Here is a 115,343-nt window from a genome sequence, read left to right on the forward strand (position 1 = left end):
AGCGTCACCAGAAGCCCGAGGCCGAGGGCAACGTCTCCGCCGTCGAGCCGCTGGCCGAGTGGGAGAAGGAGCTGCTCACCACGAGCGACGACTCCGCCGCCGCGACCGACGCCCCGGCGTCCGACGTCCAGGAGCCCGCCGAGCAGGCCGGCGCCGAGACCGAGAAGGTCGCCGACGCCGAGCTCGCGACCGCCGACGAGGCCGTCGCCGAGGCCGAGGCGCCCGCCGAGGCCGACTCGACCACCGAGTCCGCGACCGACGAGACTCCCGCGTCCGTCTGACACCCGCACTGAGCCGGGGGTCGGACGGGTCGCGAGAGCGCCCGGCCGACCCCCGCTCATTCGGTGCACGTTCACCACGAAGCAGAACCGCCGACACCCCGGCGTGATGGAGTCCTCGACACCGAGGCCCGTCGCCGCGGGACCGGCAGACCACGACGTCCTGGCGGGCGCGGATGCGCGAAGCACCGCGCCGACCGGACACAACAGAGGAGTTCGCAGAACTATGGCTAATTTCAGTCTTGCTGACGTCAAGACGCTGCGCGAGCAGCTCGGAACCGGCATGGTCGACACCAAGAACGCGCTCGTCGAGGCCGACGGCGACCTGGACAAGGCGGTCGAGATCCTCCGCCTCAAGGGCGCCAAGGGCAACGCGAAGCGCGCCGACCGCTCCACGAGCGAGGGCCTCGTGGCCGCCGCCGAGAAGGACGGCGTCGCCACCCTGATCGAGCTCGCCTGCGAGACCGACTTCGTCGCCAAGGGCACCAAGTTCATCGCCCTGTCCGAGGGCGTGCTGAACGCGGTCGTCGCCGCCGGCGCCACCACCGTCGAGGAGGCCCTCGCGGCCCCCGCCGGCGACAAGACCGTCGCCGACCTCATCAACGACGAGGCCGCGATCCTCGGCGAGAAGGTCGAGCTCCGTCGCGTCGCCACCGTCTCCGGCGAGCACTTCGCCGTCTACCTGCACAAGACCAACAAGGACCTGCCCCCGCAGGTCGGCGTGGTCCTGGGCTACTCGGGAGACGACGCGGAGACCGCTCGCTCGATCGCGCAGCACATCTCGTTCGCCAACCCCTCCTACCTGTCGCGCGAGGACGTGCCGCAGTCGGAGGTCGACAACGAGCGTCGCATCGTCGAGGAGATCTCGCGCGGCGAGGGCAAGCCCGAGGCCGCCCTGCCGAAGATCATCGAGGGTCGCGTCAACGCGTACTTCAAGCAGGTCGCGCTGCTCGACCAGGACTACGCCAAGGACAACAAGCTGTCCATCAGCAAGGTCGTGGCGGACGCCGGTCTGACCGTGTCGGGCTTCGCCCGCTTCAAGGTCGGCGCGTAGCACGCACAGCGAGGGGAGTCCGGGTCGTTCAGTCGACCCGGACTCCCTTCGCTCTGCCCGGGGGAGGCGCCCGGGCGTGGTCGCGGGGCGTCCCCCGCGCGGGATAGGTTTGTACGGGTCTACGGGAGGAAACGTCCATGACGGAGACGGATGCGAAGACGACGGGCAAGCGCCGCAGGGTGCTGCTGAAGCTGTCGGGGGAGGCGTTCGGAGCCGGCACTCTCGGGGTGAACCCGGACGTGATCAGCGCCCTGGCGCGCGAGATCGCCGACGCCGCGACCGAGGTCGAGATCTCGGTGGTCGTCGGCGGCGGCAACTTCTTCCGCGGGGCCGAGCTCTCGCAGCGCGGCATGGACCGCGGCCGCGCGGACTACATGGGCATGCTCGGCACGGTGATGAACGCCCTCGCCCTGCAGGACTTCCTCGAGCAGGCCGGTGCGGAGACGCGCGTGCAGTCCGCGATCGCGATGACGCAGGTCGCCGAGCCCTACATCCCCCGCCGGGCGATCCGGCACATGGAGAAGGGCCGCGTCGTGATCTTCGGCGCCGGCGCAGGCCTGCCCTACTTCTCCACCGACACCGTCGCCGCGCAGCGCGCGCTCGAGACGCACGCCGACGTCGTGCTCGTCGCGAAGAACGGCGTCGACGGGGTCTACGACGCCGACCCGCGGACCAACCCGGACGCGAAGAAGCTGGACACACTCACCTACCAGGAGGCGCTGCAGCGCGGTCTCAAGGTCGTCGACTCGACCGCCTTCAGCCTCTGCATGGACAACGGCATGCCGATGCAGGTCTTCGGGATGGAGCCGGCCGGCAACGTCGCGCGGGCCATCCGGGGCACCCGGCTCGGCACGCTCGTCTCCAACTAGGGCGCCCCCGCCCCGAACTAGACTGACCACTTCCCTCTCTTAAGGAGCCCCCTGTGATCTCGGATGTACTCGCCGACGCGACCGTCAAGATGGACAAGGCCGTCGGAGTCGCCAAGGAGGACTTCTCCACGGTGCGCACCGGTCGGGCCAACCCCGGCCTGTTCCAGAAGGTGCTGGTGAGCTACTACGGCACGCCCACCCCGCTCTCGCAGCTCGCATCGCTGCAGAACATCGAGGCGCGCACGCTGCTGGTCACCCCGTACGACAAGGGCGCCCTGCGCGACATCGAGCAGGCCATCCGGGACATGCCGAACCTCGGCGCCAACCCGACGAACGACGGCTCGGTCATCCGCATCAACCTCCCCGAGCTCACCGCCGAGCGCCGCAAGGAGTTCGTGAAGATCGTGCGCACCAAGGCGGAGGACGCGAAGATCGCCGTCCGCAACATCCGCCGCAGCGCGAAGAGCGACCTCGACGCGCTCAAGGGCGACATCGGCGACGACGAGCTCTCGCGCGGCGAGAAGGAGCTCGAGGCCCTGACCAAGCAGCACGTGGACGCCATCGACGAGGCGCTCAAGCGCAAGGAATCCGAACTGCTCGAGGTGTAGTGCCGTGCCCGTGAACCCCGAGGATCCCGAGAGCAGCGACGACGCTCCGGCGCCGCACGTTCCGGGCGCCCGGGGTTCGCGCATGGTCACGCGCGACGCCCTGCGCGCGCGGGCCCAGCAGGGCCGGGCCGACGTCGAGCGACAGCTCGAGGCGACCCGCGCCCAGCTCGAGGCGACCAACGAGCGCCTCACCGCGCGCTCGGGCCGGAACCTCGTCTCCGCGACCGTCATCGGCCTCATCGGCGGCGGCGCGATGGTGGTCAGCCTGCTGGTCGTCAAAGAGCTCTTCATGGTGCTGGCCGGCGCCCTCGTGCTGCTGGCGGCGCTCGAGCTGTCGAACGCGCTGCGGCACGCCGGGCGCGACATCCCGCGCATCCCCACCGGTGTCGTCGCCGTCGTCGCGGTCCCCGCGGCGTACTACGGCGGGATGCAGGCCGCGTGGTTCGCCGTGCTCGGCGGCTCTGCGCTGGTCGCCCTGTGGCGGCTGGGGGAGCAGCTCTTCCGCCGGACGAGGTCGACCGGTCGCGAGCTCCTGCTCGACGTCGGACTCGGCGCGTTCGTGCAGATCTACGTCACGTTCCTCGGCGCCTTCGCTATCCGCCTCGTCGCGGAGGAGGGCGGTCAGCTCTGGGCGCTGTCCTTCCTGATCCTCGTGATCGTCGTCGACACCGGCGCCTACGCCAGTGGTCTCACCTGGGGCAAGCACCCGATGGCACCGCGGATCAGTCCGAAGAAGACCTGGGAGGGCTTCGCGGGAGCGGCGGTCGCGGGCGTGGTCGTCGGCGTGCTCCTCGCGCTCCTGCTGCTGGGGCAGCCCTGGTGGGTCGGCGCCGTGTTCGGCGCGGTCGTCCTGCTGACGGCGACGCTGGGCGATCTCGCCGAGTCGCTGATCAAGCGCGACATCGGCATCAAGGACATGAGCTCGTGGCTGCCGGGCCACGGCGGCTTCCTCGACCGGCTCGACTCGATCCTCCCGTCGGCCGCCGCGGCCTACGTGCTCTACTTCGTCTTCGCGCACTGACCTCGGGCACGGGACCGCGCATCGGCCGAGCGCGCGGACTCCGTCCCCTCGCAACGCGGTCGACGCGCCGATTCCCGGACCGGGCCGCCGTCTTGGCAGAATGACGGGATGAACGCTCCCTTCCCCCGCGCCCGCGAGTCCCGGCCCGGCTACGACACGGACGAGGTCGACTCCTTCCTCGCCTCGGCTAGGGACGCCTACGCCCAGCTCTCGGGTGGTCCGGCCGACCTGCGCGCGGTGGATCTGCGGCACACCGCCTTCTCGCTGAAGAAGGGCGGCTACTCGGCGCCGCACGTCGACGCCGCGCTGGAGCGCCTCGAGGACGCCTTCGCGGTGCGCGAGCGCCAGTACGCGATCGCGTCGCAGGGCGAGGAGGCCTGGCTCCGGAACGCGCGGGAGACCGCGCAGGAGATCGTGAACCGCCTGGCGCGGCCCGCGCGTGAGCGCTTCACCCGCGCCGGCGTGCTGACCACCGGCTACAACATCCGCCAGGTCGACGCCTTCTCCGACCGCGTCTCCGGCTACTTCCGGGACGGCTCCGTGCTGACCGTCGACGACGTGCGGACGGTGTCGTTCGCCCCGCAGCGCGGCGGCTACTCCGAGCCGCAGGTGGACCTCGTGCTCGACGCCGTGGTCGACGTGATGCTGGCGGTGCGCTGAGCGGTCGGCCCCGCACTGGCGGATCGAGAGGTCCTCCGTTATGCTTTCGTGATCGTGGGTATGCATCAGAGAACGTCCGTCGCGCAGCCACCCGTCTCCCGATCCTCGGTCGAGACCTCGAAGCGCCCGGCGGCCCGTCGGTCCCGGACCCGTCTCCCGCTGGCGTTCCTCGCCTTCGCCGCCTCCATCGGCTTCGTCGCCGTCAGCGCGGTCGACCCGTCCAGCGGCGCCGTCGCGTCGCCCTTCTATCAGGCCCCGGAGCGCTTCAACGGCGACCCGGCCCAGCGCCTCGTCGTCGCCGAGGCGGCGGTCGAGCGCACCGTCCAGCGCGACACCTTCGACGCGCAGGCCAAGCCGACCCCCACGCCGACTCCGACGCCGACCCCCACTCCGACGAAGTCGAAGCAGGCCGTCGTCGAGGACGACGACGAGGAGGAGTCGGCCGCCGCGGCGCCCGTCGCCCGCTCCGCCGCCCCGGACCCCGGCTCGGCGAAGGCCCTCGCCTACGACCAGATCGTGCAGCGCGGCTGGGCCGACAGCGAGTACGACTGCCTCGTGCTGCTGTGGAACCGCGAGTCCGGCTGGAACGTCTACGCCGAGAACAAGTCCAGCGGTGCCTACGGCATCCCGCAGGCGCTCCCCGGCAGCAAGATGGCGACCGTCGGGGGCGACTGGCAGACCAACGCCAACACCCAGATCACCTGGGGCCTCGGCTACATCTCCGGTCGCTACGGCTCGCCGTGCGGCGCTTGGGCGCACTCAGAGAGCGTCGGCTGGTACTGATCCCCGCCGTCGCCCGTCCCCGGGGCGGTCAGCCCGCCCGATAGCCTGAGAGCGTGGACTACGCGCTGCTCGGGGTCGTCGGGATCATCACCGTCGTCACCGTCGCGCGCTTCTCGAGCAGGCTCGGGGTCGCGGCACCACTGCTGCTCGTCGTCATCGGCATCGGCGCGTCCTACCTCCCCGGGGTCCCCGAGATCGAGGTCGAGCCGGAGCTGATCCTCGCCGGGGTGCTGCCACCGCTGCTGTACTCCGCGGCGATCCAGGTGCCGCTCGCCGACTTCCGGCGGAATCTGCGCTCGATCTTCGGGCTGTCGGTGCTGCTCGTCGTCGTCACGGCGCTCGTCGTCGGCTTCTTCCTCTACATGCTGCTGCCGGACCTCAGCCTCCCGGCCGCCATCGCACTCGGCGCGGTGGTCAGTCCCACCGATGCGGTCGCGGCCACCTCGATCGGCAAGAAGCTCGGCCTGCCGCCGCGGCTGGTGACCGTGCTCGAGGGCGAGAGCCTCGTCAACGACGCGTCGGCGCTCGTGCTGCTGCGCGCCGCCACGGCCGCGACCGCCGTGGTGGGCGCCTCCGTCTCGAGCGACGCCATCGACATCGGCGAGGTCGGCGTGCTCTTCGTCTACTCGGTCGTGATGGCCGTCGTCCTCGGGCTGGTGATGGGCGTGCTGACCGTCTTCGTGCGCTCGAAGCTGCGCGACCCGGTGCTGGACACCGCGGTCTCGTTCGCGGTGCCCTTCCTCGCCTACATCCCGGCGGAGGAGCTCGGTGCCTCGGGTGTCCTCGCGGTCGTCGTCACGGGCATCTACACCGGGCACAACAGCGCGCGGTTCCTCAGCCCGCAGTCGCGGATCAGCGAGCGGGTGAACTGGCGGACGGCGCAGTTCCTGCTCGAGAACGGCGTGTTCCTCCTGATGGGCGCCGAGATCAAGGCGATCGTCGGCGACATCGAGCCGGGCGGCGTCGGCGTCGACACCGCGGTCCTCCTCGGGCTCGCGACGGTCGTGATCCTGATCGTGCTGCGCACCCTCTTCGTCTGGCCGCTGCTGCTCTGGCTGCGCGGCTCGGGCCGGCGGGCGGAGCGGATCAACCGCCGGCTCGCGGTCGGGGTGATGCGCCTGCGCAACAGCGCCAGCAGCGACGAGCGGTTCGTCCGCCGCCAGCAGCGAGCGGAGCGGCTGTACCAGCGGCGGGAGACGGACCTCGCGGCGACGACGAGCGAGGCGTTCGGCTGGCGCGGCGGCGTCATCCTCTCCTGGTCCGGGATGCGCGGCGTGGTCACGCTCGCGGCCGCGCAGTCCCTGCCGCAGGAGACGCCGTACCGCTCGCAGCTGATCCTGATCGCCTTCACCGTGGCCGTGGTCACCCTCCTGCTGCAGGGGGCGACGCTGCCGGCGCTCATCCGGGTCACGGGCATCCAGGGGAGCGACGGCGACGCCGACCGCCGCGAGCTGGCCACGCTGCTCGACGAGGTCGCCTCGACCGGCATCCAGGCGCTGCCGGAGGCGGTCGAGGACCTGCCGGCCGGCAGTGTCGGCGAGCGAGTGCTGGAGCGGGTCCGCCGCGACACGCTGACCCGCTCGCAGGTCGCGTGGGAGCAGGTGGAGCGCGAGGCCGACGGGCCGCTGGGCCCGCAGGGGCAGTACCTGCACCTGCGGCGGGCGGTGCTCAGCGCCGAGCGCGAGGCGCTGCTGGAGGCGCGCGGTCGCGGGGTCTACTCCTCGCGGATCCTGCGCCGGGCGCAGCTGATGCTCGACGCCGAGGAGACGCGGCTCGAGATGGACGACTCCTCGCACTGACCGGCCCGGGCGGGACGGCTGCGAGCGAGTGCTCGCGCGGCGGCTCCTAGACTGGAGCAATGCCGCGCAGCAATCGACCCCGCGGACGCGGGCGCGAGGACGACGACGAGCAGCGCGACCTCTCGCAGATGCTCGCCGGCTGGCGCCGCACCGAGACGCGCCGCGGCCGGGAGTGGAACGTCCAGCCCGTCTCGTCGTCGCGCGCGGTCAAGAACTACCTCTGCCCGGGCTGCGGCCAGACCATCGACATCGGCCTCGCCCACGTCGTCGTCTGGCGCGGCGACGGAGCACTCGGCGACGCCGCGGACCTCGCCGGCCGTCGCCACTGGCACACCCACTGCTGGCGGATCGAAGGAGCACGATGACGCACGAGATCCGCGGAGGCGTCGTCCTCCCCGCCCGCCGCGAGGACGTGGAGCTGCACACCGCCGACGGGCTGACCCTGGTCGGCGAGCTGGCCCTGCCGCTCGAGGGCGAGCCGGTGGCCACGCTGGTCACCCTGCACCCGCTGCCGACGCACGGCGGCTTCATGGACTCGCACATCCTGCGGAAGGCCGCCGCGCGGCTGCCCGCCCTGGCCGGGGTGGCAGTGCTCCGCTTCAACACCCGCGGCACGAGCTCGCCGCGCGGGACGAGCGAGGGCGTCTTCGACGGCGGCACCGCCGAGCGGGCCGACGTCGCCTCGGCGATGGCGCTGATCGCCGAGCGCGGGCTGCCGCACCCCTGGCTGGTCGGCTGGTCCTTCGGCACCGAGCTGGCGCTGAAGTGGGGGAGGGAGCACCCGGTCGAGGGCGCGATCCTGCTCTCACCGCCGCTGCACCGGGCGACGGCCGAGGAGGTCGCGGCCTGGGGCGAGGACGGCCGCCCGCTGGTCGCGCTGATCCCCGAGTTCGACGACTACCTGCGGCCGGAGGCGGCCGCCGAGCGGTTCGCCTCGGTCCCGCAGCTCGAGCTGGTCGCCGTCGAAGGCGGCAAGCACCTCTGGGTCGGCGAGGCGCAGACGCGCCGCGTGCTCGACGAGATCGTGCGGGTGGTGGCGCCGGAGTCGTCGCCGCTGCCGACGGAGTGGGCGGGCGAGCTCGGCTGAGCCCGCCCGCGCCGGTCAGCGGTTCTTCGAGCCGCCGTCGTCCTTCGAGTCGCCGTCGTCGTCCTTCGAGTCGTCGTCGTCGTCCGACAGGCCGTCGATGTGCCCGATCAGGCCGCGGAGGCCGGTGACGTAGCCGGCGATCGCGTCGCGCTCGGTGCGGATCTCGTCGAGACGGGACTCGGCCGTGTTCTGCAGCTCTCTGGTGCGGCGCTCGGCGTCGGCGATCATCTCGCGGGCGCGATCGCGCGCGGAGTCGAGCAGCGCGTCCGACTCGTCCTGCGCCTCGCGGCGCAGGCGCGTGACGTCGTCGAGGGCGTCGCTGCGGAGCGCGTCGGCCTCCAGGCGCTTGTCGTTCGCGCGGCGGATGGCGTCGGCGAGCTGCAGGTTCGACTCGTCGAGGTAGCGCTGCGTCTGGGCGACCGCCTCCTGGTGCCGGAGCAGGTAGTCGCGGTCCGCCTCCTCACGGCGGGCGGCGAGCTCCACGACGAGATCGATCCGGGCCTGCTCGACCTCGCGCGAGAGCGCGGCGGCCTCGTCGGAGGCGGCGGAGCGGAGCGCGGCGAGCTCGGCGTCCAGGAGCGCGACGGCCTCGGCCCGGTCGCGGGCGAGCTGGGTGCTCAGATCGGCGAGCTCGCGGGCGCCCTCCGCGCGACCGGTGGCCAGCTCCGCGGCGAGGTCGGCGCGGCCGGACAGCACCTCGGCCTCGAGGTCGGCGCGGGCGGCCAGGACCTCGGCCTCGATCGCGGCGCGGGCCTCGGCGACCTCGGCGGTGACGGTGGCGCGCAGGCGGTCGACCTCGGAGGCGACCTCGGCGCGCAGCAGCTCGTTGCTCTGCGCCAGGCGGGCGGCCTCGGCGCGGGCCACCTCGACCTCGCGAGCGGCGACGGCGCGCATCTCGGCGGCCTCGCGGCCGGCCTCGGAGCGGATCGCCGCTGCCTCGCGCTTGGCGGTCGCACGGGTCTCGGCGGCCTCGGTGGCGACGGTGCCGCGGATGGCGGCGGCCTCGCGGACGGCGTCCTGGGTCATCACGTCGCGGTCGTCGGCGGCCTTGCCGAGCGTCGCGGCGGCCTGCGCCTCGGACTCCTCGCGGGTGCGGTCGGCGCGACGGCGTGCCTCCGTCACGAGGCGCTCGGCCTCGTCGCGCGCGTCCTTCAGCAGGCCGTCGCGGTCGTCGCGGGTGGAGCGGCGCAGCGCCGAGGCGTCGTTCTCCGCCTGCGCGATGATGCGCTCCGACTGCTCCTCGGCCACCCGGAGGGTGTGCTCGAGCTTCGCGCCGAGTCCCGCGTAGGTGGGCGCACCGACCTGCTGCAGCTCCTTCTCGAGCCCGTCGATGCGGGAGGAGAGGCGCTTGGCCTCGCGACCGCTCTCGGCGGCCTGGGTGTTGGCGTGGATGAGCTCGCGGCGCAGACCCTGGATGGCCTTGTCGACCTCGTCCCGGTCGTAGCCCCGGAACACCTGGGTGAATTCGGCCTCGTCGCTTGCCACGTCGTCTCCTCCGGAACACGGCCGCGGTGGGGTCGCGGCACTCCAGGGAGTTTAGTCAGCGGGTGCCTCCGGGCCCGGGCCGACACCCGCACCGCGCGCCCCTGGATCGGGGCTCTCGGCCGATCCCTGGGTTCGGCTCAGCCCATCCGCTAACCTGGACTGTCTTTGTCTGTTGCCGTCGCGCCCCGGTCCGGCCGTCACCGGAGCCGTCCCGGGCCGCCACCCCCCGATCCGGCAACGCAGGAGGAGTTCTTTCGTGCGGTTCGTCTTCGCCATCATCGCCACCGTCATCGCCGCGGCGCTCATCGCGCTCGGCATCGGCCAGCGGACGGTGTGGGCTCCACCGGAGTCGCTCACCGCGCAGACCGCGCTCGAGTCCGGCGCCCCCTACGCCGTCATCGACGGCAGCACGCTCGGCGCCAATCCCGGCCGGCAGACGATCACGGTCGAGGGCGAGGGCGACCTCGTGATGGCGTACGCGCCGACGACCGACGTGCTGGGCTGGGTCGGCGGCTCCGACTACGACCGCATCGACTACGCGAGCAGCGAGGACGGCGCGGACAGCCTGTCCGCCGAGCAGGAGACCGGGACGGCGCTGACGCTGGCCTCCGACGTGGCGGACGCGAACGCCGCCGTCGTCGATCCCCGCGACTCCGACCTCTGGCTCGAGCAGTTCGAGGGCACCGGCAGCATCACCGTCGCGCTCGACCTGCCGGAGGACGTCTCGCTGATCGTCGCCACCGACGGGACCGCCCCGGCCGCGAGCGACATCCGGGTGAGCTGGCCGGTCGACACCGCGACGCCGCTGGCCGGTCCGCTGCTGCTGGGAGGCGCCGTGTTCCTGCTGATCGGCCTCGTCCTCTACATCTGGGCGTTCCTGCACCTGCGCCGCCAGCACGGCCCGCGCCGCAAGGGCCCGCAGGGCAAGGTGCCGCGCGGCGCCCGCCTGCCGCGCGCCCGTGCCGGCATCCAGTCCTCGATCGCGGCGGGACAGCCCTCGCGGCGCCGCCGACTGCTGGTGCTCCCGATCGCGCTGGGGGCGACCGTGCTGCTCGCCGGCTGCAGCTCCGACTACTGGCCCGACCTGGCCGCGAGCGCCTCCGGGACGCCGACGGCGTCCGCCACCGCGACCCCCGGCGCCGAGCCCGTCGCCGAGGAGCCGACCCCGGTCGTCACCACCCAGCAGGCGGAGGCGATCGTCGCCTCGGTCTCCGAGGTCGCGGCCGCCGCAGACGCCGCTCGCGACGCGAGCATCCTCGCGGAGCGCTTCCAGGGCGAGGCGCTCACCGAGCGCACCACGAACTACGAGGTCCTGGCGAAGGGCGGCACGATCGATGCGCCGCAGGCGATCCCGGCGTCGCCGGTGAGCCTCGTCCTCCCGCAGGACACCGACAGCTGGCCGAGGCTCGTCACGGCGGTCGTGCAGAACACCGCCGACGCCACGCAGGCGCCGATCGCCCTGATGATGAGCCAGGCGAGCCCCCGCGTCGACTACAAGGTGGACTACGCGATCTCGCTCGAGGCCAACGCGCGGATCCCCGACGTCGCGCCGGTCACCGTCGGCACCTCGATCGTCGCCCCCGACTCGAAGCTGATGAAGCTCGCTCCGGAGAACGTCGGCGCGGCCTACGCGGACATCCTCGCGAACGGCGACTCCAGCCAGTACGCCGGCACCTTCTCGGCCGACGGCGACACCCTGCGCGGCCAGGTCGGCGTCGACAAGAAGAACGCCGATCGCGAGGCGCTGCCGGACACCGCCTCGATCGAGTTCACCAACGCGGCGGGCACCTCGGACACCATCGCCCTCGCCACCAACGACTCCGGCGCGCTCGTCGCCGCGAGCATCGCCGAGACCGCGACGGTCCGCCCGACCGCCGAGGGCTCGACCGTGTCGACGTCCGGTGCCTCGCAGACCCTGCTCGGCATCGACAAGTCGACCACGGGCATCGCGACCACCTACGGTTATCAGTTGCTGTTCTACGTACCGCCCGTCGGATCGGAGGAGAAGATCGTCATGCTCGGATGGAGCCAAGGACTCGTCTCGGTGGTGCAGCTGCCGTGAGCACCCCCCTGCCCCCGCTGCCCGGCAACCTCCGCGGTGCCGTCGACCTGTCCACCCTCGTGAACCGGCGCACCCCGCCGGCCGCGGCCGCGCCCTCCGCACCCGCGGGCGGCGGTGAGGCGCCCCAGGGCGCCCCCGTCGCGAACCCGCTGCTGCTCTCGGCCGGTGACGCCGAGTTCGACCAGGTCGTCCAGCTGTCCTCGCGGGTCCCCGTGATCATCGACCTGCGCGGCTCCTGGTCCGACCAGAGCCTGAGCATGACCGCGCTGCTCGAGAAGGTCGTGATCTCCTACGCCGGTGCCCTCGTGCTGGTCGGCGTCGACGTCGAGTCGAGCCCGCAGCTCGCGCAGGCGTTCCAGGTGCAGTCGGTCCCGACGATCGCCGCGGTGATCGCCGGCCGCCCGGTGCCGATGTTCAACGGCCTCATCACCGAGGAGCAGCTCCGCGACCTGCTCGAGCAGGTCCTCCAGCTCGCCGCGCAGCAGGGCGTCACCGGCACCGTCCCGGTCGACCCGGCCGCCGCCGCCGAGCCGGGCGCCGAGCCCGAGGCCGCGCCGCTGCCCCCGCACCACCAGGAGGCGTACGACGCGATCGACCGCGGCGACTACTCCGCCGCGATCGCCGAGTACGAGACCGCGATCGCGCAGAACCCGCGCGACGACCTCGCCGTCGCCGGACTCGCCCAGGTGAAGCTGCTGCAGCGGCTCCAGGGCCGCACCCTCGACGACATCCGATCGACCGCGGCCGCCGAGCCCGCGAACCTCGACGCGCAGCTCGCCGTCGCCGACCTCGACGTCTCCGGCGGCCACGTGGAGGACGCCTTCGACCGCCTCCTCGCGATGTACCCGCGCCTCGACGCCGACGGCAAGGCGAGCGTCCGCGCCCGCCTGCTCGAGCTGTTCGAGATCGTCGGCACGACGGACCCGCGCGTGAACAAGGCACGGGCGCGGCTCACGGGGCTCCTGTACTGAAGTGAATTGCGGGAGGAGCGCGAGCGCTCCTCCCGCCGCAGTCGGCAGATCGTGTGCTCGCGCTCCGCAGAGCGTCCTGCGTCCGGCTCGCGAGAAACGCTGGCACGCGTGCGGCGCTTGTTCGCGGGACGAGCGCGAGCGCTCCTCCCGCCGCAGTCGGCGGGTCGTGTGGTCGTGCTCCGCAGAGCGTGTCCCGTCCGGCTCGCGAGAAACGCTGGCACGTGTTTCTCGCTCATCGCCTTCATGGACTCGGCTGGTTCGGGGGACGGGCGGCTCAGTAGTCGCTGTCCTCGGCGCTCGTGCTCCGCACCTCGTCCTCAGTACGCGCGCCACATGGTGGTCGAGTAGCCCCGCAGGGGCGTATCGAGACCCGCCGTCATCAGCACGGCGGATCTGCAGACTCGTCCTGCTGATGCTGGTGGATCTCGGTACGCCCGCTGTGCGGGCTACTCGATCAGCAGGAAGGGGACGCGCGTTCCAAGCGGTCGGGCGGGTGCGTCGCGCTCAGTTGCAGGGGCAGTCCTCGGAGCGGGGGGCGGTGATGCTGCGCTGGTGGCCGAGCACCTCGCGGGCCACGATCGGCAGGTCGAGACCGCTCGACGCCGCCTCGGCGCGCAGCGTGACGAAGGCGACGTCGGCGGAGATCCGCAGGCTCGCGCTCAGGAAGCCGACGGCCTGGAGGACCGCCGCCTCCTCATCCGTGACGTCGGGCAGGGACCCCACCCAGGAGACGAACACGCCGTCGACGGAGTCCTCAGACACGGAGAGCACCACCGGCGCGACCACGGCCGAGGGGGGTGCGAGACGGTGACAGCATCCCCGTCAGTGTCACCGAAGTGATGACATGAGGACGGAGGGCTCGCCGCTGGGGGAGCAGCACGGACGAGGACTCCCGGTCCCACCTCGAGCCGGGCGCGTCCGGGCCGGTCCACGCCGCACGAGGAGGTGGCATCCGACGCTGGAGACCGACTCGAGGTCCCGCGAGAACCCGATCCAGCGGATCGATCGACCTCGGCTCGGGTCGATCGTCTGAGGAGCCCATGCTGGTCGTCCTCTCTGCCGGGGTCCGGGGCGGATCGGATTGCCGGGCCGCCGCAGACAAGGTAACTTTTTTGTCGGTATCCCCCTCCGGTGCGGTTGTCCGCTCAGCGCACTCCTCGCCCGGCGAGGTGCCCCCGACGGCGGACGCCGCGAATCGGCGCGGAAGGAAGGGGGAGCAGTGGCGGAGCACCTGCAGTTCGAGCCGAGCGGAGATCGGGCCGCGCGCCTCGTCGAGGCGGTCGTGCACGCGCAGGACGCCCAGCGGCGGCTGACCGCGCGGGGGCGGGTGCGACTCGGCCTCGGCGCGACCGACATCGCGGCCCTGCAGTACGTGGCGCGGGTCGGCCGCTCCCCGGTGGCCCTCGGTGAGCTCGCCGACTGGCTCGACGTCACGCGCGCCGCGGCGTCGATGGCCGCCAAGCGGCTGGTCGCGGCCGGCTACCTGCAGCGCGTCGACGACGAGTCCGACGGCCGGCGGCGCTGGCTCGCCCTCACTCCGCGCGGCCGCGAGGCGATCGACGAGGCGTTCGGCGCTGCCGACCGGGAGGCGTCGGCGCTCGTCGCGCAGCTTGACGACACCGTGGTCGAGTCCGTCCTCTCGACCCTGCAGCAGCTCGCGACCGTGCTCGACCTGCCCAGTGGGCCGGAGCGGACGAGAGCGCGGCATGGCGACTGATCGGGCGCCCGATCGCGCACGGGAGGATCGGGGGAGCATCCGCATCGAGGCGGTCGGCACCGACCTCGAGCGCGCCTCCGAGGTCCTCGGTGGCTTCTACTCGGGGACGGGGTGGTCGGTGGCGGCCACCGAGCAGCCGTTCTCGTTCCGCTACGCGGCGCTGGGCGACCCGGTGATGACGCTGCGCACGTCCCAGATGCGCGGCGCGACCACCGGGGAGGATCCGGCCGGCGGCGACTACGTCGTGCAGTGGCTGGTCGAGGGCAGGGCGATCGTCGACGTCCATCGGGACGTGATGCCGGTGACGCGCGGCGTGCCGCTCCTGAATCCGGCCCACCGACCGTTCGTCTTCTCCTACGCCGACTACGACCAGAAGCTCGTGCACCTGAGCCGCGAGCACGTCGACCGCAGTGCCCGCGAGCACGGCTACCGCCGCACGGGCGCGCTCCGCTTCGACCATCTGCACCGCCACGGCGTGGAGGCCGTGGCGCAGTGGCACGCGGTGATCGGCGAGATCTCCACGGCCGTCCGCACCGGCCGGGTGACGCCGCTGCTCTGGGACCGGCTGACCCGCCGGGCGGCGGCCGCGTTCCTGGAGCTGTACCCGCCCGAGGGCGCGGCGCTCCCGGAGGTCCTGCTCGCCCCGAGCAACGCCGGGATGCGCTCCGCCGTCGAGTTCGTGCACGAGAACGCCCATCTCCCGATCGGACCGATCGAGATCGCCGCCGCCGCGCACCTCAGCGTCCGCGGGCTGCAGGTCGCGTTTCAGCGCCTGCTCGGCACGACACCGCTGCAGTACGTCCGCGACGTGCGCCTCGACCGGGTGCACACGGATCTGCGGCTGGGCGACCCGGCGCGCGCGAGCGTGGCCGGCACGGCGCGCAGCTGGGGATTCTCGCACCTCGGCCGCTTCTCCGCCGCCTACGCCTCGCGCTTCGGCGAGTACCCGAGCAGCACCCTCGGCCGCTGACCGGGCGCCCGGGTCAGGGGCGGTAGAGCGCCCACTCGTCCCGGGGCAGCTCGCGCAGCTCGTCGACGACCCGCAGCTGCCAGATCGCCGGAGTGTGCCCCTCGAGGCGCCCGTGGACCGTCTCACTGGTCCAGCCGTCGCGGGTGCGGGTGTAGCGGATGAATCGGACGTGCCGGCCCTCGAGGGGTGCTCCGCTGGTCGCCATCCCCCGATGGTCCCCGATCCGGGCGGCGGTTATCCGCTCTTGACAATGCGCGCGACCAGCTGGACGACGCACGGGCAGGGGATCGGCAGCCGAGCACCGACAGCGGAGTGCGGTCCGGGCGCTCGCCACCGACCCCTAGGGTGAGCGGATGAGCACCGCCGCCCTCTCTCCGAGCGCCCGATTCCACCAGCGCTTCCTCGTCGAGCAGCGGGAGATGACGGAGCCCGCCCGCCGCCGCCTGATGCGCGCGGGAGGCGGTTCGGTGGCGGTCGGGCTCGTGCTCTTCGCCGCGCTGATCGTCCAGGTCGCGACGGGCACCGGCCTGGCGGCGCTCGACCCCGCGGTCTCGGAGTGGTTCCGCGCGAAGCGCTTCGCGGAGGGGACGGTGGTGATGGACACGCTGGCCACGGTCTTCGGCCCGGTGTTCCTGCCGATCATCATCCTCGGCGTACTCGTGCTGTGGATCGCGCTCGCGCGGCACCTCTGGCGGCCGCTCCTGCTCGCGGGCGGAATGATCACGGGGATGCTCAGCGTCCAGCTCGCCGCGCACCTGGTGCAGCGGATGCGGCCGCCCGTGGAGTACATGCTGCTCGGGGCCGACGGAACGTTCTCCTTCCCGTCCGGCCACGTGACCGGCGTCTGCGACTTCTTCCTGATCACGACCTTCCTGCTCGCCTCGCGCCGCTCCTCGCCGGTGTGGGCGATCGGCGGCTTCGCGCTCTCGCTCGGGATGATCGCCGGCCAGGTCGTCGCCCGGCTCTACCTCGGCTACCACTGGCTCACTGACACCCTCGCCTCGGTGGCGCTCGCGCTCGTGATGCTCGGGTCGGTCGTGCTCATCGACACCTGGCGGACCGCGGTGGTCCGCCGGGACGAGGTCTGACCGGACGTCTCGCACCGCTCAACGAGGACGCCCCCGGGCCGGAGGGCTCGGGGGCGTCGTCGTGCAGCGGGGGAGCGTCAGCCGCCGACGGCCTGACGCGCGCTGTCGAGGCCGGAGGAGAAGGCGTCCGCGGAGCTCACGTTGCCGGACTCCAGCTCGACCAGGGCACCGGAGAGCGCCGCGCCGATCACGCCGGTGTCGGGGCCGTTGACGAAGGACGGGAACTGCTCGACGGAGGTGGCGATGACGTCGCCGATCTTCGAGTCGCCGAAGAACGGGTCCGTGTAGGCGCGCACGCTCTCGCTCTCGAGCGCATCGGTCGCCGCCGGGAAGGTGCCCGAGGTGGCGAAGTGGTCCTCCTGGCCCTCGGCGGACATCATCGTCTCGATGTACTGCCAGGCAGCCTCGGGGTGCTCGGCGCGGGCCGGGATGGCGATGACGCTGCCGCCCCAGTTGCCGCCGACGCCGGGGACGCTCGTGACGCGCCAGTTCCCGGCGGTGTCGGGGGCGTCGGTCTTGATGCCCTGCAGAATCCAGGAGGGAGCGACGGTCACCGCGAACGCGCCGTTCGCGCGCCCGGGGCCCCAGCCCGAGGAGAACGCGGCGATGCCGGCGCTGATGCCCGCGTCGTGCGCCTGCACGGCGGTGTCGAAGGCGTCCTCGACCTGCGGGTTGGTGTCGTAGACCAGCTCGCCGTCGGGGGAGTAGTACTTCTCGGTCACCTGGTTGATGGTCGAGTAGAAGACGCTGGTCTCCACGTTGTCGACGAACGGCTTGCCGGTCGCGGCGGTGTACTTCTCGCCGGTCGCGAGGAAGCCGTCCCAGTCGCTCCAGAGCGCGGCGACCTCGGCGGGGTCGGTCGGCAGGCCGGCCTGCTCGAAGAGGTCGGCGCGGTAGGCGAAGCTCAGCCCGCCGACGTCGGTCGGGATGCCGACGACCGAGCCGTCCTGCGCGGTGCCGGCGTCGGCGGCCCACTTCAGGTAGGAGGCGTCGAGGTCGTCGCCGCCGAGGGTGCGCAGATCGAGGAAGTTGGCGCTGTTCTCGACGAAGCGGGGCAGGTCGTCGCCCTGGATCATGACAAGGTCCGGCACCTTGCCGCCGGCGAGCGCGGCGGTCAGGGCGGTGGCGGTCTCCTGCGAGGAGCCGACCTCGGTCAGCTTGACCTTCGCGTCGGGCTTCTTGGCCAGGTATTCGCTGACGTTGTCCTTCGCCTGGATGCCGGTGAAGGACCAGAACTGGACCTCGGCGTTCGGGTCGTCGGACGCGCCGCCGCCACCGCCCGAGGAGCAGCCGGTCAGGGCGAGGGCGACGGTGGCGACTGCGGCGGCCGCGGTCAGGATTCTTCTTCTCACGGGGGAGTCCTCTTCATCGGGGAGTCGCGTGGCGCCCCGCCAGCGGGCGGGAGAACGATCTCTCGTTCGACGCTATCCCGCGCCTGGTCCCGTACGCAACAGCTGTCGGTCTCGGCGAGAGTTCGATCTCCCGACGTCGGATCCGTGCATGCTGGTCGAGTAGCCCCGCAGGGGCGTATCGAGACCCCACGTCCTCTGCAGGGCGGTCTGCAGACTCGGCTTCTGACGCCGGTGGATCTCGATACGCCCGCTGCGCGGGCTACTCGATCAGCATGCGGCGGCCGGCTCCGCGGGCTGCTCTATCAGCATGAGGTGGCCCGCTGCGCATGCAGATCGATCAGCATGCGGTGACCCGCTGCACGGGCTGCTCGATCAGCATGGCTCGGTCCGATGAGCGGGTCGCCCGACCGGCACGACGACGAAGGCGGGCGGAGGGACGCGTGTGCGTCCGCTCCGCCCGCCTCCGGGTGGGGTGGTGCCGGTCAGCCCAGGTGGCGCAGGAAGAGCGCTCCGAGCGGTGGGAGGATCAGCTCGGCCGAGGCGGGGCGGCCCGCCCAGGGCTCGTCGCGGGCCTCGACCGCGCCGAAGTTGCCGACTCCGGAGCCGCCGTAGATCTCGGCGTCCGTGTTGAGCAGCTCCTCCCAGCGGCCGGCCTCGGGGAGGCCGACGCGGTAGCCGTGCACCGGCGAGCCGGAGAAGTTCACGATGACCGCGACCGCGCGGCCGGCCTTGTCCTTGCGGAGGAAGGAGATCACGTTCGGCGCCGCGGCACCGCCGTCGATCCACTCGAAGCCGGCCTGGTCGTTGTCGAGCTCGTTCAGCGACGGGACCTCGCGGTAGAGGCGGTTCAGCTCGCCGACGAGGCTCCACAGCCCGCGGTGACTGGGCTGGTCGAGGATCCACCAGTCCAGCCCGCGCTCCTCGGACCACTCGGAGTACTGCCCGAACTCCTGGCCCATGAAGAGCAGCTGCTTGCCCGGGTGCGCCCACATGAACGCCAGGTAGGCCCGCACGTTCGCCAGCTGCTGCCAGTGGTCGCCGGGCATCTTCTGGATCAGCGAGCCCTTGCCGTGCACGACCTCGTCGTGGCTGATCGGCAGCACGAACTGCTCGCTGAAGGCGTAGACGAAGGAGAAGGTGATCTCGCCCAGGTGGTACTGACGCCACAGCGGGTCGTTCGCCATGTAGCGCAGCGAGTCGTTCATCCAGCCCATGTTCCACTTGAGCCCGAAGCCGAGCCCGCCGGAGACGGTGGGCTGGGTGACGCCGGGCCAGCTGGTGGACTCCTCGGCGATCATCATGATGCCGGGGTAGAGCTTGTAGGCGGTGGCGTTCACCTCCTGCAGGAAGCTGATCGCCTCGAGGTTCTCCCGGCCGCCGTACTCGTTCGGCAGCCACTCGCCCTCCTTGCGGGAGTAGTCGAGGTAGAGCATCGACGCCACGGCGTCGACCCGGAGGCCGTCGACGTGGAACTCCTCGAGCCAGAACAGCGCGTTGGCTACGAGGAAGTTGCGGACCTGGGTGTGCCCGAAGTCGAAGACGTAGGTGCCCCAGTCCATCTGCTCGCCGCGACGCCAGTCCGGGTGCTCGTAGAGGGGCTCGCCGTCGAAGCGGGCGAGCGCGAAGTCGTCCTTCGGGAAGTGCCCGGGCACCCAGTCGACGAGCACGCCGATGCCGGCCTGGTGCAGCCGGTCGATCAGGTACTTGAGGTCGTCGGCGGTGCCGAAGCGGCTCGACGCGGCGTAGTAGCCGGTGACCTGGTAGCCCCAGGAGCCGCCGAAGGGGTGCTCGGCGAGCGGCATGAACTCGACGTGGGTGAAGCCCAGCGTGGTGACGTACTCGATCAGCGGGTCCGCGAGGTCGCGGTAGCCTAGACCGGGCTTCCAGGAGCCGAGGTGCATCTCGTAGACGCTGATCGGCTGGGTGTGCGGGTCGACGCTCGCGCGTTGCTCCATCCAGCCGGAGTCGCTCCACTGGTGGTGGGAGACGGGGACGCGCGAGGCGGTCGCCGGCGGCACCTCCGTGGCGCGGGCCATCGGGTCGGCCTTGCGGACCCAGCGGCCGTCGCGCGAGAGCAGGTCGAACTTGTAGGAGGCGCCGGGCTCGACGCCGGGGACGAAGATCTCCCAGACGCCGTTGACGCCGAGGTTGCGCAGCGCGTGGCCCTCGCCGCTCCAGTCGTTGAAGTCGCCGACGACGCGGACGGCCTGGGCGTGCGGCGCCCAGACGGCGAACGAGGTGCCCCAGACGCCCTCGTGCTCGCGGTGACGAGCGCCGAGCGCCTCCCAGAGCCGCTCGTGCCGGCCCTCGCCGATCAGGTGCAGGTCGAAGTCGCCGACGGTCTTGGTGAAACGGTACGGGTCCTCGGCGGTCCAGGAGGAGCCGTCGCCGTAGTGCGCCTCGACGGTGTACGCCTGCGGGTCCTCGTCGTGGACGCCCTGCCAGAGGCCGTCGTGCAGGTGCTCGAGTTCGACGCGGACGCCGCCGGCCAGGACGGCCGTGACGGCGTCGGCGAGCGGCCGGCGCACGCGGACGACCGCGCCGCCGCCGGGGAGCGGGTGCTGCCCGAGGACGTCGTGGGGGAGCGCGTTGCTGCCGGTCGCCAGCTGCTGGAGGACCCACTCGGGGAACTCGGGGAGCGCGTCGACGTCGGAGTCCGGCGCCGGGGCGGGGTCGGAGTCGCTCGTCTCGGCGATCGGTGCGTCGGCCGCGGCGGTCGGCTCGGGCGGCGTCAGCGGCTCGAGGGTCGCGGACGGAGCGGTCGGCTCCGGCGGCGTCAGCGGCTCGGGGGTCGCGGACACCGTGGCAGGCTCGGGCGGCAGGAGCCGCTCGGGAGGCGCGACGGGCTCGGGCGGGGTGAGCCGCTCGGGCGCCGCGGACGACTCCTCGGCCGCAGGCTCCGCGACGTGCGCGCCCGTGGTCGTGGCCGAGCTCGTGCCGGTCGTCACGACCGTCTCCACTCGCGGCTCGACGCCCGCCGCGTCGGCGGGGCTGCCGGCCTCGGCGGGGACGACGTCCTGCGCAGGCCCCGTCCCGCGCTCGCTCTCGTCCGTGCTCTCGACCGGGCTCGTGCCCTTGTCCTCGGGAACCGTCATCGTCCGTCCGCCTTCACGCTCAGGATGTGCACGGGCTCGACGAAGGAGTCGAGCCGCACGTAGTTGTCGCTGCCCCAGGTCCACACGGCACCGGTGATCAGGTCCTCGACCTCGTAGGTCGAGCTCCAGTCCAGCCCGAGGGACGGCAGGTCGATGTGCACCGTGGTCTCGCGTGCCGAGTGCGGATCGGTGTTGACCACGACCAGGAGGGTGTCGTCGCTGCCGGTGCCGGTGAACGCGCGGTCCAGGTGCTTGGAGTAGACGAGGATCGCGTCGTCGTCGCTGCCGTGCACCTGCAGGTTGCGGCGCTGGGCGAGCGCGGGGTGCGCCCGGCGGATCTCGTTCAGCCGGGTGATGTACGGGGCGATCGTCGAGCCGTCGGCGTCGGCCGCGGCCCAGTCGCGCGTCTTGTACTCGAACTTCTCGTTGTCGATGTTCTCCTCGGCACCGGGGCGCGCGACGTTCTCGATCAGCTCGTAGCCGGCGTAGACACCCCAGAGCGGTGAGGCCGTCGCGGCGAGCGCGGCGCGGACCTTGTAGGCCGAGCGGCCGCCGTACTGGAGGTACTCGGTGAGGATGTCCGGCGTGTTCACGAAGAGGTTCGGCCGCATGTAGTCGGCCGTCTCGTGCGAGATGCTCGTGAAGAACTCCTCGAGCTCCTCCTTGGTGTTGCGCCAGGTGAAGTACGAGTACGACTGCTGGAAGCCCACCTTGCCGAGCGCCCGCATGATCGCCGGGCGGGTGAACGCCTCCGCGAGGAAGACGACCTCGGGGTTCTCGGCGTTGACCTCGTGGATGATCCACTCCCAGAAGTCGAGCGGCTTGGTGTGCGGGTTGTCGACGCGGAAGATCTTCACGCCGAGCGAGATCCAGTAGCGCAGGACGCGCAGCGCCTCCTGGCGGATGCCCTCGGGGTCGTTGTCGAAGTTGATCGGATAGATGTCCTGGTACTTCTTCGGCGGGTTCTCGGCGTAGGCGATCGAGCCGTCCGGCAGCGTCGTGAACCACTCCGGGTGGCTGGTCACCCAGGGGTGATCCGGCGAGGCCTGGAGCGCGAAGTCGAGCGCGAGCTCGAGGCCCGCGGCGGTGACGGCGTCGTGGAAGGCGGTGAAGTCCTCCACGGTGCCGAGGTCGGGGTGGATCGCGTCGTGGCCGCCCTCAGGGGCGCCGATCGCCCACGGCGAGCCGGGGTCGCCCGGGCCGGCGTTCAGCGTGTTGTTCGGGCCCTTGCGGAAGTTGCGGCCGATCGGGTGGATCGGCGGCAGGTAGAGCACGTCGAAGCCCATCGCTGCGACGGCGGGGAGGCGGTCGATCGCGGTGCGGAAGGAGCCGGAGGTGACGCTGCCGTCCTCGTTCCGGACGGCGCCCTCGGAGCGGGGGAAGAACTCGTACCAGGCGCCGACGCCCGCGCGGGTGCGCTCGACATGCACGGTGCGCGGCTCGGAGACGCTCGCGAGGCTCATCACGGGGCGCGCGGTGAAGGCGCCGTGCACGGCGGGGTACTCGGCCGCGGCGAGGCGCGCCTCGGGGGTAAGCGACTCGTCCGCCACGGTGGCGGCGGCGTCGGAGAGCAGGGAGCGCTCGGCCTCGGAGCGGGCGTCGTCGCCGGCCGCGGTGCGCAGGAGGCCCTCGCCGATCGCGAAGCAGACGGCGATGTCCAGGCCGGCCGGGATCTTGACCTCGGCGGTGTGCAGCCAGGTCGCCCAGTCGTCGGCGAAGGCGCGGATGCGGTAGGTCCAGTCGCCCTCGTCGTCGAGGAGGACGAGGCGCCCGTAGCGGTCGGTGCCGGTGGCGATCAGCGCCATCCGGTGCTCCGACTCGGTGCCGGCGGGGGAGGTGAGCAGCAGGTCGACGCCGATCAGGTCGTGCCCCTCGCGGAACGCCGTCGCCGCGAACGGGACGACCTCTCCGACGAAGGCCTTCGCCGGCCAGCGGTCGTCCTCGAGCCGCGGCTGCGGATCGATGATCGGGATGCGCTCGGCGCGCACCCGGTAGCCGGAGCCGGTCGGAGGGGACTGCTCCGCGGTCTCCGCCGCAGCCTCGGCAGCCGGCGCCGCGTCGGCCGTCCCCGGTGCCACGGGTGCCTGCGCCTGCGCGGCCGGAGCCGGTGCGGTGCGATCCTGCGCATCCTGTGCCGCCGCCTCGGGCGACGGGGGTGTCTGCGCGGCCGGAGTCTCCTCGCGGGCCGCACCTCCCCGAGCCGCTCGTCGTGCGTCCTTGCCGTGCGAAGCCTTGCCGAAAGGTGTCTGAGCCACGTCACGACAGTAGCGACCGGCGATGCCTTTGGCACGCCGGTTGCGAACGCGCGCGCCGCTGTGCAAAAGGGTCGGCGCCACGGCCGACGGCGCCCGCGGGCACTCCGCTACAGTGTGCGAGCGCGACCGCCCCGGCCGTCCGCAGGGGGTGCTCGCCGGGGTCCGCAGTCGCCGGGATCAGCCGGTCGCCGTACCGGCAGAGAGTCGAGGAGTGCCGTGAAGGCCATCCGCCGCTTCACCGTCCGATCGGTCCTGCCGCCCGAGCTGTCCGCGCTCGGCGAGCTGGCGGGCAATCTGCGCTGGGCCTGGCACGAGCCGACGCGGCGCCTGTTCGAGCGGGCGGACGCCGAGCTGTGGCAGCGCAGCGGAGGCGACCCGACCGCGCTCCTCGGCGCGATCGCGCCCGAGCGCCTCGCCGAGCTGGCCCGCGACCAGGGCTTCGTCGACGACGCCTGGCGCCTCCGCGACGACCTCGAGCGCTACCGCACTGAGCCGCGCTGGTACCAGTCGCTGCCGGAGTCGGCGCCGCGCTCGATCGCCTACTTCTCGCCCGAGTTCGGCATCGCCGCGGCGCTCCCGCAGTACTCCGGCGGCCTGGGCATCCTCGCGGGCGACCATCTCAAGGCGTCCTCGGACCTCGGCGTGCCGCTGACGGGCGTCGGCCTCTTCTACCGCTCGGGCTACTTCTCCCAGGGCCTCTCCGCCGACGGCTGGCAGCTCGAGTCCTACCCCTCGCTCGACCCCGACGGCCTGCCGCTGCGGATCGTGCGGCTGGCGGACGGCTCCGCGGCGCGGATCGTGCTGGCCCTGCCGGACGGGCGCGCGCTCTACGCCCGGGTCTGGCGGGCCGAGGTGGGCCGGGTGACGCTGCTGCTGCTCGACACCGACGTCCGCGAGAACGAGGACGCCCTGCGGACGGTCACCGACCGGCTCTACGGCGGCGGCGGCGAGCACCGCCTCCTGCAGGAGCTGCTGCTGGGCATCGGCGGCGTGCGCGCCCTCGAGCTGTGGGCCGAGGTCTCGGGCACGCCGCTCCCCGAGGTGTTCCACACCAACGAGGGGCACGCGGGCTTCCAGGGTCTCGAGCGCATCTCCGGCCTGATCGGCTCGGGCCTCGACTTCGACCAGGCCCTGCAGGTCGTCCGCGCGAGCACCGTCTTCACCACGCACACGCCGGTGCCCGCGGGCATCGACCGCTTCGACCGCGGGATGATCGAGCGGTACTTCACGACCGAGCTGCTGCCGGGCGTGCAGATCGAGGACGTGCTGGCGCTGGGCTCCGAGTCGACCACGGGCGGTGCGAGCGACGTCTTCAACATGGCGTTCATGGGGCTCCGCCTGGCGCAGCGCTCCAACGGCGTCTCGAAGCTGCACGGCGAGGTCAGCCGCTCGATGTTCTCCGGTCTCTGGCCGGGCTTCGACACGGCGGAGGTGCCGATCGGCTCGGTCACCAACGGCGTGCACGCGGCGACCTGGACCGATCCGATCCTCCGGGGTCTCGCCCGCGACCGGCTCGGCACCGACGACACCACCCGCGCCGACTGGGCGTCCGGCGCCCTGAGCGACGGCGAGCTCTGGCAGGCGCGGCGCTCGATGCGCGAGCAGCTGGTGCGTGACGCCCGGGCGCGCGCCGCCCGCTCCTGGCGCGAGCAGAACCCCGGCGGCCTGACTCCGGCCTGGCTGGACGAGCTGCTCGACCCGGACGTGCTCACCATCGGCTTCGCCCGGCGCGTGCCCACCTACAAGCGGCTGACGCTGATGCTGCACGACCCGGAGCGGCTGCGCGCGCTGCTGACGCACCCGGAGCACCCGATCCAGATCGTGATCGCCGGCAAGTCGCACCCGGCCGACGAGGAGGGCAAGCGGCTGATCCAGAAGCTGGTCCGCTTCGCGCAGGAGCCGGACGTGCGCCGGCGGATCGTCTTCCTGCCCGACTACGACATCGCGATGGCGCAGCTGCTCTACCCGGGCACCGACGTCTGGCTGAACAACCCGCTGCGTCCGCTCGAGGCGTGCGGCACCTCCGGGATGAAGGCGGCGCTGAACGGCTCGCTGAACCTGTCGATCCTCGACGGCTGGTGGAACGAGTACTTCGACGGCGAGAACGGCTGGGCGATCCCGTCCTCCGACCGCGACCTCGATCCGGAGTCGCGCGACACGCTCGAGGCGGACGCGCTCTACGAGCTGCTCGAGAGCGAGGTCGTGCCGCGCTACTACGAGCGCGACCACGACGGGGTGCCGCGCCGCTGGGTGCGCTCGATCCGGCACACGCTGGCGACGCTCTCGCCGGAGCTGTCGGCCGAGCGGATGGTGCGCCAGTACGTGGAGGCGCTCTACCAGCCCGCCGCCGAGGCCGGGCGCGAGATCGCGGCCGACCACTTCGAGCCGGCCAAGGAGCTGTCGGCGTGGAAGCAGCGGGTGCGCGCGGGCTGGCCGGGCGTGGCGGTCGCCTCCGTGGAGTCCGGCGGCATCGACGCGGTGCCCCAGCGCGGCGACCGGCTCGCCCTGCGCGCGGGAGTGCGCCTCGGCGAGCTCTCGCCCGAGGACGTCGTGGTGCAGGTCGTCTCCGGCACCACCGCGGCGGACGGCTCGCTCGTCGACGTCCGCCTGCACGAGCTCGAGGTCGCCGAGGAGTCGGGCGCGGTCGTGCCCGCCGACGCGGTCGGCCGCGTGCCCTACGCCGGCGAGATCGTCCTCGACCGCAGCGGCTCCTTCGGCTACACCGTCCGCGTCGTGCCGCGGCACCCGCTGCTCGCCCGCTCGGCCGAGCTCGGCCTGGTCGCGGCGGCCGGCTGACGCGCCCGCGTGCCGGTCGAGCAGCCGCGCAGCGTCCGTTCGGAGTCATGCTGGTCGAGTAGCCGCGGAGCGGCGTATCGAGACCCGCCCATCGGAGGACGGTGGATCTCGATACGCCCGCTCCGCGGGCTACTCGATCAGCATGTCTCGATCCGCCTTCTGCGAGGGCTGCTCGATCAGCATGGGGGCGGCCTCCGTTCAGATGCATGCTGGTCGAGTAGCCGCGCAGCGGCGTATCGAGACCCGCCCGCCCTCAGCGCGCGATGTCCGCGACGATCGCGCCCGTCGCGGCGACGAGGTCCGCCCACGCGAGCTCGATGTCGAAGCCGCGGCGGCCGCCGGAGACGAGCACGGTGTCGTACAGCTCCGCCGTCTCGTCGAGCACCGTGCGGTGCCGCGTCTTCTGCCCGATCGGCGAGATGCCGCCGAGCACGTAGCCGGTGCGCCGCTGCGCGAGCGCGGGGTCGGCCATCGCGGCCCGCTTGCCGCCGACCGCCGCCGCGAGCTCCTTGAGCCCCAGCTGCCCGGTCACCGGCACGATGCCGACGACCAGCTCGCCGTCGACGTCGACCAGCAGCGTCTTGAACACCCGCTCCGGCTCCACCCCGAGCGCCTCGGCCGCCTCGCCGCCGTAGCTCGCCGCTCCGGGATCGTGCCGGTACTCCCGCGGCACGAAGGCGATCCCCGCCGCGGTCAGCGCGAGCGTCGCCGGCGTCCCCGGTCCGCCCTTCATCAGCTCGCGGCGGCCGGACGCGGGCCGTGCGCGGCGAAGAGCTGCATCGACGTGCCGGCGACGCGGACGACCTGCCCCGGCTCGAACGTCTCGCCGTGCTCGAGCGGCACCGCCTCCTCGCTGCTCCACAGACGGGTGTACCCGGTGACGCCCTCGCTCTCGGCGAGGACCACCGCGGTGTCCGCCTCGACGCCGTGCACGATCAGCAGGACGCGGTCGAACTCCTCCGTCTCGGGAGTCGACGCCGCCAGGTACTGCAGCGTGCGGTTCTCCGCCGAGGTCCAGTCGTGCTCGGACATCGTCCGCCCGTGCGCGTCGAACCACTGCATGCTCGTCGCACCCGGCGTCACCGCACCGCCGCGCCCGTAGTGCGAGGGCCGCAGCGCCGGGTGCTCGCGGCGCAGGCGGATGAGCGTCCGTGCGTGCTCCCGCAGCTCGAGCTGCCAGTCGCTGCGCCCGTCCCAGCGCAGCCAGGTGAGGTCCGAGTCCTGGCAGTAGGCGTTGTTGTTGCCGCGCTGACTGCGGCCGAACTCGTCGCCGGCTGTGATCATCGGCACACCGGCCGAGAGCAGGAGCGTCCCGAGCAGGTTCCGCATCGCCTTCCGCCGGCCCCGGTTGACGCCGTCGTCGGTGGTCGGGCCCTCGAAGCCGTGGTTGAAGGAGCGGTTGGTGTCGGCGCCGTCGCGGTTCGACTCCCCGTTGCCGATGTTGTGCTTGACGTTGTAGGAGACCAGGTCGGCGAGCGTGAAGCCGTCGTGCGCCGTGACGAAGTTGACGGAGGCGAGCGGCCCGCGCTCGAGCGAGAACGTGTTCGACGAGCCGGAGAGCCGGGTCGCGAAGCCGCCGATGCCCACCGGCGCCGTTCCCGCGCGCCGGGCGTAGTCGATGTCCGAGAGCCAGAAGTTGCGCGCGCGGTCGCGGTAGCGGTCGTTCCACTCCGACCAGCCGTCGGGGAAGTTGCCGGTCTGCCAGCCGCCCATGCCGACGTCCCAGGGCTCGGCGATCATCTTCACGTCGGCGAGCGCCGGATCCTCGACGGCCGCGCGCAGCAGCGGGTGGTCGCGCTGGAAGTGCGCGATCTCGTCGCGCCCCAGTGTCGCCGCGAGGTCGAGCCGGAAGCCGTCGACCCCGACCTCGTCGGACCAGTAGCGGAGCGAGTCGAGCACCAGGCGCTGCGCGACGGGCCGGCCGAAGTCGATCGTGTTGCCGCAGCCGGTCACGTCGATGTAGTGGCCCTCGCCGGTCTGGCGGTAGTACGCCCGGTCGTCGATGCCACGCAGGCTCGAGCGCGGACCCTGCGGCCCCTCCTCGGCGGTGTGGTTATAGACGACGTCGAGGATCACCTCGAGCCCGGCCTCGTGCAGCAGCTTGACCATGCCCTTGAACTCGCGCAGCACCGCGGTCGGGCCGCCGCGCTGGGCGGCGGGGGAGGCGTAGGCGGCGTGCGGGCTGAAGAAGTTGAGGGTGTTGTATCCCCAGTAGTTGGTGAGCCCCTGGCGCAGCAGACGCTGCTCCGAGACGAACGCGTGCACGGGGAGGAGCTCGACGGCGGTGACCCCGAGGTCGAGGAGCGACGAGACGGTGGACTCGTGCGCGAGGCCCGCGTAGCTGCCGCGCAGCTCGACGGGCAGCGCCGGGTTCAGCTTGGTCAGGCCCTTCACGTGCGCCTCGTAGATCACCGTGCGGTCCAGCGGCGTGCGCGGCTTCTCGGAGGAGCCCCAGTCGAAGGAGTCGTCCACGACGACGGAGCGCCACTCGTTCTCGGCGACCCGGTGCAGCCCGCGGGAGTACGGCTCGAGCAGGGGGACCCGCGGATCGAAGCGGCCGGGGACGCCCGAGGGCCCGTCCACCTTGATCGCGTAGCGGCGGCCGACGGTCAGCTGCGCGGCCCGGGCCGACCAGACGTCGTCCTCCCCGCGCGTCAGCGGGACGGTGCGGGTGACCCAGCTCGGGTCCTTCTCGTCGTAGAGCAGCAGATCGATGGCGGTCGCGTGCTCCGACCAGACCCGCAGCTCACCGCCCTCCGCGTCCACGACGACTCCGAGGCGGGCCAGGGAGTCGCGTGTCTGCATGCGACCTACAGTAGTGAGGGGCCGGAGACCTGCTCCGCACCCCGGACGCGGGACGGAGGGCGCCATGATCTATCTCGACCACGCGGCGACCACCCCGCTCCGGGCGTCGGCGCTCGCCGCCTTCGCCGAGGCGTCCGCGCAGCCCGGCAACCCCTCCTCGGTGCACGGCTCGGGCCAGGAGGCGCGCCGCCGGCTCGAGGACGCCCGCTCGGCGATCGCCGTCGCCCTCGGCTGCGAGCCGATCGAGGTGATCCTCACCGCGGGCGGCACCGAGGCGATCAACCTGGCGCTCAAGGGCCTCTACTGGCAGCGCGTTGCGGAGTCCCCGGCGCGCACGCGCATCCTCGTGCCCGGCGGCGAGCACCACGCCACGATCGACACGGTCGAGTGGCTGGCGGCCCACGAGGGCGCCCGCGTCGAGTGGCTCGAGCTCGACGCCGAGGGGACGCTGCGGCCCGAGACGCTCGAGGCGGCGCTCGCCGCGGATCCCGGCTCCGCCGCGCTGGTCTCCGCGCTCTGGGTGAACAACGAGATCGGCACTATCGCGCCGGTCGCCGAGCTGGCCGCGGTCTGCGCGCGGGCCGGCGTGCCGCTGCACCTCGACGCGGTCGCGGCGCTCGGCCACGTGCCGCTCGAGATCGCGGCGGTGCGGCGCGCCTCCGGCTCCCGCGACGGCGCGGGTCTCGTCGCGGTCAGCGTCTCGGGTCACAAGGTCGGCGGGCCGATCGCGACCGGCGCCCTCGTCCTGGCGCGCGACGCCCGGGTCGTGCCGGTCCTGCACGGCGGTGGCCAGCAGCGCGGGGTCCGCTCGGGCACCCAGGACGTCCCCGGGGCGGCGGCGTTCGCGGCGGCCGTGACGGAGGCGGTCGCTGAGCTGCCCGAGGAGGCGCTGCGACTGGCGGCTCTGCGCGACCGGCTCGTCGCGGGGATCCTCGCGGCCGTCCCCGGTGCGACGCTGACCGGGCCGGCCGTCGACTCCGGTCGGCGGGTCGCGAGCAACGCGCACGTCGCCTTCCCCGGTGCGCAGGGCGACTCGCTCCTCTTCCTCCTGGACATGGCGGGCGTCTCGGTGTCGACCGGCTCGGCCTGCACGGCGGGCATCCCCGAGCCCTCGCACGTGGTGCTGGCGCTCGGCCGCAGCGAGGACGAGGCGCGCGGCGTGCTCCGGATGACGCTGGGCTGGACCACGACGGACGCCGACGTGGACGCGCTGCTCGCGGCGCTGCCGGACGCGTACGCGCGGGCGGCCCGCGCCGGCCTGTCCAGCCGCGCCGTGCTCCCCGCCTGACGCCGCCTCCGCGCGGTGCCACCCGTTGTGCAGGCGCTCGTCCGTTCTGCAGGTGTCCGGCGCGAGTCGCCCGATCCTCCGTGCAGGTCTGCGCCGAACGCGCGCGACCGCCTGCAGATCGGACGCGACCGGGGACGGACCGCCGCGAATCGCGCACACCGCACGCCCGCCGCCCGCTCGTAGACTCGGACGGTGAAGGTTCTTGCGGCGATGAGCGGTGGAGTGGACTCGGCGGTGGCCGCGGCCCGCGCGGTGGAGGCGGGGCACGAGGTGGTCGGCGTGCACCTCGCGCTGAGCAGGATGCCCGGCACGCTGCGCACCGGCAGCCGCGGCTGCTGCACGATCGAGGACTCGATGGACGCCCAGCGCGCCGCCAACGTCCTCGGCATCCCCTATTACGTGTGGGACTTCTCCGAGCGGTTCAAGCTCGACGTGGTCGACGACTTCGTGGCCGAGTACGCCGCCGGCCGCACCCCCAACCCCTGCATGCGCTGCAACGAGCGGATCAAGTTCGCGGCCCTGCTCGAGAAGGCGCTCGACCTCGGCTTCGACGCCGTCTGCACCGGCCACTACGCCTCCCTCGAGACCGCGGCCGACGGCAGCCCCGAGCTGCACCGCGCGAGCGACGAGGCGAAGGACCAGTCCTACGTCCTCGGCGTGCTCACCACCGCGCAGCTCGAGCACTCGATGTTCCCGCTCGGCTCGACGCCGTCGAAGGCGGTCGTCCGGGCGGAGGCGGCCCGCCGCGGCCTGAGCGTCGCGAACAAGCCGGACAGCTACGACATCTGCTTCATCCCCGACGGCGACACCCGCGGCTGGCTCTCGGAGCGCGTCGCCCCCGAGACCGGCGCGATCGTCGACCGCGACGGCGCGGTGGTGGGGGCGCACGAGGGAGCGCACGGCTACACCGTCGGCCAGCGCCGGGGCCTGCACCTCGGCGTTCCCGCGCCGGACGGACGACCGCGCTTCGTGCTCGAGGTGCGGCCGAAGACCAACGAGGTCGTCGTCGGTCCGCGGGAGGCGCTGCGCATCGGCGAGATCGCCGGCTCGCGCTTCACCTGGGCCGGCGCGGCGCCGGAGGACGCGTCGACGCCGTTCCGCTGCGACGTGCAGATCCGCGCGCACGCCGACCCGGTCCCGGCGACCGCGGTCGTGTCGGACGTCTCTGGGAAGGTGGAGCTCGTGATCACTCCCGACTCGCCGCTCGACGGCGTCGCCCCCGGCCAGACGGCCGTCGTCTACCTCGGCACCCGCGTGCTCGGCCAGTGCACGATCGACCGCACGGTCGCGGCCGACCTCGCCGGTGCCTCCGCGAGCGGGGCGGTGCTCTGATGGCGTCCGTTGATGCGTTCTACCGCGCGGAAGAACTACGTGCTCAGATCAAGGAGGCGCGAGAATCATACTATGCTGACGATTTCTCGAACATATCCGACGCTGAGTACGACCGGCTGATTGCGGAACTGGAGGACCTCGAAAAGGACTCAGGGATCGATAAGCCGGATTCTCCGACGCACACGGTGGGGGGAGTGGCGGCAGTCGATCTTGCACCCGTTGTCCATGCGGAGCAGATGTTGTCGCTCGATAATGTCTTCTCCTCTGAGGAATTGCGCGACTGGTGTGAGAAGACGTTGCGTGACAGCGATCGCCCGATTCGTTGGCTTTCAGAGTTGAAAATCGATGGCCTCGCGCTTTCGCTTCGATACGTCGACGGGAAGTTAATCACCGCAGCAACTCGCGGCACAGGAATAGTCGGTGAAGATGTTACTGAGAACGCTCTGTCCATCAAGTCGATTCCGAAATTTCTACGCGGACACGGTCATCCTCCGGTCGTCGAGATCCGCGGGGAAGTATTCATCCCAGTGGCAGAGTTCGAAGAGTTGAATCGTCTTCAAGAGCGCTTACGCCTTGAAGTTGTGCACGAGAGGACTCAGGCATGGCTCGCTGCTCCAGGCCGAACAATAGAAAGCTTTGACGAACTTCGCGTCCGCAAGAGTGCTCTCAGGCAGTTCCCTACATTCGCAAATCCAAGGAATGCGGCGAGTGGGGGGCTTCGGCAGCAGCTCGGAAAGAAGCACGGTAGAGATCTAGAAGCCGCTCAGGCTCGCGTAAACTCACTTGCTTTCTACGTTCATGGAATCGGAGCATGGCCGAACCCTCCAGTGGAAAGCCAATCTGAGGTATACGAGCTGTTGGCTTCGTGGGGCTTGCCAGTAAGTCAAAATAATCGAGTTGCAGCGACCATTGATCAAGTCCTCGAGTACGTCGAGCGATACGGCCGCGAGCGTCACTCTGTGGAGCATCAGATCGACGGCGTCGTCGTCAAGGTGGACGAGCTCGAGCTGCACGACGAGCTCGGCGCCACCAGCCGCGCCCCGCGCTGGGCCATCGCCTACAAGTACCCGCCCGAGGAGGTGCACACCAAGCTCCTCGACATCGTCGTCAGCGTCGGCCGCACCGGCCGGGCCACCCCGTTCGCGCAGATGGAGAAGGTCAAGGTCGCCGGCTCCGAGGTGCGCCAGGCCACGCTGCACAACGCCGACGTGGTGAAGGCCAAGGGCGTGCTGATCGGCGACACCGTCGTGCTGCGCAAGGCCGGCGACGTCATCCCCGAGGTGCTCGGCCCGGTGATCGAGCTGCGCGACGGCAGCGAGCGCGAGTTCGTGATGCCGACGCAGTGCCCCGAGTGCGGCACGACCCTCGCCCCCGCCAAGGAGGGCGACGTCGATCTGCGCTGCCCGAACGCCCGCTCCTGCCCCGCGCAGGTGCGCGGCCGCGTCGAGCACATCGGCAGCCGCGGCGCACTCGACATCGAGGTGCTCGGCGAGGTGACCGCCGCGGCGCTGACCCAGCCGTTCGTGCCCGCGGAGCCGCCGCTCGACACCGAGGCCGGCCTCTTCGAGCTGCGGATCGAGGACGTCTTCCCGATCGAGGTCGTCGTCCGCGACAGCGAGACCGGGCTGCAGAAGCTCGACGACCGGGGCGAGGCGAAGGTCGTCGGCCCGTTCAAGCGCAAGCGGCAGAAGCGCGACGGCCCGTTCGACCCGGAGGCGGAGGTGTTCGGCGGCGACGCGGAGTACGTCCCGTCGACGACCGGCCTCGCGCTGATCGCCAACATCGAGAAGGCGAAGACCTCGCCGCTCTGGCGCTTCCTGGTCTCGCTCAGCATCCGGCACGTCGGCCCGGTCGCCGCGCGCGCCCTGGCCGGCCACTTCGGCTCGCTCGACGCGATCCGCGCGGCCAGCCGCGAGGAGCTCGCCGCGGTCGACGGCGTCGGCGGCATCATCGGCGACGCGGTGCTCGCCTGGTTCGAGGTCGACTGGCACGCCGAGATCGTCGACCGCTGGGCGAAGGCCGGCGTGCAGTTCGCCACGCCCGGCCACCCCGGCCCCGGCGCGGCCGACGCCGCGGGCGGCGTGCTCGCCGGGCTGACCGTCGTCGCGACCGGCTCGCTCGAGGGCTACAGCCGCGAGGGCGCGCAGGAGGCGATCCTCGCCGCGGGCGGCAAGGCCGGCTCGAGCGTCTCCAGGAAGACGCACTACGTCGCCGCCGGCCCCGGCGCCGGCAGCAAGCTCGGCAAGGCCGAGGCGCTCGGCGTCCGGATCATCACCGCCGCGGAGTTCCACCTGCTCGTGACCGAGGGGCCGGACGCGATCGCGCTGCCCGAGGATTCGGCCTCGGAGGAGGCGGTCGGCGGCGCGCCCGTCGCCGACGCTCCCGCCGCCGACGGCACCGACCCGGTCGCCGCCGAGGCGCCGGCCGCCGAGACCGCCGATGCGCCCGCCGCCGAGGAGACCCCCGACGCGGATGCCTGACCGGCCCGGCGAGGAGCGGCGGGCGTTCCTCCGCCGTTCCCTCGCCGAGGCCGCCTCGACCGCGCTGGACGCCGCCGCCCGCGCCGTGCCGCTCACGTCTCGCGAGCGCGAGGCCGCCGCCGCACTGGCCCGGATCGACCACCTCGTCGTCCTCTCCTTCGCCGGTCGGCCGCGCGCCCAGGTCTTCGGTGCCCTCGACGGCGAGCCGGGCAGCGACTTCGCCGGCGGCACCGACGAGGTGCTGACCGCCCCCGGCCCCGGAACCGCGGGAGACCGGTTCGCCCCCGCGATGCTCCCCGTGCACACGCTGCTCGCGCACTCGTTCGCGCGCGCCGACCACTGGCGCGCGGACGGCCGTGACCCGCTCCGACTGCTGCTCGACTCGGCCCGGCACGCCGGCACCCCTTGGTCCCTGGTCGTCGACGACCGCCAGGGCGTCTCGACCACGCTCCTCGCCGACCCCGACCCGATGCACCGCGATCCCACGGTGGCAGCTGCCGGGGGAGCACTCCTCCCGCTCTCCGGACTCGCGAAGGCGGCCGCGATGGGCTCTCTGCCGCCGGTCGTCCTGGTCGAGCCCCGCTCGCTCGTCGACCCGGCCGACTTCGCCGCCACCGGCGACCCGAGCGCCTCGCGGTCCGCGGACGCGCGCGTCGCCGAGCGGCTCCTGCACGAGACCGTCGTCGCGGTCCGGGCGGCGGAGTCGGCCGGGCGCCGGGTGCTGCTGCTCGTCACCGCGCGCGGGCACGCCGATCGCCCCGGCGACGTCCCGGCCCTCCTCGTCGCCTCGAGCGCGCGGCCCGGTGATCGTCTGACGGCTCGGCTCGGCCCGGCGACTCCCGCCCTCCTGCACCGCGCCCGCTTCGCCGCGGACCGCCGGGCGCTGGCGGACGACGGCGTGCTCGCCGTCGCCGAGGCGCTGTCCGGGCCCGCCCGGCCGCTGTCGCGCTACCCGCGCACGGCACCCGCCTTCGCGCCGGAGGACCCGGAGCGCTCGATCGGGCCGGCCCTGGCCGCTGCCCTCGCCGTGGCGGGCGTCACCGCCGAGCCGGACGACGTCGATCAGGCCCTCATGATGCTCCGAGCCGCCGCCCCGGGCGCGTCGCTACACTCCCCGGAGGCACGGATCCGCGGCACGCGGGAAGGGCGGGACGCATGAGCGGCACCGACGGCGGCGGCGATCGCATCCCGCGAGACGACGCCCCTCGCTCCCGCTCCCGCCGCCGCTTCCTCGCGGGCAGCGCCGTCGCCGGCGGAGTCGCCGCCGCGGGCCTCACCGGCGGAGCGATCGGCGCGGCCGTCGCCTCCGGCCGGGACCGCGAGGCGGAGTCGCCCCTGCCCGAGCGCAGCGAGCCGGGCTTCGACCACGTCGTCGTCGTGATGTTCGAGAACCGCTCCTTCGACAACATCCTGGGGCAGCTCCACACGGCCGACGGCCCGCCCGCGGGCGAGACCTTCGAGGGCCTGCAGAGCGGGGAGCACTCCAACACCACCGCCGCGGGCGACACCGTCGCCGCGCACGTCTACCAGGGCGCGACCGACACGGTGATGCGCCAGCCCGACCCCGACCCGGGCGAGGAGTACCCGCACGTCAACACCCAGCTCTTCGGCACGATCGACCCGCCGTCCAACGCCGGGGCGTCCGTCGGCGCGATGACGGCCCCCTTCAACGCGCCCGCCGACGCCTCCGCGCCGACGATGAGCGGGTTCCTCGAGGACTACGTGCAGAACCTCCGCCACCTGAAGAAGGGGGAGGAGCCCACCCGCGAGGAGTACGGCACGATCATGGGCGGCTTCTCGCCCGACATGCTGCCCGTCTTCTCGACACTGGCCCGCGAGTTCGCCGTCTTCGACCACTGGTTCTGCGCCGTCCCCTCGCAGACCTTCTGCAACCGCTCCTTCTTCCACGCCTCGACCTCGCACGGCTTCGTCACCAACAAGCACGGCGGCGGCTACGAGAAGTGGCTCGCCGACGACCTCGCCGATGCGCCGACGGTCTTCAACCGCCTCGAGGAGGCCGGGAAGAGCTGGCGGGTCTACTTCGACGTGCTGCAGGTCGTCTCCTACACCGGCTTCCTGCACGCACCGGTGCTCGAGAAGTACTGGAAGACCAACTTCGCCCCGATGGAGCAGTTCTACGCGGACGTCGCGAACGGCGAGCTGCCCGACTACGCCTTCGTCGAGCCGCGGCTCGTCTTCGACCACAACGACATGCACCCGCCGACCGGCGTCCTGCACGAGGACGAGGTCGACGGGCAGCCGCTCTACGACAGCGCGCTCTCCGACGTCCGCGCCGGGGAGCTGCTGCTGCACGAGATCTACTCGGCGATCCGCGAGAGCGCGTCGACGACCGGCTCGAACGCGATCAACACCCTGCTGCTGGCCACCTTCGACGAGCACGGCGGTCTCTACGACCACGTGCCGCCGCCCGCCGCGACGCCGCCCGGCGACGGCCGCGAGGGCGAGATGGGCTTCGGCTTCGACCGCCTCGGCTGCCGCGTGCCGGCGATCGCGATCTCGGCCTACACGCGGGCCGGCACGATCCTGCACGACGAGATGCACCACGGCGCCCTGATCCGCACCCTCAGCCGCCTGCACGGGCTCGAGCCGCTCACGGCCAGGGACGCCGACGCGCCCGACCTCTTCGGCGTGGTCACCCTCGACACCCCGCGGCAGATCGACGACTGGCCGACCACCGTACCGCAGTACCTCCCGCCGAATCCGGAGGCGACCCCGCCGCACCCGGCCAACGCGAACCGGAACAAGCCGCTCAGCCCGCCGGCCCTCGGGCTGATGGGCCTGCTGCTCGCCCGCTACGGCGAGCCCGGCGACGACCTGCCGACCACCTACCAGGGCGCCTACGAGGCGCTGCTCAAGCACGGCACGAGCCTCTTCGGCACCGGCACGGTCACCGCGTCGCCCCCTGCGTCGCCGACCCCGTCGCCCGGGTCCTGAGCGGAGGGAGCGTCGGTGCCCCTGGCTAGACTGGACGCCGATTCCCACGAACCACCCGACGGAGACGCATGTCCGAGATCACGGCCGACACGGTCGCCCATCTGGCCTCGCTGGCCAGGATCGACCTCACCACCGAGGAGATCGAGAACCTCACCCGGGAGCTCGGTCAGATCGTCGACTCGGTGACGGCGATCCAGGCCGTCGCCACGCCCGACGTCCCGGCCACCAGCCACCCCATCCCGCTCGAGAACGTCTTCCGCCCCGACGTCGTGGGCGAGACGCTGACCCTCGAGCAGGCGCTCTCCGGTGCTCCCGAGCACGACGGCAGCCGCTTCCAGGTCTCCGCGATCCTGGGGGAGGAGCAGTGAGCGCCCACGGCGACGAGCTCGTCCGCCTCAGCGCCTCCGCCCTCGCCTCGCGCCTCGCCGACGGCTCCGTCTCCTCGCGCGAGGCGACGCAGGCGCACCTCGACCGCATCGCCGCCGTCGACGGCGCAGTGCACGCCTTCCTGCACGTCGCGGGCGACGCCGCGACCGCGACGGCCGAGGTGATCGACCGCCGCCGCGCCGAGGGCGAGTCGCTGCACCCGCTCGCCGGCGTCCCGCTCGCGGTCAAGGACGTCATCGTCACGAACGACATGCCGACCACCGCGGGCTCGCGCATCCTCGAGGGCTGGCGCCCGCCCTACGACGCGACCGTCATGCAGAAGGTCCGCGCGGCCGGCCTCGTGCCGATCGGCAAGACCAACATGGACGAGTTCGCGATGGGCTCGACCACCGAGCGCTCCGCCTACGGCCCCACCCACAACCCGTGGGACCTCGACCGCATCCCCGGCGGCTCCGGCGGCGGCTCGGCTGCGGCCGTCGCGAGCTACGAGGCGCCGCTGGCCCTCGGCTCCGACACCGGCGGCTCGATCCGCCAGCCCGCGCACGTCACCGGCACCGTCGGAGTCAAGCCGACCTACGGCGGGGTCTCCCGCTACGGCGCCGTCGCCCTGGCCTCGAGCCTCGACCAGATCGGCCCGGTCTCGCGCACGGTCCTGGACTCGGCGCTCCTGCACGACGTCATCGCCGGGCACGACCCGCGCGACTCGACCTCGCTCCGCGACGAGTGGCCCTCCTTCGCCGATGCGGTCCGCCGCGCCGACGTGAAGGGCCTGCGGATCGGCGTGCTCAGGGAGCTCGACGGGGGGGAGGGCTTCCAGCCCGGTGTCCTCGCGCGCTTCCACGAGGCCCTCGCGGTGCTCGAGAAGGCCGGCGCCGAGATCGTCGAGGTCAGCGCGCCGAGCATCGAGCACGCCGTCGCGGCGTACTACCTGATCCTCCCGGCGGAGGCGTCGAGCAACCTCGCGAAGTTCGACTCCGTCCGCTTCGGCCTCCGGGTCACCCCGAAGGGCGGCGGCACGGTCGAGCAGGTCATGGCCGCGACCCGCGAGCAGGGCTTCGGCCCCGAGGTGAAGCGCCGCATCATCCTCGGCACCTACGCGCTCTCGGCGGGCTACTACGACGCCTATTACGGCAGCGCGCAGAAGGTGCGGACCCTGGTCCAGCGCGACTTCGACGCCGCCTTCGCGTCCGTCGACGTCATCGCGTCGCCGACCGCGCCGACCACCGCCTACCGGCTCGGCGAGAAGCTCGACGACCCGCTGGCGATGTACCGCGGCGACATCGCCACGATCCCGGCGAACCTGGCCGGCATCCCCGGCATCTCGGTCCCCGCCGGTCTCGCCGATGAGGACGGTCTCCCGGTCGGCGTCCAGTTCCTGGCCCCCGCCCGCCAGGACGTCCGGCTCTACACCGTCGGCGGCGCGCTCGAGGCGCTCCTGGAGGAGCAGTGGGGCCACCCGCTGCTCTCGCAGGCGCCCGATCTCGCCGCCGCCCAGCTCTCCGCCCCCCAGGAAGGTGCCGTCTGATGGCCTCCGCGCACGCGTCCGCCCCCGAGCTGATGGACTACGACGAGGTCTTCGATCGCTTCGAGCCGGTCCTCGGCTTCGAGGTGCACATCGAGCTCAACACGAAGACGAAGATGTTCTCGGACGCCCCGAACATCGCCGGCTCCGAGCCGAACACCAACACGACGCCGGTCTGCTTGGGCCTGCCCGGCTCGCTGCCGGTCGTCAACGAGCAGGCCGTCCGCTACTCGATCAGCCTCGGCCTCGCGCTCGGCTGCTCGATCGCGCCGTCCAGCCGCTTCGCCCGGAAGAACTACTTCTACCCGGACATGGCGAAGAACTACCAGATCTCGCAGTTCGACGAGCCGATCGCCTTCGAGGGCTCGGTCGAGGTCGAGCTCGCCGACGGCAGCGTCGTGCACATCCCGATCGAGCGCGCGCACATGGAGGAGGACGCGGGCAAGCTGACCCACGTCGGCGGCTCCACCGGCCGCATCCAGGGCGCGGAGTACTCGCTGGTCGACTACAACCGCGCCGGCGTCCCGCTGGTCGAGATCGTCACGAAGCCGATCCACGGCGCGGGCAAGAGCGCTCCGGAGTACGCCAAGGCCTACGTCGCCACCATCCGCGACATCGTCCTCGCGCTCGGCATCTCCGACGCGAAGATGGAGCGCGGCAACCTCCGCTGCGACGCGAACGTCTCGCTCAAGCCGATCGGCCAGGAGACGCTCGGCACCCGCACCGAGACCAAGAACGTCAACTCGCTCCGCTCGGTCGAGCGCGCGGTGCGCTACGAGATCCAGCGCCAGGGCGCGATCCTCGCCGCCGGTGGCACGATCACGCAGGAGACGCGGCACTGGCACGAGGACACCGGCCGCACCTCGGCCGGCCGCCCGAAGAGCGACGCCGACGATTACCGCTACTTCCCCGAGCCCGACCTGCTGCCCGTGGTGCCGAGCCCCGAGCTGATCGAGGAGCTGCGCGCCGCGCTGCCCGAGAAGCCCGCCGCCCGCCGCCGTCGGCTGAAGGCCGACTGGGGCTTCACCGACCTCGAGTTCCAGGACGTCGCGAACAGCGGTCTCCTGGTCGAGATCAGCGAGACCGTCGCCGCCGGCGCGTCGCCGCAGGCCGCCCGCAAGTGGTGGACGGGTGAGGTCGCCCGGCTCGCCAACGCGGCGGGGCAGGATCCGGCCGAGCTGGTGTCGCCCGAGCAGGTCGCCGAGCTCGCCGGGCTGATCGACGCGGGCACCCTCACCGATCGGCTCGCCCGCGAGGTGCTCCAGGGTGTCATCGCCGGCGAGGGCACCCCGCAGGAGGTCGTCGACGCCCGCGGGCTCGCGGTCGTCTCGGACGACGGCGCCCTGATCGAGGCGATCGACGCCGCCCTGGCCTCGCAGCCCGACGTGCTCGCGAAGATCCGGGACGGCAAGGTCCAGGCCGCCGGCGCAGTCATCGGCGCGGTGATGAAGGCGATGAAGGGCCAGGCCGACGCCGCCCGCGTCCGCGAGCTCGTCCTCGAGCGCGCGGCCGGCTGAGTCGATGCGCGGGGGACGGACGGCGGCGTGAGCACTCTGCCCGGCGACGCGTCCGTCCCCGCTCGGCTCGATCTGCCGGGCGGGGCGTTCCTCCGCCCGCTCGTGACGAGTGACGCGGATCTGCTGCACCCGGTGATCGGGCAGCGCCGCGGCTGGCTCGCCGCGCTGCTGCCCGAGGGCGACCCGAGCGGCCTGCCCTCCGCGTCGCCGGGTGACGACCTGCGCGCGCTCCGGCTGCTCGAGACCGCCGCGCGCGAGCGGCGCCTCTTCGTCTACCTCCTCGTCGGCGCGGACTGGACCGAGGTCCTCGGTGCCCTGAGCGTCCGGCCCGTCGGCGACGACCGTGCGGAGGCCTCCTGGTGGGTGGTGCCGAGCCTCGTCGGGTCCCGCCTCGAGGAGGAGCTCGACGCCTATGCGCGACGCTGGCTGCTGCTGCGCTGGCCGTTCGAGCACGTCGAGACCCCCGACAACCACCCCGAGGAGCCGGCCGCCCTCGCCGGGGCCAACCTGCTCCCGCTGCTCCCCGACACTCCGGCGCGCACCCCGCTGCCCGAGCCGGACCTCACGGCGGCGGAAGCGCTCTGGGCCGCCTACCGGGCGCACGAGCCGATCGCGCCCGAGGAACTGCCCCTCGTCGAGTCGTTCGGCGACTCGGTCGAGCTCGCGGACCAGCTGCTCGCCTTGGTGCGGCGCGGCGTCAAGACCGCGACGGCCTCGCTCGTCGGCGACGAGCCCGTGCCCCGCGTCGGCGACCACTGGATCGTCTGCGACGGCGCCGGTGTCGCGCGCGTCGTGCTGCGGACCGTCGAGATCCGTCTCGGTCCGCTCGACAGTGTGGACGACGCGTTCGCCTGGGACGAGGGCGAGAACGACCGCTCGCGGGAGTCCTGGCTGGCCGGGCACCGCCGCTACTTCGAGCGCGAGTCGCCGGGCGGCGTCGGCATCGTCGTCTTCGAGCGCTTCCGCCTCGTCTGGCCGGAGGAGGACGCGCGGGCCGCCGCCGGCTTCACCCGGCGGATCGCCTCCGAGCGGCCGGGCGGCACCCCCTAGCCCGCTTCGGGGGGTTCCCCTGATGCTCCACTCAGCGGCCCTGCGCCAGAGTGGAGGCATGGCTACTCTCGTGCGCCCCCGTCGGGGCAAGATCATCGCCGGCGTCTGCGCCGGCCTCGCAAACCGCTTCGGCTGGAGCCCCTTCCTGGTCCGGCTGCTGTTCGTGCTCTCCTGCCTGCTCCCCGGGCCGCAGATCATCGCGTACCTCGTGATGTGGGTGGTCGTCCCGAAGCAGAAGTGATCCCGGCGCTCCTCCGCCCGTCCGCCTCCCTCGGGAGCGGCGGCGGGGGAGCGTCTCTCTTCGCGTGGTGAACGTTCACGAGTTCGTTCCGCGCCACGCTTGACCCGCCTCCTCCTGCCGCCCTAGCGTGGTGCGTGAACGTTCACGTCGACGACGCCGCGAAAGGGCCACGCATGACCGACTCCACCCCGACCACCACCACCGCACCCGGCTGGGCGGTGCTCGGCCCCGGCAGCATCGCGCGCCGGTTCCTCTCCCAGCTCCCCGCGAGCAGCCGCGGGGCTCGGCTCGTCGCGGCGGGCAGCTCCGATCAGGGGCGCGCCGCCGCCTTCGCCGCCGAAGCGGTCGAGCACGGCTTCCCGGACGCGAGCGCGGGCGACTACGCCGCGGTCCTCGCCGATCCGCAGGTCACCGCGGTCTACATCTCCACCGTGCACACCGGCCACGCGGCGCTCGTCCTCCAGGCGCTCGAGGCCGGCAAGGCCGTGCTCTGCGAGAAGCCGCTCGCCGTCAACCACGGCACCGCGATGGCCCTCGTCGACGCCGCCCGCAGCGCCGGGCTCCCGCTCGTCGAGGCGTACATGTACCGCTTCCACCCGCAGACCGCCGCGCTGCTCGAGCTCGTCCGCGACGGCGTGATCGGCGAAGTCGTGCACATCGACGCCTCCTTCTCCTTCCGCACCGGGTCCCGCGAGGGCCGCCTCTACGACCTCGCGACGGCCGGCGGCGGCATCCTCGACGTCGGCGGCTACACCGTCACCGCCGCGGCGGCCGTGGTCCAGGCCGCGACCGGCGTCGCCGTCGCCGAGCCCGTCGAGTTCGACGCACAGGGCACGCTCGGCCCGACCGGCGTCGACGAGTGGAGCGTCGCCCGCGCGACCTACCGCGGCGGCATCACCGCGACCCTCCGCACCGGAGTGGCGCTGGACGACGTGAACGCCCTGACCGTCCACGGCACCCGCGGCCGTCTGCACGTGGCCGACCCGTGGTTCGGCGCCGCGGAGACGGGCATCGAGATCAGCGTCGTGGGCGAGGAGCCCCGCATCGTGGCCTTCGAGGGGGAGAGCCCCTACGCGCTCGAGGCGGACGCGACGACCGACGCCCTCGCCGCCGGCGCCGTCGAGGTGCCGCAGATGACCCTCGACGAGACGCTCGCCACCGCCCGCACGCTCGACCGCTGGCGCGCCGCGGTCGGCCTGCGCTTCCCGTTCGAGGCCGAGACCGCGGACATCCCGACCGTCTCCGGCCGTCCGCTGCGCGTCGCCGCGGACGCGCCGATGCTCTCCGGCGAGATCCCCGGGGTCGGCAAGCGGATGTCGCGCCTCGTGATGGGCGTCGACAACCAGCCCGACCTCGCGCACGCCTCGGCGATCTTCGACGCCTTCGTCGAGCAGGGCGGCACCGCCTTCGACACCGGCTACATCTACGGCGGCGGCGTGCTCGAGGGCCGCCTGGGCCAGTGGATCGAGAACCGCGGCATCCGCGAGGACGTCGTCGTGATCACCAAGGGCGCGCACACCCCGTACTGCGATCCGGAGTCGCTCACCCGGCAGCTGCTCGAGAGCCTCGAGCGCCAGGGCACCGACTACGCCGACATCTACCTGATGCACCGCGACAACCTCGAGGTGCCGGTGGGCGAGTTCGTCGACGTGATGGACGAGCACCAGCGCGCCGGGCGGATCCGCGCCTACGGCGTCTCGAACTGGACGCCCGCGCGCTTCGACGAGGCCCAGGAGTACGCCCGGGCCAACGGCCGGGCCGGCTTCCAGGCGCTGAGCAACCACTTCGGCCTGGCCGAGGCGTACGACGTGCCGTGGGACGGCTGCGTGCACGTCACCGACCGGGCCTCGAAGGAGTGGCTGGTCGAGCGGCAGGTCCCGCTGCTGCCGTGGTCCTCGCAGGCCCGCGGCTTCTTCACCGGCCGCGCCCGCCCGGACGACACCAGCGACGCCGAGCTGGTGCGCTGCTACTACGGGCCGGACAACTTCGAGCGGCTCCGCCGGGCCGAGCAGCTGGCGGCCGAGCACGGCGTCGGAGCGACGGCGATCGCCCTGGCTTACGTGCTCGCGCAGCCGTTCCCGACCTTCCCGCTCTTCGGACCGCGCACGATCACCGAGCTGCGCTCGTCGATGCGCGGACTGTCGATCGAGCTGACTCCGGAGCAGACGGCGTGGCTCGACCTCCGCGCCTGAGCGGTGCCGAGGCCGGCGGCCGCGCGACGATCCACGACGTCGCCGCGGCCGCCGGGGTCTCCCGCCAGACCGTCACCCGGGCGATGAACGGCATGCCGGGCATCAGCGAGGAGACGAAGCAGCGGGTCCTCGAGGCGGCGGAGCAGCTGTCCTACCGGCCGTCGCGCTTCGGCCGCGGCCTGGTGACGGGTGGCGAGCACCAGCTCGGGCTCGTCGTCGACGACCTGCGGAACCCGTGGTCGCCGGAGCTCGCCTCCGCCGTCGTCCGGGTCGCCGCGGCGCGGGGCTGGAACGTGTCGCTCGCGGACGTCGGCCTCGCCGCCGACTCCGATCGGATGATCCAGGCGCTCGGTGCGCAGACCGACGCGGTGATCGGCACCTTCGGCGATCGGGCTGCCGAGTGGATCGAGCGGCTCGGCTCCGTCCCCGTGGTCGAGCTCGACCCCACCGGTGATCCGCTGCGGGCCGCGGTCGTGCTCGACCACTCCGACGCGGTCGAGGCGCTGGCCGAGCACCTGGCCGGAGTGGGCGTGCGGCGTCCGGTGATCGTCGACGTCTCGGGGGACGCGCGGCCGAGCAGGCGTGCGGAGTTGCTGCTGCGCGCGTTCGCCGCGCACGAGCTGGAGCCCTCCCTCGTGCGCGCCGACGGCCCGACCGCCCAGGCCGCGGCGGAGGCGACCGAGCGGATCGTCGCCCGGCCGCGGGTCGCCGATGCGATCGTCGCGTTCAACGACCTCTGCGCGCTCGGCGTGCTCTCCGCCTGTCGTCGAGCCGGGGTCGACGTCCCCGGCGACGTCCGGGTGGTCGGCATCGACGGCCTCTCGATCGGACGGCTGCTCGCGCCGACGCTGACCACCCTCGCCGTCGACCTCGACGAGCTCGCCCGGCACGCCCTCGACCTCGCCGTCGCCATGATCGCCGGCGAGCTCCCGAAGGGCGGCCCGTCGGTGCAGCGCACCGTCCGCCACCAGCTCGTCCTCCGCGAGTCCGCCTGACCCCCACCCAAGGAGGACTCGCACTCCGCGAGCCGAGCCCCGAGGAGGACTCGCATGCCGCGAGCCGCTCTCCCCGCGGGGGACTCGCGTGCCGCGAGCCGTGCCCTCATGGGTCCGCCTGACCGCGACGAAGAGGACTCGCGTGCCGCGAGCCGCGCCCTCATGCTGGTCGAGTAGCCCCGCAGGGGCGTATCGAGACCCGCCGTCATCAGCAGGGCGGGTCTGCAGACTCGGCTTCTGACGCTGGTGGATCTCGATACGCCCGCTGCGCGGGCTACTCGATCAGCATGGAAGGCGGGCGTTCCTCTGAGGTGGCGCTTTCATGCTGGTCGAGTAGCCCCGGAGGGGCGTATCGAGACCCGCCGTCATCAGCAGGGCGGGTCTGCGGACTCGTCTTCTGACGCTGGTGGATCTCGATGCGCCCGCTGCGCGGGCTACTCGATCAGCATGGGTTTTGAGGCGTAGCTCGGGTTCTTGCTGGTCGAGTAGCCCCGGAGGGGCGTATCGAGACCCGCGCTCGCCCTCGATCCTCGTCGCTGGGCTCGCTCTGAGTGAACCCTCAGCGATCACTGCGGAGTGAGGCATAGCGTTGCGCTGTGCGTGCGCATCCTGCCGCGCCGAGGAGGAGATCATGGGATTCCTGGACCGACTGCTGGGCCGCGAAGAGCGACCCGAGGAGCGCCGCCCCGCCGCTGGCTACCCTGCCCCTGCGGCCGCGGAGCGTCGCGCCGACGCCCCGTCCTACGGCACCCCGCCCGCGCAGTCCGCGCGCAGCAAGGACGAGATCGCGATCGAGCGCTACCGCTACCTCCTCCGCACCGCGCCGCCCGAGGCGATCGAGCAGGTGCACCGCGAGGCGTTCGAGCAGCTCACGCCCGAGCAGCGCCAGCAGGTCTTCCGCGAGCTCAGCGAGGGTGCGCCCGCGGGCGACGCCCCGCGCGCCGACGACGCGCAGTCGCTCGCCCAGTCCGCGACCCGCAGCGAGCTGCGCCAGCCCGGCTTCATGGAGCGGCGCTTCTCCGGTGGCGGCGCCGGCGGCATGGGCTTCGGCGGTGTGCTCGCGTCGTCGATGCTCGGCACCATCGCCGGCTTCGTGATCGGCTCGGCCATCGCCGACGCGTTCATCCCCGACGGGGTCGGCGAGTCGGTCCAGGCCGAGGGCGCCGACGGTGGAGACGGCGGAGACGCGGGAGCGGACGGCGGCGACGCCGGTGCCGGCGACGCAGGAGGCGACTACGGCGGGGGCGACTACGGCGGAGGCGACTTCGGCGGCGGAGGCGACATCGGCGGCGGCGACTTCGGCGGCGGCTTCGACTTCTGACCCCCGCGAGTCCTGAGGTCGGCGGGGAACCGCCCGGCCTCAGGACTCGTCGAGCAGCAGCGCCTTCACCTCGCGGCGCAGCACCTTCCCGATCATGCTCCGGGGCAGCTCGTCGACGACGACGATCCGCTTGGGCACCTTGTAGGGCGTGAGCGCCTCGCGCACGGTGCGGCGCGCCTCCTCCTGATCGAGGTGGGCGCCCGGCTCGAGCACGACCGCGGCGGCGACCTGCTCGCCGCTCCGGGCGTCCGGCAGGCCGACGACGGCCACATCGCGGACGGCGGGCAGACGGCGGAGCACCTCCTCGACCTCCGACGGCGAGACGTTGAAGCCGCCGGTGATGATCAGCTCCTTGATCCGGTCGACGATGGTGACGAAGCCGTCCTCGTCGATCGTCGCGATGTCGCCGGTGCGGAACCAGCCCTCGGCGGTGAACACTGCTGCCGTCTCGTCGGGCTTGCGGTGGTAGCCGCGGAACACCTGCGGGCCGCGGACGACGAGCTCGCCCTGGCCGCCGGCCTCGACCTCGGTCTCCGGGTCCTCCGGATCGACGATCCGCACGTCCGTGCCCGGGAGCGGCAGCCCCACAGTGCCGGCCCGGCGCGCGGTGCTGACCGGGTTCGCCATCAGCACCGGCGAGGTCTCCGACAGCCCGTAGCCCTCGACGAGCGTGCCGCCGGTCAGCGCCTCGAACGACTCGACCAGGTCCGGGTCGAGCGGCATGGCGCCCGAGATCGCGATCTCGATGCCCTGCAGCGAGACGCCCTTCTCCTTCGCGCGCAGCGCGAGCCGCTCGGCGATCGGCGGGACCGCGGGCAGGAAGGTCGCCGGGTGCTTCCGGACGACCTTGAGGACGAGGTCCGGATCGAACTTGGGGAACAGCACGAGACGTGCGCCCATGCTCATCGCGAAGGTGAGGCAGAGGGTCAGCCCGTAGGCGTGGAACATGGGCAGGACTGCGTAGACGACGCAGTCGCCGCGACGGACCGTCGGCACCCACGCGCGAGACTGCGCGGCGTTGGCCGTGAGGTTCAGGTGCGTCAGCTCCGCGCCCTTCGGGGTGCCGGTCGTGCCGCTGGTGTACTGGATGACCGCGAGGTCCTCCGCCGTCGGCCGCGGGTGCGCCGGGTCGAGCCGGCGGCGCAGCAGCGAGTCCCACTCGATCGCGCCGCGGACCTTCCCGGTCAGCGCGGCGCGCGACTCGCGTGCCTTGCGGATCGGCAGCCGGAGCGCCGCGCGCATCGGCGCGGGCATCGCCCGGGTCAGATCGACGGAGACGACCGTCTCGACGCCGAGGTCCTCGGGGAGGTCCTGGACGAGCGGCACCACGCGGTCCCAGGCGATCGCGACCCGCGCGCCGTGGTCCTCGAACTGATGCCGCAGCTCGCGCGGCGTGTAGAGCGGGTTGTGCTCGACGACGACCGCGCCGAGACGCAGGACCGCGTAGAAGGCGACCACGTGCTGCGGGCAGTTCGGCAGGATCAGAGCGACCGAGTCGCCGGACCGCACGCCGAGCCGGCGCAGGCCCTCCGCGGCCCTCTCCACGTCGTCCGCGAGCTGGGCGTAGCTGGTCGAGCGGCCGAAGAACTCGAGCGCGACCTGATGCGGGTAGAGCCGCGCGGACTCGGTGACGATGTCGACGAGCGAGCCGGCCGGGAGCTCCAGCTCCTCCGGCACTCCCTCGGCGTAGCTGCGGATCCAGGGGCGGGGCGGGTGAGTGCTCACCCGCCCCACTCTAGGTGCAGGGCTCCCGGCGCCCGACGGGCGGTGAGCGCTCAGGCGCCCTTCGCGACCGCGTCCTCGATGGCGACGTCGCCCGAGACGATCTCCCAGGTCCTTCCGATCGAGGAGGGATCGGCGAGCACCGCGATCACAGTGGCGGCGACGTCCTCGCGCGGGATGCTGCCCCGCTCGACGCTCTCGCCGAGCTCGATCCGGCCGGTGCCCTCGTCGTTGGTCAGACCACCCGGGCGGAGGATCGTCCAGTCGAGGTCAGTGCTGCGCAGCGCCGTGTCGGCGTCGCGCTTGGCCTCGACGTAGGCGCGCCAGCCCTCCTCGGTGTCGTCGTCGAGCGGGGCGTCCACGCCGATCGCGCTGATCTGCACGAAGCGGCGGATGCCGGCGATCGCGGCCGCCTCCTGGCTGAGGACGGAGGCGCCGAGGTCGACGGTGCGCTTGCGCTCGGGACCCGAGTCGGGTCCGGCGCCGGCGGTGAAGACCAGGGCGTCCACGCCCTCCAGTCGACCGGCGAAGTCCTCGGCGGTCGAGTGCTCGAGGTCGTGGACGAGCGGCTCGCCGCCGAGGCGGACGATGTCCTCCGAGTGGTCGGGGTTGCGGACGACTCCGACCGCTTCGTGTCCGGCGTCGTAGAGCAGATGGAGGATCTGCTGGCCGACCTTGCCGTGTGCTCCGATGACGGCGACGCGTGTCATGGGTGTCCCTTCCTCGTCGGGGCGCTGAGCCCCTGGTGCCGTCCGCGCGGTGGGCGCGGACCTCCCCATCCTGCCGTCGGCAGCCTGGGGTCGTTCTCAGGTGGTGCGGCTCGTGCGGCGCCGCTCAGGTGCTGCGGCTCAGGCGGCGAGGCGGTCGTCGCGCCCGGTGACGGCCAGCAGCCGGCGCTGCAGCGGCGCGGAGGTGTCGATCGGCACGGGGGCGGCGAACAGCCCGCTCGCCCGGAGCGTCTCCTCCTGCGGGGCGAAGAGCTCCCAGACCGCGGCGACGAGCCCCTCCTCCATCGCCTCCTCGGCGCCGGTGGCCCGCGCGAGGTCCCAGGTGTGCACGGTGATGTCGGCGACCTGCTCCTGCAGCAGCTCCAGGGCGGTGACGGTGTCGCGGCCGAGGCGGAGCTCCGCGGCGGGGTCGATCTCGCGGGACACGGCGCGCAGCAGGGTCGTGACACGGGTCCACTCGCTCCGCAGATCGGCGGCGACGGGCTCGAGGCGGATCGGCGACTCGTCGCCGCCGGAGAGCAGCGTGTGCGCCCGCTGCTGCTCGCGGACGACGTGCAGAACGAGCGCGCGCGTGTCCCACTCGGTGTCGGGGGTCGGCGCGGTCCAGTCGACCACCGCGTCGAGGCGGATCTCGAACGCGGCGTGCGCGCGGGCCTGCAGGTCGAGCCAGAGGCTCAGGTCGGAGTCGGGGGAGGCGGGCTCGTGCTCGTGCGTCATGTCTTCTCCGATGGAGTGATCGTGGGTGCTCGGGTCAACCGCCTGGGCGGCGCCGCCATTCCCACCGGGGCGGGTCCGTGCGAGGGCGGCCCGGTGTCGGTGGTGCGTGCGACCATGATCCTCGGAAGCACCGCCGTCAGGGGAGCGGTGCGCCATTCGAGCAGGGCGGAACGTGAGCAAGCAGGACGGCAGCGGACGGCAGGTCACCACCGAGCCCTTCGACGACCCGCGCGCGAGCATCCTGCACGTCGACATGGACGCGTTCTTCGCCTCCGTCGAATTGCTGGAGCACCCGGAGCTGCGCGGCAAGCCCGTCGTCGTCGGGCACATCGGCTCCCGTTCGGTCGTCACCGCCGCCACCTACGAGGCCCGGAAGTACGGGATCAACTCGGCGATGCCGATGGCCGTCGCCCTCCGCCGCTGCCCGCACGCGATCATCCTCGAGCCGCACATGGACCGCTACCGCGAGGCCTCGCGCCGGGTGATGGCGATCTTCGACTCCTTCACCCCGCTCGTCGAGCGGCTCAGCATCGACGAGGCGTTCCTCGACGTCGCCGGTGCGCGGCGCATCTCCGGCTCGCCCTGGGCCATCGGCACCGAGATCCGCCGGCGCGTGCACGCCGAGCTCGGCCTCACCTGCTCCGTCGGCATCGCCAGCACCAAGTTCGTCGCCAAGCTCGCGTCCGGGCGCTCCAAGCCCGACGGCCTGCTCGTCGTGCCGTCCGACGGCGTCCAGGCCTTCCTCGATCCGCTGCCCGTGAGCGCGCTCTGGGGCGTCGGTGCGAGCACGGAGGAGGCGCTCGTGCGGCGCGGTCTGCGGACCGTCGCCGACGTGGCGACCACGCCGCTCGCCTCCCTCGTCTCGGCCCTCGGCGAGGCCACCGGCCGCCGCCTGCACGCGCTGTCCAACGGCGTCGATCCCCGACCGGTCGATATCCGGCAGATCGAGAAGAGCGCCGGCCACGAGATCACCTTCGCGGACGACGTCGCCGACCCCGAGCTGGTCCGCCGCGAGCTGCTGCGCCTCTGCGACAAGGTCGCCGTGCGGATGCGCCGCTCCGGCGTGCGCTGCCGCACCGTCTCCGTCAAGGTCCGCTTCGGCGACTTCAGCACGCTGACGCGCTCGCGCACGCTGCCCGAGGCGACGGACGTGGCGCGCGTGCTCTACGACGCGTCGTCCGCGCTGCTCGAGGCGGCCAACCCGTTGCGCCGGCCCGTGCGCCTGATCGGCGTCCGCGGCGAGCAGCTCGTCGAGGGCGACGACGTCGCCTTCTCGCTCTGGAGCGACTCGGACGACTGGCGCGACGCCGAGCTCGCGGTCGACGGCGTCTCGGCGCGCTTCGGCACCGGCGCCGTCCGGCCGGCCTCGCTGCTCTCGCGCTCCGCTCCGGAGTCGGCCAAGGGCATCGACATCAGCGACACCCTCGCTACGCGGAACCGATCGTCAGACTGATCGGCCGGTGGTCCGAGCCGTTCGGCGGCAGGACCTCGAGGGTCGCGGCGGGCACCCCGTCCGCCAGAGCGTGATCGAGCGAGACCAGCGGCAGCAGAGCCGGCCAGGTCGCCGGGAAGCCGATGCCGGACGTGCGGACCAGCGCCGCCTGGTCGAGGACCGGTGCGAGCAGGTGGTCGTCGGTCGCGGTGTTGAAGTCTCCGACCACGAGTGTGCGGTCCGACGCGTCGTCCGCGAGCGTCGAGGCGAGGCCGCCCAGCATCGTGTCGCGCTCGGCGTGATCGCCGAGGCGGAACGAGGCGAGGTGCACCACGAAGAGCCGCGTCGCCCCGAGCGGGGTGTCGACGTCGACCGCGAGGGCGCGGTTCCAGTCCAGGCCGAGGTCGAGCGGCTCGCCGTTCGAGAGCTCGGTGCGGCTCCACAGCCCGACGGTGCCGACCACGTACGAGTGCGGGTACGCGTCCGAGAGCTCCGCGTCGACCGCCTCGCGATCCTCGCCGGCCAGCTCCTGGAAGGCGAGCACGTCCGGCTCCCTCGCCGCCAGCTCCGCCGCCAGCGCTCCGGCGTCGTCGCCGGTGCCGAGGTTCTGGCTGATCACGGTGAACGATCCGGAGCGGACCGCCGGTGCGGGGAGCGCCACCGGGAGCACGAGCACGCCGTAGACCATCACGAGCACGGTCACCGCCGCCCCGGCGCCGCGCGAGCGCAGGGCGACCGCGGCGGCCACGAGGAGGAGCACCGCGAGTCCGGACCACGGGATCGCGGTCTCGACCACCGACAGCCAGCCGGCCGCGTCCCCCAGCACGCGGTGGAAGGCGAGGAACGCCGCCAGCAGCAGGCTCGCGACCGCGACGGTCGCGGCGCGACCTGGTCGGCGGCGGCGCGGGCGGGACGGCATCCGACGATCATCGCAGCAGACCTCGGGGAGGAGGTGGGGGAGTCCTGTGCGCGCCGGTGCGCCGCTTGTCGCCCGTTCGGCCCGCGGAGTAGCGTCGGGCCATGCCCAACATCGCTGTCTCCCTGGCCGACAAAGTGACCTCCGCGGGTGCCGCGACGAGCTACGGAGACCCGATCGAGGTCGACGGCGTCTCGCTCGTCCCTGTCTCGCTCCGCTGGTTCGGCTTCGGCGGCGGCAGCGGCTCCGAGGACGGCCAGGAGGGCGGCGGAGGCGGCGGCGGCGGTGCCGTGGTGCCGATCGGCGCCTACATCAAGGACGACCTGGGACTGCGCTTCCAGCCGAACATCGTCTCGGTGCTCGCCGTCGGCGTCCCGCTGGTCTGGGTCTCCGGCAAGGCGCTCGCGCGGATCATCCGCGCGCTCAAGAAGTAGCCGCTCCGGCGCGCGGCCTCAGCGCTGGGGCCGCGCCGAGAACCACGTCTTCTTCGTCCGGCCGAAGCCGACGATCAGCCGCTCGGCGTCGTTCGGCCGCCGCGGGTCGTAGATGACCGCGACCGGCTCGCCCGCCATCCAGGCGTCACCCCGGCGCTGCGGGGTCTTCACCAGGTGCCGCTCCTCGCCGTCGACGAGGCGGTAGGCGACGAGCAGTCGACCGAGATCGCGCGCCGCCGAGGCGTCTCCGCGGGCCGGATCCTGGGCGACCACCCGACCGGACACCCGCGTGCCGTAGCTGAGCAGCTCACGGCGGATCCGGAAGCGGCGCCGCCAGAGCAGCACCTGCAGGAGCACCACGAGGACCGCGGCGAGGACGAGCACCACCGACCACGACATGCTGTCTATGATTGCTGACGAACACGGGAGTCCGGTGCACCGGGCTGAGAGGAAGGCAGCAGCCTTCGACCGTCGAACCTGATCTGGGTCATGCCAGCGAAGGAACGTTTCGATCTCCTCTTCTTCGACCCGTGCCCCGTTTCGCTTCCACGAAAGGGCACGTCAGTGCAGAACACACCAGCGCAGAACAACGCAGCGCAGAACTCAGCAGCGCAGAACACCTCCGCGCAGAACTCAGCAGCGCAGAAGTCCACCCCCTCCTCAGCCGGCCGTCCCCGGGACCTCCGCTGGCGGGTCGTCGACATCGTCGTGGCCAGCGTCGTGGCCGTCGCCGCCGGCATCGTCTTCTGGGCGTGGGGCATCGCGACCAACGTCCTCGGCGTCGCCTTCGAGTTCCTCCCCGGCCTCGGCGGCCTCCTCGGCGGCGGCTGGCTCTTCGCCGGCGTGCTCGGCGGACTGATCATCCGCAAGCCCGGCGCGGCGCTCTACACGGAGCTGCTCGCGGCGGTCGTCTCGGCGCTGATCGGCACGCAGTGGGGCTTCGCCGTCCTGCTCTCCGGCCTCGTCCAGGGCCTCGGCGCCGAGATCGTGCTCGCCCTCTTCCTCTACCGCAGCGGTCGCCCGCTCGTGGCGATGCTCGCCGGAGCGGGCGCGGGCCTCGCCCTGGCCGTCAACGACCTGCTGGTCTACTACCCCGCCGTCGACGACCTGTTCCGCACGGTCTACGTCGTCTCGTCGCTCGTGTCCGGCGCCGTCCTCGCCGGGCTCCTGCCCTGGTTCGCGGTGCGCGGCCTCGCCGCCTCCGGGGCGCTGGACCGCTTCGTCTCCGGCCGGGAGGGTCGCGTGGTCGAGGGGGCGGGCGCGGGCGCTCGATGAGCGGCGCGTCGATCCGGGCCCGCGGCTGGAGCTGGCGCCACGCGGGCCGGTCGACCGCGGCCGTGACCGGGCTCGACCTCGAGGTGCAGCCGGGCGAGCGCGTCCTGCTCCTCGGTCCGTCCGGCGCGGGCAAGAGCACGCTCCTGCACGCGTTGGCCGGGGTGCTCGGCGGCGAGGAGGACGGCGCCGACGAGGGCGAGCTGAGCATCGACGGCGCCTCGCCGGCGGAGCGCCGCGGAGTGGCCGGTCTCGTCCTCCAGGACCCGGACACCCAGGCCGTGCTGGCCCGCGTCGGCGACGACGTCGGCTTCGCCTGCGAGAACCTCGGTGTGCCGCGCGGGGAGATCCCGGCGCGGGTGCGGCGCGCGCTCGACGACGTCGGTCTCGACGTCGCCCTCGACCGATCGACCTCCGCGCTCTCGGGCGGGCAGAAGCAGCGGCTCGCCCTCGCCGGCGTCCTCGCGATGCAGCCCCGCCTCCTGCTGCTCGACGAGCCGACCGCGAACCTCGATCCGCGCGGGGTCGAGGAGGTGCGCTCCGCGGTCGAGCGGACCACGGCGCGCTCCGGCGCCACCCTGATCGTCGTCGAGCACCGCGTCGACGTCTGGATCGACCTCGTCGACCGGATCGTCGTGCTCGGCGCCGACGGCACGGTCGTCGCGGACGGCGAGCCGCGTCCCGTGATCGAGCGCGCCCGCGGTGTCCTCGTGGCAGCGGGTGTCTGGCTCCCCGGCGAGCACCCGGAGCGGCGCGTCGAGTCACCGGCACCCGCGTCGACCGCCCTCACCGCCGCCGCGCTCGATCTCGCCCGTCCCGTGTTCGGCCGGCGCACGCCGCCCCTGATCGCGACGGGCCTCGACCTGACGATCGACGCCGGCCGGGTGACCGCCGTGCTGGGCCCGAACGGCGCGGGCAAGTCCACGCTCGCCCTGACGCTCGCCGGTCTCCTCCCGCCGGCCGGGGGCGAGATCGTCGCCTCTCCCGAGGTGCGCGACGGAGCGTCTCCGCACCCGCACCGCTGGAGCTCGCGGCAGCTCGCCGACCGGGTCGCGATGGTGTTCCAGGAGCCGGAGCACCAGTTCCTCACGGCGCGAGTCCGCCAGGAGCTGCACCTCGGTGCACGCGACGAGGCGGAGCGGCGCCGCGCCGACGAACTGCTCGAGCGCCTCGGCCTCGCGCACCTCGCCGAGGCGAACCCGTTCACCCTCTCCGGCGGTGAGAAGCGGCGGCTCACCGTCGCGTCGGCGCTGGTCCGGCGTCCCGCCGTCGTCGTGCTCGACGAGCCGACCTTCGGGCAGGACCGGCGGACCTGGGACGTGGTCGTCGACCTCCTGGCCGAGCTGCGCGCGGACGGCCGCGCCGTGCTCGCCGTCACTCACGACGAGCACCTGGTGTCCGCCCTCGCCGACGCCGTGGTGCGCCTCGGCGAGCCGACGGCGGTGACCGGATGACGCTCCTGGACGCGATTCCGGCCCGCGGCCGCATCGCCCGTGCCAACCCCGTCGCGAAGCTCGTCGCGAGCCTCGTCATCGCCGTCGTCCTGATCCTGACGGTCGACGTCGTGTCCGCGGCGACCGCGCTCGCGCTCGAGCTGCTCGTGCTGCCCTTCGTCGGGCTGCGTCCCGGCGACCTGGTGCGCCGCACTGCTCCGGTGTGGATCGCGGCGCCGCTCGCGGGGATCACGACCGTGCTCTACGGGCGCGACAGCGGCGCGGTGCTCGGGCAGTTCCTCTTCGTCTCCGTCACGGAGGGCTCCGTCGCGCTCGGCGCCGCGATCGCCCTGCGCGTGCTCGCCATCGGCCTGCCCAGCGTCGTGCTGATCGCGACGACCGATCCGACCGATCTCGCGGACGGGCTCGCGCAGATCCTCCGGCTCCCGGCGCGCTTCGTCCTCGGCGGCCTCGCCGGGATGCGACTCGTCGGCCTGCTCACCGACGACTGGCGCACCCTCGCGATGGCGCGCCGCGCGCGGGGCGTGGCCGACGGACGCGGGCCGATCGCCGCGCTCAAGAGCCTCGGCGCCCGCAGCTTCTCGCTGCTGGTGCTGGCGATCCGGCGCGGCAGCCGACTCGCCACGGCGATGGAGGCGAAGGGCTTCGGCTCGGACACCCCGCGAACCTGGGCGAGGGAGTCGCGCCTGGACGCGTTCGACGGGCTGCTGATGCTGGGCGGCGCGGCGATCGCGGCGGTCGCGGTCACCGCGGCCGTGCTGACCGGCGCCTGGAGCTTCGTGCTGAATGGCTGACCCGCAGCACCTCACCGGGGCGACCGCACGGTCACTCGCCGCCGGCCTCGTGGCCCGCCGCGCGCGCACGGTGCTGCTCGACGGCCCGAGCGGATCGGGGAAGTCGACGTTCGCGCTGGCGCTGCTGGCGGAGCTGCGGCGTTCCGCCCGCGCTCCCGCGGCCGCGCTCGTGCGGATGGACGACGTCTACCCCGGCTGGTCGGGGCTGGACCGCTCGGTCGCGATCGCGGCGGACCGGATCGTCCGGCCGCACGCGCTCGGGCTCGGCGCGCGCTGGCAGGCCTGGAACTGGGCGGCCGACACGACCGCTGGCCCGCGCACCGCCGAGGGACCGCTCCTCCTGCTCGAGGGTTGCGGCGCCGCGGGGGAGCGGAGCCGGCGCTTCGCCGACCTCACCGTCTGGATCGAGGCGGACGAGGCGCAGCGGAAGCAGCGCGCGCTCGCCCGCGACGGCGCGCTCTTCGAGCCGCACTGGGACTCCTGGGACGAGCAGTTCCGGCGCTACTGCGCACGCGAGCGTCCCCGCGAGGGCGCCGACCTGGTGCTCGACTCGAGCGACCCGGAGGCTGTTCCTCCCCGCTGAGGGGTCAGGCCCAGCCGAGCTCGTGCAGGCGGTCGTCGTCGATGCCGTAGAAGTGCGCGATCTCGTGCACGAGGGTGACGTGGATCTCGTCGCGCAGCTCGTCGAGCGTCTCGCAGGCGGCGAGGTGCGGCTCGCGGTAGAGGATGATCCGGTCGGGCATCTCGCCGAAGCCGTAGCGCTCGCGCTCGGTCAGTGCGACGCCGTCGTAGAGGCCGAGCAGGTCGAGCGAGCCGTCCTCGGGACGGTCCTCGACCACGAAGACGACGTTCTCGAGCCCGTCGACCATGTCGTCCGGGAGGGCGTCGAGCTCGGCGACGACCAGCGTCTCGAACTCGGCCTCGTCGAGGGTGAGCATCGCCTGGCCTCTCGTCGTCGATCGGGTAGGGGAGCGGACGGATCTCCGGCGGCGGAACGACGGAAGGCCCGGAGCCATCGACTCCGGGCCTTCCGCGCTCGTTCTCGTACAACTGGGGTGAGTAACGGGGCTCGAACCCGCGACCTCCTAGACCACAACCAGGCGCTCTGCCAACTGAGCTATACCCACCAGGACGGTGTTCCGCGAGGCGAACCCGCGAAGCAACTGTACGAGAGTACTACATCCGCGAGGCGAACTCGTCCACGACGGCGGCCGAGACGGCCTGCACCTCGGCGGAGGTGGGGCCCGGCTCGGGGACGAAGACGGCCCGGCGGTAGAAGCGGAGCTCGCGGATGCTCTCGAGGATGTCCGCGAGGGCGCGGTGGCCGCCGTGCTTGGCCGGGGCGTTGAAGTAGATGCGCGGGAACCAGCGGCGGGCCAGCTCCTTCACGGTCGAGACGTCGACGTTGCGGTAGTGCAGGTGCGCGTCGAGACGCGGCATGAACTTGACCAGGAACGCCCGGTCGGTGCCGATCGAGTTGCCGGCGAGCGGCGCCTGCTGCTCGGCGGGGACGTGCTTGAGCACGTACTCGAGGACCTCGTACTCGGCCTCGGCGACGCTCACGCCGTCCGGGATCTCCTTCAGGAGGCCCGACGTCTCGTGCATGTTCCGGACGAAGTCGCCCATGTTCTCCAGCGCCGACGCGTCGGGGCGGATGACGATCGACAGCCCCTCGTCGAGGGGTTCGAGATCGAAGTCGGTGACGATCACGGCGATCTCGACGAGCTCGTCGACGGCGAGGTCGAGTCCCGTCATCTCGCAGTCGATCCAGACAAGACGGTCGGGGGCGCTACTCATGCGCCGAAGTCTATCCGCGGCCACCGACACGACCGCGGCGGCGGGGAGCGCCTCCTAGACTCGTTCTCCGTGATGATCCTCGTCTGCGTGCTGCTGATCGCCAACGCCGTCTGGAACGCCGTCGTCTGGCCGCCGTTCCTCCGCCGGGTGCGCAAGGACCCGCGGGCCCGCGACGCCTCCGGCCGCGCCACGACCTTCCTCCGCGTCCACACGATCCTGATCGGGATCTCGCTGCTGCTCGCCGTCGTCTCGTTGGTCGTCGGCGTGCTGGGTCTCGTGCAGGGCGCCTGACCCGGCCCTGCTGCCGGCGCCGTGGCGAGACCGCCTGGTGGAGGCGCCGTAGTAGCCTGGCGAGACGCCCCCGTAGCTCAGCGGATAGAGCAGCAGCCTTCTAATCTGACGGTCGCAGGTTCGAGTCCTGCCGGGGGCACTTCCTCTTCACGACGACCGCGGCGATCGCTCCGCCCGCCCGTCGGATCCTCTCCGTCGAGCCCCTTCCGCTCGTGCCACCCGGACGCGGGTCGGCAGGTCCCCCGGACGCGGGCTCGCGGTCCGGACGGCGATAGCACAGTGCAGATATCTGAGCAACACCGGCGTGTTTCGCCGCATCAGCCGTTCCGCCCCTCCACCCGCCCCTAGGCTGATCGTGCACCGGAATTACAACGACGTAAGAAACGGAGGTACGACCATGTTGCTCCTCGCCATTCTCGGCGGAATCGCCGTCGCGTGGACGATCATCGCGGCGCCCCTCGCTGTGCTGGTCGGTCGAGTCGCTCGTGCTCGAGATGCGCACGTCTGAGGCGTACGAACTGCACCACGGAGAAGGCCCCGATCGCACTCGCGATCGGGGCCTTCTCTTCTTGCTCGGGACGGCTACTCGGCCGGCCGGCTGGTCGCGGCGCTCTGATCGCGCTCGGCCGAGGACTCGTCCGGCTCCTCCGCGGAGTCCGCCTCCGTGCTCGTGGCGCGCTGCTCGACGGGCGGCAGCTCCTCGACGGGCCGCTCGCGCGACGGGACGTCGAGGCGGTCGACGTCGGCGAGAAGTCGGCGCGTTTCGTCGTTGTGCGGGCCGTCGGAGGCGGGCGGCAGGACGATGGTCGGCGTCGACGGCCGCTCGAAGGCGATGGTCGGCTCGGTGCTCGAGCCGGCACCGACGACCACCGGGGTCGCAGTAGCGGCAGCAGGGGTCGGGCGGACGGGCTCCGGGGCGCGGTCGGCCGAGCCCTCCGTCGAGCCGGAGGTCTTCGTGGCCTCGGGGCGCGAGGTCTCCGAGAAGCGCCAGCGCTCGAGGTCGGCGAGGAACGCCTTCCGGGCGCGGTTCGGCTTGTCGCGCCAGAGCACGAGGCGGTCGCGGAACTCGCCGACGCTCGCCTGCGTCTGGTACCCGCCGGTCGACGAGGTGTGCTTGAGGTCGGCGAGCTCGTGCGCGGCCCAGTTGGCGGCGACTCCCGAGCCCTTGACGGGGAGCAGGCGGAGGTGCGTCTCGGCCTGCGCGGCGGCTCGATCGCTCAGGATGCGCTCGGACTGGCTGAGCACGTTCCAGGCGGAGGCGTCGACCGCGGCATCGATCAGCGTCGCGATGACCGCGTTCTTGCGCTCGTGCTCCTGCTGCCGGATGAGGCGCGCGATCGCCGAGCGGAGGACGAGCGCGGCCACGATCACCCCGATGATCACGGCGAGGAGGACGAGTGCGCCGACGAACACCGACTGGCGCCCTTCGGCCGTCTGGACCCAGGTCACGAATTCGTTCCACCACTGCATGAGCCGAACGTTAGCCCGGGGCCCGGCGGCACACCGGTCAGGCGCGCCGACCCCCGGGGGATCGGCGCGCCGAGCGGGGGCTCAGGCCACCCGGAAGACCTCGACGGCGTCCTCGACGCTCCAGAACTCGCCGATCTCGGCGCCGGCCGGCATGCCCGCGCGCAGCAGTCGGGCGCGGTACTTCTCGCCCTGCGGGCCCTCGACGAGCTCGACGTGGCCGACGATCGAGCCGGCTCCGGTGCTCACGCGCCAGAGGCGGGCGTTCACGCGGGTGAGGGTGGGCGGGACGCGGGTGGCGTGAAGGGTGGTGAGAGACACTGCTTCCTCCTGCTGGTCGTCGAATGCGGGGCACCCACCGGCCGAGTGCTCTCGCAGACTACGAGCGACCACCGACATCGCCGCCGACCCGCGGCGGTCGGTTCGGCGACGTCAGCCGGGAGCGTCAGTTCAGCGACGTCCCGTGCACCGCGAACTCCTCGATCGCGGCGGTCTCCGACTCGGTCAGCGGTCCGGCCTCGAGGGCCGCGACGTTCTGCTCGAGCTGGGCGACGCTCGAAGCGCCGATGATGGCGCTCGTGACCGTCGGCACGCGCAGGACCCAGCTCAGGGCGAGCTGCGCGAGGGTCTGGCCGCGGCCCTCGGCGATCGCGTTCAGACCGCGGGCGCGCTCGAGGTACTTCTCGTCGATCCGGTCGGAGGAGAGGAAGCGCGAGGTCGCCGCGCGGGATCCCGCCGGGACCGTGCCGTCGAGGTAGCGGTCGGTCAGCAACCCCTGCGCGAGCGGCGAGAAGACGATGCAGCCCGTGCCGATCTCGTCGAGGACCGGGAAGAGGCCGTCCTCGATGTGGCGGTCGAAGAGGGAGTAGCGCGGCTGGTGCAGCAGCAGGCGCACCCCGCTGCCGGCCAGGGCGGCCTCGGCGGCACGGGTCTGCTCCGGGCTGTAGTTCGAGATGCCGACGTAGAGCGCCTTGCCCTGCTCGACGGCCGAGACCAGCGCGCCCATCGTCTCCTCGATCGGCGTCTCGGCGTCGGGGCGGTGCGAGTAGAACACGTCGACGTGGTCGAGTCCGAGCCGGGTCAGGCTCTGATCGAGCGAGGAGAGCAGGTACTTCCGCGAGCCGCCGTCGCCGTACGGGCCGGGCCACATGTCGTAGCCGGCCTTGGAGGAGATGATCATCTCGTCGCGGTAAGGGCGGAAGTCCTCGGCGAACAGGCGACCGAACGCCGTCTCGGCGGCGCCGTACGGCGGGCCGTAGTTGTTCGCGAGGTCGAAGTGGGTGATCCCCAGATCGAACGCGCGGCGCAGGATCGCGCGCTGGGTGTCGAGAGGGCGGTCGGATCCGAAGTTGTGCCAGAGGCCGAGCGAGAGGGCGGGCAGCTTCAGCCCGCTCCGTCCAGCGCGTCGGTAGTCCATGGCGTCGTAGCGGTCGGGGGCGGCGTCGTAGCTCACGCGCCGACTCTATTCCAGCGCCCGAGCCGTGCGGAATGCGCACAGCCCCGGAGGTGTTGGATCGAGAGACGTGCCCGGCACCCCGGCCGCGTCGATGCGACAGGAAGTGAGTCACACGCAATGCGCACATTCGTACTCGCCGGAGGATGCTTCTGGTGTCTGGACGCCGTCTACCGCGTCCTCGACGGCGTGACCGACGTCGTCTCCGGCTACACCGGCGGATCGACCCCGAACCCCGACTACGAGTCCGTCTGCACGGGCCGCACCGGGCACGCGGAGGCCGTCGCCGTCACCTTCGACCCCGATGTCGTCCCGGAGCAGGTGATCCTCGACGTGTTCTTCACGCTGCACGACCCGCGGCAGCTCAACCGCCAGGGCAACGACGTCGGGACCCAGTACCGCTCGGCCATGTACTACTCCTCCGACGAGGAGAAGGAGCTGTTCGAGGCCGCCCGCGACCGCGCCTCGGAGTGGTGGGACGGCCCGATCGTCACCGAGATCGCGCCGCTGGGCGTCTATCACGAGGCCGAGGACTACCACCAGGACTTCTTCGCCAAGAACCCCGGCCAGGGCTACTGCCTCGCGGTGGCGCTGCCGAAGGTGAACAAGATCCGCAAGTCGTACTCGAAGTACATCCTCGCCTCCTAGCTCTCCTCCCCAGGCGACGATGTCGCCCGGTCTCCACCGAAGGGCCCGCCTCCAGCACGGAGGCGGGCCCTTCGTCGCGACACTGTCCCTGCGTCGCCCGGGTGGTTCCGGCCCCCTCCGCCCGGGCGGCGTCCCCGTCGCAGTCGCGCCGGGAGCAGAGGAGCGCCGCCCGTGGCGGCGACCGAGGAGAGGACAGCAGCATGACCGACACCTTGACCGTCATCGGAGTCATCGGCACCGAGCCGCGCAGCGTCGACACGGCGAGCGGCACCGCGATGACGACCTTCCGCCTGGCGTCCGCCCAGCGACGCTACGACCGCTCCACTCAGCGCTGGGTGGACGGCTCGACCAACTGGTACACCGTGAACGCCTTCAACGGGCTGGCCGGCAACGCCCTGGCCTCGCTCGCGCGCGGCGATCGCGTCCTCGTCACCGGGCGCCTCTCCGTCCGCTCGTGGGAGTCCGGCGGCAAGACGGGGACCGACGTCAGCGTGATCGCCGAGGGCCTCGGCCACGACCTGGCCTGGGGCACGACCCGCTGCACCCGGACGGTCGGGCGGGCGAAGGCGGCGGCCCCCGAGGCGGCCGCGCCTGAAGCGGCCACGAGCAGCGCGAGCGGCTGGAGCCCGGACGCGCCGGTCGCCGTCGAGGGCGCGACCTCCGCGTCCTCCGGCGGCGACTGGGGCGCAGCGCGCGCCTCCGCGTCGGAGCCGTCCGAGGCCTCGTTAGACTCGGCCGACGCCCCGTTCTGACGCGGCGTTCGGCGCGCGTCCGGCCGCCGCGGGAGGGATTCGAGTGAGCACACGGACCGTCGTCCGCGCCGGCCTGCGAGCGGGAGCGGTGCTCGCGCTGCTGACCGGGATCGCCGGCTGCACGGCGCCCACCGCGCCGTCGGCCGCCGAGAGCCCGTCGGCGTCGGCCGCCCCGTCCACCGAGGAGCCCGCCGCCCCTGTCGCGCTGGTGCCCGGCGGCACCGCCGAGGAGAACCTCCCCTTCTTCCGCGAGATCGTCACCGCCGCCGCCGGCTCCGATCCGGAGACGCCCGGCCGGAGCGTCGTCGACGCTCTCGTGGCCGCCGGCTTCGCGAAGGAGTCGATGCAGCTCACAGCCGACGAGACCTCGGTCGGCCTCGAGGCCGACTCCGTCCAGGTCTCGGTGAAGGCGAGCGACGCCTGCCTCATCGGGCAGTACGGGCCGAAGGTGGACGGCGTCCGTACTGCGGTCGCGGCTCCGATCGCGACCGGCGCCTGCCTCATCGGCAGCACCGTCCCCCTCGACGGCTGAGCCGCCGGCCGGAGCCGGAGCAGCGAGCCGAACGCTCCGCGCGTCCAGCCGGTATCCTCGGTACCGGCCCGGCCTCCGACCTTCCCGCCCGCGCTCCCGCGTGCGGTGGTCGATCACCGGCGACATTCCGGCCGAGGGGCACCCGACGAACGGGACGCCCGCGGCGGAGAGCGGGGCTCCGAGAACGTACGAGCGGTTGAGGGACTGAAGTGGCTGAATACATTTACTCGATGGTGCGCGCCCGCAAGGCGGTCGGCGACAAGCTGATCCTGGACGACGTCACGATGTCGTTCCTGCCCGGGGCGAAGATCGGCGTGGTCGGCCCGAACGGCGCCGGCAAGTCGACGATCCTGAAGATCATGGCGGGGCTCGACACCCCGAGCAACGGCGAGGCGCGGCTGAGCCCGGGTTACACCGTCGGCATCCTGATGCAGGAGCCGGAGCTCGACGAGACGAAGACGGTGCTCGAGAACGTCCAGGAGGGCGTCGGCGAGATCAAGGGCAAGATCGACCGCTTCAACGAGATCTCGCTGGCGATGGCCGACCCGGACGCCGACTTCGACACCCTCCTCGCCGAGATGGGCACTCTGCAGGAGGCCATCGACGCCGCCGACGCCTGGGACCTCGACTCCCAGCTCGAGCAGGCGATGGACGCGCTGCGCACCCCGCCGGGGGACTCTCCCGTCACCAGCCTCTCCGGTGGCGAGAAGCGCCGCGTCGCGCTGACGAAGCTCCTGCTGCAGAAGCCCGACCTGCTGCTGCTGGACGAGCCCACCAACCACCTGGACGCCGAGAGCGTGCTCTGGCTCGAGCAGTTCCTCTCCAAGTACCCCGGCGCCGTCCTCGCCGTCACCCACGACCGGTACTTCCTCGACAACGTCGCGGAGTGGATCGCCGAGGTCGACCGCGGTCACCTCTACCCCTACGAGGGCAACTACTCGACCTATCTCGAGAAGAAGAGCGCCCGCCTCGAGGTGCAGGGCAAGAAGGACGCGAAGCTCGCCAAGCGCCTGACCACCGAGCTCGAGTGGGTCCGCAGCAACGCGAAGGGCCGCCAGACCAAGTCGAAGTCGCGCCTCGCGCGCTACGAGGAGATGGCGGCGGAGGCGGAGAAGACGCGCGTCCTCGACTTCGAGGAGATCGTCATCCCGGTCGGCCCGCGCCTGGGCTCGCAGGTCATCGACGCGAAGAAGCTGCACAAGTCCTTCGGCGACCGCGTCCTGATCGACGACCTCAGCTTCACCCTGCCGCGCAACGGCATCGTCGGCGTCATCGGCCCGAACGGCGTCGGCAAGACCACGCTCTTCAAGACGATCGTCGGCTTCGAGCCGCTCGACTCGGGCGACCTGAAGATCGGCGACACCGTCGACATCTCCTACGTCGACCAGACCCGCGGCGGCATCGACCCGAACAAGAACCTGTGGGAGGTCGTCTCCGACGGACACGACTACATCCAGGTCGGCAAGACCGAGATCCCCTCGCGGGCCTACGTCTCGCAGTTCGGCTTCAAGGGCCCGGACCAGCAGAAGCGCGCCGGCATCCTCTCCGGTGGTGAGCGCAACCGCCTCAACCTGGCGCTGACGCTCAAGCAGGGCGGCAACCTGCTCCTGCTCGACGAGCCCACCAACGACCTGGACATCGAGACGCTCGGCAGCCTCGAGAACGCGCTGCTCGAGTTCCCCGGCTGCGCCGTGGTGATCACCCACGATCGCTGGTTCCTCGACCGGATCGCGACGCACATCCTCTCCTACGAGGGCACCGAGGAGGACCCGGCCAACTGGTACTGGTTCGAGGGCAACTTCGAGTCGTACGAGCAGAACAAGATCGAGCGCCTCGGTCCGGACGCGGCGAAGCCGCACCGCTCCGCGTACCGCAAGCTCACCCGCGACTGATGCGCCTGCACGTCGCCATCCCGCTGCGCTGGTCGGACTTCGACGCCTACGCGCACGTCAACAACGCCGAGATGCTGCGCCTGCTCGAGGAGGCGCGCATCCAGGCGTTCTGGCGCCCCGACTCCCCTGAGGCGGGCGGCATGGCGACGGCGGTGCTCGACGCCCGGCCGGGTGCGCGCACCATCAGCCTGATCGCGCGGCAGGAGATCGAGTACCTCGCACCGATCCCGTACATGCGCGCTCCGCTCGACATCGAGCTGTGGATCGGGCGGATCGGCGGCGCGAGCCTCGAGGTCTGCTACGAGCTGTACTCGCCGACCGGCGTCGAGCCGCGCGTGCTCTACACGAAGGCCGCGACGACGCTCGTCATGGTGACCGCTGCCACGGGTCGCCCGGAGCGCATCCCGGAGGAGCTCCGCGAGGTCTGGGCGCCGTACGTCGAGGAGCCCGTCGCCTTCTCCAAGCGGAGCTGACCCCGTCCCGTCCGGCGGGCGGGACCGGCGCGAGCCGGACCGCTCAGCCGAGCGGGACGCGGACCATCCCCTCCTGGGCGACGCTCGCCACCAGGCGGCCGTCCCGGGAGTAGATCCGGCCGAGCGAGAGCCCGCGGCCACCGGAGGCGCTCGGCGACTCCTGCACGTAGAGCAGCCACTCGTCGACGCGCGCGGGGCGGTGCCACCACATCGCGTGGTCGAGGCTCGCGATGCGCAGTCCCGGGGTGATCCAGGCCGCGCCGTGCCGCCGCAGCGTCGACTCGAGGATCGTGTAGTCGCTCGCGTAGGCGAGCGCGGCGCGGTGCAGCAGCGCGTCGTCCGGCAGCGGGCCGAGCGCGCGCATCCAGACGCACTGGTGCGCCGTGCGGCTCGGATCGGCGCGGAGGTACACCGGCTGCTCGACGTGGCGGACGTCGAACGGCCGCTGAGTGGCCCAGAAGCTGCCGACCGGATGGTCGACGCCCTTCAGCACCTCGGCGGTGCTCGGCAGCGACTCCGGATCGGGCACGCCCTCCGGCATCGGCGTCTGGTGGTCCAGGCCCTCGTCCTCGGTCTGGAACGACGCGATCATCGAGAGGATCGGCGCCCCGTTCTGATAGGCCTGCGTCCGCCGGGTGGCGAACGAGCGGCCGTCGTGGATCCGGTCGACCGAGAAGGTGATCGGCTGCGAGACATCGCCCGGGCGGAGGAAGTAGCCGTGCATCGAGTGCACGCTGCGCTCCTCGACGGTGCGTCCGGCCGCGATCAGCGACTGCGCCAGCACCTGGCCGCCGAAGACGCGGCCCTCCGGCATCCACTGCGAGGGACCGGTGGAGATGTCCTCGCTGGTGCGCGCGCCCGTGTCGACGAGATCGAGGGCGGTGAGGAACGAGGAGAGCGGATCGGACACGGGACCTCCGGGGTGTCTGCCGATCAGGAGAGCGGCCTCGGGTAAGTTTATCGACGCGATGATGTCGTCCTTCTCCCTGGCGGATCCGCCCAGCCTCTCCGATCTGCGCGTGTTCCTCGGCCGGTCCGCGCGTGTCGAGGACGGCGCCGTGCGCCTGCTCGCGCAGGATCGCGTCCTGGCCGCGTACACCGCCATCCTCCAGCCGCGCGGCCTGCTCGACCGCTCCTCGACGGTGCTCGGCCTGCGCGTCTTCGCGCTCGACGAGCCGACCGCCTTCGACCGGGTGGTGCAGATCCGCGCCCTCTCCGACCGGCTCGCCCGCCTGCAGTGGGAGCCCGGGGGAGCGGACGGCAAGCCGGTCGTGCTGCCCGACGGAGACGACGCCACGGCGGGCGCCTGGGCCGGCATCTCGCCGCCGCGCGGCGGCTGGCAGCGGCGCGAGCCGGTCGACCCGTCGTTCCTCGAGAAGGTCGCCCGCGACGGCATTGACGAGATCGCCGCGGCGGTCGGCTCCGAGACCGGCGAGCAGATCGTCGGCCGCGTGCGCTCGACCGTCTGGGGCCGTCCGCTCGACGGTCTCGAGGACGTCCCGGCGGGCGCCGCCTTCGCGCTCTTCGCACTCGGATTCCTCGGTGCCGACGACCCCGTCGCACTGCTCGAGAGCGGCCAGTGGCGGCGGCTCACCTCGCGGCGCGGGCACGTGCTCGTCCGCACCCCCGCCTGATCTCGGGCCGGCGGGAAGCGCCGAGCGCTACTCCTCGAAGGTGTTGACCATCGCGTGCGCAGCGCGCTCCAGGTAGTCCCAGAGCATCGCGTCGTCGGCCGGAGCCAGCTCCAGCTCGTCGACCGCGACCCGCATGTGCGCGAGCCAGTGGTCGCGGGCCTCCGGGTTCACCTTGAAGGGCTGGTGCCGCATCCGCAGGCGCGGGTGCCCGCGCTCCTGGCTGTAGGTGCCGGGGCCGCCCCAGTACTGCTCGAGGAAGCCGGTGAGCCGCTGGATCGCGCCCTCGAGGTCGTGCTCGGGGTACATCGGCCAGAGCACCTCGTCCTCGCGGACACCCTCGTAGAAGCGGCGCACGAGGCGCTCGAAGGTCGGTCGCCCGCCGAGGTGCTCCCAGAACGAGCGCATCGGGGAAGTGCCGCCGATCTGCAGCCCGCTCACGAGCGCGGTCCCGATTGGGGCGGCACGGAGCCGCCGTCCTGCGGTCGCTGAGCGGGCGGCGCCTGCTCGGGCGCCGGCGGTGCCTTCGGCTTGCGCAGAGCGCGCGGCAGGCGCACCGGCTTCCCGTGCTCGGTCGTGACCGTGGCGGTCGGCGTCGTGCGCGGTCCCTTCACGCCCCCGACGCTCGTCGCGCCCTCGAAGCCGCTGAGCACCACCGCGCTGAGCGAGGGCAGCTTGACGTCGAGGCTGTCCAGGGCGCGCTTGAGGCGGATGCGGAGCTCGCGCGCGACGTCGTCCTTCGCGGTGGTGCGGGTCTTCAACACCACGCGGATGACCAGCGCGTCGTCGGCGATCGACTCGAGGCCCCAGAGCTCGGGCTTGTCGATGATCCGCGCCCGCCAGCGGCTGCTCGAGGCGAGCTCGTTCGCGGTGCTGAGGATCGTGCTCTGCACGGATTCGAGGTCCGTCTCGTAGGGCACGGCCAGGTCGATGATCACTCGCGACCAGCCCTGCGACATGTTGCCGACGCGGACGATCTCGCCGTTGCGCACGAACCAGAGCGTGCCGTTGACGTCGCGGATCTGGGTGATCCGCACGCCGACGTTCTCGACCACTCCCGTGGCCTGGCCGGTGTCGACGACGTCGCCGACGCCGAGCTGGTCCTCCGCGACCATGAACAGGCCGTTGAGGACGTCCTTGACGATGTTCTGCGCGCCGAAACCGAGGCCGGCGCCGAGCGCGGCCGTGAGCAGCGCGAAGGAGCCGATCAGGGTGTTGTCGATGGTGTTCACGATCATCACGACGGCGATGACCACGATGAGGATCGAGCTGATGTTGTTGAGGATCGAGCCGAGGGTCCTCGTGCGCTGCACGACCCGGACCGCGGCGAGGGGCGAGGCGGCGATGGCCTGGGTGTCCTCGACGCGCTGGCGCTTCTTCACCCCCGAGACGATCTGATCGACGACGCGCCCGACGACGAAGTGCGCGATGACCCGGGCCAGCAGGGCGCCGAGCACGATCGCGAGGACGGCGACGCTCTTCCAGAAGAGCTCGGAGTCGAAGAAGGAGATGGTCGCGGCGACGGGGTCTGGGGTGGAGGTCTCGAGTAGCAGCATCCCGTCCAGGTTAAGGGACGCGCGCTGGCCGGCTCCGGTGACGCCGGAACGCCGCCGGGCGGCGTCCGGGGGATAGATTCGACGAGGGCCGGCCCGGCCCCCGCACTCCGCTCCCGAACTCCGCCCCAGGGGAAGGACGCCCGATGCTCCACTCCACCCGGACTCCCGCCGAGAAGCGCCGCCTCTTCCGCGAGCGGCTCGCGACCGGCGAGCTGCTGCAGCTGCCGGGGGCGTTCACCCCGCTGTCGGCGCGGCTGATCGAGGAGAAGGGCTTCGACGGCGTCTACGTGTCGGGTGCGGTGCTGTCGGCCGAGCTCGGCCTGCCGGACATCGGCCTGACCACGCTGAGCGAGGTCGCGGGCCGCGGCCAGCAGATCGCGCGGATGACCGACCTGCCCGTCCTGATCGACGCGGACACCGGCTTCGGCGAGCCCCTCAACGTCGCGCGCACCGTGCAGATGCTAGAGGACGCCGGAGTGACGGCCCTGCACATCGAGGACCAGGTCAATCCCAAGCGCTGCGGACACCTCGACGGGAAGGCCGTCGTCGACGAGAGCACCTCCGTGCGGCGCATCGCCGCCGCGGTCGACGCCCGCCGCGATCCGGGTCTCGTGATCATGGCCCGCACCGACATCCGCGCCCTCGACGGGCTGCAGGCCGCGATCGACCGGGCGAAGCGCCTCGTCGACGCCGGGGCCGACGCGATCTTCCCCGAGGCGATGCGCGACCTCAGCGAGTTCGAGGCCGTCCGCGCCGCGATCGACGTCCCGGTCCTGGCGAACATGACCGAGTTCGGCAAGAGCGAGCTCTTCACGACGCAGCAGCTCGCCGACGTCGGGGTGAACATCGTGATCTACCCGGTGTCGCTGCTCCGCATCGCGATGGGCGCGGCGATGCGCGCGCTCGACGCGCTGAAGGCCGAGGGCTCGCTGCAGTCCGAGGTCGCCGGGATGCAGACGCGGGCCGAGCTCTACGAGCTGCTCGACTACTCGTCCTACAGCCGCTTCGACGAGGGCGTCTTCGACTTCAGCCTCGCCGGCCACCACGGCGCCTGAGCCACGACCCACCCCGGCGGCTCCGGCCGCCGATCCGATCGCGAAGGAGCGAGCGATGAGCACCACCGAGCAGGACATCCGCAAGGGACTCGTGGGGGTCGTCGTCGACACCACGGCGATCTCGAAGGTCGACCCGGAGTCGAATTCGCTGCTGTACCGCGGCTATCCGGTGCAGGAGCTGGCGGCGTCCTGCTCCTTCGAGGAGGTGTCCTGGCTGCTGTGGAAGGGCGAGCTGCCGACTCCGGCCGAGACCGAGGAGCTCCGCGCCTTCGAGCGCGCGCACCGGGAGCCGGCGCCGGAGGTGCGCGCGGTGGTCGACCTGCTGCCGGTGACGGCGCATCCGATGGACGTGGTGCGCACGGCGGTGAGCGTCCTCGGCGCGCTCGAGACTGACCCCGAGGACGAGTCGCCTGAGGCGGTCCTGGGGCGCTCGATGCGGCTCTGGGCGGTGCTGCCCGCCGTCGTCGCCGCGATCCAGCGCCGCCGGCACGGGCAGGAGCCGATCGCCGCGCGCGACGATCTCGACTACTCGGAGAACTTCCTCTGGATGACCTTCGGCGAGCTGCCCCACCCGGTGGTCGTCGACGCCTTTCGAGTGTCCCTGGTGCTGTACGCCGAGCACTCGTTCAACGCCTCGACGTTCACGGCTCGCGTCGTCACCTCGACGCTCTCGGACGTCCACTCGGCCGTGACGGCGGCGGTCGGCGCGCTGAAGGGGCCGCTGCACGGCGGCGCGAACGAGGCCGTTCTGCACGTCTTCGACGAGATCGGCCTGGGGCCGGAGGCGGGTCCCCGCGCACGGGCCTGGCTGGCGGAGGCGCTCGGGGCGAAGCGCAAGGTGATGGGCTTCGGCCACCGCGTCTACAAGTCGGGCGACTCGCGCGTGCCGACGATGGAAGCAGCGCTCCGGCGGGTGGCGGAGCGGGCCGGGGCGGACGACATGCTCGAGCTCTACGACGCGCTGGCCGCCGAGATGGCCGAGCGCACGGGCATCCTGCCGAACCTCGACTACCCGTCCGGTCCGGCCTACCGCCTGATGGGCTTCGACACGGAGCTCTTCACACCGCTGTTCGTCGCCGCCCGCGTCGTCGGCTGGACCGCGCACGTCCTGGAGCAGCGCGCCTCGAACGCGCTCATCCGCCCGCTGTCTGCGTACGCCGGCCCGGCCCGGCGCGCTGTCCCGGAGCGCTAGCCCCCCCCCCCGCATGCTGGTCGAGTAGCCGCGCAGCGGCGTATCGAGACCCGCTCCTCCTGGTGACGGGGGATCTCGATACGCGCGCTGCGCGCGCTACTCGATCAGCAGGGCTGTCGCGCTCAGAGCGCTGCGTCGCGCTCCTGCGCGCGCAGGGCGCGCTCGACGCCGGCCAGGTTCTCGATGACGAGCCGACGCAGCGCCGGGACATCGGGGTTCGCGTCGAGCCACGCGCGGGTGGCGTCGACGATCGCGGGCGTCGGCGTCGCCGCCGGGTAGAAGCCGACGACGAGGTACTCGGCGATCTTGTAGCTCTTCGCGTCCCACAGTGAGCGGAGGGCGTCGAAGTACACCGGCACCATCGCCTCGAGGACGGCGGGGTCGCTGGTGTGCTGGAAGCCGAGCCCCGTCGCACGCACGATGGTGTTCGGCGCCGAGTCGTCGAGCGTCACCGAGTCCCAGGCCGCGCGCTTGGCCTCCGCCGTCGGGATCGCTGCGCGGGCGTTCGCCGCGGACTGCGCTCCCGTCGCGGTGTTGTCGGCAGCGAGGGCCGCGTCGATGTCCGACGCGTCCGCCCGCCCGCCGGCCACGAGAGCGATGAGGAGCTCCCAGGAGAGGTCGGTATCGATCTCGAGCCCCGGCAGCGTCGTGGTCCCGTCGCGCAGCGCCTGCACCGCGTCCAGGTGGGCGGGCGTCGTGGCGACGGCGGCGAGCACCTTCACGAACTGGAACTGCGCGTCGCTGCCGGCCTCGGCGCCCTGCGCGAGCGTCCACAGCCGGTCGCCCACCTCCGCGAGGACCTCGTCGCGGTGCTCCGGCGCGACGTACTGCGAGGCGGTGCTGACCAGCTGGCCGAGGACCGTGCGCAGCGTCGTCGACTCCGTCTCGGTCGCGATGTTGCCGAGCACGAGGCGGACGAAGTCGCGCGGCGCCGACTCGGCGTCGCGGGTCGCATCCCAGACCGAGCCCCAGACCAGCGAGCGCGCGAGCGGGCTGCTGATGCTCGCGAGGTGCTCGATCGCGACGGCGAGCGAGACGTCGTCCAGCCGGATCTTCGCGTAGGCGAGGTCGTCGTCGTTGAGCAGCACCAGCGCGGGGCGGGTGCGGCCGATCAGCTCGGGCACCTCGGTGCGCTCGCCGTCCACGTCGAGCTCGAGGCGGTCGATGCGCACGAGGCGGTCGCCCTCGAAGTCGTAGAGGCCGATCGCGAGGCGGTGCGGGCGGATGGTCGGGTAGTCGGCGACCGCGCTCTGCAGGATCGCGAACGAGGCGATGGCGCCCTCCTCGTCGACCACGATCTCCGGGCGGAGCGTGTTCACGCCGGCCGTCTCGAGCCACTGCGCCGACCACTCGGACAGGTCGCGGCCGCTGGTCGCCTCGAGCTCGACCAGCAGGTCGCGCAGCTCGGTGTTCGAGAACGCGTGCTTCACGAAGTACTCGTGCACGCCGGCGAGGAACTCCTTCTCGCCGACCCACGCCACCAGCTGCTTGAGCACCGAGGCGCCCTTGGCGTAGGTGATGCCGTCGAAGTTGACCTGGACGTCCTCGAGGTCGTTGATCGTCGCGACGATCGGGTGCGTCGAGGGCAGCTGGTCCTGGCGGTAGGCCCAGCTCTTCTCCATCGCGGCGAAGGTGGTCCAGGCCTCGGTCCACTCGGTCGCCTCGGCGGTCGCGAGGGTGGAGGCGTACTCGGCGAACGACTCGTTCAGCCAGAGGTCGTTCCACCACTTCATGGTCACCAGGTCGCCGAACCACATGTGCGCGAGCTCGTGCAGGATCGTGACGACCCGGCGCTCCTTGACCGCGTCGGTCACCTTGGAGCGGAAGACGTAGGTCTCGGTGAAGGTGACCGCTCCCGCGTTCTCCATCGCGCCGGCGTTGAACTCGGGGACGAAGAGCTGGTCGTACTTCGCGAACGGGTACGGCACCCCGAACTTCTCCTCGTAGAAGGCGAAGCCCTGCTTGGTCTTCTCGAAGACGTAGTCCGCGTCGAGGAACGGCGCGAGCGAGGCGCGGGCGAAGACGCCGAGCGGGACGGTGCGGCCGTCGGAGGAGACCAGCGAGTGGGTCTCGACGACGTAGGGGCCCGCGATGAGCGCGGTGATGTACGAGGAGATCCGCGGGGTGGGCTCGAAGCTCCAGGTCGCGACGCCGTCGCCGGCGGGCACGGGCTCGGGGGTCGGCTGGTTGGAGACGACCTGCCAGGCGGCGGGCGCGGTCACCGTGAAGGAGAAGGCGGCCTTGAGGTCGGGCTGCTCGAACACCGCGAAGACGCGGCGCGAGTCGGGGACCTCGAACTGCGAGTACAGGTAGACCTCGCCGTCGACCGGGTCGACGAAGCGGTGCAGGCCCTCGCCCGTGTTCGTGTAGAGCGCGTCGGCGTCGACGCGCAGCACGTTCTCGGCCGCCAGCGAGTCGAGGCGGATCCGCACGCCGTCGGCGACGTCGGCCGGGTCCAGCTCGACGCCGTTCAGCGTGACCGAGTGCACGGTCCTCGTGATCGCGTCGATGAAGGAGGACGCCCCCTCCGTCGCCGTGAAGCGCACGGTCGTGGTGCTGCGGAAGGTCTCGGCCCCCCGCGTGAGGTCGAGGGCGACGTCGTAGGCGTCGACCTGGATCAGCGAGGCGCGCTCCTGCGCTTCGCTCCGGGTGAGGTTGTCTCCAGGCACAGGGTGCTCCATCCGTTCGTCTCGGCGCTGCCGCTTCGGCGCCGGGGTGCGGGCGCCACCGATCCACCCTAGGGCCGCTCCGCACCCGCGCACCCGAGAGGCGCCGAGAGGCGTAGCGTTGCCTCATGACCGCCGTTGACTTCTGGTTCGATCCCTCCTGCCCGTGGGCCTGGATGACCTCCCGCTTCGTGGACGAGGTGACGGAGGGGCGCGACCTCGACGTCACCTGGCACATCATGAGCCTCGCCGTGCTCAACGAGGACCAGGACGTGAGCGACGACTACCGCGCGTTCTTCCCGCGCGCCCTGCGCTACACGCGCCTCGTCGCCGCCGTGGGCGAGCGCGAGGGGCAGGACAAGGTCAAGCCGCTCTACGACGCGCTCGGCACGCGGATCCACCCCGGTGGCCGCACGGACGTCGACGCGATCATCGCCGAGTCGCTCGCCGAGGTCGGCCTCGACGCGAGCCTCGCCGCCTTCGCCGACACCGACGAGTACGACGAGCCGATGCGCGCCTCGCACTTCGACGGCATCGGCCGGGTCGGCCAGGACGTCGGCACGCCGGTCATCGCGATCGGCGACATCGCCTTCTTCGGGCCGGTCATCTCGCCCATCCCGCGCGGCGAGCAGGCGCTCTCGCTCTGGGACGGCCTCGTCGCCGTGGCCTCGTACGACGGCTTCTTCGAGCTCAAGCGCTCGCGCACCCGCGACCCGATCTTCGACTGAGCCGCGGTCCGCGCGGGCGACCCGGTCCTCTCCTGAGGACCGGGCCGCCGCGCGAGCGGTACCCTGACTCCCGGCCCGGATCCACGGGCCACGAACGGCTTTCCGGAGGACGAGCGCGTGCGCATCCACATCGCAACGGACCACGCCGGGCTGGACTTCAGCCGGCACCTGATCGAGCACCTCGGTGCCGCCGGCCACGACGTGGTCGACCACGGCCCCACCTCGTACGACCCGCTCGACGACTACCCCTCGTTCTGCATCAACGCGGCCGCCGCGGTCGTGCGCGACCAGGAGGCCGGCGTCGAGGCGCTCGGCATCGTCTTCGGCGGCTCCGGCAACGGAGAGCAGATCGCGGCCAACAAGGTCGCGGGCGTCCGCGCCGCGCTGGTCTGGAGCCTCAGCACCGCGGTGCTCGCCCGTCAGCACAACGACGCCAACGTGATCTCGATCGGAGCGCGCCAGCACTCGGTCGAGGAGGCGACGGACTTCATCGACGCCTTCGTCGCCGAGCCGTTCTCCTTCGAGGAGCGCCACATGCGCCGCATCGCGCAGCTCGCGGAGTACGAGACCACGGGCGACATCGCCGGCCGCACGGTCGACTCCGCCGCGAGCGGCCGCTAGGTGCCCGAGGGCCACTCCGTCCACCGCATCGCGCTGCAGTTCGAGCGCGACATTGTCGGCCACGCCGTCGCGACCAGCAGCCCGCAGGGCCGCTTCACGGAGGGTGCCGCGCTGCTGGACGGCCGCTCCGTGCTCGAGTCGACCGCTGTCGGCAAGCACCTGCTGCTGCGCTTCGAGGGCGACGCGACGCTGCACGTGCACCTCGGCCTCTACGGCGCCTGGGACTTCCTCGGCCACGTCTCGCCGCTGTTCGATGACGGCAAGGCCGGCAGCAGCATCGGCGCCCCGCGCCGCCGCCGGGCCGTCCGGCTCTCCGAGACCGAGCACGAGACCGACAGCGACCTCGAGGAGTTCCCGCCGCCGCCGATCGGCGCCGTGCGCGTGCGCATCCAGACGGAGGAGACGGTCGCCGACCTGCGCGGCCCGACGGCCTGCGAGGTGATGGACGACTCGCAGGTGGAGGCGCTGCTCGCCCGGCTCGGTCCCGACCCCGCGGCGGACGACTCCGACGAGGCGCGCGACCGCTTCGTGAACCGGCTGCGCAAGACGGCCACGCCGGTGGGGCTCGTGCTGATGGACCAGTCGGTCGTCAGCGGCATCGGCAACATCTACCGCGCCGAGCTGCTCTACCGAGCCGGCCTCGACCCGCACACGCCCGGCAAGCTGGTGCCGCTCGAGCTCGCGCGCGAGCTCTGGGCCGACTGGGCGCTCCTGCTCGAGGACGGCATCCGGACCGGGATGATGATCACGCGCCGGGGTCTGACGAAGACGCAGCGCTCCGCCGCCGTGCGCAGCCGGGCCGAGCGCAACTACGTCTACAAGCGCGAGGGACTGCCCTGCCGGGTCTGCGGCACGAACGTCCTGCTCGAGGAGATCGGCGCGCGCAAGCTCTACTGGTGCCCGGTGTGCCAGTCGTGACCGCCTGAAGTGCCCGTGACGAGCGACGACCGAGAGGACCCCGTGACCCCGAGCCTGCTCCTGCGCACCGCGCGGCTCCTGGGCCGCGACGAGCCGGTGTCCGTGCTGCTCCGCGACGGCCGCATCGAGGAGATCGCTCCGGACGGCGCTCTCGACGCCACCCGTTCGGGCGACGCCGAGGTGCGCGACCTCGACGGCCGCTGGCTGCTGCCCGGGCTCTGGGACGAGCACGTGCACTTCTCCCAGTGGTCGATGACCGCTCCCCGCCTGGACGTCTCGACGGCGCGGTCGGCGGCGGAGACGGTGGCTGCGGTCCGCGCGCGGCTCGCCCTCGCACCGGACTCGCCGGCGACCCTCGTCGGCTTCGGCTTCCGCGACGGGCTCTGGCCCGACCTGCCGACGACCGCCCTGCTCGACGCGGTGGCGCCGGAGCGACCGGTGGTGCTCGTCAGCGGCGACTTGCACTGCGCCTGGGTCAACTCCGCCGCGCTGCGCCGCTACGGCTTCGCGCCGCAGGACGACATCCTCCGCGAGGAGCCCTGCTTCCGCCTGGTCACGGCGCTCGGTGCGCTCAGCGACGACGAGCTCGACGAGCTGGCCGACGAGGCGGCGCGCCGTGCGGCCGCCCGCGGCGTCGTCGGCGTCGTCGACCTCGAGATGCGCTGGAACGCGGCGGACTGGACGCGCCGGATCGCCCGCGGCACCCGCTCGCTGCGCATCGACATCGGCGTCTACCGCGACCACCTCGACCGGGCGATCGCGGAGGGCCTGCGCACCGGGGACGAGATCGCGGGCGGTGCCGGGCTGCTGCGGATGGGACCGCTCAAGGTGCTCGTCGACGGCTCGCTGAACACCCGGACCGCGTACTGCGTGCATCCCTACGCCGGGCACGAGGGCAGCGGCGTCCTCACCGTGGACCCCGTCGAGCTCGACGAGCTGCTCGCGCGTGCGGCCGCGGCGGGCATCCGGCCGACGGTGCACGCGATCGGCGACGCGGCCGCGACGGTCGCGCTCGACGCGCTGGCCAAGGTCGGCGGCGGCCGGATCGAGCACGCGCAGCTGCTCTCGGACGCCGACCTGCCCCGCTTCGCCCGGCTCGGCGTCGTCGCGGGAGTGCAGCCGGCGCATGCGCTGGACGACCGGGAGGTCGCCGACCGCTACTGGGCCGGACGCACCGGCCGGGCCTTCGCGCTGCGCTCGCTGATCGACTCCGGAGCGACGGTCGTGCTCGGCTCGGACGCGCCGGTCGCACCGCTCGACCCCTGGGTGGCGATCGCCGCCGCCGTCTCCCGCGCCCGGGACGGCGACGAGCCGTGGCACCCGGAGCAGCGGGTCACGATCGCGGAGGCGCTCGTCGCGTCCACGCGGACCCGGCGGCTCGCTCCGCAGGGGGGAGACGCCGCCGACCTGGTCGTCGTCGAGCGCGACCCGCTCGCCTCCGACGGCGAGCAGCTGCGCTCGATGCCCGTCGCCGCGACGCTGCTCGCCGGACGCGTGACGCACGAGGTCTGACCGGGTCCGGAACGACGGACGGCCCGGAGGATCCGAGGATCCGACGGGCCGTCGCGGCGTGGGAGGCGCGTGCTCAGCTCTCGCTGACGTGCGCGAAGAGGAACCAGCGGTCCTTCTCGAGGCCGCGGCCGATCTCGATCGCGACGTCCTGGCTGCTCGCGTCGATGTCGGCGAGCTCGGCGATCGCGGTGTTGACCGTGGTGATCGCGACGTCCATCAGACCGATGACCTCGACGATGGCGTTCTCGGAGCGCTGGAAGCCCGGGGTGAGCGGGGCGGTCTGCGTCGCCGAGGCGACGGTCTGGATGCGGGCGTCGACGGGGAGGCCGAGGGCCACGACGCGCTCGGCGGCCAAGTCGGCCCACTCGATCGCGTGGCCGACGACGACGTCGAGCAGCTCGTGCACGCCGATGAAGTTGGCGCCGCGCACGTGCCAGTGCGCCTGCTTGCTGTTGACGGCCAGGGCGGTCATCTCGACGACGACCGGGCTGAGGAACTGGGCGACTCCGGATGCGACATCCGGGTTCGACGAGGTGAGCGACGTGACGGATGCAGTGGACATCGTCTGTTCCTTTCGAGAGGGGGTGACTGATCGTCAACACTACGCCGCAGCCCAGTGCTCGCAAGGAAGTGCAGGCTCGGCTAAGGCGGGAGAAGGGGAGCCTGGCCTGTGCCGACCCGGCACATGCGGTGCGCTTCCGAAGTGGAACCGGGGGTCAGCCCCCGCGTCGCCGCGAAGGGTCGCCGGTACCCTCGAGAGGATGTCCGCGCGCCCGCGAGGACCGGGGGAGGAGGCTCGCGTGCCTGCAGCGCCGACCGCCCTCGGTGAGGCCTCCGCCGCCTACCTCCGGCTCTGGCGCGAGCTGCCCCGCGAGGCCCTGTCGCTCCTGCTCGCCGTGCCGCTGGCGCTGGCGGGTGCGTTCGCCACCGGAGTCGCCCTCGCCCTGGGCCTCGGCCTGATCGGCGTGCTGATCGGCGCGGTCTTCCTCCCGCTGGCGCTGCACACCGCCCGGGGCTTCGGTCGGGCGACCCGAGCGCTCGACCGGCTCGCCGGCCGCCCTCGGATCGACGAGCCGCAGTGGCGGCGTCCGCCCGCCTCGGTCGCGCCCGCCACCTTCGCCCTCTACGGCCCGGTCGTCGACGGGCACTACTGGCTCGCGCTGCTGCACACGCTCGTCGTGGCGCCGCTGCTCGCGCTCGTCTTCGCCGCGGTCCTCGGGCTCTGGAGCTGGGCCGGACTCGGCTCGCTGACGGCGCTGCTCGCCGGCGACTCCTCGGCGATCGTCCGGCTCGTCTCCGGGCAGTCGAGCGCCGTCCTCGGCGTTCCCGGGCCGCCCACGGCCTTCCTGGTGCTGGCCGATGTCGCGCTCGTCGTCCTGTTCCTCGCGACGCTGCCGTTCGTCACCCGAGGGCTCACCCTCGCGCGCTTCCTCGTCGATCGGCTGCTGCTCGGTCCCTGGGGATCGGAGGCGCTGCAGCGCGAGGTCGCGGAGCTCAGTGTCTCCCGCGGCGCGGCGGTCGCCGCCGAGGACCGGGCGCTGCGCCGGCTCGAGCGCGACATCCACGACGGTCCGCAGCAGCGGCTGATCCGGGTGCAGATGGACCTCGGATCCGCTCTCAACCGGGTGCGCTCCGATCCCGACTCCGCGGCGGCACTGATCGACGAGGCGCGCGAGCACGTCCGCTCGGCGCTCGACGAGTTGCGCGCGCTCTCCCGCGGAGTCGCGCCGCCGATCCTGCAGGACCGGGGCTTCACCGCTGCGGTGCACTCGCTGGCGGTCCTGAGCCCGGTGCCCGTCGAGGTGCTGGTCGAGCATCCGGTGGCGGAGGTGCCGCCCGAGGTCGAGCGCAGCGTCTACTTCGTCGTCGCGGAGCTGCTCGCGAACGCGTCGAAGCACGCGTCGGCCCGCTCGATCCGCGTGCATCTCGACGTGCGGGGGACGGGCGGACCGGAGCGCTGGCTGGACGTCTGGGTCGTCGACGACGGCGTCGGCGGCGCCTCGCCCCTGCCGGGTCACGGGCTCGAGGGGGTCGCCGGGCGCGTCAGCGGGCTGCGCGGGCTGGTCACCGTCGATTCGCCCCCGGGCGGCCCGACCACGGTGGGTGTGCACGTGCCGTTCCTGCCCGCACCGCCGCCCGCCCTATCCTGAGGGCGTGCCGCCCGCCTCTCCGATCCGCGTCGCCCTCGCCGAGGACTCCGTCCTCCTGCGCGAGGGCCTGGTCCGACTGTTCGAGGACGCCGGCTTCTCCGTCGTCGGAGCCCACGGCGACGCCGAGGGGCTGCTCGCGGCTGTCGCTGCGGAGCCGTCCTCGGTGGACGTGGCCGTGCTCGACGTCCGCATGCCGCCGACCTTCCGCGACGAGGGCGTCCGCGCGGCACTCGACCTCCGGCGCCGGCATCCCCGTATCGCCGTGCTCCTGCTCAGCCAGTACGTCGAGGTGACCTACGCGCACGAGCTGCTCGGCTCGGGCGAGGGCGGCATGGGCTATCTGCTCAAGGACCGCGTCGCCTCGGTGGAGGAGCTGCGCGACGCCGTCGAGCGAGTCGCTGCGGGCGGGACGGTGCTCGATCCGCAGGTCGTCGCGTCGCTGCTCCAGCGCAACCGCGACCCGCTGGCCCTCCTGACCCCGCGCGAGCGCGAGGTGCTCGAGGCGATGGCCGAGGGGCGCACGAACGCCGGCATCGCCGCCGCGCTCTTCATCGGCGTCGGTGCGGTCGAGAAGAACGTCACCTCGATCTTCCAGAAGCTCGGACTCGAGGACTCCGGCTCGGACCACCGCCGCGTGCTCGCCGTCCTCGCCTGGCTGCGCGCCGCCCGCTGAGCCCTGCGCGCCCAATGTGCCGGCCGCGTGGCGCTTCGCTTCTCGGTGGTGCTGGAAGGATTCGAGGGCGGCCCTCCATGCTGGTCGAGTAGCCGCGCAGCGGCGTATCGAGACCCACGGTCCTCAGCAAGCCGGGTCTGCAGACTCCTGCTCTGACGCTGGTGGATCCCCTTGCAGGAGACGCCCGCAATCATGCTGGTCGAGTAGCCCCGCAGGGGCGTATCGAGACCTACCGCCATCAGCAGGGCGGGTCTGCAGACTCCTGTCCTGACGCTGGTGGATCTCGATACGCCCGCTGCACGGGCTACTCGATCAGCAGGGAACCAGTGGCCGTCCCCGCACGCCTACTTCAGTGCCGCGCGCTCCGTGTCGTAGAGCGCCTTGACCTGGTCGGCGGTGAGGGCCGTGTCCCAGACCCGGATCTTCGCGAAGGTGCCCTTCGCGTAGTTGCCGGGGCCGGAGGTGAGCTCGACCGCGCCGACCGTGAAGTCGCCGGCGTTCGGGTTCAGGCCCTCGGTGAAGAGATAGGGGTTCTTCGCGTAGGTCGCGCCCTTGTTGTCCACGAAGCGCGGGTAGGCGACGGAGGTGCCGTCCAGGTAGGAGACGGCGTAGGTGCCGTCGTACGTGCCCACGTGCAGCTGCCAGGTGTACCGAGTGAACTTGTTCCCCGAGGCCGAGTAGTCGCGCGAGTACGGGTAGCCGGGCGTCGGCCCACCGGTGCGCGAGACGTGGAAGGCCGATCGCTCGTCGCCGCCGTAGAGGCCGAGGTCGTAGAAGAGACCGTAGGAGCGGCCCGCGCGCTCGCCGTGCTCGTTCCAGGCGCCGGCGACGTAGCCGGTGCTGTCGTCGGTCATGTAGACCCAGCTCGCGACGGTGACCGCGTTGCCCGTGGCGCCGATCGTCAGGCGACCCGCCGACTCCTGCGGCACCCGGAGGAAGCTCGTCCCGGTCATCGAGATCCCGGAGCCCCAGGGCGTCGAGGTGGTCGTGGCCTTGGTCTTGCCCGCCTGGAGCAGCGGCAGGTCGTTCTCGGTGGAGTAGTACGGCGCGGCGGACTGGGTGAAGTCCCACTGCGCGAGCGGCGCCGGGACGCCGGGCACGGTGGGGGGAGTGGTGGGCGTCGCCGTGGGGGTCGGCGTCGCGGTCGGAGTGGCGGTGGGGGTCGCCGTCGGTGTCGCGGTCGGCGTCGCGGTGGCGGTCGGCGTCGCCGTGGGCGTCGGGGTCCTCGTCGGGGTCGCGGTGGGCGTCGGAGTCGCGGTCGGCGGCGTGGTCGGTGCGGTGGCCGAGACGGTCAGCGCGATCGAGCCGCTGCTGCCGATGTTGCCGGCGGCGTCGCGGGCCTTGGCGATGATCACGTGCGAGGTCACGGCGAGGCTCGAGGTGGTGAGCGACCAGTCGCCGGAGGCCTGCTGCACGGCGTTCCCGACCCGGGTGGAGCCGGACCAGAAGGAGAGAGCGCTGACTCCGACGTCGTCCGACGCGGTGGCGACGAGCGTCACGGTCCGCGGGACGGTGCTCCCCGTGGCGGGCGAGGTGATGCGCGCGGTCGGCTTCGTCGTGTCGGGCTTCGGCGAGCCCGTGGCGGTCGGCGTGGTGCTGGGGCTCGGCGCGGTCGTCGGGCTCGCGGTCGGCGAGGGGGTGGTCGTCGCGGTGGGCGTCGCCGACGGGACCGGGGTCTGCGTGGGGGAGGGACTCGTCGTCGGAACGGGGGTCGAGCCGGTGTTCTGCACGGTGACGCGCGTGGCGGCACTGTTGCCGATGTTCCCTGCCGCGTCCTTGCCCTTGGCCACGAAGACGTGCGAGCCCTCGGCCAGCGTCCGCGTGTCGAGCGGCAGCGTCCAGACGCCCGCCTGCACGGTGGCGTAGCCCAGACGGCGGGTGCCCTCCCAGAACGAGAGCTGGGTGGTCCCGACCGCGTCCGTCGCGGTCGCCGCGAGGGAGATCGTCCCCGCGACCGTCGATCCGCTCACCGGAGCGGTGATGCTCACGACCGGCTTCACCGTGTCGGCGGCGGCGCTCGCCGAGCTGCCGGGCGCGGTGGCCACCATCGGCACCAGGAGGAGGGCTGCGAGCGCTCCCATGATCGTCGCCCGTGCGGTACGTCGTCGCATTGCCGTCCCCTTGTTCCGTCGGTCACGGAAATCCCCCCGGACCGGGGTCAGCCTAGGTCGTGCCGCCTCCTCCGCGCGTGCCCCGGACGGGGACAGATCGTGATCGGGGTCCGACGACCGGCCAGGATCGCCGCCCGGGCGGTGCCCGACGCCCCTGCGACACTGGGATCCGGCGACCGCGGAGTCCGCCGAGGAGGAGGACCGATCGCATGGCAGCAGGAGCGCACCCGGACGCCCGATTGATCGCTCTGCCGGGCGGATCCCCGGTCGTCGCCGACTCGGCCTGGGTGGCCCCGGGCGCGACCCTCGTCGGGGCGGTGGAGCTGGAGGAGGAGTCGAGCGTCTGGTACGGCGCCGTCCTCCGCGCGGAGAGGGCGCGCATCCGGATCGGCCGCGGCAGCAACCTGCAGGACGGCGTGATCGTGCACGTGGACGAGGGCTTCGACGCGATTCTCGGCTCGGGTGTCTCGGTCGGGCACAACGCCGTGCTGCACCGCTGCACCCTCGAGTCCGACGTGCTCGTCGGGATGAACGCGACCGTCCTGAACGGGGTGGTGATCGGCTCCGGGTCGCTCGTCGCCGCCGGCGCCGTAGTGCTCGAGGGCACCGTCGTGCCGCCGGGCTCCCTCGTCGCGGGTGTTCCGGCGAAGGTGCGCCGCGAGCTGTCCGAGCAGGAGCGGGACGGGATCCGCCGCAACGCCGCGTCCTACCTCGCCCTGTCCGATCTGCACCGGGGAGCGGCCGGCGCCGGGACCGACTGAGGCGGTCAGGGAGCGCCAGGGGACCGATCGGCGCCAGAAGTTCCCGCCTCTGGGGTGAGCGTCACTACCGTTCGGGAACAGGTTCCGCCGCGGCACTCCCGGTGCGCGGTCGCCGCCCTCGGATCGACGGCTCACCGGTCGATCGGACACCTCTGACTCCGTCCCACTCTTCCCGAGGAGAATCGTGTCCCCGCACCGACCCCGCCGTTCCCCCCTGATCGTCCTCGGCCTCGCCGCATCCGTGCTCGCGGGAGGAGCGATCGCCCCCGCCGCCGCCGCCGCGACACCGTCCGAGCTGTCCGTCGTCGCCTTCGGCGATTCGATCACCCGAGGCGCCGCGACCTGCGGCACGGAGGACGACTGCCCGGTCAACTCCTGGTCGACCGGTTCCGCCCCCGAGGTCCGCTCCATCGCGACCCGCCTCCAGGAGGTGGCTCCGCAGCGCACGGTCACGACCGACAACCGCGCGAACTCCGGCAGCCGCATCGCCGAGGTCTCCGCGGCGGTCACGGCGGCGCAGGCGGCCGGGGCCGCTCCGGACGTCGTCACGCTCCTCATCGGCGGCAACGACCTCTGCAGCCCCGACGTCCCGGCCGGGCCGGACGCCTACGCGATGACGCCCGCCGCGGACTTCTCCGCCTCGGCGTCGGGCCTGCTCCGGCAGATCAGCTCGGCCTGGCCCCGGGCGACCGTGCTGCTCGGATCGGTGCCGGACATCGGGTCCGAGTGGGAGGTCGTCCAGGGCACACCCGGCAAGCTGATCTGGGGACTGTTCAGCATCTGCCGGACCACGCGCGGGGCCAAGGCCGACAACCACGTCCAGAGGGGGGCCGCCTTCGAGGCGGCGGTCGCCGCAGCCGCTGAGCGCACGAAGCAGTACAACGACGCCCTGGCCTCGGCGTGCTCCGCAGCGGGCCCGCAGTGCATCTGGGACGGCGGTGCCCTCACCAGGACGCCCATCACGAAGGACGTCCTCTCGACGGTCGACTACTTCCACCCGAACGTCGCCGGCCAGGCGCTGGTCGCTAGCGTCCTGTGGGGCCCGGACGCGGTTCCCGCGTGGGCGGTCCCGCACTCCGCAGGCGCTCCGGCTCCGGCTCCGGCGGACCTCCCGACGCTCGACGAGATCGGCATCTCCGATTCGACGAGCGGCGCCCCGGACGATTCGAGGACCCGGGTCGGCATGCGCGAGAACGTGACCGAGCGGGTGGCGCTCGACCGTTCGGCCGGAGCGCAGCCGTCCGAGGGGAGTCCGTCTCCGGCGGACCTCCGGCAGACCGCCGCCGTCGGCCGCTAGCTCAGGGGAGGCGCACTGATTGTCAGAGTGCGCCAGGTGATCAAAGACCGACAACGGCTCAATGAATGCCAGTCGAGTCGATCCGTGCCACAAGTTGGCGGTCTGCGGAGGAGCGGAAATACCTTTCACCACGAGGTTCCGCCGGCGTCGTCCGCGGACCTCCCCGCGGTCGGTCGACCGCTGGAGCCGACGGTCGAACGACCGTGCTCCGCCCTCCTTCATCACCGTCCTTGAGAAGAGCCATGTCCCTCCGTTCCCGCCTGTCCACCGTCGCTCTCGCGGCACTGCTCCTCGCCGGAGGAGCAGCCGCCCCGTCCGCCACCGCCGCCGAGGCCCCCGCGCTCTCGGTCGCCTCGTTCGGCGACTCGATCACCCGCGCCGCCACCACCTGTGGAGGCCGGGGCGACTGCCCCGTCAACTCCTGGGCCACCGGCTCCGCACCCGCGGTGCACTCGGTCGCCACTCGCCTCCAGGAGCTGAACCCGGGGCGCACCGTCACAGCGACGAACTACGCCAAGTCGGGCAGCCGGATCGCGGGAGTCGCCTCGGCGGTGTCCGCCGCGGCGGCCGCCGGGGCCCGGCCCGACGTCGTGACGCTGCTCATCGGCGGCAACGACCTCTGCCACCCCGATCTCCGCGCCGCCGCCGACGGCTACGCGATGACGCCCGCCGACGCGTTCGCCGCGTCGGCGACGAGTGCGCTGCAGCGGATCAGGTCCGCCTGGCCGGAGGCGACCGTCCTCGTCGGGTCGGTGCCGGACGTGGCGTCCGAGTGGGCCGCGGTGCAGACCGGCGCGGGTGCGAGGACCTGGCCGTCGGCCAATCTGTGCCGGACGACGCGCGGAGCCCTCGCCGACAACGTCGTGCAGACCGGTGACGCCTTCACCTCGACGGTGGCGGCCGCGGCCGAGCGCACGCGGCAGTACGACGACGCCCTCGCCTCGGCGTGCGCGGCCGAGGGCCCGCACTGCGTCTGGGACGGCGGCGCCCTCAGCCGCACGGAGATCAGCCCGGAGATCGTCTCGAGCGTCGACTCCTTCCACCCGAACGTCCAGGGCCAGGCCCTGATCGCGCGGGTGCTCTGGGGTCCCGAGGCGGTCCCCGCCTGGGCCGCGCGGCTCATCCAGGGCGCTCCGGTCTCCCCGCCGGCGCCGGCGGTCACCGGCGCACCGGTGACGACTCCCGCTCCGACGACGGCTCCCGCCCCGAAGACCACCCCGTCGTCGAAGACCACCCCCGCGCCGAGGACCACTCCGGCCCCGGCCGGCGCGCGCCGAGCGACGAAGACCGTGACTCCTGCACGGCCCACGACCCCGGCACCCGCAGCGACCCGCGCTCCGGCGCCCGGCTCCACTCCGAGCACGACCCCGAGCCGAGGCCTCGCCGGCACGAAGGACACGACCGCGCCGACGGTGCGCATCACCGGCCCGCTCGCCGGCGACTCGGTCAAGGGGAACGTCGCCCTGGCCGCCGTCTCCGACGACGACACCGCCTCGCTCGTCTTCTCGAGCGAGGGTCGTCGCCTCGGCTCGGCGAAGCACGCGGCGAACGGCGGCTGGACGCTGACCGTGTCGACCAGGGGCTTCCCGAAGGGCGAGCACGATCTCGTCGCCACCGCGACCGACCGCTCGGGCAACACGGGGACGAGTGCCCCCGTCGCCGTCACCGTCCGCTGATCCGGCGTCCGAGCCGCTCCGGCTCGTGACACCACCTCCGGCTCGCCGAACCACCGCGCTTCCGCGAGCCGGAGGTGCCTCCGCGAACGGGGGCCGCTCGCGATCGGGCAGGTGCGGTGGCCTTGCCAGTCGACCGCCGCCACGCCATGCTCGTCCCGGGTCGAGTCCCTCGTCCTGCTCCGCTCCGCAGCGGACCACGTCCGGCGCAGCCCGGCCCCGTGCCTGCGCACCGACGCTCCACGAAGGCACCGTCATGCGCGCGCGACCGAACCGCCGCCCCCTCCGCCGCCCCCTCCGCGGCATCGTCGCCGTCGCGGCCGCACTTCTGCTCCTCGCGACCGCCGCCGTCCCGGTCGCCGCGGCCGAGCCCGCGACGGTCACCGTCCTCGCGCTCGGCGACTCCCTCAGCCAGGGGAGAGCGAGCTGCACGACGAAGGCCGACTGCCCGGTCAACTCCTGGTCGACCGGCTCGGCGACCGCCGTCCGCTCGATCGCCACCCGGCTCCAGGAGACCGCTCCGAGCAGCACGGTCCGCACGGCCAACTACTCGAAGTCCGGCAGCAGGATTCGGGCCGTCGCGGCGATGGTCACGACGGCGGCGGCGGAGGGCGCGTCCCCCGACGTGGTGACCCTCATGATCGGCGGCAACGACCTCTGCCACGGCGACCTCTACCCGGCGGCCGACGGCTACACCATGACGACGGCCGCGGCGTTCTCGGCCTCCGCCTCGAGCCTGCTGCAGCAGATCGGCCGCACCTGGCCGACCGCGACGATCCTGCTCGGCTCGGTGCCGGACGTCGCGTCGGAGTGGGCGGGACTGCGCGGGGGACCGGCCGAGCCCGTGTGGGTGGCGAGCAAGCTGTGCCGGACGACCCGCGGAGTCACGGACACCGGAGGCGTCCTCACCGGCGCGGCCCAGACCGCCTCGGTCGCGGCGGCGGCGCAGCGCACCGTGCAGTACGACGACGCGCTGGCGTCGGCGTGCGCCGCGGTCGGACCGCGGTGCGTCTGGGACGGCGGCGCCTTCACCGCGACGCCGCTCACCCCCGACATCGTGTCGACCCTGGACTGGTTCCACCCGAACGTGCGCGGTCAGGCGCTGATAGCGGACGTGCTCTGGGGTCCCGAGCGGGTCCCGCCGTGGGCCGCGCGCTTCGCCGCTCCGGCGCCCACGCCGTTGCCGACGACGACTCCGGAGCCGACCGCCACCTCGACTCCTGAGCCGACCGTGATCCCGACTTCCGAGCCGACGGTGATCCCGACTTCCGAGCCGACGGCGACACCGACTTCCGAGCCGACGGCGACGCCGACTCCCGAGCCGACCGGCGGCCCTGCTCCGACGGGCACGCCGGTTCCGGAGACCACTCCCACGGCCACAGCGCCCGCGGACCCCGGCGCCACCTCCGCGCCGACTCCGCAGCCGACTCCCTCCGCGTCGTCGCCCGCCACGCCCGCGCCGACTCCCCCCGCAACGCCGACGCCGACGCCGACTCCCTCGTCCACTCCGGCGCCATCGCCGACGGCGACGACGACTCCTCCGGCGACGACGGCACCCACGGCGACTCCGCCACCGAGCAGCACGCCGACGCCGACCCGGACGCCGACCGCGACCGCCACCACGACGCCGACTCGCACGCCGACGCCGACGCCGACGCTGACACGCACGCCGTCCGCGACACCGACTCGCGCACCCTCTGCGACTCCGACGCCGACGCCGACTCCGACGCCGGTCCGCGACACGACCGCCCCCGTCGCGCGCATCACCAGCCCGGTCGCGGGCAGCACCGTCGTGGGAACCGTCACTCTGGTCGCCGTGTCCGACCCGGACACCGCGTCCCTCGTCTTCTGGACCGGCAGGACCCGCATCGGCGCCGCCAAGCAGGCCGCGGACGGCAGCTGGACGCTCACGGTCTCGACGGCCGGCTTCACGAAGGGGTCGCATCCGGTCACCGCCAAGCCGGTCGATCGCGCGGGCAATACGTCGACGAGCGCCGCTGTCACCGTCACCGTCCGCTGACCAGCCAGGGCCGCCGTCAGGCGCCTGCAGGCCAACGGCGGTCCTCGTGAAAGCGGTGCAGGACGCACCGAAGGATTCGACCTGTGCCGCGCCTCACCTATGGGGGGAGCAGGCCGATCGTGAGGCGGCGTCGCGGTGCTGCACCGTCGGCCAGGCTCTGAGCAGCCGGCACCGCCGGAGTGGCCGGGCTCCCTGAGCGGCACTTCTCCGGGCGGATCCGGCGGTTCCCCTCCCCGTCCCCCGGTCGCCCGGTCGACGGAGCCCGCGCCCCCGCCACGCTCCGCCGCCGCGGCACCACGTCGCCCCACGAGAGCAGAGTCATGCCCCCGCGCCCGGCCCGCCGTTCCCCCCTGTCCGTCCTCCTCCTGATCGTGCTCCTCCTCGTCGGCGCGGCCGCGGTGCCCGCCGCGGCCGCCGAACCGGCCCCCACCCTGTCGGTCGTCTCCTTCGGCGACTCGATCACTCGCGGCGCGTCGAGCTGCGGCACCCGCGCCGACTGCCCGGTCAACTCCTGGTCGACCGGGACCGCGAGCGCGGTCCGCTCGATCGCCACCCGCCTCCAGGAGGTGAACCCGGGCAGCGTCGTCACCACGGCGAACTATGCCAAGTCGGGGAGCCGGATCAACGCCGTCGCCTCGACCGTGACCGCCGCCGCCTCGGCCGGCGCGGACCCCGACGTCATCACCCTCCTGGTGGGCGGGAACGACCTCTGCCACCCCGACCTCACGGGCGCCGCCGACGGGTACGCGATGACTCCCGCCGCCTCCTTCAGCGCCTCCGCGTCGAGCGTGCTGCGTCAGATCGGGTCGACCTGGCCGGAGGCGACGGTCCTCGTCGGCTCGATGCCGGACATCGCCTCCGAGTGGGCGGGCCTGCGCGGGGGACCGGCCGAGGCGGGCTGGCCGGCGAACCGGCTCTGCCGCACGACCCGCGGGGCGACGGCCGACAACGTCGTCCAGACCGGCGACGCCTACACCGCGGCGGTCACCGCAGCTGCGCAGCGCACCCGGCAGTTCAACGACGCCCTCGCCGCGGCCTGCTCCGCCGTCGGCTCCCGCTGCGTCTGGGACGACGGCGCCTTCACCGCCGCCACCGTCTCGCCCGACATCGTGTCCACCGTCGACTACTTCCACCCCAACGCCCGCGGCCAGGCCCTGATCGCCGACCTCCTCTGGGGCCCCGAGGCCGTGCCCGACTGGGCGGCGCCCGAGCCGACGTCGACGCCCGTGCCCTCCACGCCGCCGACCGCTGCGCCGACGAGCGTCCCGACGCCCAGCACCTCCCCGGCACCGACAGCCGTCCCCGAGCCGACCGATCCTGACGAGACCCCGACCCCGACCGCGACCCCCACCCCGACCACCACTCCGACTCCGTCTCCGTCCGCGACTGCCACGCCGACCGCGACCGCGACGCCGAGTGCAACGCCGACCGCGACGCCGACCGCGACTGCCACGCCGACCGCGACGCCGACCGCGACCGCGACCGCGACTCCGATCGCGACGCCGACCGCAACCGCGACTCCGACTGCGACTGCATCGCCGGCTCCGACCGCGACCGCGACTCCGACCGCGACCCCGACTCCGACTGCCTCTCCGACTCCGACGCGCACGCCGACGCCTACTCCGGCCCGAGACACGGCTGCACCGTCCTCGCGCATCACCAGCCCGACCGCGGGCAGCACCGTCGTCGGAACGGTCACCCTCGTCGCGGTCGCGGACGCCGACACCACGTCCCTGGTCTTCTGGACGGGCAGCACGCGGATCGGGACCGCGAAGAAGGCGGCCGACGGCACCTGGAAGCTGACCGTCTCCACCAAGGGCTTCCCCAAGGGCGAGCACCAGGTCGTGTCGAAGGCATCGGACGCCGCGGGCAACACCGCGTCGAGCGCCCCGGTCGCCGTCACCGTCCGCTGAGGGATCCCCGCCCCCTGCTGATCGAGTAGCCCTCGCAGAGGGCGTATCGAGATCCACCTCTGCTGAGGACGGCGGGTCTCGATACGCCGCTAAGCGGCTACTCGACCAGCATGGTGAAGCCACCCGATCGCTGCGTGGAGCCCATGTCGATCGAGTAACGCGCCGAGAGGGCGTATCCAGATCCACCGCGCTGAGGACGGCGGGTCTCGATACGCCGCTGTGCGGCTACTCGACCAGCAAGGGGAAGCCGCCCGATCGCTGCGTGGAGGCCCATGCTGATCGAGTAGCCCTCGCAGAGGGCGTATCGAGATCCACCCTGCTGGGCACGGCGGTCTCGATACGCCGCTGCGCGGCTGCTCGACCAGCAAAGGGGAGGAAGTAATCGGAGGGGCGGACGAGAATCGAACTCGCATCATCTGTTTGGAAGACAGATGGCACCCTACTTTTCCGACCCTGCTGTTCCGCCGCAGAGCCCGGAATGACGGGAATTGGCGTATCGGTCTGTGTTGATCCGTGCCACAACTTTCTGCTCGGTATCGACTGCTACTGGCACAGATCTGGCACGACTGGCGGGGTGTACTCGACCCGGCTCAGCGGTAGATGGCGACGATCGTGAGGATGACGTCGGGCGAGGTGAGGGTCAGGTCCGTCTCGTCGAACGTGACGCCCAGATCTGTCCCGACCGGGAGGAGCTTCATGAAGGCCGTTTGCATCAAGTTGGTCTCCATCTGAGACGGCGGTACGTCTCGGAACATTCGTAGTGACGGCACGTTCTGGTCCGTGGCCAGCAGCGATTCGACCTGTGCGATGACGGTGTACTCGCCGGAGATGGCGTCGGCTCCGGCGACCAGGTACGCCTCGTCGAGGGTGCCGATGACCCGCGGGCCCGCCACTCCCAAAGGTGCGATGTAGATCTGGAGCTTGGTCGAGCCACCTTTCCCAGTCAGGAGGGACTTGACCTGCGACACCAACTTTTTGATTTCGGCCACCTTCGCGGTCGGTTGCTTGAACGGAGATGCAGGATCTGTCGCCCCATCCGCGAACGCGACGAACGTCTTGAGGATCATCTGTGTTGGCGAGAGCGCCACCGTCGCGCCGAACTCGACCGTGTCGCCGACCTCCAGCTCGTTCCGCGTCTCCAGATCCCACGCAGTGAGCCGACCGATGGCCTCCTCCTCGCCGAGAACGCGCCGCCATGAGTCGAAGGCGGAAAATCTCGTTCGCGTCAGCTTCAGCTCTTCCTCGACGCTGCCTGCTTTCTTCTTCGAGCCGGACAGCTTGTTGGAGCCGTAGCCGACACCGCCGGAGAAACCGCCCTCGCTGGTCTCGCCGAACTTCTGGATGATCTCGTCAATCGCACCCGATTCCAGCGCTGAGAGCGAGTTCACGACCGCGTCGTGGTTGAGGTAGAGAAAGTCGCGGTGCAGACGTTTCTTCGGTTTCTTGTAGCCAGACATGAGCAGAACCTACCGCCAAGTCAGCGCTCCGCCCACACCGCTCGAAGCAAGGGGGCTTCGCCCGCGCGCAAGGGGTTGGAATCGGCCATGGATGGACATCGTGCCACGCCCCGGCTGTCGATGGCGACGGTCTGCACAGGCGATGATGGCGAACGTGACGATTGAGACTGCACTCCAAGCGATCCGTGACACCTATCCCGACCTCGAGGGATGGCAGGCGCGCGCCAAGCGTCCCGAACAGCCGGAACCTCGCAGTCAGCTAGCGACAGACGACGCACGCTTCCGCTGGCATCCGATCAGCGAGACAGCTCGTCTCTCGCTGGTGCTCGCAGGGGAGCACCTGCGTCTAGCAGCAACCGCGATCGAAGCGCGTCAGGTCTATCCGAGCGCGCACTTCACGGTCATTCGGGGGGCCCTGATGGGGGCATCCCAAGCGGTCTGGATGCTCGCGCCGGACGAGGCGGCCGAGCGTCAGGAACGCGGACTGATTGTGATCGGCGAGATGTACCAGGAGTTGCAGAAGTTCTACAACGAGGTGGGGGCCGATCAGCTCGGCGACGAGGAGCAACGCGACCTCCACAGACAGATCCAGTGGTGCCGGGAAAGGATCGGACAGGTCGCGGCCCTGCGGCGAAGTGGCGCGAAGCTTAACCAGACGGAGATCATTAAGTGGGCCGTGCAGCACCGGTTTCGGGAGCCCAAGCGCAGGACGGCAGTGAAACTCTTCTGGCGACAGATGAGTGCGGACGCTCATGTTCTAGGATGGGGCCTATTTCAGAGGTCGTCGCCCCCCAGGCCGGTACGGCAGTCCGGGATCGGGCTCGCTGAGGCGAGCGGCAGCCTCGAGCACGTTGCCGAGCCGTTCGTGGCCGCCCACCTTCTGCTCAAGGAGGGCTGGTCCCTTTTCGACCGACGCTGCGAAGCTCCACAAGTCTGATGCGCCTGCCTCAGCCCAAGCCGTTCGGAGGCGCCGCGGTGGGTGGCTCGGGCTAGCTCCACACGGCCATATCGTAGGAGAAGCCTTCCGAGTCGCAAGCCCGCTTCACGCGCTTGACGTTCTCGGTGTAGTCGTCACTGTCGATGTAGAGCCAGTAGACGCCCTTCTCGGGCAGTTCATCGACGAGGGTCGCGACGCGCTCTGAGACCTCTCCATCGGCCTCGAGAGATACCTCATCAAAGCGACCCTCGTACTCGCCGTACACCTCATCGGCAGTCTCATCGGGTGGATTCACGATGTCACTCGCCAGATCTTTTGTGATCGCTGCAAACTCCGCGCATGCCGACTTGTTCGGTGGTGTGGTCGGGGTCGGCGTGCTCTCTTCTGCCACTTCGGTGGTAGCAGCACACCCGCTCAGTAGCAGGACAAGAAATAGCGGCACGACCCTACGCTTCAGCATCCGCTGATCGTAGCGATTCGCAGGGAAAGCCACCACGCCCCGACGGCCCCCCGCTGCCGCCAGGCGCCCCTCCGTTGTGGATGAACGGTGGCCTGGCCGACACTCGCTCCATTGCTCCTGATCTGGGCGGTCGACGCGATACGTTCGCGGCGTGGATCCCCTAATCACAGCTGCTTCCGTTGCCTCGCAGACCGCCAATTCTGAAGCAGCGAAGACTGCGGGCAAGCTCATGGAGCGTGTCCTCGGGCCAAGTGCCGATGCACTCGGGGACGCGTTGGGGCAGTACACGGAGTATCGACTTCGGAATGTGACGAAGGTGCTTGCCCGGGCGGAGGGTAAGGGTCGTAGGCGCGAGGAGCCGCCCCACCCCCGCGTCGCTCATCGGATCCTTGAGGAGGGTTCGTACGTCGAAGACGAGGTCATGGCGGAGTATCTCTCCGGAGTCCTGGCGGCCAGCCGAGGAGACGGCAGCGATGACCGTGGTACATCATGGGTCGCGCTCGTCGCTTCGATGAGCGCCCTCCAGCTACGCCTCCACTTCATGCTGTACCGAGAGTGGACGGTAGCCGCTGTCGCCAATTCGGACGTGAAGGTCGCCCATTCCGAGGGGAGAAGCCTGCTGCAAATGTCCGCTGCCGTCCCTGAAGTGGTCGAGATTCTTTCACCAGGCACGACCGATGTGAAGAAGGCAGCCGGCCAGCTCTACCATGCCGTGACTGGACTCGCAAGGCTGTCACTGCTCGACTCCGACTGGCGGCTCGGCCCATCGCAGGAATCCGAGGTAACCGTCCCTTGGGCGGTCGAGCTGAGGACGACAATGTCCCCGAGCGGCATGGAGCTGTTTTCGTGGGCGCTTGGGGAACCGGACTTCACCATGCAACAGTTCCGGACCCTTGCCGGCATCGCCTCCGACTCCGACTTGCCCCGGATGCGGAGCCTTCAGTTCCCCAAGGTGCACTGGACGCCGCCGGCGTGACCAGGACCCCCGGCCTGTCTACATGTGAGTGAGCGGTGCCTTGCGCGCCCGCGCGCGAGGCATGTACTGGCTCATGGGTGGAGTACCTTGCCCGCGCGCGAGGGATTTTCTGGCCCATGGGTTCACTGCGCGAACGCAGGAAGGCCCCGGCTCGGAGTGAGCGCAGGGCCTTCGTCTGTCGTGCTGCCTATTGGTCGCGGAGAGCGTCCGGGGTGTCCTTCCCGAGGTCGAGGTCGAGGCGGCGGCCGTGGTCGTCCTCGAGCTTGCGGCGAGTCGCTGCGACGCGAAAAGCATGCAGGGCCAGCGGGCCGGCGTTCGCTGGCCGGTAGGTGCGGCCCCCGACCGTGACCGAAGAGACGCCACCGCCCTGCTCGAGTACCGCGTGGTTGTCCGGGTCGAATCGCTCGGGGCGGACGCGATCCCATTCGAGCGCTGGTACTCCGCGTGCCTGAAGTGCCTTCGCGACATCGAGGATCCACACGTTGTGCTTCTCGACCGCGCGGGCGAGATCCTCAATCGCCTCCGCCGCGTAGTCGTGCTTGCCAGGTAAGTCAGGTTTCCGAGAGGGGAGGCCGGATGCCGCGAGCTTCGCGTCGCCGGTGACTCTCGCCCTGGTCCGAGCGAGGTCGTCACGCTGGCGAGCGCGGGTGCCCTTGTCACGGAGGCGAGCGTGCGCGACGCGAGCCTGAGCCGCGCCGAGGTCAAGGGGTGAGCCCTCGCCGCGGCGGATACGGCGCTGGAGTGCGGCGAGGTTGCCCTCTGCCAGCTCGAGGGGTGTCGGGTCGGTCATCGTGCTCGGAGAGCATCCGGGACGTCGCGGCCGAGCACGTTTGCGATGCGCTTCCCCTGCCCGTCAATGAGCCCGTGGCGCTCCGCGACGATCTTGAGCGGGCTGCGGGCCCAGAGCCCGGCCTGCTGCGCGCGGAGGGTCACGCCGCCCGCGGTGACCTCTGTGGCGACCCATCCGTTCCGACCCCTGCTGGTTCTGACCTTCGGAGCGCACCTGCGCCTCGGAGAGCTGATCGCGCTCGAGCGGCGCGACCTCGACCTCGACTCCGGGACGCTCGTCGTAGAGCGGCAGACAGTCACGGTCGGAGGCGAGCACATCACGACGCCGACGAAGACCGGCAACGCCCGAACGGTCGCGCTCCCCGCCTCGATCATCGCCGCCATGCGAGAGCACCTCGCCGGCCGCGGCAGCACCTTTGGACGGGCGCCACTGTTCGCTCAGGCCGACGGTCGCGGCTACTCGCGGGCGCAGGTGCAGCGGGCCTGGAAGAAGGCGACGAGGGCCCTCGAGCTGGACCAGTTCCAGGTGCACGACATCCGGCACGCAGGGCTCACCGCGGCGGCCCAGGCGGGGCGACGACGAGGGAGCTGATGCAGCGCGGAGGGCACCGCTCGCCGACTGTCGCGCTGACCTATCAGCACGCCGCGGAGGAGCGCGGGCGGATCATCGCGGCCGGCATTGATGCGGCCCTCGGAGCCTCTTCCGAGAGCGGCTATGGCACGCGGCTGGCACGAACGGCCAACGATGCCCTGCCACTCCGACCAGCAGACGACGACGATAACGCGGGCTGACCGGGGCTTTCTTTCCTCGGAGGGGCTGACGAGAATCGAACTCGCATCATCTGTTTGGAAGACAGAGGCTTTACCACTAAGCTACAGCCCCGAAATCGGCATTCCGGAGAACCCGCCGCGGGCCGCCCTCTCGGGCGGGGCCCGTCGTCTCGACCGGGCACCAGGACACTGTAGTACACGACCGGATCACGTTGCGACGCCGACCGGCGAAGCCGCCCCCGCGCGCCTGTTCCGGCCGCAGGAGTGCGGTGCAGTACACTTGCGAAGGCCATTTCGGCGTGTCGCGCCAGTGACCGTGCAGGAAGGGCTCGACGAGAGTCCTCATCGGCACGGTGCACCGGCCCGCGCAACCGGGGCGTAGCTCAGCTTGGCTAGAGCGCCCGCTTTGGGAGCGGGAGGTCGCAGGTTCGAATCCTGTCGCCCCGACCACGAGTACTCATCGTGACGACATCGACCCGTGACGACCGGTCACACGGCGCCGACACCAACCAGCACAGGAGATCCCCTCACGTGAAGACCACGGTAGAAAAGCTGAGCCCGACCCGCGTCAAGCTCGCGATTTCGGTCACCCCGGACGAGCTCGGCCCCAGCATCACCCACGCCTACGGCCACATCGCCGAGCAGATCAACGTCCCCGGCTTCCGCAAGGGCAAGGTCCCGCCGGCGATCGTCGACCAGCGGGTCGGCAAGGCCGCCGTCCTCGAGCACGCGGTCAACGAGGGGCTCGACGGCTTCTACCGCGAGGCCGTCCGCGAGACCGAGGTGCGCCCCCTGGGGCGCCCGCAGGCCGACATCGTCGCCTGGCCGAGCGACAAGGACTTCACCGGCGACCTCGAGCTCGCCATCGAGGTCGACGTCCGCCCCGAGATCACGGTCCCGGCCTACGACGGCCTCGAGCTGACGGTCGACGCGGCCGAGGTGACCGACGCCGACGTCGACGCCGAGCTCGACAAGCTCCGCAGCCGCTTCGGCACGCTCGTCACCGTCGATCGCCCCGCGACGACCGGCGACTTCGCGCAGATCGACCTCATCGCGACCATCGACGGCGTCGAGGTCGACACGGCCAACGCCATCTCCTACGAGCTCGGCTCGGGCGAGCTGATCGAGGGCATCGACGAGGCGCTCGACTCGCTCACCGCGGGGGAGAGCACCACGTTCACCGCTCCGCTGCTCGGTGGCGACCACGCCGGCCAGCAGGCCGAGATCGCCGTGACGCTCACCGCCGTCAAGGAGCGCGAGCTCCCCGACGCCGACGACGACTTCGCGCAGATCGCCAGCGAGTTCGACACCATCGCCGAGCTGCGCGACTCGCTCAAGGAGCAGGCCGCCCAGCAGAAGACCTTCGGTCAGGGCGGCCAGGCGCGCGAGAAGCTCGTCGAGGCCCTCCTCGGCCTCGTCGAGGTTCCCGTCCCCGCCGCGCTCGTCGAGGACGAGGTGCACCGCCACCTCGAGGGCGAGAACCGCCTCGAGGACGCCGAGCACCGCGCCGAGGTCACCGAGGCGAGCGAGAAGACCTTCAAGACCCAGATCCTCCTCGACCACGTCGTCGAGCAGGAGAAGGTCCAGGTCAGCCAGGACGAGCTCACGCAGTACCTGATCCAGGGTGCGGCGCAGTACGGCATGGAGCCGAACGAGTTCATCAAGATCCTCTCCGAGAACAACCAGATCGGCCAGATGGTCGGCGAGGTCGCCCGCAACAAGGCGCTCGCCATCGTCCTGGGCAAGGCGAAGGTCACCGACACCGAGGGCAACGCCGTCGACCTGACCGCGTTCACCGCCGTCCCCGGCGACGACGCGGACGAGACCGCCGACGACGCCACGACCGCCGAGGTCGACGCGCCCGCCGCCGAGGCCGTCGAGGAGGCCGTCGTCGAGGAGGCCCCCGCCGCCGCCGAGGCGCCCGCCGAGGAGGAGGCCGCTCCGGCCCCCAAGAAGAAGCGCGCCCCCGCGAAGAAGAAGGCTCCGGCCGCCGAGGACACCCCGGCCGCCGAGTAGTCCTCGACGCAGAACGACAGGAGCCGCTCCCGGATCACCGGGGGCGGCTCTCGTCGTCCCGGCCCGAGTCCCTGCACGGTCCCGCCCGCCCGCCGCCCGCCCGCCGCCCGCCCGCAGTCCGCCCCGGGCGAACACCGGGGGCTCCGGCTCCGCCCCCGGCGAACACGGCCGGGTCGCCCGGGTGGCGTCCGATAGATTCGCCTCCGAAGCGACAACTGAAACGGAGCGACACATGGCCGATATGGCGATGCCCAACAGTGTTTTCGACCGCCTTCTCAAGGACCGGATCATCTGGCTCGGTTCTGAGGTGCGCGACGAGAATGCGAACGAGATCGCAGCGAAGCTCCTGCTCCTCGCGGCCGAGGACGCCGAGAAGGACATCTTCCTGTACATCAACTCGCCCGGCGGCTCGATCACCGCGGGAATGGCGATCTACGACACGATGCAGTTCGTGCCGAACGACATCGTGACGGTCGGCATCGGCATGGCGGCGTCCATGGGTCAGCTCCTGCTCACCGCGGGGACCCAGGGCAAGCGCTACATCACGCCGAACGCCCGCGTCCTGCTGCACCAGCCGCACGGCGGGTTCGGCGGCACCGCGTCCGACATCCAGACGCAGGCGCAGCTGATCCTCGACATGAAGAAGCGCCTCGCCGAGATCACCGCCAAGGCGACCGGCAAGACCGTCGAGCAGGTCAACGAGGACGGCGACCGCGACCGCTGGTTCAGCGCCGAGGAGGCCCTGGCCTACGGCTTCGTCGACCACATCCGCTCCTCGGCGACCGACGTCGCCGGCGGCGGCGGAACCGCCACCGACAGCTGAGCACCCCGACGCGCCGAGAGATCAGGAAGAGACAATGAACACACCCACCTTCGGCGGGACGGCCTTCGGCTCCGGAGCCGCGCCCTCCTCCCGCTACATCCTCCCCACGTTCGAGGAGCGCACGGCCTACGGCTACAAGCGCCAGGACCCCTACGCGAAGCTCTTCGAGGACCGCATCATCTTCCTCGGCGTGCAGGTCGACGACGCGTCCGCGGACGACATCATGGCCCAGCTCCTCGTGCTCGAGAGCCAGGACCCGGACCGCGACATCGTGATGTACATCAACTCGCCCGGTGGCTCGTTCACCGCGATGACGGCGATCTACGACACGATGCAGTACATCCGCCCGCACATCCAGACCGTCGTCCTCGGTCAGGCCGCGTCGGCCGCAGCGGTGCTCACCGCGGCGGGCACGCCCGGCAAGCGCCTGGCGCTGCCGAACGCGCGCATCCTGATCCACCAGCCTGCCGTGCAGCAGGGCGGTGGCCAGGCCTCGGACATCGAGATCCAGGCCGCGGAGATCATGCGCATGCGCGAGTGGCTCGAGAAGACGCTGTCCTTCCACTCCAACCGCTCGCCGGAGCAGGTCAAGAAGGACATCGACCGCGACAAGATCCTCGGCGCCGACGACGCGCTCGAGTACGGACTGATCGACCAGATCCTGACCAGCCGCAAGGGCGTTCCCGCCCTCACGGTCTGACCTCGGGAGACCGACCGATCGTCGAAGGGCCGGGAGGCGGAGCGATCCGCCGCCCGGCCCTTCCGCGTGCCGGCGGGCGGATCCGCGCCGCCGGACCGTAGCAAACCGACACGGACGGGGCAATGGTCCGCCGATCCGGCCCGCCTGCCGAGCCCCCTCGGCTCAGCGGCTAGGCTCGGTCCTGAGTTCGGCGGTTCCGCATGACCGCCCTCTGCGAGACGCTCGACGGCACCGCCGCCCGAGAGCACCGACGCACGACAAGGAAGTGGGGCATCCCCGTGGCACGTATTGGCGAAAGCGCCGACCTGCTGAAGTGCTCGTTCTGCGGCAAGAGCCAGAAGCAGGTCCAGCAGCTCATCGCCGGTCCCGGCGTCTACATCTGCGACGAGTGCGTCGAGCTGTGCAACGAGATCATCGAGGAGCGCCTCTCCGAGTCGAGCGAGGAGACGAGTCACGAGTTCGACCTCCCGAAGCCGAAGGAGATCTACGGCTTCCTCGAGGAGTACGTGATCGGCCAGGAGCAGGCCAAGCGCGCCCTCGCCGTCGCGGTCTACAACCACTACAAGCGCGTGCGGGTGCGCAACACCATCACTGCCGCGGACGCGATCCACGACGAGATCGAGATCGCCAAGAGCAACATCCTGCTGATCGGCCCCACCGGCTGCGGCAAGACCTACCTCGCTCAGACGCTGGCCAAGCGGTTGAACGTGCCCTTCGCCGTGGCCGACGCGACGGCGCTGACCGAGGCGGGCTACGTCGGCGAGGACGTCGAGAACATCCTGCTCAAGCTGATCCAGGCCGCTGACTACGACGTCAAGCGGGCCGAGACCGGCATCATCTACATCGACGAGGTCGACAAGATCGCCCGCAAGGCCGAGAACCCGTCGATCACCCGCGACGTCTCGGGCGAGGGCGTGCAGCAGGCACTGCTGAAGATCCTCGAGGGCACCGTCGCCTCCGTGCCCCCGCAGGGCGGCCGGAAGCACCCGCACCAGGAGTTCATCCAGATCGACACGACGAACGTGCTGTTCATCGTGGCCGGCGCCTTCGCCGGGCTGGAGGACATCATCTCCTCGCGTGCCGGCAAGCGCGGCATCGGCTTCGGCGCTCCGCTGCACAACAAGCAGGACGAGATCAACATCTTCAGCGAGGTGCTCCCGGAGGACCTGCACAAGTTCGGGCTCATCCCCGAGTTCATCGGCCGCCTCCCGGTGGTCACCACCGTCACGCAGCTCGACCAGGTCGCGCTGATGCAGATCCTGACCGAGCCGCGCAACGCGCTGGTCAAGCAGTACCAGCGGATGTTCGAGATCGACGGGGTCGAGCTCGAGTTCGACCGCGGCGCCCTCGAGGCGATCGCCGATCTCGCCGTGCTGCGCCAGACCGGCGCCCGCGGCCTCCGCGCCATCCTCGAGGAGGTGCTCGGCCCGATCATGTTCGAGGTGCCGTCCTCCGACGAGGTCGCCCGCGTGGTCGTCACCCGCGCCGCCGTCCTGGACAACGCCGCGCCGACCATCGTGCCGCACGCTCCGCGCCGCCAGGAGAAGAGCGCCTGAGTCGCCTCCGCCGGGCCGTCGCGTGACCAGTTCGCGCTGATTGGCCCGGCGTTCGCGCGCCCGGGCGGGACGCGGTTCCCTACTCTGGCGGAGCGCATCGCCGATGCGTCCGCCGGCGTCGCGCCCGGCCGGGTCAGCGACCGGAGGCACCGTCATCGTCCAGCCGCTCCTCGCCGGGATCGTCGCCGCGCTCACCGGCTTCTCCAGCTCCTTCGCGATCGTCCTCGCGGGCGTCGTCGCCGTCGGCGCCACCGATGCTCAGGCCGCGTCGGGTCTGCTCGCGGTCTGCGTGCTGCAAGGCGTGCTATGCATCGCGCTGAGTGTGCGCTACCGGGTGCCGATGACCTTCGCCTGGAGCACCCCGGGCGCCGCGCTGCTCGCCGCCACCGCGACCCTGCCCGGGGGCTTCGACCGCGCCGTCGGCGCCTTCCTCGTCGCGTCCGCGCTGATCGTGGTGACCGGGCTCTGGCCGGCGCTCGGGAGGCTCGTGGCGCGCATCCCGCGGCCGCTCGCCAACGCGATGCTCGCCGGCATCCTGTTCCCGCTCGTGCTGGCGCCCGTGCGGGCCGCGGTCGAGATCCCGCTGCTCGCGCTGCCGGTGATCGCGCTCTGGCTGATCCTGCTCCGCCTGCTGCCGCGCTGGGCGGTGCCGGCGGCGATCGCGCTCGCGATCGTGCTGCTGCTCGTCACGGACGGCGCCGCCCTCGCCGGGGCGCCGCTGCTGCCGGTCCCCGAGTTCGTCGTGCCGGTCTTCGAGATCGGCGCGATGGTCGGTATCGGGCTGCCGCTCTACGTCGTCACGATGGCGGGGCAGAACATCCCCGGCATCGCGGTGCTGTCGAGCTTCGGCTTCGAGGCGCACTCCCGTCCGGCGATCGTCTCGAGCGGCCTCGCCTCCGGCGTCTCGGCGGTGTTCGGGGGAGTGCCGGTCAACTACGCGGCGCTGAGTGCTGCTCTGACCGCGGGTCCGGAGGCCTCGCCGCAGCCGGAGCGGCGGTGGATCGCCTCGGTCTCGGCGGGAGCGTCCTATCTGGTGCTCGGCGCGGTCGCGGGAGCGGCCGCCGCCCTCGTCTCCTCCGCCAGTCCGCTGCTGATCGAGGCGGTGGCCGGGCTGGCGCTGCTCGGCGTGTTCGTCTCGTCGGTGCAGGCCGCGGTCGAGGACGCGCGACTGCGTCTGCCCGCCGCGGCGACCCTGCTCGTCACCGCGTCCGGCATCGCGGTCGCGGGGATCGGCTCCGCGTTCTGGGGCCTGGTGGTGGGGCTGGTCGTGCTGGCCTGGCTGCACCCGCGTCGGGTGGCCCGCCACTCCTGACCCCTGGGACGCGCCCTCGGATCAGGCGAGTCCGCGGCGCCGCAGCAGGGGCTCGGTGCGCGCGTCGCGCCCGCGGAACTCCCGGTAGGCGACGAGCGGGTCGCGCGAGCCGCCGATCTCGAGGATCCGCCGCCGGAACCGCTCGCCCGCCGCGCGGTCGAGACCGCCGTTCTCCTCGAACCACTCGACGGTGTCGGCGTCCAGGATCTCGCTCCAGATGTAGGAGTAGTAGCCCGCGGAGTAGCCGCCCGAGAAGACGTGCTTGAAGTAGGTGCTGCGGTAGCGCGGCGGGATCGCGGGGTCCAGCAGCCCGGCGGCCTCCAGCGCGCGCGTCTCGAACTCCACGACGTCGGCGCGGTCGGCGGAGGCGGGTGTCTCGTGCCAGGCGAGGTCGAGCAGGGCGGCGGCCAGGTACTCCGTGGTCGCGAAGCCCTCGCCCCAGAGCGCCGCCGCCTCGAGCTGCTCGACGACGGCGGCCGGCAGTGGCTCGCCGGTCTCGACGTGCCGGGCGTAGACGGGCAGCAGCTCCGGGTGCCGGATCCACATCTCGTTGACCTGGCTCGGGAACTCGACGAAGTCGCGGAAGACGCTCGTCCCGCCGAAGCGCGGGTAGCGCGTGGTCGCGAAGAGGCCGTGCAGCGCGTGCCCGAACTCGTGGAAGAGGGTCTCGACCTCGTCGAGGCTGAGCAGCGCCGGCTCCCCGTTCCCGGGCGCCGAGATGTTCAGCGTGTTCACGACGACGGCGGAGTCGCCGAGCAGCGTCGTCCGGGTCCTGAGCGAGATCATCCAGGCGCCGCCGCGCTTCGAGTCGCGCGTGAACGGGTCGAAGAGGAACAGACCGAGCGGGGTGCCGTCCTCCTCCGCGACCTCGAAGACGCGGACGTGCGCGCTGTGCCCCACCAGGTCGGGCCGCTCCGCGAACCGGACGCCGTAGAGCCCGGTGGCGGCGGCGAAGACGCCCTCGCGCAGGACGCGCTCGAGCTCGAAGTAGGGGCGGAGCGCGCTGGAGTCGACGGCGTAGCGGGCGGTGCGGACGCGCTCCTCGTAGAAGGCGCGGTCCCAGGCCTCGAGCATGAAGCGCGGCCGTCCTGCGGCGTCCTGCTCGGTGTCGGCCTGCTGCTGCATCTGCTCGAGCTCGGCGCGGGCGTTCCGGGCGGCGGGGATCGCGAGCTCCTCGAGGAGGGCGCGGACGCGCTCGGGTGTGCCGGCCGTCTGGCCCGAGATCACGAACGCGGCGTGCGAGGAGTGGCCCAGGAGTGCGGCGCGCTCGGCGCGCAGGGCGACGATGTCGAGCAGGACCTCCCGGTCGTCGTGCGCTCCGCTCTCCCCGGCGCGGCCGAGGGAGGCGCGCAGGATCCGCTCGCGGACGGAGCGATCGCGCAGGCGGGCGAGCCACGGGTGCCCGGAGTAGAGCGGCAGCGTCACGAGGTAGCCGTCGGCACCGCGGTCCGTGGCGGCACGGGCGGCGGCGGAGATCTCGGAGGCGTCGAGTCCGTCGAGCTCCTCGGCGCGCTCCAACAGCACGGCCCGCTCGTTGGTGTCGGCGAGCAGGTTCTTGTCGAACCGGGTGGTCAGGCTCGACAGCCGCTCGTTCAGCGCGCTGAGCCGGGTCTTGCCGGCGTCGTCGAGGAGGGCGCCCGCGCGCTCGAAGCGCAGGAGGACGCGCTCGAGCAGGTAGGAGGTTTCCGCGTCCAGGTCGAGTGTCGCCTCGCGGTCGGCGAGCGAGCGCACCCGGGCGTAGAGGCGTGGGTCGAGGGTGATCGCGTCGTCGTGCGCAGAGAGGAGCGGGGCGAGCTCCTCCTCGACGGCGTCGGTCAGCGGCGTGCGATCGGACGCGCCCACCGTGAAGAAGACCGCGCTGACCCGGCGCAGCTCCCGCCCGGAGCGCTCGAGCGCCACCAGCGTGTTCTCCACCGTCGGCTCGTCAGGGGAGGAGGCGATCGCCTCGATCTCCGCGCGGTGCCGCCGCAGCGCCTCGTCGAACGCCGGGCGGTACGCCTCCGGCTCGACCGCCGCGAAGTCGGGCAGCCCGTGCGGCAGCCCGCTCGGCTCGATCAGGACGGCGACGGCGGCGGAAGTGCTCATCCAGCGAGCCTAGGGGCGCCGCCGCCGCCCACTCATGCTGATCGAGTAGCCCGCGGAGCGGGCGTATCGAGATCCACCGTCGCCGGCAGTGGAGTCTGCAGACCCACCCTCTCGTCGACGGTGGGTCTCGATACGCCCCCTGCGGGGCTACTCGACCAGCATGGGGACGCGCCTGCCGGGCTGTTCGGGCATTGTGCGCTGTGGGCGGAAGCATGCTGATCGAGCAGCGCGCGAAGCGGCCCGCTCATGCTGATCGAGCAGACCGCGCAGCGGCCCATCATGCTGATCGAGTAGCGCGCGCAGCGCGCGTATCGAGATCCACGCCGTCAGCCGCTCAGCCCCAGTCGTCGTCCTCGCCCTCGACGCGGCCCTGCGGCTGGGTGATGTAGGCGGCGTCCTCGTCCGGGTGGTAGGTGATGGTGGTGCCGTCGTCGAGTTCGAGCACGGGCTTGCCCTCGAGCCAGGTCAGCGTCCAGCGCCAGGCGGAGCTGTCCGTGCCGGCGGCGGCGAGCTCGCCCTCCACGTCGCGGACGGCGGTGACGACGATCTCGGGCAGGGTGGACGGCGTGTCTCCGCCGACCGGCCAGCGCGTTCCGAGCTGCATGAGGTGTTCCTCTCGAGAAGAGGGGGAGCGGACCGTGGCCCGCCCCCCGGGGTGATCAGGCGGTCGGCTCGGTCTCGAGCTCGATCTGCACGGAGAGCGATTCGCCCTCGGCGAAGTCGAGCGCGGCGATCCGGCCGACGGCCGCGAGGTCGCCCGCGGCGAGTCGCAGCGACGCCACCAGCTCGGCCGGCGCGGTGACGACGGCGGAGCTAGCCGGCGTCTTCTGGGAGGCCTTCGCATCGGTCTTCGCCCGGCGGATCGCCGTCAGCACGGTGCTGGCCGCGGTGAGAACGGCCGGGTCGCCGCCGAGAGCGGCCTGCTCCGGCCACGGCTGCACGTGCACCGAGCCGTCGTGCGACCAGGACCAGGTCTCCTCGACCGCGAACGGGATGAACGGCGCGAACAGCCGCTGCAGCACGTCCAGCGCGCGGTGCAGGGCGGCGGCCGCGGACGCGCCGTCCTCGCCGTACGCGCGCTCCTTCACCAGCTCCAGGTAGTCGTCGCAGAACGTCCAGAAGAACGCCTCGGTGATCTCGAGCGCACGGGCGTGGTCGTAGTTCTCCAGCGCGGTCGTGGCGTCTGCCACCACGCCGTCGAGCGCGGCGAGCATGCTCAGGTCGAGCGGGTCGCTGACCGTCGCGCCCTCCGGCAGCGGGAAGCCGTGGATGAACTTCGCCGCGTTGAGCACCTTGATGGCCAGGCGGCGGCCGATCTTGATCTGCGTCGGGTTCTGCGGGTCGAAGGCCGCGTCGGTGCCCAGGCGCGAGGAGGCGGCCCAGTAGCGCACCGCGTCCGAGCCGTGCTGCTCGAGCATGCCGGCCGGCGTGACGACGTTGCCCTTCGACTTCGACATCTTCTTGCGGTCGGGGTCGACGATGAAGCCGGAGACCGTCGCGGTGCTCCACGGCGCGCGGCCGTCCTCGAGCTGCGAGCGCAGCAGGGTCGAGAAGAGCCAGGTGCGGATGATGTCCTGACCCTGGGGGCGCAGGTCGTAGGGCGCCACGAGCTGCCAGAGCTCGTCGTCGCGCTCCCAGCCGCCGGCGAGCTGCGGGGTGAGCGAGGAGGTCGCCCAGGTGTCCATCACATCGAGCTCGCCCTGGAAGCCGCCGGCCACGCCGCGCTGGTCCTCCGAGTAGCCGGGGGCGGCGTCCGAGGACGGGTCCACGGGCAGCGCCGACTCCTCGGGGACGATCGGCGCGTCGAACACCGGGTTGCCGTCGCCGTCGAGCGGGTACCAGACCGGGATCGGCACGCCGAAGAAGCGCTGGCGCGAGATCAGCCAGTCGCCGGCGAGGCCGTTCACCCAGTTCTCGTAGCGGACGCGCATGAACTCGGGCACGAACCGCACGTCGCGGCCGAGCTCGAGCAGGCGCTCCTTGAGCGCCGCGTCGCGGGCGCCGTTGACGATGTACCACTGGCGGGTCGAGACGATCTCGAGCGGCTTGTCGCCCTTCTCGAAGAACTTCACCGGGTGGACGATCGGGCGGGGCTCGCCGACCATCTCGCCGGACTCGGTGAGCAGCGCGACCACGGTCTGCTTCGCGGAGAACACGGTCTTGCCGGCGAGCTGCGCGTAGGCGGCACGGCCGGCCTCGCTCTCGATGGCGGCGGGCGCCTCGGAGATCAGGCGGCCGTCGAAGCCGATGACCGCGCGGTTGGGCAGATCGAGCTCGCGCCACCAGACGACGTCGGTCAGGTCGCCGAAGGTGCAGATCATCGCGATGCCCGAGCCCTTGTCCTTCTGCGCGAGGTGGTGCGCGAGCACCGGCACCTCGACGTCGAAGAGCGGAGTGCGCACGGTCGTTCCGAAGAGCGCCTGGTAGCGCTCGTCGTCCGGGTGCGCCACGAGGGCGACGCACGCGGGCAGCAGCTCGGGGCGGGTCGTCTCGATGAAGACGTCCTCCGCACCGTCGCGGTGGAAGCCGATGCGGTGGTACGCGCCGGGCTGGTCCTTGTCCTCGAGCTCGGCCTGCGCGACCGCGGTCCGGAAGGTGATGTCCCAGAGGGTCGGCGCCTGCGCCTGGTAGGCCTCGCCGCGGGCGAGGTTCCGCAGGAAGGCGCGCTGCGACGCGGCCTGCGACTCCTCGCCGATGGTGCGGTAGCTCTGCGTCCAGTCGACCGAGAGGCCGAGGGTGCGCCAGAGGTCCTCGAACTGCTTCTCGTCCTCGACGGTGAGGCGCTCGCACAGCTCGATGAAGTTGCGGCGGGAGATCGGCTTCTGGTCGGCCGCCTTGCTGCTCTTGTTGTCGCCGCCCTCGAACGGCGGCACGAAGTCCGGCGTGTAGGGCAGGGTCGGGTCGCAGCGGACGCCGTAGTAGTTCTGCACCCGGCGCTCGGTGGGCAGGCCGTTGTCGTCCCAGCCCATCGGGTAGAAGACGCTCTTGCCGCGCATGCGCTGGAAGCGCGCGACGACGTCGGTGTGCGTGTAGGAGAAGACGTGCCCGATGTGCAGCGAGCCGGAGGCGGTCGGCGGCGGGGTGTCGATCGAGTAGACGTCCGCGCGGGAGAGCCCGGTGCGATCGAACCGGTAGGTGCCGTCCGTCTGCCAGACGAGGCCCCACTTGCTCTCGAGGCCCTCGAGGGCGGGCTTGGCGGGGAGGCGGTCGGCGACGGTCATGGTTCTCCGGTTCGATATGGGCGGCACCGCGTCGGTGGTGATGATGCCTGGGTGGGGGCTCTCGGAGCGTGTCGCTCACCGGCCGCGACGATCCTACCGCGGGGCCGGGAAGCCGCGACGGGCGGGCGCGGTCAGCCGACGACGGCCGCGAAACCGCGGCAGACCGGCGTCAGCGCCTCGTCGAGGTAGGGCACCAGCTCGCCGCGGGTCGGCCCCGCGGCCGCCCAGGCCTGCACCGCGGCGACCGCCGCCCCGACGCTCGCGTAGGCGACGGCGTGCGCCACGTGCGCGGGCAGCGGACGTCCGGCCCGCGCTCGCACGAACTTCGCGACGATCGCCGCCTGCCGAGCGAGCCGCGAGAGCGCCGACGCCTGCAGCTCGTGCACGCTGCCGATCAGCTCGGTCTGCGTCAGCGCCCACGGCACGCTCGACGGACCGAAGCCCGCGCCGACCGCGAGCAGCGCGCCGCGCAGAGCGTCCATCGTCGACACGGCCGGAGACGCGGCCTCGAGCGCCGCCGGCAGCTCGGCCAGCCGGTCGTCGACGAGCACCCAGAAGACGTCGCTCTTCGAGGCGAAGTAGTTGAAAAAGGTGTTGCGCGAGACGCCGGCGCGCTGGGCGATCTGCTCGACCGTCGTGCCCGCGTAGCTCTGCTCCACGAAGAGATCGAGAGCCGCGTCCTCGAGCATGGATCGCGACGACGCCCGCGGCCGTCCGCGACCCGCTCCCGCTGTCCGCGCCATGACCGCCTCCGCCCCTGTCCGGCGACCGCCGACGCGCTAGGATAACGGCTGGACGACTTCGACCCGGCCATCACCGGTGAGTCTCCGGAAGAACAGCCCGGCCCCGGCCGCGGCCCAGTAGACCCGGACGGGTACGGCCCGTGACAGCCGATCGAGTGGGAGCGACCAGGGACAGCCCGTGAGGGCCGGTCCTGGGCGGTTCAAGCGAGGTGGTACCGCGACCCGGCCCGGGGTCTGAGATCCGGGCGGGCCGTCCTCGTGCAGACCAGCAGCACTGCCAGGAGACCGCACGTGACCTACCCCCTGACCCCGCCCACCCCCCGCGACGCCGAGAGCGCCGGAGACGATCCGAGCACCGGCGTCCCCGCGAGCACCGGCTCCGCCTTCGGCCGCGGCGTCCCCGCGTCGCCGCGGTTCCCGCAGATCGAGGAGAAGGTCCTCGCCTACTGGAAGGCCGACGACACCTTCCAGGAGTCGATCCGCTCCCGCGAGGGCGCCCAGGAGTGGGTGTTCTACGACGGCCCGCCCTTCGCCAACGGCCTGCCGCACTACGGGCACCTGCTGACCGGCTACGCCAAGGACGTCTTCCCCCGCTTCCAGACGATGCGCGGCAAGCAGGTGCACCGCCGCTTCGGCTGGGACACGCACGGCCTGCCCGCCGAGCTCGAGGCGGAGCGGCAGCTCGGCATCACCGACAAGTCGCAGATCGAGGAGATGGGCGTCGCCGCGTTCAACGCCGCCGCCAAGGAGTCGGTGCTGCGCTACACGGGCGAGTGGCAGGACTACGTCACCCGCCAGGCGCGCTGGGTCGACTTCGACGACGACTACAAGACCCTCGACCCCACCTTCATGGAGTCCGTGATCTGGGCCTTCAAGCGGCTCTACGACAAGGGCCTCGCCTACGAGGGCCACCGCGTGCTGCCCTACTGCTGGCGCGACCAGACGCCGCTCTCGAACCACGAGCTGCGGATGGACGACGACGTCTACAAGATGCGCCAGGACCAGACGGTCACGGTCACCTTCCCCCTCGTCGGCGAGACCGCCGAGGCGCTGAACCTCACCGCCGTCCGCGCTCTCGCCTGGACGACGACCCCGTGGACGCTGCCCACCAACGCCGCGCTCGCCGTCGGCCCCGACATCGAGTACGCCGTGCTGGCGGCCGGCCCGAACGGCGCCGCCGATGGCAAGGGCGAGCCGGAGGAGCGCGAGCTCTCGGCCGAGTACCTGCTCGCCATCGACCAGGTCGGCGCCTACGCGAAGGACCTCGGCTACGAGGACGCGGAGTCGGCGCTGGCCGCCGTCTCGCGCACGCACCGCGGCAGCGAGCTCGAGGGCATCAGCTACGACCGCCTCTGGGACCACTACGCCGACACCGAGCAGTGGGGCACGCAGAACGCCTGGCGCATCCTCGTCGCCGACTACGTGACCACCAGCGAGGGCACCGGCATCGTGCACCAGGCGCCGGCCTACGGCGAGGACGACCAGAAGGTCTGCGAGGCGGCGGGCATCCCCGTCATCATCTCCGTCGACGACGGCGGCCGCTTCCTGCCGCAGATCAGCGAGGTCGCCGGCCTGCAGGTCTTCGAGGCCAACAAGCCGCTGACGCAGCTCCTGAAGGCGCAGCACCGCCTGCTCCGCCAGGCCAGCTACGAGCACAGCTACCCGCACTGCTGGCGCTGCCGCAACCCGCTGATCTACAAGGCCGTCTCGAGCTGGTTCGTCCGCGTCACCGCGATCCGCGACCGGATGGAGGAGCTGAACCAGGAGATCACCTGGGTCCCCGAGAACGTCAAGGACGGCCAGTTCGGCAAGTGGCTCTCCGGCGCGCGCGACTGGTCGATCAGCCGCAACCGCTACTTCGGCTCGCCGATCCCGGTGTGGAAGAGCGACGACCCGGACTACCCGCGCATCGACGTCTACGGCTCGCTCGACGAGCTCGAGCGCGACTTCGGCGTGCGTCCCGAGGACCTGCACCGCCCCTACATCGACGAGCTCACCCGCCCGAACCCCGACGACCCGACCGGCCGCTCGACGATGCGCCGCATCAGCGACGTGCTCGACGTCTGGTTCGACTCCGGCTCGATGCCGTTCGCGCAGGTGCACTACCCGTTCGAGAACTCCGACTGGTTCGACTCGCACAACCCCGCCGACTTCATCGTCGAGTACATCGGGCAGACCCGCGGCTGGTTCTACACACTGCACGTGCTCTCGACCGCGCTCTTCGACCGGCCGGCCTTCCGCAACGTCGTCAGCCACGGCATCGTGCTCGGCAACGACGGGCAGAAGATGTCCAAGTCGCTGCGCAACTACCCGGACGTCGCCGAGGTCTTCGACCGCGACGGCTCCGACGCCATGCGCTGGTTCCTGATGTCGAGCCCGGTGCTGCGCGGCGGCAACCTCGTCGTCACCGAGGAGGGCATCCGCGAGGGCGTCCGCCAGGTGCTGCTGCCGCTCTGGAACACCTGGTACTTCTTCTCGCTCTACGCCAACGCCTCCGTCGACGCCGCGGGCGAGGGCTACAGCGCGACCCGCCGCACCGACTCCGACGACGTGCTCGACCGCTACCTGCTGGCCAAGACGCACGACCTGATCGAGACCGTCACCGGCCACCTCGAGGCGCTCGACTCGACCCTCGCGGCGGCCGCGCTGCGCGACTTCGCCGACGTGCTGACCAACTGGTACGTCCGCCGCTCGCGCGACCGCTTCTGGCAGGGCGTCGATGCCGAGGGCCGCGGCACGGAGGCGTTCGACACGCTCTTCACCGTGCTCGAGACCGTCTGCCGGGTCGCCGCGCCGCTGCTCCCGTTGATGACCGAGGAGATCTGGCAGGGCCTGACCGGCCGCCGGAGCGTGCACCTGGCCGACTGGCCGGACGCCGCCGAGTTCCCGGTCGACGAGACGCTGGTGCACGCGATGGACGCCGTCCGCGGCATCTCCTCCACGGCTCTGTCGCTGCGCAAGCAGGCCGGCCTCCGGGTCCGCCTGCCGCTCGCGCGGCTCACCGTGGTCGTCGACGACGCCGCCGAGCTCGCGCCGTTCGAGGCGATCCTGCGCGACGAGCTGAATGTCAAGGAGGTGTCGCTGGTCCCGCTCGTCGAGTCCAGCGCGGCCGACTACGGCGTCACCTCGCGCCTCTCCGTCAACGCGCGGGCCGCCGGTCCGCGCCTCGGCAAGGGCGTGCAGACCGTCATCAGGGCCGCGAAGGCCGGCGACTGGAGCGAGACCGACGGCGTCGTCACCGCCGGCGGCGTCGAGCTGGTCGAGGGCGAGTACGAGCTGACCCTCGAGGTGGGTGGCTCGGGAGCCGACGACCGCGCGATCGCGCTGCTGCCGCGCGGCGGCTTCGTGCTGCTCGACACGGCGACCACGCCGGAGCTGGAGGCCGAGGGCCTGGCCCGCGACCTGATCCGCGCCGTGCAGGACGCCCGCAAGGCGGCCGGATTCGAGGTCAGCGACCGCATCGAGCTCGAGATCGTCCTCGACGAGATGAGCATGGCGGCCCTCGAGCCGCACGCGCTCTGGATCGCCGAGGAGACCCTCGCGACCGGCTTCGGGTTCGCCGCGCTCACCACTGCGCTGGAGGGCGGCGAGGGTGCGATCGCCTTCGGGCCCGCCGGCACCGCCATCATCCGCGTCGAGAAGGTGGAGGCCTCCGATGTCTGACAAGGACCGCTACTCCGAGGAGGACGCCCGGCTCGCGCGTGAGGCGGCCGACGCCGTCTACGCGAAGCTGCTGAAGCGGCTCGGCGAGGCGAGCCCCCGCCCGCGGCTCGCGCCGACGCGGCGCGCCGTCGACTACATGGGCGACCCGCAGCAGGCCTACCCCGTCATCCAGGTCGCCGGCACCAACGGCAAGACCTCGACCAGCCGGATGATCGAGAGCCTGCTCCGCGCCCACGGGCTGCGGGTCGGCCTCTTCACCAGCCCGCACCTCGAGCGCTTCAACGAGCGGATCGTCATCGACGGCGCGCCGATCTCCGACCTCAGCCTCGCCACGAACTGGCTCGACGTCGAGCCCTACCTCACCATGACCGACGCCGAGCTCGTCGGCCGGGGCGAGAGCACGCTCTCGTTCTTCGAGGCGCTCACCGTGCTGGCCTACGCCGCCTTCGCGGACGCCCCGGTCGACGTCGCGGTGATCGAGGTCGGCATGGGCGGCGAGTGGGACTCGACGAACGTCGCGGACGCGCAGGTCGCCGTCTTCACGCCGATCGCACTCGACCACACCCGGCAGCTCGGCGCGACGATCGAGGAGATCGCCCGCACCAAGTCCGGCATCGTGAAGCCCGCGGCCGCCGTGGTGTCGGCGAAGCAGACCCCCGAGGCGGAGGCGGTGCTGCGGCAGGCGGCCGAGCTGACCGAGTCGACGATCGTGTTCGAGGGCGCCGACTTCGACGTCGAGTCGACCACGGTCGCCGTGGGCGGCCAGCTCGTCTCCGTCCGCGGTCTCGTCACCCGCTACGAGCAGCTTCTGCTGCCGTTCTTCGGCGACCATCAGGCCGAGAACGCGGCGGTGGCGATCGCCGCGGTCGAGACGTTCCTCGGCGGCGGCACGCAGGAGCTGACCGGGAACGTCCTCGACGAGGGCTTCGCCGCGGCGACCTCGCCCGGCCGCCTCCAGATCGTCGGCCAGTCGCCGCGCACGGTCGTCGATGCGGCGCACAACCCGCACGGCGCGGCCTCCCTCGCCTCCGCGATCGAGCGCTACTTCGACTTCGACCGCGTCACCGCGGTCCTCGGCGTCCTCGCCGAGAAGGACGCGGACGGCATCCTGCGCGCGCTCCGGCCGGTCGTCGACGAGCTCATCGTCACGACCGCCCCGAGCGAGCGCGGAGTGCCGGCCGAGGAGCTCGCCGAGCTGGCCCGCACCGTGTTCCCCGCGGAGTCGGTCCGCGTCGCCGAGGATCCGGACGGCGCGCTCACCGCCGGCCGCCTCCTCGCCGCCCGCACGGACAAGGGCGCCCTGCTCGTGACCGGATCGATCACCCTCGTCGGACGGACGATGACGGTCGCGCGCGACGAGAACTGGCTGGGCGCGTGAGGGCCGGCCGCCCGCGCCGGAACCGGACGGTCCGCGAGAGCCTCGGCTCGATCGTCCTCGGCTTCGAGGCCGTCATCGTCTTCCTCGCGACGCTCGTCGCCTTCGGGCTGAAGGCCGCCGATCCGGTGATCGTCCTGGTCGGGGGAGCGGTCGTCTGCCTCGCCCTCGTCGCGACCCTCGGCCTGCTGAACCGGCCGGCCGGCTTCCGGATCGGCTGGGTCCTCCAGTTCGTTATCGTGGCCACCGGTGTCCTGGTGCCGATCATGTTCGTCATCGGCGCGGCGTTCGTCGCTCTGTGGACCTACTGCATGGTCACCGGCACCAAGCTCGACACCCAGGACCGCCGCGCGGCGGACGGGCCCACCGACCCCACCCCCACCTAAGGAGACCGCTGAACCATGGCCATCCAGGAGACCCTCGTCCTCGTCAAGCCCGACGGCGTCGCCCGCAACCTCACCGGCGAGATCCTCCGCCGCATCGAGGCGAAGGGCTACTCGCTCGTCGACATCAAGCTCGTCGAGGCCGACCGCGAGCTGCTCGCCGCCCACTACGCCGAGCACGAGGGCAAGCCGTTCTACGAGCCCCTCGTCGAGTTCATGGAGAGCGGCCCCATCGTCGCCCTCCGCATCGCCGGCGACCGCGTCATCGAGGGCTTCCGCTCCCTCGCCGGCACGACCGACCCCACCACCGCCGCCCCCGGCACCATCCGCGGCGACTTCGGCCGCGACTGGGGCCTCAAGGTCCAGCAGAACCTCGTGCACGGCAGCGACTCCGCTGAATCCGCGGAGCGCGAGCTCTCGCTCTGGTTCGCCTGAAAGGCGAACCGCCCTGTGCCGTCTTGCGCCGCGGTAATCCGCGACGCCGCAGTCGGCTTTCGTGAATGGCGCGTTCCGCAGAGCGTCCTGCGCTCGGCGACGGGAAAGCGCTGACACGCGCTTTCCCGGATGCGCCTCCGAGGCGGTCGCCCGCGTGCTCAGGTCCTTCGGCGAGAGCTGCCCGAGCGGGCTGGTCCTCTCAGGTGGGGACGGGAGCGCACATGCTGATCGAGTAGCCCGCGCAGCGGGCGTATCGAGATCCACCGGGGTCAGCAGGCGGGTCTGCAGGCTCCCGTCCTGACGACGGTGGGTCTCGATACGCCGCTGCGCGGCTACTCGACCAGCATGGAAGGGCGCGCCCCGCGGCCTGGCCCCCAAGCATGCTGTCGGCAGCGCGATGGCCCCAAAGCATGCTGTCGGCAGCGCGATGGCCCCCAAGCATGCTGTCGGCAGCGCGACGGCCCCCAAGCACGCTGATCGAGTAGCCCGCGGAGCGGGCGTATCGAGATCCTCCCCTCCCGGGGGCTCCGTCAGCCGTCAGCCCGGCAGCGTCAGAGGTAGGACAGCACGTCGAGTCGCACCTGGGCCATCACGGCGATCGCCAGGTAGCAGACGATCGTGATGAACGGCACCCAGCCGTACGCGGCGCCGGCGAAGCGGCGGACCGCGGCGGGGACCGGGAACACGCCCTCGCGGAGGTTGCGGAGGGTCACCAGCCAGAAGCCGGGGATGACGACGGCCCAGGTGAGCATGCACCAGGGGCAGAGCGTCCCGAGGGCGAAGATGCTCGTCGCGATCAGCCAGCCGACGAAGGCGAGGGCGAGGACGAAGCCGAGGTTGAACAGCGCCCAGAACCAGCGGTCGAAGCGCGCCCCCGCGAGCAGCCCGGCACCGACGACGATCGGGGCGATCCACGCGGCGACGCCGATCAGCGGATTCGGGAAGCCGAAGATCGCGCCCTGCGCCGACTTCAGGTTGGCGCTGCACTGCACGAGCAGGCTGAAGTCGCAGCCGAGGGCCTCCGACGATCCGCTGAGCGACGCGAACTTGTCGAGCGTCAGCGTGAACGCGGCGATCCAGCCGACCACGCCGAGAACGATCAGGAGCACCGCGAAGAGGACCGGACGCTGCTGGGTGGGGGCGCTCGGCACCTCGGGATCGCTGGACACCGGGGGATTATGGCACGCGGCGAATCGGCGGCTCTGGGAATGCGTGCGATAATCGGAGCCGTCGGCCCGGAAGATCCCGCACCGACGCGAAGAAGGTTTACCGGGCGAGCACCGGGCCACAGGAGATCGACAGCGTTCCGCGAATGAGCGCGACGCATCTCCACGTGTCGGATAGTCAGTTCCGAGGAGAAGCTGCAACCGGAGTCCTGCGCCACGTGAGCGACGGGACCGGGGGAGCGGAAGGATTCGCGGCGGGCCGAGGCCCGTCGCTCGAGAACAGCATCCGGGTCGACGGCGCGGCGCACGACCCGGCCGAGGAGTGCACCAGGAATGGTGGAAGACAACAGCACGGGCGGATCCGAACCGGACCGCGACGAGCCCCGCAGCGGGGCCAGGAAGATCAGTCGCCTCTTCGGTGGCCGTCGGACGAACCGACGGGCCGGATCGAGCGCATCAGCGACAGGGGAAACGATCATCGACACGAACGACGCCGAGCAGAACGGGTCGGACACCGCCGCCCCGGACACGGCAGCCCAGGACACCGAGCAGACCACCGCGCCGGACGCGAGCGCCGACCCCGGCGAGACGGAAGGGCCGGCCTCGACCGGCGCCGCCTTCTTCACCGCCGGCCCGGAGTCGCCGGCCGACGCCGAGCAGTCCGCGACGGAGGAGTCCGCTCCCCGCCGCCCGCCGCTGCCGAGCACGTCGCTGCTCTTCCAGGCGCCGATCCTGCCCGACTACGTCCAGCTGACCCCGCTGCCGCCCCGAGGCGAACCGCTCGGCGTCCGCGAGGAGCGCGACGAGCCGGAGGAGGAGCAGGGCTCCGTCCGCCGCCGCTCGCGTCGCCGCAGCGGCGAGAGCGACCGCGGCGGCTCCGACGACCCCGAGAACACCGTCGTCCGGGTCCGTCAGCCGCGCGAGCAGCGCGAGCCCCGCGAGCCCCGCGAGCCGGAGCTCATCACCGAGCCGCAGCGCATCAAGGGCTCCACCCGCCTCGAGGCCAAGAAGCAGCGCCGCCGGGACGGCCGCGACGCCGGCCGCCGCCGCACGGTCGTCACCGAGTCCGAGTTCCTCGCCCGTCGGGAGGCCGTCGACCGCGTCATGGTCGTCCGCTCCAAGGAGGACAGCATCCGCATCGGCGTGCTCGAGGACGGCGTCCTCGCCGAGCACTACGTCGCCCGCTCGC

The 115,343-nt window shown here is 72.1% G+C and carries 99 protein-coding genes, 5 tRNA genes, 1 pseudogene and 1 riboswitch (2 of these 106 cut by a window edge); of the genes and pseudogenes, 70 read left to right on the forward strand and 35 right to left on the reverse strand.

Annotated features, from left to right (window positions below; translation table 11 throughout):
- The 10 genes from rpsB to EDF17_RS06600 all read left to right on the forward strand — a co-directional run.
- On the forward strand, positions 1–281 hold the 3' end of the coding sequence (rpsB, locus tag EDF17_RS06555) for a 30S ribosomal protein S2 (RefSeq protein ID WP_123445730.1). Its footprint begins 682 nt before the window's first position; only the last 281 of its 963 coding nucleotides appear in the window; its start codon lies off the left edge, out of view; it ends in the stop codon at positions 279–281.
- A 223-nt stretch (positions 282–504) separates the two neighbouring features.
- The gene (tsf, locus tag EDF17_RS06560; protein WP_123445731.1) at positions 505–1,332 is read left to right on the forward strand and encodes a translation elongation factor Ts; all 828 of its coding nucleotides are present in this window, start codon (positions 505–507) and stop codon (positions 1,330–1,332) included.
- Positions 1,333–1,469: 137 nt separating this feature from the next.
- Complete coding sequence (pyrH, locus tag EDF17_RS06565; protein ID WP_123445732.1) at positions 1,470–2,201, forward strand: UMP kinase; 732 nt, start codon at positions 1,470–1,472, stop codon at positions 2,199–2,201.
- A 53-nt stretch (positions 2,202–2,254) separates the two neighbouring features.
- Positions 2,255–2,809, forward strand: a complete 555-nt coding sequence (gene frr / locus EDF17_RS06570; RefSeq protein ID WP_123445733.1) for a ribosome recycling factor — start codon at positions 2,255–2,257, stop codon at positions 2,807–2,809.
- An 82-nt stretch (positions 2,810–2,891) separates the two neighbouring features.
- Positions 2,892–3,830, forward strand: coding sequence for a phosphatidate cytidylyltransferase (locus EDF17_RS06575; RefSeq protein WP_123446013.1), 939 nt, complete (start codon positions 2,892–2,894; stop codon positions 3,828–3,830).
- 108 nt (positions 3,831–3,938) lie between these two features.
- Positions 3,939–4,490 carry a DivIVA domain-containing protein gene (locus EDF17_RS06580; RefSeq protein WP_123445734.1) on the forward strand — a complete coding sequence of 184 codons (552 nt, stop codon included), beginning with the start codon at positions 3,939–3,941 and terminating at the stop codon, positions 4,488–4,490.
- Between the two features lie 60 nt (positions 4,491–4,550).
- Complete coding sequence (locus EDF17_RS06585; protein ID WP_123445735.1) at positions 4,551–5,273, forward strand: lytic transglycosylase domain-containing protein; 723 nt, start codon at positions 4,551–4,553, stop codon at positions 5,271–5,273.
- 53 nt (positions 5,274–5,326) lie between these two features.
- The gene (locus EDF17_RS06590; RefSeq protein ID WP_123445736.1) at positions 5,327–7,072 is read left to right on the forward strand and encodes a sodium:proton antiporter; all 1,746 of its coding nucleotides are present in this window, start codon (positions 5,327–5,329) and stop codon (positions 7,070–7,072) included.
- A gap of 59 nt (positions 7,073–7,131) precedes the next feature.
- Complete coding sequence (locus EDF17_RS06595; protein ID WP_123445737.1) at positions 7,132–7,437, forward strand: hypothetical protein; 306 nt, start codon at positions 7,132–7,134, stop codon at positions 7,435–7,437.
- Entirely contained in the window at positions 7,434–8,159 is a 726-nt protein-coding gene (locus EDF17_RS06600) for an alpha/beta fold hydrolase (RefSeq protein WP_123445738.1), read from the forward strand. Before EDF17_RS06595 ends, EDF17_RS06600 begins: the two co-directional genes overlap by 4 nt.
- Before the next feature lie 15 nt (positions 8,160–8,174).
- On the opposite strand, the gene EDF17_RS06605 is transcribed toward EDF17_RS06600, so the two are convergent.
- A complete protein-coding gene (locus EDF17_RS06605) occupies positions 8,175–9,644 on the reverse strand; it encodes a DivIVA domain-containing protein (RefSeq protein ID WP_123445739.1) in 1,470 nt (489 codons plus the stop codon).
- A gap of 256 nt (positions 9,645–9,900) precedes the next feature.
- On the opposite strand from EDF17_RS06605, the gene EDF17_RS06610 reads away from it, so the two are divergent.
- A complete protein-coding gene (locus tag EDF17_RS06610) occupies positions 9,901–11,706 on the forward strand; it encodes a hypothetical protein (protein ID WP_123445740.1) in 1,806 nt (601 codons plus the stop codon).
- Positions 11,703–12,677: a tetratricopeptide repeat protein gene (locus EDF17_RS06615; RefSeq protein WP_243732809.1), complete on the forward strand. Its 975-nt coding sequence runs from the start codon at positions 11,703–11,705 to the stop codon at positions 12,675–12,677. The genes EDF17_RS06610 and EDF17_RS06615 overlap by 4 nt, the downstream gene beginning before the upstream one ends.
- A gap of 504 nt (positions 12,678–13,181) precedes the next feature.
- On the opposite strand, the gene EDF17_RS06620 is transcribed toward EDF17_RS06615, so the two are convergent.
- Positions 13,182–13,439 carry an ANTAR domain-containing protein gene (locus EDF17_RS06620; protein WP_133671926.1) on the reverse strand — a complete coding sequence of 86 codons (258 nt, stop codon included), beginning with the start codon at positions 13,437–13,439 and terminating at the stop codon, positions 13,182–13,184.
- A gap of 457 nt (positions 13,440–13,896) precedes the next feature.
- On the opposite strand from EDF17_RS06620, the gene EDF17_RS06625 reads away from it, so the two are divergent.
- Together EDF17_RS06625 and EDF17_RS06630 are read left to right on the forward strand one after the other, a co-directional pair.
- Positions 13,897–14,394 (forward strand): MarR family transcriptional regulator, encoded by a 498-nt coding sequence (locus EDF17_RS06625; protein WP_208110575.1) that lies wholly within the window; start codon positions 13,897–13,899, stop codon positions 14,392–14,394.
- The gene (locus tag EDF17_RS06630; protein ID WP_123445743.1) at positions 14,384–15,364 is read left to right on the forward strand and encodes an AraC family transcriptional regulator; all 981 of its coding nucleotides are present in this window, start codon (positions 14,384–14,386) and stop codon (positions 15,362–15,364) included. Before EDF17_RS06625 ends, EDF17_RS06630 begins: the two co-directional genes overlap by 11 nt.
- 13 nt (positions 15,365–15,377) lie before the next feature.
- Here EDF17_RS06630 and EDF17_RS06635 read toward each other — a convergent pair whose 3' ends face one another.
- Positions 15,378–15,569 (reverse strand): hypothetical protein, encoded by a 192-nt coding sequence (locus EDF17_RS06635; RefSeq protein WP_123445744.1) that lies wholly within the window; start codon positions 15,567–15,569, stop codon positions 15,378–15,380.
- A gap of 148 nt (positions 15,570–15,717) precedes the next feature.
- Here EDF17_RS06635 and EDF17_RS06640 point away from each other — a divergent pair, with 148 nt between their 5' ends.
- The gene (locus EDF17_RS06640; protein ID WP_123445745.1) at positions 15,718–16,452 is read left to right on the forward strand and encodes a phosphatase PAP2 family protein; all 735 of its coding nucleotides are present in this window, start codon (positions 15,718–15,720) and stop codon (positions 16,450–16,452) included.
- 77 nt (positions 16,453–16,529) lie between these two features.
- On the opposite strand, the gene EDF17_RS06645 is transcribed toward EDF17_RS06640, so the two are convergent.
- The 3 genes from EDF17_RS06645 to EDF17_RS06655 form a co-directional block, all read right to left on the reverse strand.
- Positions 16,530–17,804 carry an extracellular solute-binding protein gene (locus EDF17_RS06645; protein ID WP_123445746.1) on the reverse strand — a complete coding sequence of 425 codons (1,275 nt, stop codon included), beginning with the start codon at positions 17,802–17,804 and terminating at the stop codon, positions 16,530–16,532.
- Between the two features lie 482 nt (positions 17,805–18,286).
- Entirely contained in the window at positions 18,287–20,899 is a 2,613-nt protein-coding gene (gene glgB / locus EDF17_RS06650; protein ID WP_123445747.1) for a 1,4-alpha-glucan branching protein GlgB, read from the reverse strand.
- A complete protein-coding gene (locus EDF17_RS06655; protein ID WP_311316438.1) occupies positions 20,896–22,866 on the reverse strand; it encodes an alpha-1,4-glucan--maltose-1-phosphate maltosyltransferase in 1,971 nt (656 codons plus the stop codon). Before EDF17_RS06655 ends, glgB begins: the two co-directional genes overlap by 4 nt.
- Positions 22,867–23,370: 504 nt before the next feature.
- Here EDF17_RS06655 and glgP point away from each other — a divergent pair.
- Complete coding sequence (gene glgP / locus EDF17_RS06660; RefSeq protein ID WP_123445749.1) at positions 23,371–25,950, forward strand: alpha-glucan family phosphorylase; 2,580 nt, start codon at positions 23,371–23,373, stop codon at positions 25,948–25,950.
- 253 nt (positions 25,951–26,203) lie between these two features.
- Here glgP and ybaK read toward each other — a convergent pair whose 3' ends face one another.
- Together ybaK and glgX are read right to left on the reverse strand one after the other, a co-directional pair.
- Entirely contained in the window at positions 26,204–26,683 is a 480-nt protein-coding gene (gene ybaK / locus EDF17_RS06665) for a Cys-tRNA(Pro) deacylase (protein WP_123445750.1), read from the reverse strand.
- Positions 26,683–28,755 (reverse strand): glycogen debranching protein GlgX, encoded by a 2,073-nt coding sequence (gene glgX / locus EDF17_RS06670; RefSeq protein ID WP_123445751.1) that lies wholly within the window; start codon positions 28,753–28,755, stop codon positions 26,683–26,685. The genes ybaK and glgX overlap by 1 nt, the downstream gene beginning before the upstream one ends.
- Positions 28,756–28,819: 64 nt before the next feature.
- On the opposite strand from glgX, the gene EDF17_RS06675 reads away from it, so the two are divergent.
- The 13 genes and pseudogenes from EDF17_RS06675 (at position 28,820) to EDF17_RS20115 (ending at position 46,035) form a co-directional block, all read left to right on the forward strand.
- A complete protein-coding gene (locus EDF17_RS06675) occupies positions 28,820–30,043 on the forward strand; it encodes a cysteine desulfurase family protein (RefSeq protein WP_123445752.1) in 1,224 nt (407 codons plus the stop codon).
- Positions 30,044–30,235: 192 nt separating this feature from the next.
- Entirely contained in the window at positions 30,236–31,375 is a 1,140-nt protein-coding gene (gene mnmA / locus EDF17_RS06680) for a tRNA 2-thiouridine(34) synthase MnmA (protein ID WP_185019957.1), read from the forward strand.
- Positions 31,375–33,702 (forward strand): annotated as a pseudogene (ligA, locus tag EDF17_RS06685) (NAD-dependent DNA ligase LigA); the annotation flags it as partial. The gene mnmA and the pseudogene ligA, both read left to right, overlap by 1 nt.
- 145 nt (positions 33,703–33,847) lie before the next feature.
- A complete protein-coding gene (locus EDF17_RS06690) occupies positions 33,848–35,014 on the forward strand; it encodes a hypothetical protein (RefSeq protein ID WP_123445755.1) in 1,167 nt (388 codons plus the stop codon).
- Entirely contained in the window at positions 35,011–36,810 is a 1,800-nt protein-coding gene (locus tag EDF17_RS06695) for an alkaline phosphatase family protein (protein WP_123445756.1), read from the forward strand. The genes EDF17_RS06690 and EDF17_RS06695 overlap by 4 nt, the downstream gene beginning before the upstream one ends.
- A gap of 68 nt (positions 36,811–36,878) precedes the next feature.
- Entirely contained in the window at positions 36,879–37,178 is a 300-nt protein-coding gene (gene gatC / locus EDF17_RS06700; protein WP_123445757.1) for an Asp-tRNA(Asn)/Glu-tRNA(Gln) amidotransferase subunit GatC, read from the forward strand.
- The gene (gene gatA / locus EDF17_RS06705; protein ID WP_123445758.1) at positions 37,175–38,722 is read left to right on the forward strand and encodes an Asp-tRNA(Asn)/Glu-tRNA(Gln) amidotransferase subunit GatA; all 1,548 of its coding nucleotides are present in this window, start codon (positions 37,175–37,177) and stop codon (positions 38,720–38,722) included. Before gatC ends, gatA begins: the two co-directional genes overlap by 4 nt.
- Positions 38,722–40,236 carry an Asp-tRNA(Asn)/Glu-tRNA(Gln) amidotransferase subunit GatB gene (gene gatB / locus EDF17_RS06710; protein WP_123445759.1) on the forward strand — a complete coding sequence of 505 codons (1,515 nt, stop codon included), beginning with the start codon at positions 38,722–38,724 and terminating at the stop codon, positions 40,234–40,236. Before gatA ends, gatB begins: the two co-directional genes overlap by 1 nt.
- A 27-nt stretch (positions 40,237–40,263) precedes the next feature.
- The gene (locus tag EDF17_RS20235) at positions 40,264–41,286 is read left to right on the forward strand and encodes an ASCH domain-containing protein (protein ID WP_243732810.1); all 1,023 of its coding nucleotides are present in this window, start codon (positions 40,264–40,266) and stop codon (positions 41,284–41,286) included.
- A gap of 58 nt (positions 41,287–41,344) precedes the next feature.
- Positions 41,345–41,527: a PspC domain-containing protein gene (locus EDF17_RS06720; RefSeq protein ID WP_123445760.1), complete on the forward strand. Its 183-nt coding sequence runs from the start codon at positions 41,345–41,347 to the stop codon at positions 41,525–41,527.
- Positions 41,528–41,700: 173 nt separating this feature from the next.
- On the forward strand, positions 41,701–43,719 hold the full coding sequence (locus tag EDF17_RS06725) for an aldo/keto reductase (protein ID WP_123445761.1): 2,019 nt from the start codon (positions 41,701–41,703) through the stop codon (positions 43,717–43,719).
- On the forward strand, positions 43,698–44,714 hold the full coding sequence (locus EDF17_RS06730; protein ID WP_123445762.1) for a LacI family DNA-binding transcriptional regulator: 1,017 nt from the start codon (positions 43,698–43,700) through the stop codon (positions 44,712–44,714). The genes EDF17_RS06725 and EDF17_RS06730 overlap by 22 nt, the downstream gene beginning before the upstream one ends.
- Before the next feature lie 631 nt (positions 44,715–45,345).
- Entirely contained in the window at positions 45,346–46,035 is a 690-nt protein-coding gene (locus EDF17_RS20115; RefSeq protein WP_185019958.1) for a hypothetical protein, read from the forward strand.
- 39 nt (positions 46,036–46,074) lie between these two features.
- On the opposite strand, the gene EDF17_RS06740 is transcribed toward EDF17_RS20115, so the two are convergent.
- The 3 genes from EDF17_RS06740 to EDF17_RS06750 form a co-directional block, all read right to left on the reverse strand.
- A complete protein-coding gene (locus EDF17_RS06740; protein ID WP_123445763.1) occupies positions 46,075–47,760 on the reverse strand; it encodes a long-chain-fatty-acid--CoA ligase in 1,686 nt (561 codons plus the stop codon).
- Between the two features lie 50 nt (positions 47,761–47,810).
- Positions 47,811–48,467, reverse strand: coding sequence for an SDR family oxidoreductase (locus tag EDF17_RS06745; RefSeq protein WP_123445764.1), 657 nt, complete (start codon positions 48,465–48,467; stop codon positions 47,811–47,813).
- Between the two features lie 138 nt (positions 48,468–48,605).
- Complete coding sequence (locus tag EDF17_RS06750; RefSeq protein ID WP_123445765.1) at positions 48,606–49,202, reverse strand: TIGR03086 family metal-binding protein; 597 nt, start codon at positions 49,200–49,202, stop codon at positions 48,606–48,608.
- Between the two features lie 172 nt (positions 49,203–49,374).
- Between EDF17_RS06750 and dinB the strand changes: the two genes are divergently transcribed.
- Complete coding sequence (gene dinB / locus EDF17_RS06755) at positions 49,375–50,655, forward strand: DNA polymerase IV (protein WP_123445766.1); 1,281 nt, start codon at positions 49,375–49,377, stop codon at positions 50,653–50,655.
- Here the strand turns inward: dinB and EDF17_RS06760 are convergent.
- Entirely contained in the window at positions 50,630–51,553 is a 924-nt protein-coding gene (locus tag EDF17_RS06760; protein ID WP_123445767.1) for an endonuclease/exonuclease/phosphatase family protein, read from the reverse strand. The two genes, dinB and EDF17_RS06760, sit on opposite strands and share 26 nt — an antisense overlap.
- 101 nt (positions 51,554–51,654) lie before the next feature.
- Between EDF17_RS06760 and EDF17_RS06765 the strand changes: the two genes are divergently transcribed.
- Positions 51,655–51,984: a hypothetical protein gene (locus EDF17_RS06765; protein ID WP_123445768.1), complete on the forward strand. Its 330-nt coding sequence runs from the start codon at positions 51,655–51,657 to the stop codon at positions 51,982–51,984.
- Between the two features lie 18 nt (positions 51,985–52,002).
- On the opposite strand, the gene EDF17_RS06770 is transcribed toward EDF17_RS06765, so the two are convergent.
- Positions 52,003–52,383 (reverse strand): DUF3592 domain-containing protein, encoded by a 381-nt coding sequence (locus EDF17_RS06770; RefSeq protein ID WP_123445769.1) that lies wholly within the window; start codon positions 52,381–52,383, stop codon positions 52,003–52,005.
- Positions 52,384–52,397: 14 nt separating this feature from the next.
- Positions 52,398–52,505: riboswitch (TPP riboswitch) on the forward strand.
- 43 nt (positions 52,506–52,548) lie between these two features.
- On the opposite strand from EDF17_RS06770, the gene EDF17_RS06775 reads away from it, so the two are divergent.
- The 4 genes from EDF17_RS06775 to EDF17_RS06790 are packed head-to-tail and all read left to right on the forward strand — an operon-like array spanning position 52,549 to position 56,087.
- Positions 52,549–53,259 (forward strand): ECF transporter S component, encoded by a 711-nt coding sequence (locus tag EDF17_RS06775; protein ID WP_123445770.1) that lies wholly within the window; start codon positions 52,549–52,551, stop codon positions 53,257–53,259.
- The gene (locus tag EDF17_RS06780) at positions 53,256–54,710 is read left to right on the forward strand and encodes an ATP-binding cassette domain-containing protein (protein ID WP_166649612.1); all 1,455 of its coding nucleotides are present in this window, start codon (positions 53,256–53,258) and stop codon (positions 54,708–54,710) included. Before EDF17_RS06775 ends, EDF17_RS06780 begins: the two co-directional genes overlap by 4 nt.
- Positions 54,707–55,504: an energy-coupling factor transporter transmembrane component T gene (locus EDF17_RS06785; protein WP_123445771.1), complete on the forward strand. Its 798-nt coding sequence runs from the start codon at positions 54,707–54,709 to the stop codon at positions 55,502–55,504. Before EDF17_RS06780 ends, EDF17_RS06785 begins: the two co-directional genes overlap by 4 nt.
- Entirely contained in the window at positions 55,497–56,087 is a 591-nt protein-coding gene (locus EDF17_RS06790) for an ATP-binding protein (protein ID WP_123445772.1), read from the forward strand. Before EDF17_RS06785 ends, EDF17_RS06790 begins: the two co-directional genes overlap by 8 nt.
- A 4-nt stretch (positions 56,088–56,091) precedes the next feature.
- Here EDF17_RS06790 and EDF17_RS06795 read toward each other — a convergent pair whose 3' ends face one another.
- The 3 genes from EDF17_RS06795 to orn all read right to left on the reverse strand — a co-directional run bounded on the left by EDF17_RS06795 (position 56,092) and on the right by orn (position 57,301).
- Entirely contained in the window at positions 56,092–56,442 is a 351-nt protein-coding gene (locus EDF17_RS06795; RefSeq protein WP_123445773.1) for a metallopeptidase family protein, read from the reverse strand.
- A gap of 113 nt (positions 56,443–56,555) precedes the next feature.
- Positions 56,556–56,631: transfer RNA gene (locus EDF17_RS06800), tRNA-His, on the reverse strand.
- A 49-nt stretch (positions 56,632–56,680) separates the two neighbouring features.
- Positions 56,681–57,301: an oligoribonuclease gene (gene orn, locus EDF17_RS06805; RefSeq protein ID WP_123445774.1), complete on the reverse strand. Its 621-nt coding sequence runs from the start codon at positions 57,299–57,301 to the stop codon at positions 56,681–56,683.
- 72 nt (positions 57,302–57,373) lie between these two features.
- On the opposite strand from orn, the gene EDF17_RS06810 reads away from it, so the two are divergent.
- Positions 57,374–57,592, forward strand: coding sequence for a hypothetical protein (locus tag EDF17_RS06810; RefSeq protein WP_123445775.1), 219 nt, complete (start codon positions 57,374–57,376; stop codon positions 57,590–57,592).
- A gap of 66 nt (positions 57,593–57,658) precedes the next feature.
- Positions 57,659–57,731 (forward strand) — tRNA-Arg (locus EDF17_RS06815).
- A 443-nt stretch (positions 57,732–58,174) separates the two neighbouring features.
- Here the strand turns inward: EDF17_RS06815 and EDF17_RS06820 are convergent.
- The 3 genes from EDF17_RS06820 to EDF17_RS06830 all read right to left on the reverse strand — a co-directional run bounded on the left by EDF17_RS06820 (position 58,175) and on the right by EDF17_RS06830 (position 60,512).
- A complete protein-coding gene (locus EDF17_RS06820; protein ID WP_133671928.1) occupies positions 58,175–59,062 on the reverse strand; it encodes a hypothetical protein in 888 nt (295 codons plus the stop codon).
- Positions 59,063–59,143: 81 nt separating this feature from the next.
- Positions 59,144–59,380, reverse strand: a complete 237-nt coding sequence (locus EDF17_RS06825) for a hypothetical protein (RefSeq protein WP_123445777.1) — start codon at positions 59,378–59,380, stop codon at positions 59,144–59,146.
- Between the two features lie 124 nt (positions 59,381–59,504).
- Positions 59,505–60,512, reverse strand: a complete 1,008-nt coding sequence (locus EDF17_RS06830) for an aldo/keto reductase (RefSeq protein ID WP_123445778.1) — start codon at positions 60,510–60,512, stop codon at positions 59,505–59,507.
- Positions 60,513–60,632: 120 nt separating this feature from the next.
- Between EDF17_RS06830 and msrA the strand changes: the two genes are divergently transcribed.
- The 5 genes from msrA (at position 60,633) to EDF17_RS06855 (ending at position 64,809) form a co-directional block, all read left to right on the forward strand.
- Positions 60,633–61,160, forward strand: coding sequence for a peptide-methionine (S)-S-oxide reductase MsrA (msrA, locus tag EDF17_RS06835; protein WP_123445779.1), 528 nt, complete (start codon positions 60,633–60,635; stop codon positions 61,158–61,160).
- A gap of 200 nt (positions 61,161–61,360) precedes the next feature.
- Complete coding sequence (locus EDF17_RS06840) at positions 61,361–61,912, forward strand: single-stranded DNA-binding protein (protein WP_123445780.1); 552 nt, start codon at positions 61,361–61,363, stop codon at positions 61,910–61,912.
- 43 nt (positions 61,913–61,955) lie between these two features.
- On the forward strand, positions 61,956–62,444 hold the full coding sequence (locus EDF17_RS06845; RefSeq protein WP_123445781.1) for a hypothetical protein: 489 nt from the start codon (positions 61,956–61,958) through the stop codon (positions 62,442–62,444).
- Positions 62,445–62,653: 209 nt separating this feature from the next.
- Positions 62,654–64,336 carry an energy-dependent translational throttle protein EttA gene (gene ettA, locus EDF17_RS06850; RefSeq protein WP_123445782.1) on the forward strand — a complete coding sequence of 561 codons (1,683 nt, stop codon included), beginning with the start codon at positions 62,654–62,656 and terminating at the stop codon, positions 64,334–64,336.
- On the forward strand, positions 64,336–64,809 hold the full coding sequence (locus EDF17_RS06855; protein WP_123445783.1) for a thioesterase family protein: 474 nt from the start codon (positions 64,336–64,338) through the stop codon (positions 64,807–64,809). Before ettA ends, EDF17_RS06855 begins: the two co-directional genes overlap by 1 nt.
- A gap of 43 nt (positions 64,810–64,852) precedes the next feature.
- On the opposite strand, the gene EDF17_RS06860 is transcribed toward EDF17_RS06855, so the two are convergent.
- Positions 64,853–65,719 (reverse strand): acyl-CoA thioesterase II, encoded by an 867-nt coding sequence (locus EDF17_RS06860; protein WP_185019959.1) that lies wholly within the window; start codon positions 65,717–65,719, stop codon positions 64,853–64,855.
- 61 nt (positions 65,720–65,780) lie between these two features.
- Here EDF17_RS06860 and EDF17_RS06865 point away from each other — a divergent pair, with 61 nt between their 5' ends.
- On the forward strand, positions 65,781–66,443 hold the full coding sequence (locus EDF17_RS06865) for a hypothetical protein (RefSeq protein ID WP_311316437.1): 663 nt from the start codon (positions 65,781–65,783) through the stop codon (positions 66,441–66,443).
- A 27-nt stretch (positions 66,444–66,470) separates the two neighbouring features.
- Here the strand turns inward: EDF17_RS06865 and EDF17_RS06870 are convergent, their stop codons facing one another.
- Positions 66,471–66,848, reverse strand: coding sequence for a globin (locus EDF17_RS06870; protein WP_123446018.1), 378 nt, complete (start codon positions 66,846–66,848; stop codon positions 66,471–66,473).
- A 29-nt stretch (positions 66,849–66,877) separates the two neighbouring features.
- Positions 66,878–67,996 (reverse strand): mechanosensitive ion channel domain-containing protein, encoded by a 1,119-nt coding sequence (locus EDF17_RS06875; protein WP_123445785.1) that lies wholly within the window; start codon positions 67,994–67,996, stop codon positions 66,878–66,880.
- Between the two features lie 143 nt (positions 67,997–68,139).
- Here EDF17_RS06875 and prpB point away from each other — a divergent pair, with 143 nt between their 5' ends.
- Positions 68,140–69,051, forward strand: a complete 912-nt coding sequence (prpB, locus tag EDF17_RS06880) for a methylisocitrate lyase (protein ID WP_123445786.1) — start codon at positions 68,140–68,142, stop codon at positions 69,049–69,051.
- Positions 69,052–69,106: 55 nt separating this feature from the next.
- On the forward strand, positions 69,107–70,243 hold the full coding sequence (locus tag EDF17_RS06885; RefSeq protein WP_123445787.1) for a bifunctional 2-methylcitrate synthase/citrate synthase: 1,137 nt from the start codon (positions 69,107–69,109) through the stop codon (positions 70,241–70,243).
- Positions 70,244–70,365: 122 nt separating this feature from the next.
- On the opposite strand, the gene pepN is transcribed toward EDF17_RS06885, so the two are convergent.
- Entirely contained in the window at positions 70,366–72,912 is a 2,547-nt protein-coding gene (gene pepN / locus EDF17_RS06890) for an aminopeptidase N (RefSeq protein WP_123445788.1), read from the reverse strand.
- A 125-nt stretch (positions 72,913–73,037) separates the two neighbouring features.
- Between pepN and EDF17_RS06895 the strand changes: the two genes are divergently transcribed.
- The 4 genes from EDF17_RS06895 to EDF17_RS06910 all read left to right on the forward strand — a co-directional run bounded on the left by EDF17_RS06895 (position 73,038) and on the right by EDF17_RS06910 (position 76,688).
- The gene (locus EDF17_RS06895; RefSeq protein ID WP_123445789.1) at positions 73,038–73,637 is read left to right on the forward strand and encodes a DsbA family protein; all 600 of its coding nucleotides are present in this window, start codon (positions 73,038–73,040) and stop codon (positions 73,635–73,637) included.
- Between the two features lie 117 nt (positions 73,638–73,754).
- Positions 73,755–74,258, forward strand: coding sequence for a ribose-5-phosphate isomerase (locus tag EDF17_RS06900; RefSeq protein ID WP_123445790.1), 504 nt, complete (start codon positions 73,755–73,757; stop codon positions 74,256–74,258).
- On the forward strand, positions 74,259–75,176 hold the full coding sequence (locus tag EDF17_RS06905) for a DNA-formamidopyrimidine glycosylase family protein (RefSeq protein WP_123445791.1): 918 nt from the start codon (positions 74,259–74,261) through the stop codon (positions 75,174–75,176).
- 42 nt (positions 75,177–75,218) lie between these two features.
- Entirely contained in the window at positions 75,219–76,688 is a 1,470-nt protein-coding gene (locus tag EDF17_RS06910; RefSeq protein WP_208110576.1) for an amidohydrolase family protein, read from the forward strand.
- Positions 76,689–76,761: 73 nt separating this feature from the next.
- Here the strand turns inward: EDF17_RS06910 and EDF17_RS06915 are convergent, their stop codons facing one another.
- A complete protein-coding gene (locus tag EDF17_RS06915; RefSeq protein WP_123445793.1) occupies positions 76,762–77,250 on the reverse strand; it encodes a DNA starvation/stationary phase protection protein in 489 nt (162 codons plus the stop codon).
- A 238-nt stretch (positions 77,251–77,488) separates the two neighbouring features.
- Between EDF17_RS06915 and EDF17_RS06920 the strand changes: the two genes are divergently transcribed.
- Both EDF17_RS06920 and EDF17_RS06925 read left to right on the forward strand, forming a co-directional pair.
- Entirely contained in the window at positions 77,489–78,838 is a 1,350-nt protein-coding gene (locus tag EDF17_RS06920) for a sensor domain-containing protein (protein WP_166649613.1), read from the forward strand.
- A gap of 4 nt (positions 78,839–78,842) precedes the next feature.
- On the forward strand, positions 78,843–79,511 hold the full coding sequence (locus EDF17_RS06925) for a response regulator transcription factor (RefSeq protein ID WP_123445795.1): 669 nt from the start codon (positions 78,843–78,845) through the stop codon (positions 79,509–79,511).
- A gap of 344 nt (positions 79,512–79,855) precedes the next feature.
- Here EDF17_RS06925 and EDF17_RS19765 read toward each other — a convergent pair whose 3' ends face one another.
- Positions 79,856–81,622 carry an Ig-like domain-containing protein gene (locus EDF17_RS19765; RefSeq protein ID WP_166649614.1) on the reverse strand — a complete coding sequence of 589 codons (1,767 nt, stop codon included), beginning with the start codon at positions 81,620–81,622 and terminating at the stop codon, positions 79,856–79,858.
- Positions 81,623–81,831: 209 nt separating this feature from the next.
- Here EDF17_RS19765 and EDF17_RS06945 point away from each other — a divergent pair, with 209 nt between their 5' ends.
- The 5 genes from EDF17_RS06945 (at position 81,832) to EDF17_RS06975 (ending at position 89,286) form a co-directional block, all read left to right on the forward strand.
- Positions 81,832–82,383 (forward strand): gamma carbonic anhydrase family protein, encoded by a 552-nt coding sequence (locus EDF17_RS06945; RefSeq protein WP_123445799.1) that lies wholly within the window; start codon positions 81,832–81,834, stop codon positions 82,381–82,383.
- A gap of 184 nt (positions 82,384–82,567) precedes the next feature.
- Positions 82,568–83,680 (forward strand): GDSL-type esterase/lipase family protein, encoded by a 1,113-nt coding sequence (locus tag EDF17_RS06950; protein WP_166649615.1) that lies wholly within the window; start codon positions 82,568–82,570, stop codon positions 83,678–83,680.
- A gap of 242 nt (positions 83,681–83,922) precedes the next feature.
- Positions 83,923–85,356 (forward strand): GDSL-type esterase/lipase family protein, encoded by a 1,434-nt coding sequence (locus EDF17_RS19770; protein WP_166649616.1) that lies wholly within the window; start codon positions 83,923–83,925, stop codon positions 85,354–85,356.
- A 253-nt stretch (positions 85,357–85,609) separates the two neighbouring features.
- The gene (locus EDF17_RS20455; protein WP_123445801.1) at positions 85,610–87,373 is read left to right on the forward strand and encodes an SGNH/GDSL hydrolase family protein; all 1,764 of its coding nucleotides are present in this window, start codon (positions 85,610–85,612) and stop codon (positions 87,371–87,373) included.
- A 320-nt stretch (positions 87,374–87,693) separates the two neighbouring features.
- Complete coding sequence (locus EDF17_RS06975; protein ID WP_166649617.1) at positions 87,694–89,286, forward strand: GDSL-type esterase/lipase family protein; 1,593 nt, start codon at positions 87,694–87,696, stop codon at positions 89,284–89,286.
- 386 nt (positions 89,287–89,672) lie between these two features.
- Here EDF17_RS06975 and EDF17_RS19775 read toward each other — a convergent pair.
- A tRNA-Ser gene (locus EDF17_RS19775) sits at positions 89,673–89,740 on the reverse strand.
- Between the two features lie 136 nt (positions 89,741–89,876).
- The gene (locus EDF17_RS06980; protein WP_123445802.1) at positions 89,877–90,743 is read right to left on the reverse strand and encodes a hypothetical protein; all 867 of its coding nucleotides are present in this window, start codon (positions 90,741–90,743) and stop codon (positions 89,877–89,879) included.
- A gap of 154 nt (positions 90,744–90,897) precedes the next feature.
- Here EDF17_RS06980 and EDF17_RS06985 point away from each other — a divergent pair, with 154 nt between their 5' ends.
- Positions 90,898–91,680 (forward strand): hypothetical protein, encoded by a 783-nt coding sequence (locus EDF17_RS06985; RefSeq protein ID WP_133671932.1) that lies wholly within the window; start codon positions 90,898–90,900, stop codon positions 91,678–91,680.
- A gap of 52 nt (positions 91,681–91,732) precedes the next feature.
- Here the strand turns inward: EDF17_RS06985 and EDF17_RS06990 are convergent, their stop codons facing one another.
- Positions 91,733–92,140, reverse strand: a complete 408-nt coding sequence (locus tag EDF17_RS06990; RefSeq protein WP_133671934.1) for a hypothetical protein — start codon at positions 92,138–92,140, stop codon at positions 91,733–91,735.
- A 151-nt stretch (positions 92,141–92,291) separates the two neighbouring features.
- Here EDF17_RS06990 and EDF17_RS06995 point away from each other — a divergent pair, with 151 nt between their 5' ends.
- On the forward strand, positions 92,292–93,116 hold the full coding sequence (locus tag EDF17_RS06995) for a hypothetical protein (RefSeq protein ID WP_133671936.1): 825 nt from the start codon (positions 92,292–92,294) through the stop codon (positions 93,114–93,116).
- 187 nt (positions 93,117–93,303) lie between these two features.
- Here EDF17_RS06995 and EDF17_RS07000 read toward each other — a convergent pair whose 3' ends face one another.
- On the reverse strand, positions 93,304–93,906 hold the full coding sequence (locus EDF17_RS07000; protein ID WP_133671938.1) for a hypothetical protein: 603 nt from the start codon (positions 93,904–93,906) through the stop codon (positions 93,304–93,306).
- 162 nt (positions 93,907–94,068) lie between these two features.
- Between EDF17_RS07000 and EDF17_RS07005 the strand changes: the two genes are divergently transcribed.
- A complete protein-coding gene (locus EDF17_RS07005; RefSeq protein ID WP_166649618.1) occupies positions 94,069–94,497 on the forward strand; it encodes a tyrosine-type recombinase/integrase in 429 nt (142 codons plus the stop codon).
- Positions 94,498–94,717: 220 nt separating this feature from the next.
- Here EDF17_RS07005 and EDF17_RS07010 read toward each other — a convergent pair.
- A tRNA-Gly gene (locus EDF17_RS07010) sits at positions 94,718–94,788 on the reverse strand.
- Positions 94,789–95,048: 260 nt separating this feature from the next.
- Here EDF17_RS07010 and EDF17_RS07015 point away from each other — a divergent pair.
- The 6 genes from EDF17_RS07015 (at position 95,049) to EDF17_RS07040 (ending at position 101,083) form a co-directional block, all read left to right on the forward strand.
- Positions 95,049–95,126 (forward strand) — tRNA-Pro (locus EDF17_RS07015).
- Between the two features lie 81 nt (positions 95,127–95,207).
- The gene (gene tig, locus EDF17_RS07020; protein WP_123445809.1) at positions 95,208–96,692 is read left to right on the forward strand and encodes a trigger factor; all 1,485 of its coding nucleotides are present in this window, start codon (positions 95,208–95,210) and stop codon (positions 96,690–96,692) included.
- Between the two features lie 181 nt (positions 96,693–96,873).
- Entirely contained in the window at positions 96,874–97,515 is a 642-nt protein-coding gene (locus EDF17_RS07025) for an ATP-dependent Clp protease proteolytic subunit (protein WP_260321495.1), read from the forward strand.
- A gap of 34 nt (positions 97,516–97,549) precedes the next feature.
- Positions 97,550–98,215, forward strand: a complete 666-nt coding sequence (locus EDF17_RS07030) for an ATP-dependent Clp protease proteolytic subunit (protein ID WP_123445811.1) — start codon at positions 97,550–97,552, stop codon at positions 98,213–98,215.
- Positions 98,216–98,493: 278 nt separating this feature from the next.
- Complete coding sequence (gene clpX, locus EDF17_RS07035) at positions 98,494–99,771, forward strand: ATP-dependent Clp protease ATP-binding subunit ClpX (RefSeq protein WP_123445812.1); 1,278 nt, start codon at positions 98,494–98,496, stop codon at positions 99,769–99,771.
- 103 nt (positions 99,772–99,874) lie between these two features.
- Positions 99,875–101,083, forward strand: a complete 1,209-nt coding sequence (locus tag EDF17_RS07040) for a benzoate/H(+) symporter BenE family transporter (RefSeq protein WP_123445813.1) — start codon at positions 99,875–99,877, stop codon at positions 101,081–101,083.
- A gap of 21 nt (positions 101,084–101,104) precedes the next feature.
- Here the strand turns inward: EDF17_RS07040 and EDF17_RS07045 are convergent, their stop codons facing one another.
- The 4 genes from EDF17_RS07045 to EDF17_RS07060 form a co-directional block, all read right to left on the reverse strand.
- Positions 101,105–103,168 (reverse strand): M3 family metallopeptidase, encoded by a 2,064-nt coding sequence (locus EDF17_RS07045; protein WP_123445814.1) that lies wholly within the window; start codon positions 103,166–103,168, stop codon positions 101,105–101,107.
- Positions 103,169–103,502: 334 nt separating this feature from the next.
- Entirely contained in the window at positions 103,503–103,772 is a 270-nt protein-coding gene (locus EDF17_RS07050) for a hypothetical protein (RefSeq protein WP_123445815.1), read from the reverse strand.
- A 55-nt stretch (positions 103,773–103,827) separates the two neighbouring features.
- Complete coding sequence (valS, locus tag EDF17_RS07055) at positions 103,828–106,389, reverse strand: valine--tRNA ligase (protein WP_123445816.1); 2,562 nt, start codon at positions 106,387–106,389, stop codon at positions 103,828–103,830.
- A gap of 131 nt (positions 106,390–106,520) precedes the next feature.
- Complete coding sequence (locus EDF17_RS07060; protein WP_243732811.1) at positions 106,521–107,078, reverse strand: TetR family transcriptional regulator; 558 nt, start codon at positions 107,076–107,078, stop codon at positions 106,521–106,523.
- 357 nt (positions 107,079–107,435) lie between these two features.
- Here EDF17_RS07060 and ileS point away from each other — a divergent pair, with 357 nt between their 5' ends.
- From ileS to ndk, 4 genes are read left to right on the forward strand one after another with little or no spacing between them, the layout of a single operon-like run.
- Positions 107,436–110,795, forward strand: a complete 3,360-nt coding sequence (gene ileS / locus EDF17_RS07065; protein WP_123446020.1) for an isoleucine--tRNA ligase — start codon at positions 107,436–107,438, stop codon at positions 110,793–110,795.
- Positions 110,788–112,173 carry a folylpolyglutamate synthase/dihydrofolate synthase family protein gene (locus EDF17_RS07070; RefSeq protein ID WP_123445818.1) on the forward strand — a complete coding sequence of 462 codons (1,386 nt, stop codon included), beginning with the start codon at positions 110,788–110,790 and terminating at the stop codon, positions 112,171–112,173. Before ileS ends, EDF17_RS07070 begins: the two co-directional genes overlap by 8 nt.
- Positions 112,170–112,556, forward strand: coding sequence for a DUF4233 domain-containing protein (locus EDF17_RS07075; RefSeq protein ID WP_243732812.1), 387 nt, complete (start codon positions 112,170–112,172; stop codon positions 112,554–112,556). The genes EDF17_RS07070 and EDF17_RS07075 overlap by 4 nt, the downstream gene beginning before the upstream one ends.
- Positions 112,557–112,571: 15 nt before the next feature.
- Positions 112,572–112,988 carry a nucleoside-diphosphate kinase gene (ndk, locus tag EDF17_RS07080; protein ID WP_123445819.1) on the forward strand — a complete coding sequence of 139 codons (417 nt, stop codon included), beginning with the start codon at positions 112,572–112,574 and terminating at the stop codon, positions 112,986–112,988.
- A gap of 551 nt (positions 112,989–113,539) precedes the next feature.
- Here ndk and EDF17_RS07085 read toward each other — a convergent pair.
- Positions 113,540–114,157, reverse strand: a complete 618-nt coding sequence (locus tag EDF17_RS07085; RefSeq protein ID WP_243732813.1) for a vitamin K epoxide reductase family protein — start codon at positions 114,155–114,157, stop codon at positions 113,540–113,542.
- 330 nt (positions 114,158–114,487) lie between these two features.
- Here EDF17_RS07085 and EDF17_RS07090 point away from each other — a divergent pair, with 330 nt between their 5' ends.
- Positions 114,488–115,343 carry the start of an Rne/Rng family ribonuclease gene (locus EDF17_RS07090; RefSeq protein WP_123445820.1) on the forward strand. The gene runs 1,931 nt beyond the window's last position, so 856 of the gene's 2,787 nt are visible here — the first part of the coding sequence; its start codon is at positions 114,488–114,490; its stop codon lies beyond the right edge, outside the window.

The organism is Rathayibacter sp. PhB1 (assembly GCF_004362935.1).
Lineage (GTDB): Bacteria > Actinomycetota > Actinomycetes > Actinomycetales > Microbacteriaceae > Rathayibacter > Rathayibacter festucae.

Coding starts and splice junctions, on each gene's coding strand:
- tsf (WP_123445731.1), top strand. CDS start 505: ATGGCTAATTTCAGTCTTGCTGACGTCAAGACGCTGCGCGAGCAGCTC.
- pyrH (WP_123445732.1), top strand. CDS start 1,470: ATGACGGAGACGGATGCGAAGACGACGGGCAAGCGCCGCAGGGTGCTG.
- EDF17_RS06575 (WP_123446013.1), top strand. CDS start 2,892: ATGGTCACGCGCGACGCCCTGCGCGCGCGGGCCCAGCAGGGCCGGGCC.
- EDF17_RS06580 (WP_123445734.1), top strand. CDS start 3,939: ATGAACGCTCCCTTCCCCCGCGCCCGCGAGTCCCGGCCCGGCTACGAC.
- EDF17_RS06585 (WP_123445735.1), top strand. CDS start 4,551: ATGCATCAGAGAACGTCCGTCGCGCAGCCACCCGTCTCCCGATCCTCG.
- EDF17_RS06595 (WP_123445737.1), top strand. CDS start 7,132: ATGCCGCGCAGCAATCGACCCCGCGGACGCGGGCGCGAGGACGACGAC.
- EDF17_RS06600 (WP_123445738.1), top strand. CDS start 7,434: ATGACGCACGAGATCCGCGGAGGCGTCGTCCTCCCCGCCCGCCGCGAG.
- EDF17_RS06630 (WP_123445743.1), top strand. CDS start 14,384: ATGGCGACTGATCGGGCGCCCGATCGCGCACGGGAGGATCGGGGGAGC.
- EDF17_RS06635 (WP_123445744.1), bottom strand. CDS start 15,569: ATGGCGACCAGCGGAGCACCCCTCGAGGGCCGGCACGTCCGATTCATC.
- EDF17_RS06640 (WP_123445745.1), top strand. CDS start 15,718: ATGAGCACCGCCGCCCTCTCTCCGAGCGCCCGATTCCACCAGCGCTTC.
- glgB (WP_123445747.1), bottom strand. CDS start 20,899: ATGACGGTTCCCGAGGACAAGGGCACGAGCCCGGTCGAGAGCACGGAC.
- ybaK (WP_123445750.1), bottom strand. CDS start 26,683: ATGAAGGGCGGACCGGGGACGCCGGCGACGCTCGCGCTGACCGCGGCG.
- glgX (WP_123445751.1), bottom strand. CDS start 28,755: ATGCAGACACGCGACTCCCTGGCCCGCCTCGGAGTCGTCGTGGACGCG.
- EDF17_RS06675 (WP_123445752.1), top strand. CDS start 28,820: ATGATCTATCTCGACCACGCGGCGACCACCCCGCTCCGGGCGTCGGCG.
- EDF17_RS06690 (WP_123445755.1), top strand. CDS start 33,848: ATGCCTGACCGGCCCGGCGAGGAGCGGCGGGCGTTCCTCCGCCGTTCC.
- EDF17_RS06695 (WP_123445756.1), top strand. CDS start 35,011: ATGAGCGGCACCGACGGCGGCGGCGATCGCATCCCGCGAGACGACGCC.
- gatC (WP_123445757.1), top strand. CDS start 36,879: ATGTCCGAGATCACGGCCGACACGGTCGCCCATCTGGCCTCGCTGGCC.
- gatB (WP_123445759.1), top strand. CDS start 38,722: ATGGCCTCCGCGCACGCGTCCGCCCCCGAGCTGATGGACTACGACGAG.
- EDF17_RS06720 (WP_123445760.1), top strand. CDS start 41,345: ATGGCTACTCTCGTGCGCCCCCGTCGGGGCAAGATCATCGCCGGCGTC.
- EDF17_RS06725 (WP_123445761.1), top strand. CDS start 41,701: ATGACCGACTCCACCCCGACCACCACCACCGCACCCGGCTGGGCGGTG.
- EDF17_RS20115 (WP_185019958.1), top strand. CDS start 45,346: ATGGGATTCCTGGACCGACTGCTGGGCCGCGAAGAGCGACCCGAGGAG.
- EDF17_RS06745 (WP_123445764.1), bottom strand. CDS start 48,467: ATGACACGCGTCGCCGTCATCGGAGCACACGGCAAGGTCGGCCAGCAG.
- EDF17_RS06750 (WP_123445765.1), bottom strand. CDS start 49,202: ATGACGCACGAGCACGAGCCCGCCTCCCCCGACTCCGACCTGAGCCTC.
- EDF17_RS06760 (WP_123445767.1), bottom strand. CDS start 51,553: ATGCCGTCCCGCCCGCGCCGCCGCCGACCAGGTCGCGCCGCGACCGTC.
- EDF17_RS06765 (WP_123445768.1), top strand. CDS start 51,655: ATGCCCAACATCGCTGTCTCCCTGGCCGACAAAGTGACCTCCGCGGGT.
- EDF17_RS06770 (WP_123445769.1), bottom strand. CDS start 52,383: ATGTCGTGGTCGGTGGTGCTCGTCCTCGCCGCGGTCCTCGTGGTGCTC.
- EDF17_RS06780 (WP_166649612.1), top strand. CDS start 53,256: ATGAGCGGCGCGTCGATCCGGGCCCGCGGCTGGAGCTGGCGCCACGCG.
- EDF17_RS06785 (WP_123445771.1), top strand. CDS start 54,707: ATGACGCTCCTGGACGCGATTCCGGCCCGCGGCCGCATCGCCCGTGCC.
- EDF17_RS06790 (WP_123445772.1), top strand. CDS start 55,497: ATGGCTGACCCGCAGCACCTCACCGGGGCGACCGCACGGTCACTCGCC.
- EDF17_RS06795 (WP_123445773.1), bottom strand. CDS start 56,442: ATGCTCACCCTCGACGAGGCCGAGTTCGAGACGCTGGTCGTCGCCGAG.
- orn (WP_123445774.1), bottom strand. CDS start 57,301: ATGAGTAGCGCCCCCGACCGTCTTGTCTGGATCGACTGCGAGATGACG.
- EDF17_RS06810 (WP_123445775.1), top strand. CDS start 57,374: ATGATCCTCGTCTGCGTGCTGCTGATCGCCAACGCCGTCTGGAACGCC.
- EDF17_RS06820 (WP_133671928.1), bottom strand. CDS start 59,062: ATGCAGTGGTGGAACGAATTCGTGACCTGGGTCCAGACGGCCGAAGGG.
- msrA (WP_123445779.1), top strand. CDS start 60,633: ATGCGCACATTCGTACTCGCCGGAGGATGCTTCTGGTGTCTGGACGCC.
- EDF17_RS06840 (WP_123445780.1), top strand. CDS start 61,361: ATGACCGACACCTTGACCGTCATCGGAGTCATCGGCACCGAGCCGCGC.
- EDF17_RS06855 (WP_123445783.1), top strand. CDS start 64,336: ATGCGCCTGCACGTCGCCATCCCGCTGCGCTGGTCGGACTTCGACGCC.
- EDF17_RS06865 (WP_311316437.1), top strand. CDS start 65,781: ATGTCGTCCTTCTCCCTGGCGGATCCGCCCAGCCTCTCCGATCTGCGC.
- EDF17_RS06870 (WP_123446018.1), bottom strand. CDS start 66,848: ATGCGCTCGTTCTGGGAGCACCTCGGCGGGCGACCGACCTTCGAGCGC.
- EDF17_RS06875 (WP_123445785.1), bottom strand. CDS start 67,996: ATGCTGCTACTCGAGACCTCCACCCCAGACCCCGTCGCCGCGACCATC.
- prpB (WP_123445786.1), top strand. CDS start 68,140: ATGCTCCACTCCACCCGGACTCCCGCCGAGAAGCGCCGCCTCTTCCGC.
- EDF17_RS06885 (WP_123445787.1), top strand. CDS start 69,107: ATGAGCACCACCGAGCAGGACATCCGCAAGGGACTCGTGGGGGTCGTC.
- EDF17_RS06895 (WP_123445789.1), top strand. CDS start 73,038: ATGACCGCCGTTGACTTCTGGTTCGATCCCTCCTGCCCGTGGGCCTGG.
- EDF17_RS06915 (WP_123445793.1), bottom strand. CDS start 77,250: ATGTCCACTGCATCCGTCACGTCGCTCACCTCGTCGAACCCGGATGTC.
- EDF17_RS19765 (WP_166649614.1), bottom strand. CDS start 81,622: ATGCGACGACGTACCGCACGGGCGACGATCATGGGAGCGCTCGCAGCC.
- EDF17_RS06945 (WP_123445799.1), top strand. CDS start 81,832: ATGGCAGCAGGAGCGCACCCGGACGCCCGATTGATCGCTCTGCCGGGC.
- EDF17_RS19770 (WP_166649616.1), top strand. CDS start 83,923: ATGTCCCTCCGTTCCCGCCTGTCCACCGTCGCTCTCGCGGCACTGCTC.
- EDF17_RS20455 (WP_123445801.1), top strand. CDS start 85,610: ATGCGCGCGCGACCGAACCGCCGCCCCCTCCGCCGCCCCCTCCGCGGC.
- EDF17_RS06975 (WP_166649617.1), top strand. CDS start 87,694: ATGCCCCCGCGCCCGGCCCGCCGTTCCCCCCTGTCCGTCCTCCTCCTG.
- EDF17_RS06980 (WP_123445802.1), bottom strand. CDS start 90,743: ATGTCTGGCTACAAGAAACCGAAGAAACGTCTGCACCGCGACTTTCTC.
- EDF17_RS06990 (WP_133671934.1), bottom strand. CDS start 92,140: ATGCTGAAGCGTAGGGTCGTGCCGCTATTTCTTGTCCTGCTACTGAGC.
- EDF17_RS07000 (WP_133671938.1), bottom strand. CDS start 93,906: ATGACCGACCCGACACCCCTCGAGCTGGCAGAGGGCAACCTCGCCGCA.
- EDF17_RS07030 (WP_123445811.1), top strand. CDS start 97,550: ATGAACACACCCACCTTCGGCGGGACGGCCTTCGGCTCCGGAGCCGCG.
- EDF17_RS07040 (WP_123445813.1), top strand. CDS start 99,875: ATGCGTCCGCCGGCGTCGCGCCCGGCCGGGTCAGCGACCGGAGGCACC.
- EDF17_RS07045 (WP_123445814.1), bottom strand. CDS start 103,168: ATGAGCACTTCCGCCGCCGTCGCCGTCCTGATCGAGCCGAGCGGGCTG.
- EDF17_RS07050 (WP_123445815.1), bottom strand. CDS start 103,772: ATGCAGCTCGGAACGCGCTGGCCGGTCGGCGGAGACACGCCGTCCACC.
- valS (WP_123445816.1), bottom strand. CDS start 106,389: ATGACCGTCGCCGACCGCCTCCCCGCCAAGCCCGCCCTCGAGGGCCTC.
- EDF17_RS07060 (WP_243732811.1), bottom strand. CDS start 107,078: ATGCTCGAGGACGCGGCTCTCGATCTCTTCGTGGAGCAGAGCTACGCG.
- EDF17_RS07070 (WP_123445818.1), top strand. CDS start 110,788: ATGTCTGACAAGGACCGCTACTCCGAGGAGGACGCCCGGCTCGCGCGT.
- ndk (WP_123445819.1), top strand. CDS start 112,572: ATGGCCATCCAGGAGACCCTCGTCCTCGTCAAGCCCGACGGCGTCGCC.